Raw genomic sequence first — 112,343 nt, forward strand, 5'->3', positions numbered from 1 at the left:
CGCTTCCTCCTTGGGAAGCTGGCGTTACCGGATCACTCTTGTATGAGGTTGCTGGAGTATTAACATCTACAGGCTTTGTCACTTGTGATGATGTAGGAGCCGGTGCTACTGCGCTTCCTCCTTGGGAAGCTGGCGTTACCGGATCACTCTTGTATGAGGTTGCTAGAGTATTAACATCTACAGGCTTTGTCACTTGTGATGATGTAGGAGCTGGTGCATTATCGCTAGCGGATGCACTCACTCCCATAAAAGTGAAACCAATTAAGACCGAAGCCACACCAACGGTTAACTTCTTAATAGTAAACCGTTGTTTTTTAGCCTCTTGCTTACGCATTAATTCATATAAATTATTTTTAGAAAACATTAGAATTCCTCCCTGTCAGATAATGATATCTAACTTATCTATCTATACTAAGTATCATAGCTCTTTGCTTTTAAACTTGCAACCGATAAGTTAAATTTTTTAAAAAACGCTGTTATATTAACAAATATAGTTGCAAAAAAATTATTAAGGGCAAAAAAGCGAAACGACGCACCCCCCCCACTATACTTATCGCTTAATAAGTTTAAGCTAATTGTTTAATTATTTAATTCCTATCACAATTATTCAAAATAAAATAATGGTCAAAGATCACAGTTTCAAGCTAAATTTATCTACTTTAGAGTTTGCTTATTTATTGCATAAAAAAATGCCACCTACATTTCTGTGAGTGGCATCGCCATCCATCAACCTAATTGACGGATAACCGAAATATAACAATGATTTTCTAAAAAAGACTTTAATTAGCCAAATTAACCCTATATTTTTGGGATAACTCTCGCTTAAACTTTGAACTTAAGGATCTTGCTGAATAAGTCTTAGTTAGTTCTGCTCTTACTAATATGCGATTCTTGTTATTAGAGGTACAAGTTAATAATGATAGTGAGTTTTTGGTTCCTTTGAAAACCTCTTTTACGTTAGTTGGGGCAATAATCTTTTTACTAGTAATCTTAAATTCCTTAACTTCTTCGAAATTAGTAATAATAACCTTTCGACCATAAAGTCGGTGAAAAGCGATAGGAGTAAATAATGCAGAACTACCTTTCCAACCTAGATTATGAGCTCCTATAACTAAAGGATTACTACTATTGATATTCTCTGGTTCCAGCATCCCCGCCCCAAATGTATAGATATTATCATCAGTATAATTTGCTAATGGGAGGTTTATATCTAATGATGGTATCAAGATAGCACCGATGTACCTCGAGGAATGGTGAAGAGATTCTCTTAGCAAATTTTGAAAAGTGGACATTATCAACAATATTTCAATTCGTTTAATCAATTTCTTCAATCTTTCCTTATTCATTATCTTCACCACTATTTGACTTATTTGTCATTAATATAGCAGTAACCGGAAACTAGTAATAGATAATTCACCATTATTTATCCATTGTGTTTAATTATTAAACTAAATGTGCAAAAGCGTTAATCTCTTTCATTTATTAAGTTATAATCTTTCTGAAAGGAAGGATTGGAATGTATGGATGTAAGATCAATAACAACACAACAAAGAATTGTTGAGGGCTTTATAAATCTTTTAGAGATTAAAGAGTTCGCTAAATGTAGTGTTAATGACATCGTGGAAGCCGCCGAAGTAAGTAAAAGGACATTTTATACTTATTTTAATGACAAGCATGATTTAATAAATACTATCGAAAGTAGATTGATTAAGGGATTAAAAGAAAGTCTATCGCTCGATAGAGAAAAACTAACTAAATTAAATCATATCCCTTCTGCAGATGAAATTAATGAATTAGCAGATACGGCATTTAATAATACTATTGACTACTGCAACCAAAACAAGAAAGAGTTTTCTCAGTTGTTATCCTCAAATGGTGATATTTATTTTTTAAGAAAAATCATCAACCTAGGAAATCGTGAATTTGATTTACGATTTCCTTATCTTTTCAATAATAATGAGGAGGTTAAAGATAATTCTTTGACCTTAATATTTGTTAGGAATATTTATGTCCAAGGTATTATAAATATTTTGGTACTTTGGGGACGTAGTAGTAATTTAGTTGGCATTAGCGATATTAAACGTTTAATGGGGTTATCCCAGACAAAATCACCCGTAGAACTAATGAAACTTTACAAAATAGAACAAGGATCTCTGAAGATTTGATAATCAAGGAGGAGTTATTAAATTTTTCTTTTGATTATATCTACTCCGAACAATGAAAACATTCAGATATGGATACTTAGATAGCAATTCTTTAATTGTTATCTTTTTATTTTTAAATTTAACAAAACTATAAGGAGATTCTTCGCATATACGCTTAACCACAAGATTATCTTCTCTACATCCATGTTGATATCTGAAATTAATTTCCTTAGCTGGTAATTCATATATATTAGCTAATTTATTTATGCTTACTCTATTGCCATGAAAAAGAACTGTTTTTACCATAAAATCACCCTTGTGCGAATTTATTAACATTCGCAGTATACTAATCAAGAGAAAGTTCTTTAATAGAAAACAATAATTATGCACCAAAAGTGAATATTAGATACTAATGGTATGTCATTTATTCTTCTGTAAAAAGAAATTATGAAGAGTTGCCAAGAAACCATGAACATGGTCAATATCCCCTATCAGGATCACAAAAATTAAAACGAGTTAACAAAAATAAGGTAACAAAGTCCTTATTTTGCTAACTCGTTTTTAGCTATTTCTGATTAACTAACTAATCGCTTAACTGATCGTAGTAATCTTCATCAACTGGTTCTAACCATTCACTAGTCCCTTTCGTAATTGCAATATGGGAAAACCAGCTATCTTGAGTAGCCCCATGCCAATGTTTTACACCCTCATGAATGGCTACTACATCCCCGGGCTTTAATAATTGAGCCGACTTTCCTTCTTCTTGGTACCAGCCTTCACCAGCGGTACACATAATGATTTGAAAACCGTCATGGTGGATATGCCAATTATTCCGACAGCCTGGTTCAAAATTAACGTTCGCCACGTTGATATCAATATTATCATCAGGCGATACTAACCCGTTTAAGTAGCTTGTTCCAATAAAGTACTTAGCGAAAGCTACATTCTTATCTCCAAAGCCAAACATATCGTCCTTAACCGCTTTTTCATTCTTTGCCATAGTTTGAATTCCTCCTTGATATTAAATGTTTCGATTAACTATAAGCTTACAAAAAAAGTTGCGGTATGTATAATGCTTATTATAACTTAAAAATTATTCGCTATTTGAATTAGAGCTTTCGTAACCATGAAGTTAGAGAAGTCGGACTATACTGGGGAGAACCGTGGGTTAATACGTGATAACCAGAAGTCACATTTAATTTGCCTGCATGCATAATAAAATCATTCTGGTATTTTCTAGAATCACTCCACCCTGTACTAAACGGCACTACTTTTCCTTGGTAATGGGGTATCATTTGTAGAAGCTTCAAAATTGGCGAGGACACTTTGCCGTCCCAAACTGGTCCACCAATTAAGATTGTATCGTAATAGTGAAGATCCGGAAGCTTAGTTGTGATTGGGGGTAATTTCCCCGCCTTATTATCCCGTTTAAAAACTTGATCCGTTTCTTCCATATTTTCGGGAAAATAGCCTTCAGGAACTTGTAACCGAAGAATATCCGCTCCTGTTCGGCGGTGAATCGCGCTCGCAAGCTTTGCAGTATTCCCAAATTGAGAATAATATAAGATTAATACTTTTCGTGACATTATTGTTCTCCTCTTCTATAGAAAGCTTTCTATAGTCAAGCTTTCTTGATTTACGTTATTATAATTTTAGCTTAAAATGGTTTTATCTATCAATTAACTGGATTGAGGGATAAATATGGATACCAGAGTAATCAAGTACTTCTTAACTGTAGCACAGACAAACAATATTACCCGAGCTGCCCAACGACTTCACATCACACAGCCAACCCTTTCTCGTCAAATAATCGAACTTGAAAAGGAACTCGGTGTAACACTTTTCGACCGCCAACAACGGCAGATGGCACTCACTAATGAAGGAGCGCTTTTTCAACAACGCGCTTCAACAATTCTTTCCTTAGTTAACCAAACTAAACAAGAATTACAAAATACCGAAAAAGAACTAACCGGAGTAATCAACATTGGGTGTGTTGTTTCAAATGTATCTAAACTCATAATGAAAATTATAAGTAACTTCCAGAAAAAATACCCGAATGTTAAATTTAATCTTTATGATGGTAATGGCGATCTCTTACGTCAACGCCTAGATTCACGATTAGATGATTTTGCTGTCCTGATCGAGCCTGTGGAAGCAGCAAAGTATAATTTTATTGTTTTACCGGTCCATGAACGTTGGGGATTAATTGTTAAAAGTTCAGATCCGTTAGCTAAGAAAAAAACAATCACTAAAGATGATCTCTATAAATTACCACTAATCGTTCCCACTCGTAACATTGTTCGCGATGAGATTAGCGATGTTCTTAAACTCGACCAAACAAAGTTAAACGTCATGGCAACCAATAACTTACCCAGCAATGCGTACAAACTTCTTAAAACCGGTAACTATTATTTGTTAGGAATCGAAGGAATTGTTGATTCATTTCACGATCCAGAATTAACCTTTATTCCTTTCTCTCCACATAAAGAAACGGGGCACGTCCTTGCCTGGCGAAAAAATACGGTAATCACCCCAGTAATGGAAAAATTTCTGCAAGAGTTTGCCACTTTGGCAGAAGACCAATAAAAGATTGAATTTCTAATCACTATCGCTTTACAATAACTTAGTAATAATATTAAGGAGTGAAATTAATGCTATATAATGCAGCACTAGTTCTTGAAGGTGGCGCCTTCCGTGGTCAATATACCGCTGGAGTTTGTGACACATTTCTTGCTAACCACATCGAATTTAGCAGCGTAATTGGTGTTTCAGCTGGTTCACTAAACGGAGTTAATTTTGTCGCCAAACAATACGGCCGTGGCGCCAATATTAATATTAATCACCGTCATGATCACGAATATATTTCAATGGCAAGGTTATTTAAACGAAAAGTAATCAACATGAATTACCTATTTGAAGATCATGGACTGTCGTGGCAGAACTTTGATGAACGAGCTTATATTAGATCTGCTTCCCATTTCACTGCCGTTGCTACTAAACTTCAAGATGGGAAAAAGGCCTTATTTACTGACTTTACTGGTAAAAAGTTGACCCAGGTATTAATTGCTTCTTGTTCAATGCCGTTTATGATGGATCCCGCACCGACTCCCGATGGTCTTTGTCTAGATGGAGGAATTGCCGATTCAATTCCTTTTGATGTCGCTCAGGAACAAGGCTACGATAAAATCGTGGTTGTCCGTACTCGCGATATTAATTACCGGAAAAAGCCTTCTAGTCGTCCAGTCCAACAGCTATACCGTCACTATTTCAAGGATTACCCAGAATTTGCTGAAGCAGGAATTCGTCGTCCCGAAGTCTATAATCAACAAATTGCTCAAATTGAACACCTTGAACAAACGGGGCAGATATTTAATATTGCCCCCCAACACCCTGTGAAAGTAGGTCGGGTTGAAAGTAACGTCAAAAAGATTCGTCAACTATACGAAACAGGTCAACGAGAAACAAAACAATTGTTACCAAAATTAATTGACTATCTTAATGCCTAAAAACGCTTTCTGTGTTATTATAAAAGCATGTTAATAAGCAGCATTAGGGGTGTCTGTTTGCCAGACTGAGATGTATTTAGATATACGGACCCTTGAACCTGTTAAGCTAGTACTTGCGCAAGGAAAATGCTAACTCAATATAAAAATGAAGCTGTTAGTTAACGAGTAACTAACAGCTTTTTCATTATCCAGGAAGTGAAACTTTGACTACATTAGAACTCACTTTATCAGAACAAGTTCGCCAGCAGAATCCAGTTGTGTTAACAATCACCAATGCAGTAACCCCGGCGAAAGTTGCGGACGCGTTAAGTGCGATTGGGGCCTCCCCGATCATGTCACTGGCGCCCCAAGAGGCTAATGAGATGGTAACGTTAGCAAATGCAATCACAATTAACCTGGGAACAATCAATAAGGAACAAGTTGAAGAAATTACAACCGTCTTAAAGGAAAACCGGGATCAGAAGCCAGTCGTCCTTGATCCAGTTGCCGTTGGTGCCAGCCAATACCGATTAACAGTGACCAAAAACCTTCTTCAGAATTACCAATTCACCGTTATTCGCGGTAATGCCGGTGAAATTGCTGCACTTGCTAACGTTAATTGGAGTTCTCATGGAATCGATGGTGGTTCCGGCCAAGCAAATATTCATAAAATAGCTAAGAAAGTTGCCCAGACTTACCATTGCACGGTTGTCCTGACCGGTAATACAGATATTGTAACGGACGGGAATAACGAATTCATTAATCACCTCTCTACTAATTACTTTATAACTAATGTTGGTAGCGGTGATATGCTTTCTAGTATTACGGCGGCCTATTTAAGTGTAAGCGATAGCCCCTATTTGGCTGCTTGTACGGCAACAAAATTTTTCACAGCTGCCGGGGTTAAGGCAGCACGAGAAGCAACGGGGTTCGGACAATGGCAAGTTAAATTAATGGATGAACTCACTACTCTGGACCCAAATGAAGTACTATCATTCTTATAAAGAAGGAGAAAACAAGTAATGACAAATGACTTTCCACAAGCGTTAACAATTGCTGGTACTGATTCAGGTGGTGGTGCTGGCATATCTGCCGATTTTAAGACAATGCAGATGCGTGGTGTTTTTGCCACCATGGTTGTAGTGGCAGTTACAGCACAAAATACTCTTGGTGTTCAAGATGCGTTAGCAATGCCACCTGAATTAATTGATGAACAATTTGCATCACTAGCAGCTGACTTTAAGATTAGTGCATGCAAAACGGGGATGTTAGCCGATCCACTCCGAGTCAAAACCGTTGTTAATAATTTAAAACGCTATAATTTTGGCTTATTAACTGTAGATCCCGTGATGATTGCTAAAGGTGGTGCTAAACTTTTAAGTGATGATGCAATTGATGTGGTTCGTGACCAATTATTACCACTTGCTGATTTAGTTACCCCCAATCTTCCCGAAGCTGAAGAATTAACGCAAATGACAATTACCACAGAAGCTACCATGGCTACGGCTGGGCGTCGACTTCAATCTATGGGTGCCAAAAATGTTCTCGTTAAGGGTGGTCACTTCTCTAGTGAAGATGAAGCTAATGATTATGTATTATTAGAAAATGGTCGCTCGTTTTGGTTAACTTCTAAGCGGAAGAAGACTCGAAACACTCACGGTACTGGTGATACAATCTCTTCATGTATCACTGCTGAATTAGCTAAGGGAAAATCAATGGAAGAAGCTCTTCGGATCGGCAAAGCATATGTTGAGGCAACTATTAAGCAGGGAATTAATGTTGGTCACGGACATGGTCCACTAAACCATTGGGCAAAAATAAGGAGTGAACAAAATGAAATTTAATCCTCAAATGTTACAAATTTACCTTGTTGGCGGTACTCAGGATACCCACCATGATTCTTACGAATTTCTCGACAAGGTTGAAGAAGCAATGCAAGCAGGAATCACTGCATTCCAATACCGGGAAAAAGATAGTTCAACAATGACCGCTGATGCCCGCTTAATTATGGCACGACGATTAGTTGAAATGGGAAAGCGATACTCGATTCCTATTTTTATTGATGATGATGTTGAAATGGCTCTTCGCGTAGGTGCTGATGGTGTCCATGTCGGCCAAGATGATGAACAAATTCATCAGGTAATTGAAAAGGCTAATGGTAAATTAATGATCGGCTATTCCTGCAATACACCAGCCGAAATTAAAGCAGCCAACCAAATCCCCGAAGTTGACTATATTGGTTGCGGCCCAGTTTTTGAAACGACATCAAAGCAAGATGCCGATCCAGCTTTGGGTCTTACCCAACTTCAAAACTTAACTGAACTAAGCACCCACCCGTTAGTTGCAATTGGTGGCATAAATTTGGATAATATGGCGGCAGTTCTTAAGACAGGCGTTAGTGGGCTATCAATAATTTCTATGGTTCTTGATAGTCAAGATATTACTTCAACCATCCAGCAAATTAAACAACTTTATTAACCAACATCAGGCATCTGTAAGCCAAAATAATTATGGTATTATTTTGAACTTTGCAGATGCTTATTTATTAATTGGGTTTATTTCTAATTTCCGATGTTATAAACTAACAAGGTATAAATTAATTATATATGGGAGAGAAAAAAGAAAAATGAAGTCAATGTCCAAAAACGTCCCGTTAATTATTGCCACCGTTGTTCTCGGTGTAATTGTCGGGATAAGTTCATTACTATTAAGTATTCTCTTGGACCTATCGGAAAAATACTTCCTTAACTTTGAGGAAACTAATAAGTTCCCTGTCGCTATCTTTATTGGTCCAGGACACCGGTTCATTTCTATTTTTATTGGGGCCGCAATTGCGGCAATTTCATGGTTTTTCTTGCAGCGAAAATTCCGTCCAGTAGGAATTAGCAAAGCGATTGAGGGAAAAACGATGCCTTTAGCAAAGACCATGATTCATGTCGTTACCCAAATCTTCTATGTTGGGACTGGGAACTCCATCGGTCGTGAATTAGCCCCACGGGAAGCTGGTGCTGCAATTGCCCAAAAATGGGAACATCTCTTCGCTAATAACCGGTACTTAAAGCTTGATCCGGAAGACCAAAAAATGTTGATTGCTTGTGCTGCTGGAGCTGGTTTCTCAGGGGTATATATTGCTCCAATTACCGGGGCTGTTTTTGCGATCGAACTTCTTTATAAAAAAGTTAATGCTCGAGTCGTATCCGTTAGTTTAACTATGTCTATCATTGCTACTTTAATCGGTTCAATCGTTAAGGGATATAAACCGTACTACTTAGTGGGTTCTAAAAATTTTCCGTCTCTACGAATTTTACCAATCGTAATTATTCTTGCCCCGCTTCTCGGCATTATTGGTTCCTACTTCAAACTAGGAGTCAAAAAAGCTAGTGCTAATCGGGCTGTTACCAAAAACGTCCTTTACCAACTACCATTAATGGGAATTATCACGGGCGCTATCGCCGCCTTTTACCCCCAAATAATGGGAAATGGTCGGGGCTTAGCTCAATTAGCAATGAACACCACTACCATTAATAAGAGTGTTATCCTCGCCCTTCTCTTTGGCTTCGTGGCTAAGGCCGTGGTAACCATCTTTAGTATTAAATGCGGGGCTTATGGTGGTATCTTGACGCCCTCCATTTCCCTTGGTGCCGTGATCGGGGTTTTCTTGGGGATGGTTTATGTTCAAATTATGCCCGGAGTGACCATTACCCAATGCGCTGTTCTCGGTGCGGCATACTTCCTTACTGCTTCCCAACAAGCCCCACTTATGTCAATGTTTATGCTCTTTGAAGTGTGTCATTTGAACTTTACCGCCTTTATTCCACTTGCCCTGGGAGTAGCATTATCAATTGCCGTCTCCCGATGGGTTAACGCGAAGTTAATTAAGTAACTTGATATTTGCTTATTATTAGCGAAACAGTTAAACTTAACTTTGCATCATGCTTAAAGGAGTCCAAAAAGATGGCACATATTTACCTAATGGCTTTAATCGTCATTTTTATGATTGAAAGTTTCTTCGAAGTTAAATGGTTTGCTCAAATTCGTGATATTTTTCAACGTTCTGGAAGAATTACCCCAACAAAGCGAGTTCAACGAGTTGTTAAAATCGAAACTCAGTGGAGTTGGTTCTCTTGGATCTTATTAATCCTGCTCTTTATTCTTCCTGAAATATACACCTTCCTTTTGATTTGTATCATTACCTTGATTGAAACAATCATTGTCTATGAGCTTTACAATGCTCGTAATTACGCTCAACAAATTAATAAGTAATAATAAGGCCGCAGATTCACTTATTGAATCCGCGGCCTTTAGTTTTACCTTATTCCCCAACTAATGCATGGTTCTTTGTTAGTAATTCGTAAACGTAAGAAAGTTCTGTTGGGCGATATGCCCCTGGCATTGTCCCTACCTTTTGAAAGCCATTCTTTTCAGCGATATGTTGCATAACAAGATTATTTTCATTAGTACTGAGACGAATTGACTTTACATCTGGACGGTTCTTCTCTAAATAATCAATCACACTAATAAAAAGCTTTGATGCATAGCCCTTACCAGCATGGCTCGAATGGATTGCTACTCGGTGGATAGTAACATAATCATCCGTATTTATTAACCATTTTCCGTTAATATGATCATAAACATGATCCGGCGAATTAACAATGGCAACTGCCCCCACAGTCATTCCGTCATCTGACTTAACCAGGTATGCATATCCATTATCAATATCTTCTTGAATATGCTGAACATTAGGATAATCCCCCTGCCATTGATCGACCCCTCGTTCGGCTAATTGGTTGCGCCCGTCACGAAGGATTTCCAAGATGGTTGCTAAATCTTTTTGCTTTGCCTTCCGAATCATCATTTTTCTCATCCCCATTTCGAAATAGAATCAAACAAATTATACAACAAATCCCATCCTTTTGTTAATTTTATCCGCTACCTATAACCAAATATGAAGAATCGATGATCACCTGTATAAGAAATTCTTATATCAGTTTGTAATCTAATGTAAAGCCCTTTCATTCATGGTAAAGTTAAGATACACAAAAACAAAGCCCGTAATAACGAAAGGAGTGATGTTTTAATGGCTAATTGGAAAAAGTGGTGGATAACTTTGACAATGTTAATTCAAGGGTTAATCGGGGGAATAGTAATCCTCCTCTGGATTTTCCGTCATGAACCCTGGACACTAGAACTGAACCGTTGGCTGTTAACCACCCCTGGACAATATACCATCATTGGTTTAGCTAGTTATATCATCTTGATGGCAATTATCGTAATGGGGAGTTCAATCTTCCGGCCAACAACGAGTAAGCAATTAATAATTGCCCGTAATGGTGCCCGACATATTTCGGTTGACAGAGCTGCAGTTGAAAAAAGTATCTGTCTTAGCTTATCCAGCTTTGGTTTATATAATCCAACAGCCAAGGTTAAGCTGCTAAAAAACCGTCAGGAAGCTGATGTTACTGTTACGGGGATGCTTTCAACTCATTCAAACCCAGAACTGTTGAAAACTTCTTTAACCGACGCAATTGAAAATGACTTACAGACTAATTTTACCATTGGTCTGCGGAAGCTTCAGGTAAAACTTGAACCGTATAATTACAAAAAAACTGTTATTGTCGTTTAATCCTAAAAGGAGGAACTAAAATGAAACTCGTCCTTATTGGTGCAATCACCGGATTAGTACTTAGTATTAGCTGGATTATTTGGGGCTTTGGGGCAGCATTAGCCATCCTTTTGACTACTGCTATCTTTGCTCTAATTGGACTAGCACTCGACCTCAGCGGTTTCTCATTCAAAAAAATCGTTAACAAATTAAGCGCTAAACTTGCTGAATAATTTCTAAGGAGGAATTAATTATGACTACTACAAACACTAATTTAAACTCAACTAAAGCAACTGTTGATCAACACTTAACATTCGATGACAGCGTAATTGAAAAGATCGCTGGGATTACAGCTACTCGCGTCCCGGGAATTATTTCTCTAGATGGCAATATGTTTTCAGAATTTGCCGACAAGGTTTCTTCCAATAGTAATATGACTAAAGGAATTAATGCCGACGTTGGTGAGAAACAAGTTGCCATCAAAATGGACGCAACGATTGAATATGGTAAAAGTGCTCCAGAAATCTTTGACGCTGTCTGTAAAGAAGTGGAAAATGCCTTAGAGAAAATGACCGGACTAAAACTAGTTAAGTTTGAACTTCACGTTAATGATGTTAAAACTCGTGAAGAAATGAAAAAGAATGACGATAAATAGTTAGCCTTTCGAATAGGCTCTGGGATATAAATAGGTTTTCAGTACTTGGCAATAAAGCCAAACATTGAAGACCTATTTATGCTTGTGGGGCGCGAGAAATTGCTTCCCCTTTATATTACTTTTTTTCTTCTTTTATGGTTAATTGAGCATTAGAAATCATTTTAAGAAAATTATCCAAATCTAAGCTGGCTCGGCCAATTAAGACCCCGTCAATATCAGGTTTATCAACGATATCCTTAATATTATTCGGATTAACACTTCCCCCATACAAAATCCGAATCTTATCAGCAATCTCGTAACTATAGTATTCAGCAATCGTCTGCCGAATTAACCGGCATCCTTCTTCCGCTAAGGTTGGGTTAGCATGTTGTCCAGCCCCGACTGCCCAACTAGGTTCATACGAAATAACAACTTGCTTAATCTGGTCTAATGAAATTCCGTGAAGCACTGTCATTAATTGATGAAAAACATAATGAATTTCGTTGTTAACTACCTGTTGAACCATTGTTTCATCAGTACAAATGATTGGGGTAACTCCTCGTTGAAGGGCAGCTTGGACCTTTTGATGAACGTTTTCATTCGTCTCACCAAATAATCGCCGTCGTTCAATATGCCCTAGCATCACGTATGACACTCCTGCATCTGAAAGTCCTCGAAGGCTAATTTCGCCAGTATACGGGCCTGAGTATTCCGCAGCGGCATTCTGAGCAATAATCTTCAAACCAGATTTTCCAGCAGCCTCAACCATACTAGGAAGAGCAAACGCCTGAGCCGCAATTCCAACTTCCATCTTGTTAGGATCTGGTAATTTTGACTTAATCTGATTAACAAAGTCAACTGATTCCCTCACGTTTTTGTGCATTTTCCAATTGGCAACGATGAATGGTTTTCGCATAGTTTCAACCCTTTCTATTTGTATTCTTCCGTCTATTTAACTACTTATATTTTACAATTATATTGTTGCTAAAGAAAGCATGCCGTATAAAAAGACCAAAAGAAGAGACTGAACTAAATATCAGCCTCTTCCTTGTAAAATCTTCTTATTCTTTATGTTCTAATGCCTGAGTTAACGCTTCACCAAGCCGCTTTAATCCTACTTTGATTTGATCCTCCTGCATATTAGAGTAGTTCAAACGGAAGGTTCCCGGTTGTGCCTTTCCAGCATAGAATGGATCACCAGGAACAAAGGCAACATCGTGTTCAAGACACTGTTTAAAGAGTTCAACTGTGTCGTTAACCCCTGGTACTTCAACCCATAAGAACATTCCACCTTCCGGATCAGTATACTTAACATTCTTTGGGAAGTACTTCTTAATCCCTTCAATCATTAATTGCTTGCGTTTACCATAAAGATTACTAATTTCTTTAACGTGGGCATCAACATCATTTTCCTTAAAGAATTCGGTAACGACATATTGGACCAAGTTATCCGTATGAAGATCCGCCGATTGTTTAAGGACCGTTAGTTTTTCAATTACCTTAGGATCAGCTACAAGCCAACCAAGGCGAAAACCTGGTGCAAGAATTTTAGAAAAAGTACTCATATAAAAGACCTTGCCAGCACGGTCAAATGACTTAACAGAAGGAACATGTTGACCAGCAAAGCGGATGTCACCATAAGGGTTATCTTCAAGAACCGGTACATCATATTTTGCTGCTAGCTCTGCAAATTTCTTTCGTCGGTCAGCTGGCATTGTTCGTCCCGTAGGATTTTGGAAATTAGGAACTGTATAAATTAAAGCGGTTTCCGGATGCTGCTTGAGCGCTTCTTCCAAAGCATCCATTTTCATGCCATCTTCATCCATCGGCACACTGACAAAGTTAGCTCCATAGGAACGGAAAACATCCAAAGCACAAAGGTAAGTTGGTTCTTCTACAAGAACCGTGTCCCCAGGATTAACAAACGCTTTCCCAACCAGATCAATTGCCTGTTCAGAACCGGTCGTTACCATTACGTTTTCAAGACTGGCTTCGACATTTTCTTTTTCTTTAACGCGCTTCAGGATTAGCTCACGAAGCTCAGTAACACCTTTTGCAGCACCATACTGAAGTGCTTGACGACCGTGTTCAGCATAAACCTTATCGGTCGCTTTTTTCATCCGTTCTACAGGAAATAATTCAGGAGCTGGTAAACCACCCGCAAATGAAATAATCTTCGGATCAGCAGCTGCCTTTAAGATTGCCCCAACAGCATCTGTACCGTCAGCAGGAACTCTTTTAGAAAATTTAAACATAATTACCACTCCTTGTTTTCTAATCATTTTGTAATTGTTGAGTAGTTTACAATACAAATTCTAACTTGTGAACCCCCTATTAGAATAAATAGTTATTTCAACGGATTAGCAAGATTATTTCTACATATAAATGCACAATAACAAGTCAAATAAATTTATTTTGGTTGTTGACAAATTAAAATTTAATGAGTAGAATGTGAAGCATCAAATGTAAACACGTTAATGATCTTGAACAGGAAACAGTTTAGCTAACTAGTTCAGAGACTTAGTGGTTGGTGTGAACTAAGCATGGTTAGTTAATATTAAATCCCCTGTGAATTGGCTCCTGAATTAAGTAAGGCTTGCCTGGCTGCCAACCATTACCCTGGCTCCAGATACTTCTTGTCTGGTATAAGGTGGACTATTTCTCCATAAATGAAGGTGGTACCGCGGCAACGTCGCCCTTCAAGCATAATTAATTTATGCTTGGGGGGTTTTTGTTTACTTTGAAATTTACTTTAAGTGTGGTGAGGATCATGAAAGATAGTGATATTAGCGACATTAGTGACATTAATGATATTCAAAAAGAAATTATAATTAATAACGATTCTCACCAGTGTTGGCAATTTGATGGTGATGAGAATCATAAGGAAAATTTGGAGGAATGAATTATGACAACTTTAACCACTAATCAAAAAGAATTTGCTGAAGCCCTTTACAACGCTGATTTAACCGGTAACCCCTTAGTTGAAGCTGAGTGGAAAGGCGTTGTAGAAGATGATGACACTGCCTACGCCGTCCAAGATGAAGTCATGAAACTTAAAGGAGTTCCGGTTGGCGGCTATAAGGTATCACTTACAAGTAAGCAAACCCAGGATATGTTTGCTGCTAATTCACCCTTATATGGCCAACAGGTTAACCGTAAGTTTCTCCCTGCTCCATCAACCGTCAGTTTAAGTGACTTAATGGATCCATTAGTTGAAGTTGAGCTTGCCTTTCGGGCAACTGAGGATTTGACTAGTGAAGATTCACTGGAAGACCTTTTAAGAAAAACAACGGTTGCCGGTGCGCTTGAAGTTCCTGACTCCCGCTTTAAGGACTGGTTCCCAAGCCTCGGCAAATATAATGTGATGGCAGACTGCGCTGTTGGTGGCTTAGTCGTTTACGGAAAAGAAGTTCCTTCAACCAATGTCTTTTCCGATGTTGCCGACGTTGCTACCGTTAACGCGAAATTATTCTTTAATGATGATAAATTAGATGAAGGTAACTCTAAAGAAGTTCTTGGAAACCCGCTTAAATCTCTCCAATGGTTAGTTGGTAAACTTGAAGAACAAGGTAAGCAGTTTAAACAAGGTCAGTTAGTTTCTTCCGGGACCTTTGTTTTACCACCTTACCTTAAGAAAGGCCATTGGCAAGTTAAGTTTGACCATGATCTTGGTAACGTTGATTTAACCGTTAACTAGGGGGTGACCATATGAAATTCGGTAATTGTTCACAATCCTACTAAGCATCATAATCTTGTAAAAAGCTCTCACGACAGGTTTGTCGTGAGAGCTTTTGTGATCTTAATTTTTATTCTTCCAATGTTCTCGCTTAAATTGCTCCCGACCACCTGCTTCTTCAAGGGCATAGCGTTGCGGATCCTTTTTATAGAAATTTTGATGATAATCTTCAGCAGGATAAAACGGCTTAGCATCCTCAATTTGAGTAACAATTTTATCATTACCAAATTGCCCACTAGCCTGGAGGGTCGCCTTTGACTTTTCAGCAATTTCACGTTGTTGGGGACTATTAACAAAAATTACTGGACGATAGTTATCCCCACGATCCTGAAACTGTCCCATCGCGTCTGTTGGGTCTGTTTGATGCCAATAAATTGTTACCAAGTCATCATATGAAATAACATCTGGATCAAAGGTAATCTTTACCGCCTCCGTATGACCAGTTTTGCCTGAACATACCTCTTCATAAGTAGGGGAAGGAACATGTCCCCCCGTATACCCAGAAACAACTGATTTAATTCCCGGATAGGTATCAAACGGTTCAACCATGCACCAGAAACACCCGCCGGCAAAGATTGCTGTGTCTAAACTCATTTATATCAACCTCTTTCTTACTCTAGCAAGGGATCTAGAGTTCCAAAATTATTAGTAAAATCCGAGAAACTACCGACAAAATACTAGAAAATGACGAAAATTTGCTACCATTTAAAAGCTATCTAAAATTATTTTAAAGGTCAAAAAAGCAAATTGGTATAGTTTCAAATTGATGATATTCTACCATACAATAAATAAAATTAAAAATAAATGAGAAACCCGACACCTCAAATGAAGTGCCGGGTTATTTTGTCCCACTCTGAATTAACTTGTAATCAGTATAGCATACTTTTATCGGTGCAATTTATCGTGATTTTGCACTGATAATAAAAAAGAGTCTTCATTGCGAAGACCCTCTAGAAGAATACAAGCAGATAAGCTAGTTACTTCTTATCCTTTTGTACTTCAAAATCCGTTTTAACTTGTGGGGCGTTCTCGTCCTCGCCGTCCTAGTCTACTTACTTCTTAAGTAGTCATTTCAGCCAATCAGCAGTGGAGGCAAGCATCCCAACTACTGGTTGGCTTTTATTATACAACAAAAATTCCTAGTGGTTATTACAGATTGTGCAACTACCACTATAAACCATTATTATTTTACTCAAAATCCGAGAATTTCTGAAAGATCCCGAGAAATCACGTAATAAATTCCCCATGTTAAGAAGAATTATGGATTTTAGAAATAGTACACCTTCTTGACACAAAAAAGAAGATTTTAGCTCGTATTAAATTTAAACTGAGAGATCAAATCGTCTACCCAGAATAACCAAATCACGTTGAATACCGTCTAATTCAGCCACCCGTGGTAACTTCCCCCACTCTTCAAAGCCGAATTCCCTAAAGAGTTTTAAACTAGGGATATTATGGCCAAAAACATAAGCAACAATCGCTGAAATTTTTAATTGGGGTAACTGACTAATTACGAATTCTATGGCTTGTCGACCGATTCCTTGATGTCGGACATTTTGGTCAATATAAATTGCAATTTCACTTGTATGCTCATAGGCTGGTCGTCCATAAAATGGCTCCAGACCGACCCAACCAATCATCTGTCCTTCATCATTTTCAATTTTCCATAAAGGATGAGTAGGAGTAAAAGATGCAAACCATTCTTCGCGTTGTTCCACATTCACAGAATCTAAATCAGCAGTTGCAAGCCGAGAAGGAATAATTTGATTATATATTTTTACAATTTGCGGTAAATCTTTATGTGCCGCTTTTTTAAATTGGATATTCATCTAACTAGGGCCTCTTTAATTAAATTTATATTTATTATAGAGGCTTTTAACTTTATTAAATACGGAATTTAATGCTTTAAAGTTATGATCATTAATCGTCCGTCATTGCTTCCTTGGACAGCAAACCCTGTTTTCAATATTCTCCGTTAAGATTCCCTAACGGCACGCAAAGTAGTGTTAATTACCATCTCTTCATTAAAATCAGGCAACTTTACAATCATGATCAACACAATAATTGGGGGAAATAAATAAGCAGCTTGCGCCAAAGTTCAGGCACGAGCTGCTCAATTGAAATTTATTTAATTTTTCTATTAGTACTGTTTGACGAAGAACCTTTCATTCTACTAATTATCCTGCTTTTTTTGCTTCTTAGTTCCTGCTAACCCTAGAAGGCTGCCTATGCTTGCAATTAATAATCCAAGCATACCTTCAACAGGTGTATTAGCTTGGCCAGTTTGTGGTAAGCGCTTCTCGTTATTTTTATTATTTGAATCAATAGCCACTTGATCCTTACCACTAGTATTAGAATTATTTATTACAGGTTGACCAGAAACGGTAGAAGTTGAGCTGGTGCTTGATGAAGCACTTGAACTTGGTTCTGAAGCTGAACTAGAACTAGCACTTGATGAAGAACCTGAACTTGGTTCTGAACCTGGATTCTCAGAATCAATAGCAGCTTGCGCCTCAGATGCTGCGGTACTTGCTTCACTATCAAAGTTAGCAACATCAACGGCAGCACTGGCGGCCAATTCAGCTGAAGTTTTAGCTTTTTCTTCATCTACAAGCGCTTCACTTGCAGCAGCACTAGCAGCTTGGGCAGCACTACTTGCTTCACTTGCAGCACTGGCAGCTTGACTTGCCAGGCTTACTGCTAGAGATGCGTTGCTTGCTTTTGCGGCACTATCAGCTTGACTTGCTAAGTCCATAGCAGTACTTGCGTGTTCACTAGCAATACTGTTTTGTGCACTAGCAGTAGACTTTTGAATTACGGCAGCACTAGCGGCACTTGATGAAGTTTGGGCAGCGCTACTTGCAACAGCTGCTGCTGACTTCGCAGCACTAGCGGCACTATTAGCCTTTTTAGCAGCACTGGCCACTCCACTATTAGTTGGATGCGCACTGGCTAAACTGGTGACATCAGTTGCTTTACTTTGAACAGCATTGGCCTGACTAGTTGCAGTACTTGAAAGATCAGCCGCACTCTGACTATAACTGCCTGCGGCACTGGCAGCACTAGCAGCAGCTGATTCATCAGAAGTTGCATTAGTATGAGAAACAGCAGCTTCGCTAGCAGAAGAACTTGCGTGGCTGGCAGCGATTTCACCTACAATGGCTTCACTGGCTTCACTCTTAGCTACTTTGGCACTGCTACTTGCCTGACTTGCAATCTCAGCCATTGAACTTGCGGCACTGGCAGCTTGGCTTGCAATGCTTGCAGCACTGCTTGCTTTTCTTGCAGCAGCTCGAGCGGCACTTTCCGCAGTACTAGCATCCTTAGCCGCACTCCTGGCTTGGGAAGCAGCGGTACTTGCAGCTGAAATATCACCAGTGTTAAACGCAGAATCTGCTTCACTCTTAGCAGCATTAGCAACACTAGCAGCGCTCTCAGCGATCACATCCGCTGATTTTGCATCTTCATAAGCCTGACTTGCAACGCTACTTGCTGAAGCCGCATTAGATTTAGCTACACTAGCGGCACTAGCGGCACTACTTGCCTTCTTAGCAGAACTATTGGCAACTACTGCAGCACTTGAAACTAATGAGTTAGTTGGATGAGCTGAAGCCATTGAAGCTACCTCACTGGCTGTTTCACTAGCATTCGTGGAATCACTAGCAGCCGACTTAGTAGAGTCTGTTGTTGAACTCGTTGCATTGGATGCAGCAGTTGATGCAACTGCTGCTGATTTTGCGTAATCATTAACTTTAATCGAAGATGAATTAGCGGCACTGGCTGCACCACTTGCTAATGAATCTGCAGTTGTTACCGCCGTTAAATCAGCAATTGCGGCACTCTTAGCTTCACTTGCTTGACTTTCAAAGTTCATAGCAGAAGCGGAGTAACTATCAAGATCACCAATTAACTTCTTAGCTTTTTCTTCATCTACAAGCGCTTGACTAGCGGCACTTGAAGCAATGACTTCGGCACTTTGCGCGGCACTCTTAGCAGCACTGGCAATAGTAGCTAAGCTTTCAGCTGCACTAGCATTGCTTGCCTTATAAGCACTATCAGCGGCACTGGCGGCGCTGTTTGCAAGTTTTGCTTGTTCACTAGCAACATGGTCTTGATCAGCAGCAATTGATTTTTGAACTGCAGCGTCTGAATTTGCGGCACTTACTTCAGCTGCAACACTACCTGCACTACTTGCGGCTTCACTAGCTGATTTAGCTGCACTACTTGCGGCAGACGCTGCGCTTGATACGACCTCATTATCTGGATACTCGCTTGCCATTGAAGCTACTTGATCCGCAATAGCTTTAGTATCTTCAGCAGTGTGGCCGACTTGAGTTGATGCGCTATTTGCATGACTATTGTAGTCTCTAGCAACACTGGCGGCACTACTTGCAACAACCTCATACGAGTTAACAGCTGTTGAAGCCGTGTCAGCTTCCTTAGCATCTTCACTAGCTTGGCTAGCAGCAATTTCCCCTCTGATGGCTTCACTGGCTTCACTCTTAGCTTCACTTGCGTGGTTCAAAGCAGTTGAAGTTGCAGTTTCATAAGAAGTTGCATCTTGAGCAGCACTTGAGGCAATTGAATTTGCTTGACTAGCAGCAACCCTGGCCGCGTTAGCCTCACTTGAGACTTTGGCTGCAGCTGAATTTGCGGCACTAGCAACAGCGGCGGCACTACTTGCGGCACTTACATTACCTTCTTTGGCAAAACTTGCAGCATCACTAGCAGCGCTGGCAGCTTTAGCAGCGGCACTACTTGCGACATCAGCGGCACTACTTGCAACTGAATTTTGAATAGTTGCGCTACTTGCAGCATCACTTGCAACAGTTGCAGCACTTGAAGCTTTAGCTGCGGCACTGCTTGCAGCATTAGCGGCACTACTTGCCTTAACTGATGCACTTGAAACTAATGAGTTAGTTGGGTGTGCACTGGCCATTGAAGCTACATCATCTGCGGTACTCTTGGTTGCTTTTGAATTATCGGCAGCACTTGACGCAGTATCAGAAACTTGGCTACTTGTATCATTAGCTTGAGCTGCACTTGATGAAGTGGCAGTTGAAGCAATAGCAGTACTTGCTGCACTTGATTGTGCTTGGCTAGCTTGGTTATTAGCATTACTTGCATAGCTTTCTGCTAAAATTGCTTGATCTGCATCGCTAGCTGCTACCGAAGCAGTTACAGCAGCAACCTTTGCATCGCTAGCATATTTATCAGCAGCACTAGCAGCATTGGCGGCACTTTCAGAAGTCTTCTTAGCGTCTGCTAACAAACCAGCGGCACTACTTGCGGCTGTACTTGCAGCTAGACTTGCAGCACTGGCGGTACTAGCAGCAGATTGAGCCTTGGCAATATTACCTAAAGCAGCATAACTACTTGCAGCATCGTTAGCACTACTTGCAGCACTGGCGGCACTACTTGCATTAGTAGCTGCGCTACTTGCGGCTGCAGTTAATGAATCAGCAGTTGAGGCTAAATCTTTAGCTGTTTGGGCTTGAACAGCAGCATTACTTGCGGCTGTACTTGAAACGGCAGCTAAACTCTTAGCAGCACTGGCGGCACTTACAACAATTGGATTATCTGAGTAAGAAGTAAGATCGGTAGCTAATGAGGCAGCTTGACTGGCAGCACTAGCTGAGTATGAACCTGCTTGAGTTGCGCTTGAGTCTGCCGCGCTACTTGCCGTCTTAATATCTGTGGCAGCACTATTAATATTAGTTTGAGTTTGATCAGTAGTTGCTTTGTCGCTAACTGCTCCTGAATTTGCTTGACTAGCAGCTAAACTGGCAGCACTAGCTTGTTCAACATTCGTTTGAGCTGCACTTAAGTAGTCCACAATTTTGTTTGCTTCACTGGTAAGTGAAGTTTGAGCACTTGCAATTGAAGCTAATGCTGCATTAGCAGTTGACTGAGCTAAGCTTGCAGCATTTGCGGCACTTTGAGCAGCACTCTTAGCTTGGGACGCAATAACTGCTTGGGCAGCGGCTTGGGAGGCAGCACTACTTGCAGCCGAAGTGTCACCATTTGCTTTAGCAGTATCTACAAGAGCAGCATAACTAGCTGCGCTACTTGCTGCTTGGGAGGCAGTACTACTTGCAGCGGCAGCACTCGCTGTCTCTTTTGCAGCAGTTGCAGCAGCTGAACTGGCAAGATCAGTAGCTCCACTAATTACCTTGGCATAGCTATCTGCATTAGATTTAGCTGTTGTAGCTTTGGTTAAATTGTCAGCTACTACTCTATTCTCCGCATTTGCACTTGATAAATTAGTGAGACTATTTAAATCATCTGCAGCACTATTAACTTCATTATTTGCACTAGACAAGTTATCCTTTGCATTTGAAGCTGCTGTACTTGCAACATCTTGAGCAGATTGTGCAGAACTAGTTGCACTTGATGCAGTAGTAGAATCAACAGCAGCACTTGAAGCATCACTTGAAGCTGCTTCTGACTTAAGATCAATGTAGGCAGATGCTGCGCTGGCATAAGCTAAATCAATATCAGCAACTGCTTGTTGAGCTCTTTGCGCATCAGATTCAGCACTTGAAGCTGCAAGCTGAGCGGCAGCAGCACTACTGGTTACTGCATTTACCTCACTAGCATAAGATGCTAGCTGTTGAGGCAGAGTTGCCATGGAGCTATATAAAACAGGATAAAAAACTGATTCCAGTGCGGCCGTTGTATCAGGGGCCGCTTTATACATTTGATTTGCCGTATTAACATCCTTAGCAAGAGCATTCGCAGCGTTTGTAATAGCACCATTACCTTTATTATTTCCTGTTACCCTTGTTGCCTTTGCAACACTACTTGAAGCGGCATCAATTTTTGTTCCTTGACTGGGAACATCGCTAGTTGCATTAGATGAAATACTATATGCACTACTTGCTGCATTAGCATAAGAGGCTAATTGATCTGGATACTGATCAACTAATTGACTAATTGCATTACTTTTAGTAGCTACTGAAGCGGTAGCACTAGAAGCAGCAATTTGAGCACTACTTGCAGCACTTGCAGCACTTGTAATTGTTTCCTTAGCAGCTGCCACTTGGACTTCGAAGAGCAGGATTTGCGCAGCGGCTAACCCTTCCTTCTTTGCAAATACGCTTGCAGCTTCACCAATTCCTGCAAGTGCACTTGCTTGATTAGCAATACTTTGGGCTACCCCAATTGGGCTTGAAGTGCTAGTTTTATCAAGAATTGGTACCAAATTATTAATTTGATTATTAATATTTGCAAAATCAGTATTACTGCTTGCAGCGGCACTCAAACTTGCAGCCGCCTCACTAGTATTATTTTGGCTTAAAGCTTCAATAGCTGCAGTTAAATCACTAGCCTTTTGAGCTGCTGCACTGGTAGCACTATGCATAGCACTTTCATCAATAGCTGCATAACTTAACTGTGCGGCTGTTTCACGAGCTGAACTGGCAACATTTGAGAGACCTACAGCTAAACTGGCAACGCTGTCGGCTACACTAGACAAAGAATCTACCTTAGTTTCCACAGGCTTTATATTACTAGTGGAAGTACCAATCGGATATCCAGAAACTGTAATACCGTTTGGATAGCTTCTACTGTAGCTGCTCAATTCATTAGCTACTGAAGTTGCTAATGGTGCATTACTGGTGGCCACACTTGCGATAGAATTTAGAGCAGTAGCTGTTTCACTAATAATATCTGCCGTTAAACTAGTTGCAGTACTTGCTGCTGAGAGATACTGACTTTGCGCATTTTGGACAAAGCTAATAGTATCTTTTGCGTAACTCGCAACTGAAGCCATCGCACTATCAAGACTTGCACTTAAACTTTGTGCCAAACTCGCTTTTGAATCTGCATTTGTCTCATTATCATATTTAGCAACGGCACTGGCAATACTTGTAGCGAGGCTACTTGCACTACTTGCTGCTGCAGCTGCACTTGCCAATGAATTATTAATATAATCTGCAATTGTTATTGGATTTCCGTCGTCGTCTTCACTTTCATTATAAAGATCGGCTAAAGACGCCATATCATCTTGAACCGCATCAGGTGGAAATCCGGTTAAAGTATAGCTTGAATCTGGTCTAATCGTAGGAATTGAGTTTGTAATTTGTTGATCAAAACTAGAAATTGAATTAGCTACACTAGCAGCATTAGACAATGCAGTCGTAGCACTAGATAAATCTGCTTGATTTGCAAGACTTGTAGCAATTGATGCCATTGAATTAGCATTATCAACATATTGTGAAAAATCAGTCGCATTAGTTTCAGCTTTTGATTCACCTAATTGAGCAAGTGCTGCTGAATTATCAGCTCCAGTTGCAAGGAAACTAGCCGTATCTAACTTTAATGAAGTAGTTTGTGTAGCAACTTTATTTTCTGCTTGCTTATTATCGCTAGATCCTTGACTATCTACATAATCAGTTGCCTTAGCGGAAGTAATTTCCGCACTACTATTCTTAGTTTCTTCGCTATAAACTAATTCATTTGCATGACTGCTTTCACTAATAGAAGGCGCTGATTGGCTAAGTGCATCTGCGCTGGCTGTACTTTCTTGGTCTACAGTTGATTCACTTGCACTTTGGGGTGTAACAGCTTCACTAGCAACAGTAGCTTCATTATCATGTGAAATTTGATTAAGTACATGCGTCTTACTAGCCAATTCACCAACTTTATCTAGCGTAGCCTGATCCACAGAGGCCGATTCTGGTTCTTTGATTTCATCTGCGTGTACTAGATCATTACTATTTGGCAAAAAGAAGAAAGAACCAATTACGACGCTAACTACCCCAATAGATAATTTACGTAAAGAGAAAACCTCTTTTTTTTGAATATCCTTTCTAGACATTAAAATTCCTCCTGTCTTTAATATTAAAATACTTAACTTATAATTTTATTCCATTTTTTCATAAAATTCGTTTCTGAACTTTCTTTAGCAGTTTGAATTGCTCCCTTGGAAAGTTCGCCATATTCTTTATCATCAGTCAAAACTTCTAATACTTTGTTAGCCAAAGCTGTCGGGGTGGTTTTAACAATATTAAAGCCATTTACCCCATCTTTGATTAGATTATTTTGAGTGTAATTAACAGCATATGTAATTACTGGTACACCACTAGCTAAACTTTCAAGCATATTCATCCCAAAGCCTTCACTATAACTAGCATTTAAGAATAATGTCGCGTCCGCTAATATTTGCTTGGCTGGATCGTAAGGAATGAATTCAACTTGCTTCTCTAAGTTTAGCTTCATAACTAGGTCTTTGAGTTTTTTTTCGTAGTCACCACTAGCAAAATATCCTTGAAGCTTTAATTTGGCTTCCGGTAATTTGTTATTTACATGTTTAAACGCTTTAATCACACCAGCAATATTCTTTTCTGGGGCTAAGCGTCCTACGTAAACTAAGGTGACCTCTTGACCTAACTCTTTTGCCTTACCTGCTTTAACGTAACTATCAGGCGCAGCAGTGATTTGACTTCGCGAAGTGGCCAGTTTTTCCACTTCCGCGGCTTGATCTTGAGTTGGCAACACTACATAATCAAATTCCTTACCGGCTTCACCATTGATACTCCGATTATAAATATTCATAATCCCATGCTGAGGATGTTTATAATCCTTAAACGGAACACTATGGAGGTAAGAAATCGTGCGCTCAGCATTTTCCACATTCAAGACTGAACTATCAAGGGTTCGCCGATCGGAAATAAAGGTACCAGGATTTTGATTATTGATTTCATTTAAGAAAAAGGTAAAAAGCTGATCTTCCGTTCTAAATTGCCAATCACGACCCTTATAATTAATCAATTTCCACATAGTTGGTAAGACTTGCTTACCAATATACATATGCGTTACTTCAATCGCAGGGCTACCGTCTGGACGTAAGTATTGCTGCATGGCAATTGAGCCGTTGGGATGGTAAGTTTCGACCATTGACTTGAAGCCACGCCAATCCCAGTATTCTTTGACTGCCGTTTGCCCAAGAGAATCATAATATTCAATACTACCTACCAGACCAACAGTTGCTGGCATTACACGAATTTCACCAATTTTTTTACCTTTGTATTCAATATTAGAGTAGTTATTATCTACCCCCACAATGTGGTAATCAGTGAGCGGAATACTATCAAGTAAACGTAATGATTGTTCCTTACGGCTAGTCTTTACTGTTCCTTGGAAGTAATCATACATATTAATGACATCTTTTTGTCTTAAGCCGTGCCTTTTTATGTCATTACTTAACATCCGGTTATAGTTACGTAGCAATAGAACCGCTTGCTTACCATTTCTATTAAAAGCATTTAATCTTGCAAATTGCGAGAATTCAGTACCAGAATTGAAAGTAAATACATTTTCTCCTACTAAATAGATCATTTTCTTACTGAACCCCCCAATGTTTTTTCGGCATCTTTAATTAAACCCTGCCAAGCATGCCATACATTTCGATCTGAGAAGCGTTCACTAGTTTCATAAGAACCATCACTAAGTTCTTGCATCAACTTTTTATCTTTAAAGATCTTAAGCATCTTGTTAGCCAATGCCTGATAATCACCAAAGTCTACGATATAACCATTCTTACCGTCAACGACAATATCATTAGGACCATAGTTAACATCATAAGTAACGCCAACCACCCCATGTGACAAAGCTTCCATTATCGCTAAATTAAACCCTTCCATCCTTGAAGTTAAGCCAAAGACTTGGGCATCTTTTTCAACTTTAGCAATATCATTGGTATAGCCTTTGAAAGTTACGACATCCTCAAGAGCTAATTCTTTGATTAATTTTTCAATTTTGCGTTTTTCACCATAATTATTGGATGAATCGGCATACCCATAAAGATCTAACGTTACTTCAGGAATCTGATCATGCACAATTTTGACAGCACGCACTAAATCGTCTAACCGTTTTTCATAAGCAATCCGAGCTACCGCAATTATTTTACCAAAGGTACGTTTATCAACAGGAATTCGTTCTTCATTTAAAGTTTCATCCTCTACTACCCCAACCGGGATGGTAAACATTTTAGCTTGCGGGTTAAATCTTTCAACCACATCATTAGTTTGACGTTGGGTAGCAGAAACAACAGATGAATAGCGATCAAGGTTAGCTAGCGCATATTCATAATTATTATTCACAATTGAATGCAAAGGGTCTTGTGCATCACCGGCTTGCGAATTATGTAAATGCATAACCGTGTAAGCCGGATTTTTCAATCTTGTTAGTGCCCCATCAGCAAGCAACGAACGATCGAGTATGAAAATATTATTTCCATCTTCATTAAGCCGGTTTAAGAAGTGCTCAAAAAGCTCATCAATCGTGTCAAAAGTATGAATTTCTCCATTCTTTTCCTGCAACCACCACCCGGTTTTTACTAACTTATGGTGAATATTGAACTTATTAAAAGTTCTAATGACAGTCCGCCCATCAGGCGTAAGCCACTCCTCATTACCAATCTTATTATCAGGTGTATACCATTGAATTAGTGATCTAAAGCCTCGGGTATCGTAATGATCTACCCGATAAAGATTACCATATTCATCAAATAATTCGGTTGACACCACTTGACGATCATGGACAGGATCATAGTTAACCCGTGCTACTAATTTACCCGTAACAGCGTTAGTAACTAAATATCTGTTTTTACTAGTTTCATCTTCACGTTTAGTAGTTACAATCCCAAAATTCAAGTCATCAACTGTTAGGTTCCGCGCAGCTACCTTAGTTGCATCTTGAAAGTAATCGAACATTCCTACTAAACTATCATCATCTACCCCTGCTGCATTTGCGGTTCGATGTAAGGTACGATTCCAATCACGTGCAATAATTTTGGCCGGTTGGTTATGTTTTTTAAATAAATTTAGTCGTTTAATCTCGGCATGTTCAATTCCCGACTTGTGATCCGGCATTCCAAAATTAATGAAATAAATCATTATTTAATCTCCTAATCTCCATAGTTTATATTCACTTAAACATTTAGTTTTAATTTATCATGCGGGTAGTAGTAACAACCACTACCCTACTGATAAAGTGCCACGCTAGCAAAAGTAATAACCAATCCACGAAGATCAAAACATATCCGTAAAAAAGGAACGGCATCGTATCAATTCTTCATAGGTATAAATTCCCAAACTAGCAAAATATTAACATTCGAGGCCAGTCAGGTTGTCTTCCCCATACTCATTACAATAGTTAGTGGGTGTCCAATTGCATTTAACTTTCTATTGTCGTGAAGCAACAACCACATTTTACCATCCACTTATTTCTTACTTACTTAGTATTTTATCATTCCAGAATTCTTCACGCTATCAACATGCACAAAATTTAAAAAGAAGCTAAGAATTAGCTCCTTAATCATAATCACCAGTCAGCAGAGTGACTATAATTCGATTAAATCCAGCATTGTAAATTCTTCAACGATTATTACTTTTTATCCTTTGCAATAAATACTACGATACTGAGATAACTATTTTGTATAAGCTAGTGGTCGCACATCCCTTCACTCTAGTTACGCACTTAACCAGGTCTAAGGCAGAAATAAACAAGCAGTTCATGCCAACATCTAGGCACAAGCTGCTTAATGAAATTATTTTATTTTCTCATCAGCTCTTCTTCAGGAAGAACCGAAAATCAATTAAAATTAGCCTTCAAAAGCATCTGTTAATGGAGGAACAACCTGCTTCTTCCGGGAAACAACCCCTGGAAGATTCATCCGCTTGTTTTCAAGCTTCTTACCAAAGGCCTTTTCAACAGTCTCAGTGTGATCACCAACTACAAACAGATCCGTATCACTGTTTAAAATGTTGGTAACCATTAGTACGAAGGTCTCATAGCCATTTTGATCCATCAAGTTACGCATTTCCTTTTCAAGATCAGCTTGACGGGAGAAAACGTCATCTAAGTCAACAGTATTTACTTGACCGATTCGTAATTTATTGCCACTAAGTTCAAAGGTCTTAGCATCACCATCAACAATCTCATTATCAGTCTTCTTAGCGATGTTAGTGCCAGCCTTTAACATGTCAATACCATACTTTTCGTAATCTTCAACGCCAGCAACCTTTGCCAAGTACTTAACAGCTTCACGATCATGATCAGTTGTGGTTGGTGATTTCAGAAGTAAAGTATCTGAAATAATTGCTGAAAGCATCATTCCGGCGAGGTTTGCTGGAATATTAATGTGCTTTTCTTGGAACAATTCAGTAATAATTGTACTTACACAGCCATATGGACGAGCAGTGATCCAAAGTGGTTGGGCAGTATTAAAGTTGGCGATCCGGTGGTGATCAACCAAGTGAGTAACAGTAACCTTATCGAGATCACTCACACTTTGTTGTGGCTCGTTGTGGTCAACAAGCATTACCTTATCAACTTCATTTGATACAGTTTCAACAACACGAGGTGCCTTCATACCAAAATGATCCAAAGCATACTTTGTTTCATCGTTGGGTTCGCCAAGAGCAACAGCTTCAGTTTCGTAACCTAATTGGTTTTGGAAGTATGAAAAAGCCATTGCAGCTGTAATTGCATCAGTATCTGGATTCTGATGACCAAAAACTAATTCTTTGTTACTCATTAAAAATTCCTCCTGTTTGCTTCAAAATTGTCCCAATAATGTGATAGGGCATGAAACAATCTACGTTTTCTATTCTATCATGGAAGTTCCAACTTGGTAGGATAATTATTAAATATCTCCGTAAAAAGTTATGAAACTAGTTTTCCTGCTTTACCGGTTCTTCATTTAAAACGTTAACTTGTTTAATCCGTAATTTTACTGGTGTCCCTTGAGTATCCGTATCAATTACGAATGTTCCGTTTGATTTAGCAGTACCAAGATGGTGATCATCAACAGCCACATCCTGGAATGCTGGTCGGTCAGTAATGATTTCAAGGACATCATGGTTGTCCGGATTATAGGCAAGAAAATCTACAATTTTATGTGGGTGAGTCTTAATGCGGTGAAGTACTAACTCCCCGCGACGAGCACGGGCCCCTATTTCAATTTCTGAACTTGCCATTTCCTTAAAGGCACCGCGTTGGGTAACCATCGCCAAGTTCTGTCCCTCAGAAACAAGTCCATAGTCAGTCGCGTAGTCGTCATCCTTCAGATTAATCGCACGGACCCCACCAGTTCTTAAACCAGTAACCGGAACGTCAGCCACATCAAAACGAACCGCGTATCCCTCACGGCTAATTACCAGAAGAGAACGACTGTTATCCGTTGGTTCATAGTAATCTACACTTACCAGTCGGGCATCAGCACTTTTTAACTTGATTCCCGTAGTTGTCCGGCTCTTATAACGACTCCCGGGTTTGTAATCAGTAAATGCCGTTTGTTTAATTTGACCATCGCTTGTTCCCATAATAATTGTTCCCGGCTGGTCAAGCTTATCAAAGACCATTGCTTTAATAATGTGCTCGTTTTCAGCTAAGCCAATTGTTTGAGAAATATGCTCCCCTGTATCTTTCCACCGTGCATCGGTAATTTCATGGACGGGCCGATAAATCACGTTGCCTAAGTTAGTAAACATAAATAAATGCGATAAAGTATTGGTTTCTTGAATTAAAATTGGATAATCATCCTCACGAAGACCGTTCTCATCCACTGGAGATGCCTTGAATGAACGGACACTCGAACGTTTGATATAACCCGCATGGGAAACCAAAAGAATAACGTCTTCTTTTGCCACAGTAACCTTCGTATCAACTTTTAGCTTTTCTACATGGCTTTCAATCTTGGTACGCCGCGGGTTACCGAATTCTTTCTTAATCGCTAACATCTCTTTACGAAGAACATTTGCCAGTTCTTGATCATCAGTTAAAATTAACTGAAATTCATCAATTTGCTGGTTAAGTTTCCGTTGCTCAGCCTTTAATTCAGAAACATCAGTATTGGTTAATCGGTAAAGCTGTAAGGTAACAATTGCTTCTGCCTGCTCTTCAGAAAAGGCGTATTCAGAAATCAAGTTCTGCTTTGCATCCTTACGGTTCTTACTTCCCCGAATAGTTTTAATTACCTGATCCAAAATGGATAAGGCCTTAATCAATCCTTCGACAATATGAAGGCGGTGCTGAGCCTTATTCAAATTAAATTGGGTTCGCCGACGAATAACTTGTTTTTGGAAAGTTAGGTATGAAGTCAAGATTCGCTTCAAGCCAACCCGCATTGGTCGTTGATCATCGATGGCCACCATGTTGAAGTTATAGTTAATTTGTAGATCAGTATTCTTAAGTAAGTAATTAAGGATCCCTTGAGCATTGGCCCCACGCTTTAACTCAATTGCAATCCGTAATCCACTTCGGTCAGTTTCATCACGTGCTTCGGCAATACCTTCAACCTTCTTTGCCAAGCGTAAGTCGTTAATTCTCTTAACTAACTGAGCCTTATTAACCTCATATGGAATCTCAGTTACGTTAATTTGTTGGCGACCACCCCGAAGCGTTTCAATTTCTGTTTTTGCCCGAACAACTACTCGTCCCCGACCAGTTTGGTAAGCTTTACGAATGCCGTCTATTCCTTGGATAATCCCACCGGTTGGAAAATCAGGACCAGGAATAAATTCCATTAGCTTTTCTAAACTGGCCTCTGGATTATTAATTAAGTAGATTAGGGCATCCAGAACTTCGCCAAGATTATGGGTTGGAATTTCAGTCGCATACCCGGCAGAGATTCCAGTGGCCCCATTCACTAATAAATTGGGGATCCGCGCGGGTAAAACGGTTGGCTCTTTTTCGGTATCATCAAAGTTCAGGGTCATTTCAACCGTATCCTTATCGATTTCTTGAAGCATTAAGCCAGAAATCTTACTCAATCGTGCTTCGGTGTACCGCATTGCCGCTGCAGGATCACCATCCATCGAACCATTATTACCATGCATTTCAATTAAAGGTTCACGTAATTTCCAATCCTGACTTAAACGTACTAATGCTTCATAAATAGAACTATCACCATGAGGGTGAAAGTTACCCATTACATTTCCGACTGACTTAGCTGACTTTCGGAATCCTTTATCATAGGTATTTCCATCCTTATTCATTGCGAATAAGATTCGCCGTTGAACCGGCTTTAACCCATCCCGAATATCAGGGAGCGCCCGTTCTTGAATAATTGATTTAGAGTAACGCCCAAAACGATCCCCCATCAATTGTTCTAGGGTCATCTTTTCAATCTTACCGTTTCTCACTACAATGTTCCTTTCTTGTTACCTAAAAAGTTCTTCTTGGCTAAAATTCTTGGCTACTCTAGTAGGTTGCTTTTTATGGTTTAGTAAATGTCCTTTGTTTTCAACCAACTCATCGGATTCCTTATCATCACTCAACGTGAATTGAACGTTGTCCTCAATCCATTCTCGACGCGGTTCAACCTTATTTCCCATTAAGGTTGTAACGCGGCGTTCTGCTAATTCAGCATCTTCAATTCGTACCTGAATCAATGTCCGTGATTCGGGATTCATTGTGGTTTCCCATAGCTGGTCGGCATTCATTTCACCAAGACCCTTAAATCGCTGAAGCTGAGCACCCTTTCCTGCCTTTTTTGTTAGTTTAGTTAATTCATCATTAGTCCAGGCATAAGTAATTTGGGTTTTTGCTCCCCGCCCAGTTTGCAGCCGATATAGTGGCGGTAAGGCGATATAAACTTTACCTGCTTCAATCATTGGCCGCATATATTTATAGAAGAAGGTTAACAACAAGATTTGAATATGAGCCCCGTCGTCATCGGCATCCGTCATAATAATGATCTTATCGTAATTAGAATCATCAACGTTAAATTCAGAACCAGCACCGGCACCAACCGTATAGATAATGGTGTTCAACTCTTCATTCTTTAATACGTCATCAAGTTTTGCTTTTTCAGTGTTCAAAACTTTTCCCCGTAACGGCAAAATCGCTTGGTACTTCCGGTCACGTCCCTGTTTTGCAGAACCACCAGCGGAGTCACCTTCGACTAGGAATAATTCGTTTTTCTTTGCATTCTTTGATTGGGCAGGAGTTAACTTTCCAGAAAGGTTCCGTTCTTTTCGACTCTTTCGTTTACCACCACGAGCCTGATTTCTAGCCTTGCGTGCCGCTTCCCGGGCTTCACGAGCCTTGATTGATTTACGAATCAGCATTTGAGCAAAGTCGCCATTTTCCATTAAGGCATAGCCAAGTTGTTCACTAACGATGGAATCAACAATCTTTCGTGCTTCCGGAGTTCCTAACTTATCCTTTGTTTGGCCTTCAAATTGTAAGATCCGTTCAGGAATCCGCACGGAAACAACAGCGGTTAGTCCTTCGCGAACATCACTACCCTCAAGGTTTTTATCTTTTTCCTTTAATAAACCAACTTTATGAGCATATTCATTAAATGTTTTCGTCCAAGCACTTCTAAATCCTGCTTCGTGGGTTCCTCCATCAGGAGTTCGGACATTGTTAACAAATGACAGTAGTGATTCAGAATAACCATCATTATATTGGGCCGCTACCTCAACCTCTACACCGTCTTGACTACCATCAAAGTACAATACTTTTCCTAGGGTGTCTTTTCCCTCGTTAAGGTAGGTAACAAATTGTTGAATACCATCCTTATATTGAAAGACATCTTGTTTTTCTTGGTTTTGGCGTTTATCCGTTAAGACAATCTTAATTCCCTTTAACAGAAAAGCCGATTCCCTTAGCCGATTAGCCAAAGTATTGTAATCATAGACAGTAGTAGTAAAAATCGCTGGATCGGGCTTAAAAGAAACCGTTGTCCCATTTCCGGCGCTCGTATGACCTAATTTTTTCAAGGTTCCAATTGGTTGGCCACCATTTTTAAACTTTTCTTGATAACGCTCATGATCTCGCACAATCGTTAAAGTTAAGTTGGTAGATAAGGCGTTAACTACTGATGCTCCGACACCATGTAATCCTCCAGAAGTTTTATAACCATCTGATTGGCCAAACTTCCCACCGGCATGGAGAACTGTCATAATCACTTCAGGGGTTGGTTTACCTGAAGCATGCATTCCTACTGGCATTCCCCGTCCATGATCTTGGACAGTAATCGAATTATCAGCTTCAATAGTGACATTGATTTCATCACCATATCCAGATAATGCTTCATCGACCGCATTATCGACAATTTCGTATACGAGATGGTGTAATCCTCGGGAATCCGTAGATCCAATATACATCCCGGGTCGTTTTCGAACGGCTTCAAGCCCCTTTAAGACCTGAATCGAGGATGCATCATACTTTACTTTCTTCGTGGCCACAAAATGACCTCCCTTTTCATTCTGAACATTCGTTCGACTGGTATATTATACCTTAATTCAAACAAGATTGTAATATAACAATAACGATAATACTTCATTTGATTATTATTTTGCAAACTGCATTTTAAAAAGTTGCTGACTCAGTAGCTTCTAACAGGATTTCGTGCTATCTTAAATGGGTAGTTATTTTTTAAGGAGTAAATTGAATGACAATTAAAATAATTGGAATGGTGATTGTTGCCTACCTTCTTGGTTCTATCCCCTCAGGGCTTTGGATTGGTCAAACTTTTTACCATAAAGATATTCGCAAACTCGGTAGTGGAAATATTGGAACCACCAACACTTTCCGTGAATTGGGACCTAAAGCAGGAGTTGTTGTCCTCCTAATGGATATCCTGAAAGGAACTTTGGCAGCCAGCCAACCATATTTATTGGGAGTTTCTCATTCAGTAAATCCACTACTTATTGGTATTTTTGCTTCATTAGGACATACTTTTTCGATCTTTGATCACTTCCACGGTGGGAAAGCAGTCGCAACTAGTGCCGGGATCTTATTAGCATATAACCCACCACTATTTGCCCTTGCTTGCGGGATCTTTATAGGAACTTTATTATTAACTAGTATGGCTAGTTGTGCCAGCATTGTTGGAATTACTTCAATTTTTATTATCGCTCTTTGTGAACATGATTTGGTTCTTAGCTGCGTTGCAGGAATTTTAACCGCACTAGTTCTCTGGCGACACAAAAGTAATATTATTCGAATCCTTACTGGTAAAGAATCATTAGTGAAATTTGGCCTCGTTTATTATTTAACGAAAAAGCATTAGTAATAAAAAAGTTCAGGAATTAATACTAATTCCTGAACTTTTTTATTTAAAATGGCTGGATACTAAACTTATAAGTGTCATTATCTTGTGGTGCTAAACGATGCATTCCCTGTTTATGAAGTAACTTGCCATCTGCATTAACATTGTCCGCAATTCCCCACCACGGTTCAACACAAACCAAGTTAGCAGTAGCAGGATACGGTGACCAAACTCCAAAATGTTGGGTTCCCAAAGTATGAACATGAACTCCGTGATTATTAACCGGATCAGTTAAGGTAGCAGTAAACTTTGCTCCACCAGTTTCAAAAATTAAGGCATCATTCTTAAATAAGTCATGGTTGATTGTTAATGGTTTCTGCATGTCAATCATAATTGGATTTTGTGAATCATTGTAAGGACCATTTAGCACAATGCGTGAATATTCTTCAGCAGGAGAAACACTTAATTGAACCCGTTCAAATGTGCTATCGTTGCTCAATGGCATATTAAAACCGGGATGAGCACCGATTGCATAAATTAGTGAATGTTTACTATCTGGGTTAGTAACCACGTAACAAACATTTAATTGATCGCCAGCTAATTCATATATTATCCGTAATTGGAAGGCAAATGGAAAGACTTTCAATGTTTCTTCATCCTCCGTTTGTTCGAGAACAACTCGTGAATTAGTTTGATCAATCACCTTAAACTCCCGATCACGAGCAAAGCCATGCTGGGTTTGATAATATGTTTTGCCCCTATATTCATATTGATCATCCTTTAGACGACCAACAAACGGAAAGAGGACTGGTGCTTGACGCTTCCATAAAGCAGGATCACCTTGCCATAAATATTCAACCTGATTGTCATTCCGTCGAATACTATGTAGTTGGGCTCCTAACTGAGCAATTTCAACAGTTAATTTATCGTTTTCTAGCTTAATCATAGTACCATTTCTCCTTAATAAAAAGCTCTCTAACCGCATCATAGCAAATTAGAGAGCTCTTTTAAATTAGTAAATTAGTAAAATTTAGTAAAACTAGATGAAATCCGCTTCCTATTTCTGTGGTGTTTCTGCGTAATCACCGTTAGGACAAACAACTTGGGTACCGCCCTTAATCTTTTTCTCAACCAAGAAGTGACCATCTTTAGGACAATTCCGACCAATTGGCTTATCCCAAGAAACAAAGTCACAATCTGGATAACGAGAACATCCATAGAAAATCCGGTTCTTCTTTGACTTTCGTTCAACAACCGTTCCTTGCCCACACTTTGGACAAGTTATTCCAGTATCCTTAACAATTGCTTTGGTATTTCGACAATTTGGGAAACGTGAACAAGCATAAAACTTACCATAGCGTCCCATTTTAATTACCATTGGGGCCCCACAAATATCACAGTCCATACCAGCAAGTTCATCTTTCATTTCAATTTTAGCAACTTCGCTTTCAGCAGTATTAACTTCCTTTGAGAATGGCTGATAAAATTTATCAACAACCCTTACCCAATCTTGCTTTCCTTCTTCAATTTGATCAAGCTTCCCTTCAACATCAGCAGTAAATTTAGCATTTACGATATCTGGAAACTGTTTTTCAATGATGGTATTAACAATTTCACCAAGTTCTGTTGGTTCAAAATGACGCGAAACCAGGCGAACATAGTAACGCCGTTGAATAGTATCTAATGTGGGGGCATAGGTTGACGGACGACCAACACCATTTTCTTCAAGGGTCTTAATCAGGGCTGCTTCCGTATACCGTGCAGGCGGTTGAGTAAAGTGTTGGGCAGGATCATCGCTTATCATTACAGCACTATCACCCTCATTTAATTCAGGAAGCAAGTTATCCTGTTCTTTCCCCCGTTTATAAACCTTTGTAAAACCAGGAAACTTAACCTTAGAGCCTGACGCCCGAAATTCAACATTATTTTGTTGCAGGTTAACGTTCATCGTATCAATAATTTCGGGTGTCATCTGGCTGGCAACGAACCGCGACCAAATTAAGTTATAGAGTTTATATTGATCATTAGTTAAGTACGGCTTCATTTTTGCTGGTGTCCGAAAAACGGAAGTTGGTCGAATCGCTTCATGCGCATCCTGAGCTCCTTCTGGCAATTTCCCCTTAATCGGTTTTATAGCAGCATATTCATCACCATACTCTTCATGAATAAACGTAGCGGCTTCATGCTTAGCAACAGAGGCAATTCGGGTTGAATCAGTTCGCATATAGGTAATTAGACCAACAGCTGCCCCCTGCTTAATATCAATTCCTTCATACAACATTTGAGCAGTCATCATTGTCTTTCGCGTTCGGAAATTCAAGCGACGATTTGCATCTTGTTGCATGGTTGACGTTGTAAACGGTGGTTGCGGTTGACGCTTTCGTTCCCGTTTAGTTACTTTGGTAATTTGGAAATCCTTATTTTTATCCAATTTACCTAAAACTCGTTGAACATCATCATTGTTTTTAAGACTAACTTTTTTGCCGCTCTCACCATAGAAGGCTGCCTTAAATTTATCCTTATTGTGTTTAAATTCAGCATCAATTGTCCAATATTCCTCGGGTTTGAAATTCTTAATTTCATTTTCCCGTTGAATAATAAGGTTAAGAGCGACAGACTGCACCCGTCCAGCGCTTAAACCCTTTTTTACTTTTTTCCATAAGATCGGACTGATTGAGTATCCCACTAACCGGTCTAATACCCGTCGTGCTTGTTGAGCATCAACTAAGTCCATATTGATAGTCCGTGGTTCGTTAAATGCCTCTTTAACCGCATCTTTAGTAATTTCATTAAAGGTTACCCGGTTTTTTTCAGAATCATCTAATTTTAAAATATTAGAAACATGCCAGGCGATCGCTTCACCCTCCCGATCGGGGTCAGATGCAAGGTAGACTGCTTTAGCATTTTTAGCATCTTTACGCAGTTCCTTGATTACATCCCCTTTTCCTCGAATCGAAATATAGTCAGGTTGGTAGTCATTTTCAATATCAACACCCATCCGACTCTTTGGCAAATCTCGCACGTGACCTAAGCTGGCGACAACCTTGTAAGATCGGCCCAGAAATTTTCCAATTGTTTTTGCTTTCGACGGTGATTCAACGATCACTAATTTCTTTTTTGGTTTTGCGCGACGAGTTATTTTTCGTTTACTCGTTGCTTCCTTCTTTGTAGTACTAGTTGCCATTTCATTGGCTCCTTACTTTTATGCTTTTAATTATCTTTACTGATACTACTATTATTAATTCATTTATATAGTATCTGTCAAACTATATCCTAATCGAATGTTGATTTTAATTAAAAAGGAGCCAAAATGCAAGGATCAATTAGTCAAAAGGAACTCCTCAAGAAGATCTTTTACCGCCGTAATTGGTTTTGCCCCTTCCGCAATTAATTGATTACAGCCCAAAGAAAGTGGCGCATCAATTCGTCCCGGAATAGCACAAACATTCCGATTTTCTTCTAAGCCGAGCGCGGCTGTAATTAGACTCCCACTACGTTTTTTCGCCTCAACGACCAGGATCGTCTCGGCCAAACCAGCAATAATCCGGTTCCGCTCAGGAAAGTGGAAAGCAACCGGTGCTTCACCTAGGCCATACTCTGAAACCACTAATCCTTTTTGCGCAACTGCCTCTTGGAGAAATTGATGGTTCCGTGGATACACTTGATCTAGTCCACAACCAACAACACCAATTGTTTTTCCTTGACGTGCTAACGTAATTTCATGACTTAATCCATCAACTCCTGCAGCTAGTCCACTCACAATAGTAATTCCACGTTTCACAATTACCGGCAAAAGACCCTTCAACGTTGCTGAACCATAACTTGTCATTTGACGAGCACCAACTACTGCCAAACACTGGGTATTCAATAAGGTGATATCACCCCTATAGAACAAAACTAGTGGTGGACAAAACATCTCGCTTAATTGGCGTGGATACTCACTGTCGATAATCGTTATGTAAGATTGCTTCATATTTAATTGGACCTTTTCTTGTAGTTCAAAACTTTCCCACTTATCTAATAACGCATTTCGTGCCCGAATACTGATCCCTGATCGTTCAATTAGTAAGCTAAGATTATTAAATGACCGTTCTTTTTCCGCGGTTTTCCATAAACGCCACCGTGAAATTGGACTTAATCCTGGACAAAGACATAGTTTTAATAAGAATTCTCTAACTTGTAACATAAAAATTCCCCCTACTTATTAGTACGGAGAATTTTAAGTTTGATATTATTTTAAATACTCGGTAACCGGATTAAATGAACGCCGGTGAATCGGTGTTGCCCCTAATCGGCGTAATCCAGCTAGATGCTTTTTTGTCCCGTATCCCATATTTTCAGCAAAATCATAACCTGGATAAACTCGATCATAATCTCGCATCAAATGATCACGATATTCCTTTGCAACGATACTAGCGGCAGCGACACTAATTGATTTTTGATCCCCTTTAATTAAGGTCGTTTGCGGTATATCAAGGTCAGGTAATGGTACCGCATCAACAATTAAATGTTCCGGTTGGTGATGTAATTGTCGGATGCTTGTCATCATCGCGTCCTGCGTTGCCGCATAGATATTTAATTGATCAATTTTTTGTGAGCTATTTACTGCAATACTAACTTCAACTGCTTCATTAATAATTTGTAGATAGAGATTTTCACGTTCATGACGCGTAAGCTGCTTTGAATCAGTAACTCCAATCAGATCAAATGTTGAATCTAAAATAACAGCACAGGTAACCACGGGTCCAGCTAATGGACCTCGGCCAACTTCATCCATTCCAGCGACATAGCGACAGCCATGTTCCCAGTAGTAATTTTCAAATTTAAACCGTTGATGAAATGCAGCGACTGCTTTTTGATACCGCTCTTCTCGTCGTTGCCACTGCTTAAGGGCGTTCTGAACTCCCTTGCGGGGATCAGCGGATAATTCTGTCAGTAAGGGTGAATTGGGATCATGGAGCATATTTAATTCCTGCTTTATATCCGCAATGGTTCGTTTACTCATTAACCCCATCCTCGTTTAAGTCTGCTGGAATTTCCATTGTGATTGCTCCCAATTTACCCTTACGTAAATCGAAAATCAAACGTTCGCTTGCCCGATCATAATCGTCACGAAAACCCATTTTTTCAGTAATCTTTAATAGTAAATCAGGATCCGAAACATTTTCATCTAGATCAGCGTCTGTTAAACGATACCGTTTCTTCAACTCATCCGGTTGTTGATGACGAAGGTAATTAAGAGCAAATAAGGCAACATCATCTTTGGCGTAAAGACTATCTTTAATTGCCCCTGAAAGAGCAAGCATTGTTCCCTGCTTTTGGCTAGCAAACTTGTGCCACAAAACTCCCGGAGTATCAAGTAACTCAAGCTCATTGGACGAACGAAGCCACTGTTGTCCTGTTGTAACTCCTGGGCGATTTCCTGTTACAGCAACATTCTTTTTTACCAAGTGATTCAGTAGGGTTGATTTTCCAACGTTAGGAACACCAACACTCATTGCCCGAATCGGTCGCTTCTTCATTCCCTTTGTTGCTTCCCTTACTAATTTATCGTGAAGGATTTCCTTGCTCTTTGCTGTGATAATTTTACTAACATTTTGCTGCCGGGAATCAAGGGCCAAGACTGGCTGATGATGTTCCTTAAAATAAGTCAACCATTCATTTAATCTCTTTGGATCAGCGAGATCAGTTTTAGTCATAATTAATAATCGTGGCTTTTCACCTGCTGCTAGTGCTATTTCAGGATTTTGCGAAGAATACGGAACTCGGGCATCAACAAGTTCAAAAACAATATCTACCAAGGGCATTTGCTCACGAATTTGACGTAATGCTTTTGCCATATGCCCAGGAAACCATTGAATTGTAGCCATTTATTCTACCTCCTAATTCATTGCATCCTGATACCGTTGCCAGGCAGTATCAAAAATTGTCATTGATGGTAAATAATCTGCATTTTCCTCTAAATATTTAGAAATCTCCTCAAAATCTGCTGACTGTTTAGGAAACGCTGAATCAAAAAATGCGTTATTAGCAAACTGTTCAACTTCATCTGCATCAGTAGGCTTCCGTTGAGTCATTAGATAATGATAAAAACTATCACGAATTGCCATCTAATCTCCTCCTCTTATTTTTCAGGAACGGTAATTAAGAACTTAAAGTGGCCATTTTGCATATCAATTTCCTGAGCCGAGTACTTCAATTGTCGATTCTTACTGTAACGGTTCAGGTCTAATAGAACCGTCTTCTTCTTTGGATTAATAGAAACCCATTTAGGGATATTATAATTCTTAGCAATATACCCCATAACAAACTTAATTGGGATATTAAGGCGACCAACACTTAGCCCCCTAGCACGTAAAAGAACATTTCCTTGCTTTGTACGCTCTGGAATAAAATTAATTGCGAATCGAACTTTAGTGCCGAGAAATTTAGTATTCCCCACTAAGGTTGCATACTTTTCACCGACCATAAAGTTATACTTAATTTTATTATCCTTTAAGAAGTTATCCAAGTAGTTTGCTGATAAGGCATTTACTTGTTTCCGGTTTAGTTCAACTACCAATGATGAATCATTATTCTTTGTTGACTGAACCATTTCCGGTTGTGACGCTGGCGCTGTTGCCCGATGGAGAATCACGCCAGACGAAACCACAATTATTAATACTAAGACAATAAATGCCCATTTCCACCAATTAACTTTTTTCTTATTAACCATTACCTATTCCCTCACAAATTCCCAGCTATTATTCTTAACCATGCTCTTAAATAATTGGTTTGCCATATGTTGATATCCTAAATGATTGGGGTGAAAGTTGTCTTCAGTCGAAATATACTTATTCAAGTTATGATCTTTGTTCCCCATAATCGATAGCAATTGTGCCTGAGTTACTTTACCATGATTAATCTTTTCTTCTTGCTGAATTAATTGTTGACGTTGTTCCTTTGTTTGATATTGGCCATACGACATCACCTTATAAATACTAACGAAGTGCATCTTAGCATATTTTTTCGTTACTTTTTCGGTTGCCTGATTCCACTGTTTAATCGAATTGTTAATCGCCGTGACATCTGGGAAGTAGGTATATACCGGATTATAAATACTCATTACGAAAATTGGCGCATGCCGATTTTCTTTTCTGATGGCAGTAAATAACTGATTTAATTTATTTTCATACGTTTTCTGTGCCTGATTAACACTCGACTGAATTTTACTTTGCGAATCCATCATAACGTCTTTTTCAAGGTTTTGCATTAAATCATTTCCACCAACCGTCACTACGATTACATCAGCATTTTTTAAATCCTTCTGCATCTTTTCTTGTTTATTCAATCGGGCAAGGATTTGATCAGACCGATCACCACTCACACCATAATTTGCTGTCGAAACAGTAGTTTTCTTATATTTGTTTTGGATCTTCTGTTTGATGATCCCAACATAACCCCCATCCTTTTCTTCGTCACCCTGACCATAAGTAAGCGAGTCCCCAACAGCCACTAATTTTACATTTTTCCTCTCCACCCGCTTAAGTGGCTGTTCCTGCTTAATTTCTGAGTTAGAGAAGTAACGATAGCCATACCAACTCCCAATTAGGAACAGTAATAAAAGCAGAATTACCCAAAACCATATTTTTCTTTTTCTCATTATTACTTCACCTTTTACTAAAAAAGCGGCATAGTAACTATGACCGCTTTTGAAATTATTAAATTCAAGACTATTCAGTATAGTAGAGCAAGCAACAAGCCCCTAATCCAGTGTGGGTAGCAATAATCGGTACCGTTTCCCGAACAACCACATCAAGATTGGGTTCAAATTCCTTAATCTTGGTTAAAAGACGAGTGACTTCACTATCACCTTGGACGTGAGAGATACCAGCCCCCATAACTTTTGCCCCATCTTTCATTTCTTTGAGGATCCGATCCCATTCCTTATGTAAGGCTTTCTTTCCTCGTCCCTTCATAATAATGTGAATCTGACCATCATAAACCTGAAGCATTATCTTAATATTCAAAAGATTAGAAAGAGCTCCAGCAAATTTACTAACACGACCACCAGCAACTAAATTATCCAAATTGTCAATTGCTAAGTAAAGCTTAGAATGGGCAAGAACATACTTCATCCGTTCAATGGCATCCTCAACAGATCCCCCATTCTCAATCACCTTAGCAGCTTCAATTATTTGAAAGGCCATTCCCCGATCAGTTGTTTGAGAATCATAGACAGTAACCTTTGTCTGAGTCATGCCTGCAGCCTGTTCAGCTGCATGAACGGTTCCACTAATGGATTCCATCATGTTCACGCAAAGAACCTCGCTGCCGTCTTCCCCAAGTTTATTAAACGCGTCAACAAACTTACCAATCGGTGGCTGAGAGGTCTTAGGCAGTGACTTAGCCTTTTTCATTAACTCTGGAAACTGGTCATTAGTAATAGTTTCCCGTTCTACATATACAGTGCCATCAATCATTACTGTTAATGGAATAACCGTAATGTCATACTTTTTAATTTCTTCTTCTGTTAATCCAGCAGAAGAATCACAAACGATCTTAATCTTCCCCATGAAAATTCACTCTTCCTAGAAAATGTTATGTTATAATATTCTAGTCTTCAAAACTAGATGACAAGATTTTACAGACTATTATGCTACATGGATTTGCCATGGTCAACCTAATTATTTATTATTTAAGTATAGCAAAAGTAGCAACAAAATTCATTGCTACATTATACGAAAGGGGTTAAAAAATGGAAAAAAACAGAAACACTAAGCATTCGGTAGTCATCGAGATTGGAAATGCAATCACTCATGGAATTGGTCTCGGCCTTGCAGTTGCCGGCTTAGTTTTACTAATCATGAGTGCAGTCCGGTCTGGCAATCCAATGAGAATTGTTACATTTACCGTCTACGGAAGTACCCTAGTCCTATTTTACCTATTTTCTACTCTCTACCACTCACTTTACTTTACAAAAGCTCGTCGAGTCTTTCAGATCCTCGATCACGACTTTATCTATATCCTAATTGCTGGTACGTATACTCCTTATTGTTTAGTAAGTATCCGTGGTTGGCAAGGATGGACTTTATTTGGTGTCATTTGGGGACTAGCCATCATTGGGGTTGTATACAAGAGTATCTGGTTGAAAAAGAAGAGTCACTGGTCAACCGTTTTATATGTCCTTATGGGCTGGTTATGTATCATCGCTTTTTGGCCACTTTGGGATGCTTTAGGACCAGTTGGTTTTGGCTTACTTCTTGCCGGGGGCATTACCTTCACCATCGGCGCTCTCTTTTATAGTCGCCCCACTCAATATGCCCACCTTATTTGGCATATCTTTGTTTTATCGGGAACCATTCTGATGTTTTTCTCAGTTCTTTTCTTTGTTTAGTTCCCAAGTTTCAAACCAACAATTAACTTTTTTATCATCTCTAACTTCATCCCGTTTAATCAAATGCCATTGATCGTAATTGATCGGTGGCATTTTTACATCTCCATTATAATGCCCATTAATAATGGTTCGTTCAAGTTTATTAACTAACGGCATCATCAAAGAAAAGATCCGTGCTCCACCAATTACATACACTTGGTTATCTGGCAAAGCATCAATAAGCTGATCAAGCGTTTCAACATCATGCACAACCGTCAACCGTTCATCAGCAATTACCTGGTGAGTTAATACAATGTTTTGTCGATGTGGTAATGGCTGTCCAATTGACTCATATGTTTTTCTTCCCATAATAATTGGGTGACTAGCAGTCAGTTCTCGAAAATGTTTCATATCTTCTGGAACATGCCAGGGTAAGCTATTCTCTTTACCAATCCAACCATCAAGATCTTCTGCCCAAATAAAATTAACTTCACGCATTCTATCTCTCCTTATCAAATTAAACCGCAACGGGAGCTTTAATCGCCGGTTCATGAGTGTAGCCCTCTAGTTTAATATCACTCATTTGGTATTCATCAATTTGCTTAGTCTTCTCCGGTAAGATTAGTTTAGGAGCTTCATGCGGTGTTCGTGACAATTGTTCCCTAACTTGTTTCAAGTGATTCAAATAGATATGAGCATCCCCTAAAGTATGAATAAAATCCCCAACTTGAAGTCCACACTGGTGAGCAATCATGTGTGTCAACAATGCATAACTGGCAATATTAAAGGGTACACCAAGGAAAATATCAGCACTTCGCTGATAAAGTTGACAGCTCAATTTCCCGTCGTTTACGTAAAATTGGAACATCGTATGACAAGGAGGAAGAGCCATTGTAGGGACATCTTCAGGATTCCAGGCGGAAACAATCATCCTTCGTGAGTTTGGAGTTTTTTTAATTTGCTGAATTACATTGGCAATTTGGTCAATGGTTTGCCCATTGCTTGTCTTCCAATGACGCCATTGACTTCCATAAACTAGTCCTAAGTCACCATATTTCTTTGCAAAGTCGTCATCGTTAATAATTCGGTCACAAAATTCTTGTTTCTCTTTCAAATATACCTGCTTAAATTCTGGATCTTTTAACCAACGGTGACCAAAATCCGTCATATCAGGTCCATGATATTCATTACTTTCAACCCACTTTTTAAACGCCCATTCATCCCAAATATGGTTCTTGTGCTTCAAGAGGAACTGAATATTGGTATCTCCACGAAGAAACCATAGCAATTCACTTTTAATTAAGCCAAACGGAACCTTCTTAGTTGTTAAAAGAGGGAATCCCTTTTCAAGATCAAACCGCATTTGATAACCAAAAATAGACCGAGTTCCGGTTCCGGTACGATCACTCTTTGTATGACCATGATCCAGTACGTATTGCGCTAAGGTTAAATATTGCTGTTCATTTTCATTTATTGCCATTACTTACCCTCACTATCTATTAGTCAACATAGTTGCTCAGATATTCCCAACGTGCCGTCTTTTCGTCAATTTTCTTTTTTACCTGATCTAGCTTCTTTTGTAATTCCGCTAGTTTTTGGTAATTTGCAGCCTGTTCAGTCATCTGTTTTTCAATTTCTTTTCGCTGATTATCAAGTTGGTCAAGATCATCATCAATATGATCCCACTCTAATTTTTCAGCATAAGTTAACTTAGTCTTTTCTTTCTTTTCACTAGTTACTGACTGTTTCTTCTCTGCAGCCTGCTGCTTTTTCTCCGCTTTCTTTTGCTGTTGTTCTACCTCCACCTGCTTTTTTGTATCAGCCAGGTAATCGGTAAAGCGGCCAGTATAACGTTGAATATCCCCATTCCCATGGAAAATTAGTAAATCATCCGCAACCTTATCCAAGAAATAACGGTCGTGAGAAACCGTAATCACGGTACCCGCAAAGTTATCTAGATAGTCTTCAAGGACAGTTAGCGTCCCAATATCTAAATCATTTGTTGGTTCATCAAGAAGAAGAACATTCGGTTGTTGCATTAAAATTTTTAATAGGTAGAGACGACGTTTTTCACCCCCGGAAAGTTTCCGAATTAAGGTTCCATGCATAAAGCGGGGAAATAAGAACCGTTCCAAAAGTTGGGTAACACTTAACTTATTACCATCTTTATCAGTAACGTTTTCAGCAATTTCACTTAAGAAACTGATCATTCTTTTATTATCATCAATTCCTTCAGTTTGCTGAGTATAATAACCGAGCTTGACTGTTTCACCAATTTTCAATACACCACTATCTAATGGAACCCGTTGGGCAATTACATTTAGAAGACTTGTCTTTCCAGCTCCATTCTCACCCGTAATTCCGATCCGGTCTCCTGCTTGAACTAACCAGTCAAAATGTTGAAGGATTTGATGATCACCTAATGTTAAATTGACATCTTTAAACTTTATAACATCCTTACCCAACCGTTGGGAACCAAGATTAATTGAAATATCTTCGTCTGTTTTAAGATTGCCAACTTTATTCTCTAATTCGTGAAAACGATTAATCCGGCCCTTTTGTTTAGTTGACCGTGCCTTAGCTCCCGTTCTCATCCAAGCTAATTCTTTTTTATATAATTGTTGATTCTTTTTTTCGGTGTCCTTAGCTAACTCTACACGCTCTGCCTTTTGCTGAACAAAATCTTGATAATTACCATCATAGTGATAAAGGTTACCAAAAGATAATTCCCAAATATGATTCGTAACTTGATCAAGGAAGTACCGATCATGAGTTACTAAAAGGACTGCTCCCTTATAAGAAGCAAGAAAATCCTGAAGCCAAACTACCGAATCAAGATCTAAATGGTTTGTCGGTTCATCCAATAGTAAAAGGTCAGGATGTTGAATTAACACTTGGGCAAGGCCAACCCGCTTTTGTTGACCACCAGATAGTTCACTAACCTTCTGGCTAACATTTTTAATCTTTAACTGAGTAAGGATTGTCTTTACCCGACTATCTGCCTCCCACGCATCTTCCTGATCCATTTTTGCTTGCATCTTCGTATACTGATCCATTGCTTTAGGGTCTTCTGGATGATTACTAAAACGATCAAGGGCAAGTTCATATTCACGAATTGTCTTAAAAACTGGTTGTTCGCCCTCAAAGATCGCACCCATTATTGTCTTAGTTGGATCAAGTGCGGGTTGTTGTTCTAAATAACCAATCGTATAGTCATTTGGTGTAGTGATTGTTCCCTTCTCTGGACTTGTTCGTCTGCTAATAACGTTCAGAAGACTGGTCTTTCCACTCCCATTAACACCAATTAACCCAATTCGATCATTCTCGTTAATTGTAAAGGAAATATTATCAAATAAGGTCTTCTCCCCGTAGGTACTAGTTAAACCTTCAGCCTGCATCGTTTGCATTCTTTCTATCCCTCTTTTTTAATTTTTTCTACTTCAGTGACTAAGTCGCCCTTATTATTTGCCAAATTACCGTTGACCACTTCCACAGTTAACTGGTTAAGGATCTTTCCTAGTAATCGTCCCGGTTTAATCCCAGATTCCTTAATTAAGGTTCCACCATTAACCGCTAATTCCTTACCACTTTTGATAGGCAATGCGTTATATTGTTCTTTTAACTGTTCATCAGGAATTGACCAACCGTACAATTTTGCAACTTGGTTGGCGTCCTGAACTGCTTTCTCACCAGCGTTAAATAAACATAATGCTGATAATTTTTGAGCCTTTAATTCCTGAATTACTGGGAGCATCCTTTTAACATTAGTAATTAGTTCATTTGAAGTTTTCCATTGGCGAAGAAAATTACTGGTTTCTTGTACATTAAGTCCTAACTGGGTCACAATTACTGCCCATGCTTGATCAACATTTTGGATTTGCCAGTTATTCAGTAATAAAAGCCCACTTAAGGAGTCATATCGGTTAGCTAATCCAGGACAATACCGATAAAGTCCCGTACGAAGGAAATCACTAAGGCCTGCAACTGGATTTTGACCCATTAATAATTTTTCAAATTCTACCCGGATCCGTTCTACAGCAATTTTACCCAATAAATCAGCATTTTGTTTAATTCCCGTTAAAGTCTCAGTAGCAATCACAAAATCTAATTTACTGGCAAAACGAACCGCACGCATCATCCGCAAAGCATCCTCGTGAAAGCGCTCGTTAGGGTTACCAACCGCCTTGATTAAGTGCTTTTTTAAATCTTCTAAGCCGTTAAAGAGGTCAATTACTTCACCATTTTCCTTCAAAGCAAGAGCGTTGATTGTAAAGTCACGTCGTTTTAAATCCTCGCTTAAAGAACGGACAAAGGTTACGTTATCTGGTCGTCGAAAGTCTTGATAACCTGATTCCGTCCTAAACGTTGTGGTTTCATAGCCCGTACCGTGGTCAAGAATCATTACTGTCCCATGTTCGATCCCAGTATCGACAGTCCGGTCAAAAATCGCTTTGATTTCACTAGGATAAGCACTTGTAGCAATATCAATATCGTGAATTGGGTCCCCAAGAACTGTGTCCCGAACACACCCGCCTACGAAATAAGCTTCATAACCCGCATCTTCAATCCTTTGTAAAACAGGTCGCGCAGGTTCAAATATTGCTGGTAAGTGTTTGATGATCATTTAATCAAGTCCTCCGTTTTTTAGTCAATATCGATTATAGCAAATCTGGCAAGGAGGTGCGAACGGCTGTATTTGCTTTTCTTTTTGTGGTTTTTGTTTTAAAATGTTAGTTAAAGTAAATTTCTGCTTATTAAGGAGGCCGCTATGAATTACCCTTATCAAGACCGTTTTCAATTATTTTTATCTCAACAAGGACTTGCTCCCCTAACAATTAAAACCTACGATACAACCCTAGCCCACTTTTTTACCTTTCTAATGAGTAATCGACCAGAATTTGCCACTAATCCTCAACTAAAAAGCCTCACAGAAGCTGATGTGCGGGCCTTTCTCACCACCTTAAAAGAGGACGAAAAGATTACTCTAAGTACTTATAATAAAAATCTTTCCCACCTTAATCGTTACTTTCGCTACCTGTTCACCCATCAATTGATTAGTACCTACCCAACCCTTACAATTCATGGAAAAGCTACTAACCCTAACAAACGATTAACCACCAAGTGGATTACAAAGCTTCCCGAAATCCTTCAAGACGATCAAATTCACTTTTATACCCGTTTAACTCTATTTCTTTCTAATCGTGGTTATACAGTCAGTGAATTTCTCGCTCCAGGATTCGAAAAGGTTTGGAATAGTCTTGTCCCAAACAATCCAGTTGAAAAACAATTCATTGCTAACTTCAACTCGTTTATTAAACCCATTCAAGAACTGCAAAACTCTCCACAGCTGTTTCTCAAGCAACGCTTTACTTCCGATAATCCTGGACTATCCAATGCCGGGCTTCATAAATATCTCCGGCAAGACGAAACTTACCTCGGTTTTAATCTTGCACCAAAGTTTCTTCATCAAGCATATATTCTCTACGAACTTAGCCACCATCCTGAATTATCAGATTTGCAATTAATGGAACGGTTAAGGCTAGATCCGGCATCGTTACTGTACTATCAAAAACAACTAATTAATCATAATAAATAACAAGGATCAAATGATCAGGTATTTTCCTAATCATTTGATCCTTGTTTTGGTTTCAAGCTTTAATAATCCTCGTATTCATCCAACAATTCCTGCATTTCATCATCTGTCGGTACCAATTTAAGATAATGCTTTAATTCATCTACCATTTGTTCCGTATCACCGGCTTCACGATAATAATTAATCAGCTCCTTAAGGAATGTTGGGTTCTCACTATAGGTAACCATTGCTTCTTGATAATACTTTCCAGCAAGATCAAACTTTTCTAATTGCTGGTATGAACGAGCCAGGTTCCAGTAAATTTGTGGATCGACCTCATCCTCTTTGACAAGTGGTTCCAAGAGCTTAATATTATCCTCATCATCATGAATATGCAGAAGAAAGTTACTATATTCTAGGGTAATAGTTAAGTTATCTGGATCAAGTTCATGAGCCTTCTTTAGGTATTCATCCATCAACTTATTATTCCCAAGGTGACTAGTTACTTCAGCTGCTTGAGCATACAGACGAGCATTATATTGGTCAACGGCTAACCCCTCTTGAAGAACCTTTAACGCCTGCTGATACTTATTTTCCTGAACGTAAGCTTTAGCCAATTCAGGATAAACCGAAACATATTGAGAATCATCTTGGATCAAATCATTAAAAGTTTTAATTGCCTCGTCAGTTTTTCCCAACTGTAATTCAGTTAACCCTGTTTGAAAGCGAATATCACTTGTTTGGTATTCCGGACTAACCTGTTTTAAGTAACCAAGCGCTTGTTTAAACTTCCCACTTTGGGCATAACAAATTCCCAAGCGTCCTGCAATATTTACCTTGGCAAATTCGGTATAACCACTCCGAATAAGTTCAAAGTAGTATTGAATTGCCTCGTCAAACTGACTAGTCATGAAATAGAATTCACCAAGGGCAAATTGGACTGCCGGTTCATCAGAGGCAATTCGGTATGCTTCTTTTAACTTCTCTTCAGTAACCTCATATTCATTTTCAGTTTGGTATAAGTCAGCTGCTACTAACAATGACTGTAAATACGCATCAGAATCTGGCTGTACTTGGGATAAGTACGTTAATGCTTCATCATTATGACCTTCACTAATGGCAATCTCAGCTAAATTAACCCGGAGTTCATCCTCATTCGGGTATTTTGCTAACAGGTGCAAATAGGCTTGACGTGCCTGATGCAGGAAACCCATGCTATAAAGTTCTTCAGCTAAACTAAAAATCATATCATCGCTATCTTTAGCCAGGGCCTCGGTAAAGGATTGTTGCGCAGCTGGCATTTGTCCAGCTTGAATTTGTTCTAACATTTTTTCAGAATAAGTCATTATTTTCCTCCTTTAGCATTACCCATCACACTAATTATCTTAGCATAATTAGACTAAATCCGGTTCTTAAGAGCATTAAAAAAAGACCGTGAACCAAAAGTCACGGTCCTATTTATTATCAAGTAATCCGTAATTACTTAACAGCATCCTTTAAAGCTTTACCAGGCTTAAATGCTGGTACCTTGCTTGCAGGGATTTGGATTTCTTGACCAGTTTGTGGATTACGACCCTTACGAGCAGCACGTTGACGTACTTCGAAGTTACCGAAGCCGATCAATTGAACCTTTTCACCCTTAGCTAATGATGCTTGAATTGAACTAAAGACTGCATCTACAGCAGCAGTAGCATCCTTCTTAGTTAAACCAGTTGCGGTTGCAACGTTACTTACTAATTCTGCTTTGTTAGCCATTGAATTTCACCTCCAACATTTAATACAATCAAATAATCGATTGCACCAATGAATGTTAATTTTGAGTGGTCCAAAATTAACGAAACATACGAGGAACTCGTATAATTTCATTGTTAAGATTAGCATAGTGAAACCTTGATGACAAGCGGTTTATAAGCTTTTTCACCCTTTTTTCAGAATTTTATAACCAAAACGAACAATTTATTGTCGCTTCCGCTTAATAATCCGAATTGGCGTCCCTGTAAAATCGAATGCCTGCCGAATTTGGTTCTCTAAATATCGTTGATACGAAAAATGCATTAGGTCTGGATCATTGACAAAAATTACAAATGTTGGTGGCTGGATTGCTACCTGAGTTCCATAATAAACCCTTAACCGTCGCCCATTCTGGGTTGGTGTTGGGTTAGCAGCCAACGCATCCATAAGCACATCATTCAGAACGGAAGATTGAATTCGTTGCCGACTATTCTTATAAACATCCTCAATCATCGTTGGTAACTGATTAAGCCGTTGCTTAGTCTTAGCAGAAACAAAGATAATTGGTGCATAATTTAGGTACTGGAACTCGTTCCGAATTAAGTTTGTAAAATCGGTCATTGTTCGGTGATCCTTATTCTTAATGGTATCCCACTTATTAACAACAATAATCACTCCACAGCCGGCCTCATGAGCATAACCAGCAATATGCTTATCCAGTTCCCGAATGCCTTCTTCAGCATTAAGGACCACTAAAACAACATCACTATCGTCAATTGCACGCATTGAACGCATTAACGAATATCGTTCAGTGTTTTCATAAATTTTACCCTTTTTACGAATTCCGGCTGTATCAATCATAGTAAATTCTTGGCCGTCCTTAGCCGTAAAACGAGTATTAATAGCATCACGGGTTGTTCCCGCCACATTTGATACGATTACCCGGTTCTCACCCAGAATGGCATTAACTAGTGATGATTTCCCAACATTTGGTCGCCCAATCAAACTAAAGTGAATCGTTCCGTCATCTTCGTTATCTGCCGTCTCCGGGAAGCGGTTAATAACTGCATCAAGTAAATCGCCGACTCCTACTCCATGAACCCCAGAAACTGGATAAGGTTCGCCTAAACCTAATGAGTAAAAATCGTATATATCACTTCGTCGTTCAGGATTGTCAACCTTATTAACAGCTAATATAACTGGCTTATCAGAACGATAAAGGATTTTTGCCACCTGCTCATCCGCATCAGTAACACCATTTTGAATATCAACGACAAAAACAATAACATCTGCTTCATCAATTGCTACTTCTGCTTGTTGACGGATCTGAGTTAATAAGGGTTGATCAGAGATTTCAATCCCCCCAGTATCGATTAAGTTAAAATTCTTTCCTAACCATTCAGCATGGGCATAAATCCGATCACGGGTAACACCAGGCGTATCTTCTACAATTGAAATTCGTTCTCCAGCAATTCGATTAAACAATGTCGACTTGCCCACATTTGGTCGACCAACAATTGCAACAACAGGATTTGCCATTTTTACACCTTCCTTCTCTTATTTGAAATAAAAAGAGTATGACAGAAATGCCATACCCCTTTCTAAGCTAATATGTGGTCTCGATTACTTCAAGCCCTTTAATTGATCACCAATTAAGTCACCCATTGAGAAGCCACTTTCTTCTTCAGGGGCGTTGTCCATGAAGCTACGATTGTTGTTACGACGAGGACGACGACGACCACGGTTTTCGTTACCGTTGTTTTCTTCATCCTTTGGACGTTCTTCAAGAGCCTTCATAGATAAACCAAGACGTTGACGTTCAGGATCAATATTTAAGACCTTAACCTTGACTTCTTGACCAGGCTTCAAAACGTCAGCTGGTGTAGCAATGTGCTTGTGAGAGATTTGAGAAATATGTACCAAACCTTCAACACCTGGGAAGACCTCAACAAAGGCACCAAAGCTGGTCAACCGCTTTACAGTACCAGTAAGGACACTGCCTTCTGGAGCCTTTTCTTCAATATCATCCCATGGTCCTGGTAATGTTTGCTTAATTGAAAGTGAAATCCGTTCACGTTCAGGGTCAACACTTAAGACCTTAACCTTAACATCTTGACCAGCTTCCAAAACATCAGAAGGCTTGTCAACATGATCATATGAAATTTCAGAAACATGAACTAATCCATCAACACCACCAAGGTCAATAAAGGCACCAAAGTTAGTCATTCGAGCAACCTTACCTTCAACAACATCACCTGGTTGAAGCTTAGCAAAGATTTCCTTAGCTGCTTCTTCGTGTTGAGCCTTAACAATTTCCTTGTGGGAAAGGATAAGGCGGTTTTCACTAGGTTCGATTTCAATAATCTTAAATTCAAGTTCTTGACCCTTAAACTGGTTCAAGTCTTCTACGTAGTGATCAGTAATCATTGAAGCAGGGACGAAGCCACGTACTCCGGCATCAACTACTAAGCCACCCTTAACAGCTTGTGTAACCTTAGCTGTAATGTGTTCACCAGCATCGAACTTCTTTTGGATGTCATCCCATACCTTGCGAGCTTCGAGACGACGGTGTGAAAGTAAGTAGCTACCATTTTCCTTATCGTTACCGATCTTAGAAATAACTACTAAGTCAAGTTCGTCACCGACTTTAACTGCGTCATTGATGTCTTCAACTGGCTTGGTTGATAATTCCTTAGCAGGGACGACACCTTCAACCCCTGCATCTTTAATACCAACGATAGCTTGGCGATCATCATCAATTGCCAATACTTCACCCTTAACAACATCACCCACTTTTACAGTTTCAATGCTATCGAGAGCTTCTAACATATCGTTTTTGTTTTCGTTGTTTTCAGCCATTTAAAAAAATCCTCCTTGCGACAATCAACTCTGAAAACTATTCTACTAGAAAGGCGCTAACATTTCCAGTAATTATGCTAAATGTTTTTCAGTTTTTTTAATTATTTCACTAATTTTCTCAACAACCTCGTCAATTGTCAGGTTAGTAGTATCCAATTTTATAGCATCACTCGCTTGCGTTAGCGGTGATACCTTCCGGGTTGAATCCTTTTTATCCCGTAATTCAATCGCTCGTTGTAATTCCTCAAGACTTGAGGTGACGATTCCCTTTTGTTTATTTTCCAGATAACGACGACGAGCACGTTCGTAAGCGGTAGCCACCATAAAAATTTTTACCGGTGCATTAGGAAGCACTGTGGTTCCAATATCACGTCCATCCATTACAATACCACCTTCAGCAGCAATCTGTCGTTGTTGCTTGGTCATTTCTTGACGAACAGCTGGAATCGCTGCAACCGCTGAAACATTCTTTGCAACTTTCGGAAGCCGAATATCCCTTGTTACTTCTTGACCATTAATAAAGACCAGTTGTTCTGGTTCAGCAGGCTGAAACGTAATTTTAATCTTTTTAGCCAAGTCAGCGATCTTTTCTGTATCATCCATTGCAATTTCTTCTTGCAAAGCCGCCACAGTTACTGCACGATACATTGCTCCTGTATCACAATAAATATACCCAAACTTTTTAGCGACTAATTTAGCAACTGTACTCTTTCCCGCTGAAGCTGGTCCATCAATTGCAACTTGTAATCCAGTCGACATTTAATCCTCTCCTAATCCATTATCGAATTCTCAATCGTTGCCCAGGTGTTAGGTGGGCATTTGGGGTTAAACCATTTAGCCGCATCAATTCATTAATAGAGATTCCGTTCTGTCTTGCAACACGATATAGACTTCCATTACGTGGCACAATTGCATATTGAACCATACTTGAAGATGTCTGACTCACTATTGAAGAAGAACTTGAACTAACTGGTGAACTACTGTTCATCGTCGAACTAGAACGCTCTTTAGTCTGGCTAGATGAGCTTATAGAGCTTCGTTTGTTTGAACTGGTTTTCCGTTTTGGGGATTGAGCTTTTTTTTTAGATGATTGAGACTCTGCTAACCGCTCAGTCCTTACTGGATGATTCAATGTTTGCTTATGGTTAACCCAGTATATCAGCGGAATTGCTGCTAAGATAATGATTAAAACAATCAGGACAGTGGTAATTGTAGAATTATGTTCTTTTTGTCGCCGATGTTCGGTCCGCGATAGGTGTCCATCACTACCCAAATCTTCATTATCAACAAACTTTTTATCCCATAACCGGTCATTTGCCTCACGACTTTCTTCTCGTCGTTCACTCATGGTTACCCCTCCTTTTCATTTAAAATTAACATTCTGATTGTAGCGCAAATAATCATTAAATGTCTAGTTTTCTTTATCATGATTAATATTAAGTAACTGATAAAGTCGTTCTTGCCAATCTAGTTTTGTACTTACCTGTTGTCCGTTTATTGTCTCATTATTATGGTGTTCAAACCGTTGAATTAATGTTGGCTCAGTAATATCACAACATGGTTCCTGTGGCTGCTCAAGTTGCTCGCCAAAATAACCTAATATCATTTTTCGTCGGCACATCTTCGTATTATTTATATAGTGCGCCATCCATTCCAAACGACTGCTTAAATTCCTTTGTCGTTTTTTAAACGCTTTTATAATCATTTTTCCGTCATATCCATGCTTTAGGTAAAAGGAAAATAGTTCATGATTATCTCCCAGTACACTAGCAGGCTGATGTTTATTTCTAACAGCTTCTAAAAGTGTACTTTCTGGCAAATCAATATGGTTTAGTGTCCGCTGAATTTGTTCATCCCCCGGGCAATACAAGAGAAGCGCCAAACTGGGCTGCCCATCACGACCAGCTCGGCCCACCTCCTGAACATAGCTTTCTAAGTTTGCTGGTTCATGAAAATGAATGACAAAGCGGATATCCTCCTTATCAATTCCCATTCCAAAAGCACTAGTTGCACAAATTAACTGAATCTGATTTTCCATAAACTGCTGTTGTAAACGGTAACGATCAAGCGGCGCAATTCCCGCATGGTAAGCGGCAACGTTCTTATCGGTTTTTTTATTTAATTTCTCAGCAAATTGACTTGCTAATTTTCGACTAGCAAAATAAATAATTCCCGGACCAGCTAATCGACTAACTAGTTCAATCAAGGATTGTTCCTTTTCTTTTGCGGACAGAAATCGTTTAACAGCATAATAAATGTTGGGACGATTTACGGAACGGATCACTTGAGTAACTGTCGCATTTTCTAGTCCCATTTTTTGAATAATATCTTGTCGCACTTCTGGGGTCGCAGTTGCAGTTAATAGAAGTGTAGTCGGTGAATCAAGGTTCTGCCGAATTACACTAAGAAGAAGGTACTCAGGACGAAAATCTGGTCCCCATTGTGAGATGCAGTGGGCTTCATCAACCACAAATAGCGAAATTTTTACTTTCTTCAATGCTTGAATAATGTCCGGATTAGTAAGGGATTCAGGCGAAGTAAAGATAAATTTAAATGAAGGAAGTTGCCGCATTGCCTGCTGACGACTCTTACCAGTTAATTGGCTATTAATCATTAAAACCCTTTTCTCTCCAGAACGATGTAGGCGTTCAACTTGATCCTGCATTAATGAGATTAGTGGTGAAACGATCAGGATACAGCCAGGAAGCAAGTACCCTGGCAATTGGTAAAGAAGTGACTTTCCACCCCCAGTTGGCAGAACAGCAAGAGTATCTCGATGTTTCAAAACTGCTTTAACGGTTTCTTCTTGTCCATCACGAAATGACGAGAAGCCGAATTTAGCATTTAACGTTGCTAATAATTGATGATCACTAATCATTTACTTGATCTCTCCTGATAAAGTTGAAAAAGACGAAAATAATAAAAAGCTACCGCTCCACCAGGAACAGTCGCTGGATTAAATTTCCATTTATCGACCGGCCCCTGATATTGTTTAGTTAGCTGGTGACGGATAGGCGCCGGTAAAAGTCGCTCCCAGTCAATGGCTTCAGGATAAATGATCGCTACTTCCAGCAAATGCTCACGAACAGTATTTTCCTTAATCCTTCTCCGCTTTGCGATCTGAGTAATCGAATAACCGCGTTGATAGAGTAATAGGGTTTGATTACCACTGTTACTCAACGGGCTTGGCGCCAATAATTCCCCTAATAACCGCGATAATGTTCCCTGATAACTATTAGCAAATGCCGCAATTGCTAATAGGGCATCTTGCTTAATAATCGGTAATTGTCCTTTAGAAATGGGGAGTTGCCGACACAATTGAAGTTCGTTTTTACCAGTTATCTGATGACCAATTAGTGAGTAGAAGAAATAGTTAACTAATCGTTCATCAACACTCTCTAGCGAATTACCAAACAATTCAAGTTCCTTGAATAGTTCTTTAACAATGTTTCCCCGCCAGTTAAGGAGCCAATGTTTAACAACCTGTTGTTCATGATATTCATTAGTTAGCGGTGCATAATAACGGTTATGATATGTTAGTTCAGAAACAACCTGAACACCAAGAAGTAACCGTTGCTCAATTCGTCGCGTATTAGCCAGCCAGTACCAATCAAAAAAATGCGGTTGATATTCTTCATCGGCTAATTCTTCTTGTTTCAACACTCCTGAAGTTGTTAAAAGTGCTTGTCCTGTTGAATCAAGGCGAATCAGGTTATCCTTAACTAGTCGCTTAATTGAATAATCAAACTCTTCACGCTCTAGTGAACGGTAAGCTCCTGTCCACTTAAGAAGGCCGTATTGCTTAGCCCAGAAAAGCGTTGAAACTGTTCGCCGATCTTTTAACGTATTTTCAATCACCCTAATCCGTCGTGGCTGATGCTCATCAAAGAATCTTAATAAGTTATCCATTTTTTCACTCTCCACTCTAATTTATTATAACGGAAAGGATTTAAAATGATCCGAAAAGAAAAGAGAACATTTAAAGGCTGAAAGAGACTACGTAAGAAATTGCGAAATCAGCTTACTAGTTTGTTTTTCAACGCAAAGCTAGCCTTTAAGCGCAAAGAGAGCTCTAGCATTCGGATTTACCGAACACTAGAGCCCTTTTATGGACTAGACTGTAGTAATTTCAACTATATAGCACATATTATTAACATCAAATTATTCTTCGAGTCGTTTTTGATTAAGCCATGATTTGAGTCGAATAGCTATTAACGCAAACACAGTGGAAATGAGGACACCCTTGATTAAGTTAAAAGGAATAACACCAACCGCAATCAATTCTGGAATTGGTAATGTTGATTTCCAGTTCCAAAGGGCCATATAAAGTGGCGTTAGGACCCACCAATTTAATAGAGCCATAAATATAACTAAGGTAAATGTAGAAGTAATTCCTCCTAGCCATAATTGACGCTTAAATGACCATGCCTTATGTTTCCAAACCCAGCAAAATGGTAACAGTAATGCTAGTGAAGAAAGAAAATTACCCAAAATTCCAACCAACTCACCAGCAGAAAAGCCACGAGTCAAAGTATGGATAAGGCACTTTAAAAATGCAATCATCACTCCAGCAGCTGGGCCATAAATAAACCCACCAATTAGTACCGGTAAGTCTGAAAAATCCATTTTAAGATATGGAGCAATCGGTAAAATTGGGAATTCAAATAGCATTAAAATAAATGCTAATGCACTTAAACAACTAACACCAACCATTTGGTGAACTTTTTGATGTGATGTAACCATCGACAACAACCTCCTATCGAGATTGCCTTCAAAATATTTTAAATATAAAAAACACGTCACTTAACCTTAGTTGTCAGCAACGTGCATTCTCATTCATATTTAAATAAATGTAGTAGAATCTTCTGCATACCAGACTATACTGTCGGCTCTGGAATCAAACCAGATCAACCATCGAAATGGGTTGCGGGCTATACCGCCGGTCGGGAATTTCACCGCGCCTTGAAGACAACTCCTATGAAATTTTACAACATTATAATACTGGGGATTCCGCAGTATGTCAAGGACTAGGAAGGTTATTGTGTACCATACTTTCCGTTTCCTCTAAGATTTCCTCCAGAATTAAATACTATCTACTCATCTTCTTTAATAACTTAACCTCATCAGGTTTTAATTCACGGAATTCCCCTGATTGCAGTCCATGAAGATCCAGTGGACCATAAGATTCACGGTGAAGTTTGATAACAGGATGATGAATCGCATCAAACATCAACTTTACTTGATGATAACGTCCCTCATGGATCGTCAACTTAACCAAACTCGTTTGCTTTTTCTGATCTGTTTCAATTAGACGCGTCTTAGCTTTTTTAGTCACTCGCCCCTTAACTTTTACCCCGACCCGCAATTGTTTAAGATCATTATTATTAACTATTCCCCGCACCTTTGCAATATATGCCTTTTCAACTTCAAATTTCGGGTGCATTAACCGGTTAGCCAAATCACCATCATTAGTCAATAGTAAAATTCCGGTGGTATCATAATCCAGTCTTCCAACCGGATATACTCGCTCTTCAATCCCTTTATCTTTCAGGATATCAACAACAGTCCGCCGTCCTTTATCATCATGAGCACTCGTAATTACTGAACGAGGCTTATTCAGCAAGTAGTAAACGTGGGCCTCACGATGAAGAGGAACACCATCGACTACCACTTCATCGTGTTCACTAACTTTAATTCCCATCTCCGTTACTGTCTTTCCATTGACTTGAACATGACCACTAGCAATTAACTTTTCTGATGATCGGCGAGATGCGACTCCGGCTTCAGCCATTACTTTTTGTAGACGTTCCATTTTACTCCTCCTGTTGTTTTTGTCGTGCCTGTAAAGCTTCTAAAAATAGGTCACCGCCTAGATTGTTGAAATCAAGATCTTCTTGCTCAGCCAAAGGTGGCAATTCCTTTAATGAGGATAAACCGAAGTAATCCAAAAAACTATCCGTTGTTACATATAAGAATGGTCTCCCTGGTGCTTCTAACCGTCCATGGGTACTGATCAATCCACGAACCATCAATTTTTGTAACGAAGCGGAACTCTGGACCCCACGAATATCATCAATTTCCAACCGAGTAATTGGTTGACGATAGGCAATAATCGCTAAAACTTCTAATAATACTCGTGTTAAAGGAATCGTTAAAGGCACCTCAAAATAGTGCTTAATCACTGGTGACAGTTCATGTTTAGTTGCTAAGCGATATGTATCACCACTATTTAATAACACTAATGCAGAGTCGGGATCACCTTCATACCTTCCCTTTAATTGCTTTAATAGTTCCAGTACTGCTGGTTTCATAAAACCAGTAATTTTGGCAAGATCTCCTAAAGTAATTCCTTCATCACCACTAATAAAGAGTAATCCTTCAATCTTCGCTAGGTTGGTTGGCTCGGTATTGCTCACCTTTTAATCCCTCCACTAAAATAATTGGTCCAAATAATTTTTCCTGGTGTATAGTGACTGCTTGATGCTTGGTTAATTCCAAAATTGCTAAAAATGTCGTAACTAATTCATCACGGGTCTGTTCTCCAATAAATAGGTCCTCAAACCTCGTAGCTTCCTGTTTAACGATTGCAAAAACCTGATTCATCCTTTGGGCGACACTTACTTTTTCCGCTGCCACTGTTTCGTGAACTGGAGAAGTTAACTGGTGACGTTTAAGGACATCGGCAAATGCTTGTTGAAGTTGGCTTAACGTGACTCCTGGTTCAACATGTTTAGCAATCATTTCGGCTGGAACATGCATTGCCGGCCTGGTATATTCAGCCTGACGAAAATCAGCCTTATCTTTTAAATGTGAGGCTGCCTTCTGGTAACGCTGATATTCTAATAACTGTTCCACTAGTTCCTGCCGAGGGTCAACAATCTCTTCGCTTTGTTCTTCTATTTCTTCATCTGGTTGAGGAAGGAGTAACTGGCTTTTAATATTCATCAAAGTTGCGGCCATCACAAAATAGTCACCAGCTACCTCAAGTTGGTGACTTTTCATGGTTCTTAAATAATCAAAATATTGTTGTGTAATCTCCTCAATTTGAATATCATAAATATCCATTTTTGATTGCCGAATCAAATGGAGTAAAAGATCTAACGGTCCCTCGAAGCCACCAATCTTAAGCGTTGGTTGAAATGGATATCGTGGAATTATTTCTTGTTTATCGCTCATTATTTCGCTCCCAGTTTGAAATCAACGGTTGAGTTTTTAACGTTCCCATTAGCCTTTTTTCACGATATTGTTCATGAATTGCAGTTAATAACGCATAAACATTTTTTCCGGAACGATCAGTTGGTGTAAATGATATATGACGAACTAAGACATGTTTCTTACCAACTTCAATAACGATGATTCCAATAAAATGATTATCTTCTGTATCCTTCCAGAGGTAGATCTGATAATTCTGATCCATAGAAATTTTGATTGCATCAGCAAGCTGATCATAATCACGTAATTCGGGTAGAAAGGATAAAAGCCCCATCGCAATCTTTTCATAGTCTTTTCGATATCGAACTAACATAATTTCCTCCCTGAGATTTTACGCTCGCGGATGACATTGGCGATAAACCGTCACTAATTCCTGAGAATCAAAATGAATGTATGACTCATAATTTTCTCGTCCACTTTCTCTCCCTAGAAGTGCTTGGACTACTTGCCAACTAGCACCATTATTCAATAGATCAGCAATAAAGGTATGCCGGAGAGTCTGAAGAGTAATATCTTTTTTTAACCCTGATTCCCTTACAATTCCTTTAAAGTTTTTCCATACTCCTTGCCTTGTCATCTGGTGACCACGCGCGTTTAAGAAAACATAATCACTAGAAGCAGCAGCGGTAATCTCCAGGTACTTTTTAAGCCATTCACTTGCCATTTTTCCTAAAGGAACAATTCGCTGGTGATGAGAATTACCCTGAATCTGGAGAATTTGTAAATCAAGGTGAACCTGTGAACGTTTGAGGTTAATCAATTCACTAACTAGCATTCCTGTCCCATACATTAATTCTAATAATGTTCGATCACGCAAACCATTAGTAGTTGTTGTATTCGGAATCGTAAATAGTTGTTCGATTTCATTTTGGGATAATGTAATTGGGGGCTTTTTGGGTGCTACACGCTCATGATCAACATAGTCCATCGGGTTCACCTGAATCTCATGGCGACGCAAAAGATAACGAAAGAGTTGACGAAGGCTAGAAATTGTCCTGTTAATCGTTGTGCTAGCGCGCTGTTCCTGCTTCATTTTAGCAATCAGGTTAATCACAGCGTATTGATCAACTCTTTGCCAACTCCCAATTCCGTTAGCTTCAAAAAAAGCAACACACATTTTCAAGTCATGACGATAACTTTGACATGTATTATGCGAACGACCTTTTTGGGTTACTAGATAATCAATAAATTGATCAATTGTTTCCAGCATTCTCATTCTTCTTTTCCAAGAGGATTAATTGGCCACCCTCTTCTTTTACTAATCCAGCTTTTAATAGGTGACCAATTGCCCGTTTAAATTGTCCCTTACTAATCCCAAACACCTCGCGAATCACGGTCGGATCAGTTTTATCAGTATACGGTAATCGGTGGTTTTGATTATGTTCTAACATCGCTAGAAGCATTTGAGCATCTTCACTAATTGCTTGATATGCCCGCGGCTTCAAAGAAAGATTTAATCCGCCATGAGATGAAATGCCAATCACGCGTGCCTTTACCCGTTGTCCCAGTCGTGGTTCTTGCTCCCGTTCACTTGGGTGAATATAGCCAAGATGGTAACCGTCAGTTAACACAAAAGTTCCACTCATTTTTAAACGGTAGACGGTTGCATAAGTATCATGATTCAAAAGGCGGTTATTAGAAGCAACAGAAATAGCTTGGTAAATTTGATCATCAGCAAGTTTTCCCCAAATTCGGTCTTTATCATCAACTCGCAAAGAAAGAAGAAGGCGATCACCAGGCTGGGGCCATAGGTGCTTTAAGGATGGCAAATCATCTAATGATACTGCAATATCTTTATTAGGCAAACCAATATCTACAAACACCCCTAGATCTCGCCGAACACTAACTACCGTTCCATAATCATAATGATCAACCTGAACCGTTGGAATATGTTTACATGTCATTTGGAGTTGGTGATCCTCATTTTCATAGACAAAGCCACGAACTTGACCTCCAATGTGTAAAACCTGAGGACTTTCATTTTTGGGAAGCCGGTACGTTTGCCCATTCCGGTCAGGTTGGACAAAGTAATCATTTTCATTTTCATCAATCATTACTGCTGTAACAACTTTTCCTAATGCTGAATTCATTAAATAATCCCACTTTCATTAATCCGATTTCATTAATCCGATTTCATAATTTCTAATAATTAATTTTACACGGCTCAACGTGATTTGACTAGTATTATGAAAACAAAAAAACTCCCGTGGAGATTCCACGAGAGCCTTTAATTAATTTATTGGGTCCATAAGACTTAATTAGTCAATAGTCATAACCCGCATCATGTTAGTAGCACCCTTAACACCTAAAGGTACACCGGCAACAACAATAATCTTGTCACCCTTCTTAGCAAAGCCAAGTTCTACAGCCTTCTTGGCGGCCAAGTCGAACATCTTATCAGTGTTCTTCATTTCGTCAACAACGTATGGTTGAACACCCCAGTTGATCATAAGGCCACGTTCTACCCGTTCATTAGGAGTAAGAGCGACAATATCAGCATTAGGACGATACTTAGAAATCATCTTGGCAGTGTAGCCTGAAGCAGTGTAGGCAACAATGGTGTGAATATCCAAGTCCTTAGCTGCATTAGCCACAGCTGAACCAATAGTTTCAGTAACATCTGACTTGTCCCAATCAAACTTTTCAGTTCCGAATTCCCAAAGGTGGTTTTCAGCCTTGATATCAATAGCATTCATCATTGCAACTGACTTAACAGGGTAGTCACCGTTAGCACTTTCACCAGAAAGCATAGTAGCATCTGTACCATCAAAGACAGCGTTAGCAACATCAGAAACTTCGGCACGAGTTGGACGAGGGTTTTCTTGCATTGAATCAAGCATTTGGGTAGCAGTAATAACTGGCTTACCTAATTCATTACAACGCTTGATCATGTGCTTTTGAACAATTGGCACATTTTCAGCAGGAATTTCAACACCCATGTCACCACGAGGAACCATTAAACCATCGGAAACTTCAATGATTTCTTCAAAGTTGTCGATACCTTCTTGTGATTCAATCTTAGGGAAGATTTGAACATCTTCCATATTCTTTTCCTTAAGGAGTTCACGAATATCAAGAACATCTTGAGCTTTACGAACAAATGAAGCTGAGATGTAGTTAATATTGTTGTCCAAACCGAAACGAATATCACTGCTATCCTTTTCAGTAATTCCTGGCAAGTTGATAGAAACACCAGGAGCGTTAACACCCTTCCGAGAACCAAGAACACCGTTGTTAAGGACGTGGCAAACAAGTTCCTTGTGTTCTTCATCCTTTTCATCGATCAACATGTCGATAAGACCATCGTCAAAAAGAACGTGGCCACCAACATGAGTATCGTCATAAAGGCCTGGGTAAGTAACAGCGATCTTTTCGTGGGTACCTTCAATTGAAGGATCCATAGAAATACGAACCTTGTCACCAATCTTAAAGTCGATCTTGCCTTCCTTTTCAACAGTAGTCCGGATTTCAGCACCCTTGGTATCAAGCATTAAACCAACATGCTTACCAGTAATTTCTTGAGCCTTCTTAACATTTTCCATCCGTCCCAAGTGTTCTGGGTGGTCACCGTGTGAGAAGTTAAACCGGAAAATATTTGCACCAGCATTAATCAACTTAACGATAGTATCAACATCTGTACTTGCAGGACCAAGTGTACTTACAATCTTGGTTTTCTTCATAAATGAATCTCTCCTTTGCATTTATGCATCAACTGCGGTTTGCATTTGCATACCGCATTTGCACAGCCTTATGATAGCACTTTTCAAAATCTGTGTCTGTAGTTTTTTTCGAAAAGATTTATAGAAAGCGCTATCATTCAATAAATTTCATTAAGTATTTATTTTCGAAAATTATCAAGATGGTTTTTGAAGGACCACATTTTCTTTTCCCAGAATTTGAATTAATCCCTGGTATGTTTCATCTTTCGAATTAAGCCACCATGATTGTGGTTGAATCTTTTTTTGATCAGTTTCCGGATAATAAATGATAACTGGAATCGTTCCTCGATGAACTGCCATAAATTGATAAAGCTGCCGGTGAAGCTGTTCGTTATTCTTTTGGGGTAAAATCCGCAAGAACCACCGTTCCTGAGTAGTCGGTTGCTGATGGAGCCGTTTAGGATCCCAAATTTGGTTAGCAATGATTTGAAGGCCATGGCCTTTACGTTGTTCCGTATTGCCTCTAACCATTATTACTCGATTATTTTGTAATAGCCTTTGGTAACGATCAAATTGCCGAGGAAAAATAGTCACCTTAATCTCACCAGTTTGATCAGTTCCTGATATAAATGCCATTTGACGGTGATTTTTCTTCGTATAAATCGTTCTTACATGATTAATTAGTACTAAAACTGTCGTATCCTGCCTAGGACGAAGTTGACTAGCCGATCGAACATTATATCTCCCCACTAACCCTTGATATTGGGTCACGGGATGTCCAGAAAGATAAACCCCTAAATATTCATTTTCCTTTGCTAAACGTTCTGTAAGTGGGTATTCTTGGCGAGAAGTAATGGTTGATTGCAACGCTGGATCACTTTCGAGTTCATCAGTACTTCCAAATAATTGAACTCCGGAGATTAACATTGGCAAAGCGTCAATCATCTCAGCCCGATTATAGCCTAAGCCGTCAAATGCTCCCGCATAGATTAGCGGTTCAATTAGCTCAGCTTTCTGCCACTTACTAGCCAATCGAGAAATAAAGTTTCGAATATCCTTATACGAACCATTTTGCTTGCGCTCTTGAATAATTTCACGAATTAAGTCTTGACGCAGTCCCTTAATTGCCGCTAAGCCAAAATATAATTGTTCGTTATTGAGTGAAAAATCCGCTTGGCTTTGGTTAATGCGGGGACCAACAAGTTTAACCCCAAAATGGCGAGCATCTTGAACATGTGCCTTTAATTTATCAACATTCGGTTCAGCACTCATTAACGCAGTAAAGAACTCTTTGGGATAGTTAGCTTTTAAATACGCCATCTGAAAAGCCATCTTTGAATAGGCAACTGCATGTGATCTATTAAAACCATAGTTGGCAAATTGATCAATATAATTAAATACCTGCTCTGCCAAATCTTCCGTATAGCCATTGGCTTGCGCACCACGTAAGAATTTAGCACGCATTCCTTCCATCGTTGCCTGCTTTTTTTTACTCATTGCACGACGCAACAGATCAGCTTCACCCAAACTAAACCCAGCCATCGCTGAAGCTAATTGCATAACCTGTTCCTGGTAAACTAAGATTCCATATGTTGATCCTAAAATAGGCTCTAATGAAGAATCTGGCAATTGATATTTTTCTTCTCCCCGTTTACGAGCAATAAAATGGGGAATATTTTCCAATGGTCCTGGACGATAAAGAGCATTAACAGCAACAATATCTTCAAAATCATCTGGATGAAGGTTTACAAGTACTTCCCTAATCCCCGCTGATTCAAATTGAAACACACCATCGGTTAAACCATGTTGAAAGAGAGTTAACGTCTTGGGATCGTTTAATGAAATCATAGAAAGATTAAAGTCCGGTTTTTGTTGCCGAATTAATCTTAAGGTATTATCCATAATCGACAGGTTCCGTAATCCCAGGAAGTCCATTTTTAGTAGTCCCAAGGCTTCAACTGTATCCTTGGGAAACTGCGTCATTAATAGCCCCTCACTTCCGTTCTGGAGAGGCACAATTTCATGAAGCGGGCTTTCAGATAACACTACTCCAGCCGCATGAATTGAATAATGACGCGGTAAGCCTTCAAGTTTTTGGGCAACCTTATACAGTAATCGGTATTCAGGATGATCACTAAGTAAGTTTTGCAAACGTTGTGATTCTTTTAACCCTTCCGCTAATGTGACGTGCAGCCCGCGAGGAATGACACTAGCAAGTTCATTAATTACATAACGATTCAAACCGAATACCCGACCCACATCACGAATAACCTGTTTAGCGGCAAGAGTACCAAATGTAATAATCTGAGCAACACGTTGATGTCCATATTTTTGGTGGACATATTCAAGCACTTCACCACGCCGGTTATCGGGAATGTCCAAATCAACGTCCGGCATCTGTGCTCGCTCAGGATTAAGAAAACGTTCAAATAACAAATGGTACTGTAAAGGATCAACGTCGGTAATTGCTAAAGCGTAAGCTACTAAAGAGCCTGCCGCTGAACCCCTTCCTGGATCCGTTGTTATTTTTTTCCGGTGGGCAAAGCGCATGACATCCCAAACAATCAGGAAGTAATCATCAAAGCCCATCTCATGAATCACTTTTAATTCTTTTGCCAGACGTTGTTGGTAATCACTTAGTTTCAATCCTGGAGCAATCCGTCGTTTCTTCAATCCCTCAATACATAAGTGGCGAAGGTATTCAGCCGCTGATTGTCCTTCAGGGGTATTAAATCGTGGCAAAATAGGTTGTTTAAATTCAAAGTCAAGATTACAATTTTCTGCAATTTCGACTGTCTTCGCAGCTGCCTGACTTAGTTTTTCTCTTTGATAAGCTGATAAAACATCTACCTGTGGGCGAAGGTAATGGTTGCCAGACTTCCTTGAGTTGGTTTCCACATTGTCTAACTGAACATTCGCATCAATTGCCTGGAGAACCTTAGTGGCAAACAAATCATCTGCATTTAAATATTCAACAGGACTCACTCCTACAAGAGCTAAAGAATGGTTTATCGCTAATTGACCCAACGTTGACCGTTGAATTTGATCTAATTGGGGATTAATTCCTAAAAGAAGGCTATCCTGATCCGCTGTATCACGCAAAAGCTGAATAACTGTGTCGTCAGTCTTTAGCCAACTAAAAACTGTTGATTGCGGTGGGATAATAACATAAAGTGAAGAAAGAAACGGTTTAATCTGATCAAATGATAACGGTAACTGTTCACGGTCACTTGTTTGTTGAAGAGTTGAAAGTTCCATTAGGTTCTTATAACCAGCCCTGTCCTTAGCCAAAAAGACTAATTCCAAGTTGGTCCCGTCAACATTATTTAATGTAATCGTCAATTGCAAACCAATAATTGGTTTTATTCCAACTTCTTTAGCAGCATTATAAAAATCAACAGCACCATATAAAACATTTTTATCAGTCAACGCAAGGGCCGAATAGCCACGCTCTTTAGCAGCGGCAACTAATTCCTTTATCCGGATCGGACTTCTTAATAGTGAGTAACTGCTTTTTACTTGAAGCGGTGCAAAATCCACCTTCATTCATCCCCCTTCCATTATGAAATTATAGCAAATGTTGTTAAATTATGCTGTGAAAGGCTAGCGGGATTATTTAGTAAGTGTTAAAATTATTTTAACTGAGATGGATAAGGAGATGTTCCGAGTGAAACTATTAGAAGCAAACATCGGTGGTGGTGTTATTGCTCTCATCTTAGGTGAGATCTTAGCTTACATTGATAGTCAACTAGAAACAATGACACCAGATTACCTATTGACCGGTATTTTGGCCGTTGTCTTCGGCTTAGTTGCTGCTAACTGTGTATACTTCATCACAAGAAAAGCTGATCCATCAAGAAACTAATTCTTAAAAAGAATGAAAAAAGAACCAGGAAGTCAATTCCTGGTTCTTTTTTATTCAACCCCACTCACCCTTTGTTCAATTAGAGCACTACAATAAATTATAACTTCAATTACCGCAATAAAAAAGCTAACTGGCCAATTGGTTAGATAACCAAGGAATAGTCCGAGCCAAGTTCCCAAAAGCGAAAAGAGAATCGCTAACCCAATCATCTTACCAACTCCGTGAGTAAAATATTTTGCACTAGCTGCCGGAAGAGTTAAGAGGATAAAGATTAAGAGTGAACCAACAATTTGAGCTGCAACACTCACACTCAACGCTAAAATAACCAAGAAGATAACAGAATAGAATGTAGCATTAAGTCCACTCACCCGTGCTCCGATCGCATCAAATGAGGTGAATTTAAGTTGCCGATAAGTTATCAAAATTACCATAATAACAATGATTGATAAACAAATCAGTTGCAAAACTTCACCTAAATTTATCCCTACCACACTTCCAAAAAGGATATTAGTTGCTGAGCTAGCATTTTTACTACTTAAGGAGAGGAAGAGGATTCCAAGTCCAATAAAAAGAGCCGAGACAGCGCTAGTAACTGCTTCACGACGCGATTCTTTAATGCTCATTTGACCCACAAGAATTGAACTAAGCATTGTAAAGAGGATCATCCCATTAAGGACTGGCCAACCAACAAAAACTGCAAATGCACCACCAGCAAAGCCAATTTCAGACAGTGTATGCGTTAAGAATGAAAGATTTCTGGCAACAACAAAAACACCAACGAAGCCACTAACAATAGCAATAAAAGTACTAGCAATAAAAGCATGACGCATGAAACTAAGCTCTAACATTACTTAACCCCCTTTTTCAGTTGGGAAAGCTCATTAATTGTTCCCGTTAAGTATCTATCCCCTGTCATCTGGAGGAAGCGAGTTCCATAGCGTTGAGCAAGCTCCCAGTCATGGGTTACAAACATCACACTAAGTCCCTGTTGTTGAAAACGAGTAACTAAATTTAATAGCTCAAATTTCATCTCATTATCCAAGCTGGCAGTTGACTCATCCAAAATTAACAGTCCCGGATTAGGAAGCAACGCTTGAGCCAAGTAGGCCCGCTGTTTTTCCCCCCCAGAGGCTAACCCCAGGGGACGATCAGCAATTTTTTGTAAGTTTGTCGCGCTAATTACTTGGTTTACCTGTTGTCGTTCGCCCTTTTTTAACCAAGGGAAAAAGCTATGTGAAACATTTAAAGCTATAAAGTCACGAATTGATAAGGGATATTCCCGATCAATATTCCGAAATTGAGGAACATAGCCAATCGTTATTTGTGGATTAGTAATTATTTCACCTTTTTGTGGCTTAATAAAGCCCAATATTGACCGAACAAGAGTTGTTTTTCCTACCCCATTTTCTCCGATTACTACTAAAAAATCTCCCGGATTGATCTTAAAACTTAAATCATGGATTACCTGATGGTTCCCATAAGCAACCGTTAAAGCATTAACTGTGACAATTGACATCCTACTTCTCTCCCTGCTGAATTCGTGATAATGCCCGATATTGTGAAAGCATCCACTCTTGATAAGACTTAGCACTATTAGGCTTGGTTTCCGTTACTTTTAACACCGGAACATGATTCTCACGTGCTAACTTTACCAGACCATTAACAACTTGAGCGTTAGTCTGGGAATTCTCAACAAAAAACGCGATTTCATGATTTTTAATTACAGCTTGTAATTGCTGAATATCTTGCGGTGACGGATCATTATCGTCTTCGATGGCTTTTTCAAAGTGTTGATCCATTACCTGATAACCTAACGCGCTTAATGAATAATCAAAAACTGGTTCGCTAACTGCTACTTTATTATTTGCTGGGTTAATATTTGCCTTAATTCGAGCAGTTTCTTGTTCTAATGGTTTTAGTGAATTAATATACTTCTGAGAATTTTTTCGATAATAGCTTTGGTGGGCTGGATCCAACTTTCCGTATTGAACAGCTAAGTCTTGTGCTAGTTTTTTCATCGTTGTGGGCTCATACCATAAGTGCTCATTATCTCCGGTCTGCTTACCCATTAAACGACCAACATTTACCACTTTTTGCGTATGGTGTTGAGCATCCGAATTAGTGATCTTATTTAACCACTCATCATAACCCAAACCATTTTCAATAACGACATTGGCATCCCCAACTTGTTTTGCCTGTGCCGTTCCTGGCTGGTAATCATGAGGATCAACTGATGCGTTGTCGATTAGTGATGTTACCTTACCGTATTTTCCAGCAACTTGTTGTGCAACCTCACCGTAGAAATTTAAGCCAGTAATTACCCGAATGGGCTTTTTATCGGTATTAAGTGTTTTAAAGGGAATAAATGATAACACTAAAATCACCAGTAATACACTAACTAAGCTACCTACTCCCACAAAGTATTTCTTCATTCTCTTCTCCTTTAAGAGTAATCATTATCATTAAGGACAGTTGCTATCTTACCGAACTATTCATTTGAATGCAAGTTTAAACTCGATAACAACCACTAAAGGATTTACACCAGTTAAAGTAAAAAGGAACTTCGCAAAAAGCAAAATAACTTCTGCCAAGTTCCTTTAATAAATAATTATTAATTATTCTGAGTATTTAATTCATTAATTTTAAGAAGAACATCCAATGCCTTTTCCATCGTCTGTAGGGAAACATATTCAAATCTACTATGCATGTTCTCGCCACCAGCAAATAGGTTTGGTGTTGGCAACCCCTTATAAGAAATTGTTGAACCGTCCGTTCCACCACGAACCGGGTAAATTACTGGCTTAATATTCAAATCTTCCATTGCTTTTTTGGCAATTTCCACAGATTCCATCTTTCCCTTAAGTGCATCCTTAAGGTTATAGTATTGATCATAAAGATTCATGTTGATCCGTTTGCTACCTAATTCGTTATTAAGGCCAGCGACGATCCGTTCAAGCAAGTGCTTTCGTTCTTCAAAAGCTTCCCGATCATGATCACGAATAAGGTAAACCATTCGCGCATGATCGACAGTTCCATCAAATTTATACAGGTGGAAGAATCCTTCTCGACCTTCAGTCCGTTCAGCGCGTTCATGGGCTGGCAAACTATTCTGAAGATCAATAGCTACCTGAATAGCGTTAACCATCGTTCCCTTAGCTACCCCGGTATGAACATCCTTTCCGGAAATTTCGATTTCTGCTTGAGCAGCGTTAAAGGTTTCGTATTCCAGCTCACCTAGTGGGCCACCGTCCACTGTATATGCAAAGTCAGCCCCAAAGTCTGCAACATCAAAGTGATCAGCACCGGTACCAATTTCTTCATCAGGACCTAAACCAATCTTAATTTCCCCATGCTTAACTTCCGGATGCTTCATGTAGTAGGCTGCCATCGTCATAATTTCAGCTACCCCTGACTTATCGTCAGCACCCAGTAGCGTTGAACCATCGGTGGTAATTAACGTATCTCCTTGGTAATTCTTTAGATTAGGAAATTCGGTTGTTGATAATACATACTTACCCTCTTCATCTAGCTTGAGATCACTTTTACCATCATAATCTTCAACAATCTGTGGGTTAACATGATGTGCATTAAAATCTGCTGTATCTACATGTGAAATATAACCAATTGTTGGCACTTCATAATCTAAATTACTTGGAATGGTAGCAAAAAGATAGGAGGATTGCGGGTTAATATGAACATTGATTAATCCCAATTCCTTTAGCTCAGTTGCTAATTCATTCAAAAAAGCTGTTTCTTTGGGATCGGATGGAATAGTATCCGAATCAGGGTTAGAGCGCGTTTCCGTCTTTACGTACTTTAAAAAGCGAGGCAATAAACCTTCATATTTTTCTTCTGTCATCATTAATTCTCCCCTTCATTATTCAACATAAAATTAAATGGATCAGTATTTATCCGGTTTTGAATAATCTCAAAATCCCAATTATTCTCTTTCTTCCACTTTCCAAACAGCTCAGCCAATTGCGATTCGCAAATTGCCTCGATATGGTGTCCAGGATCAATAACAGTTAAGTGATTAGCAACCATATCATGAGCAAAGTGATAGGTGACATCTCCGGTGACGTACGCATCTGCCCCCTTATCAACTGCTACGTGCCAGAAATCTTGACCAGCTCCACCAAGGACCGCTACACGATGAATTGGCTTATCCATGTCTGATGAAGCAGCAAGCCAACGGAGTCCCTTAACACCGAAGATCCGCATACAGTACTGAGCAAATTCTCTAGCATTCATTGAACCATTTAATGTTCCAATTCGGCCCATCCCAACTTTTTTTCGTGATACTGGGTCAAGGCCGGAATCTATTAAACGCTCTGTATTAGTTAACCGTAACTGACTAGCCAACCAATCATTCATCCCCCCATTTGCCGTATCTAAATTAGTGTGGGCAGCATAAACTGTGATCCCATGACTAAGTAACTGGACATACATTTCATTTTGTGGCATCCGAGTATCAAGCTTTTTTGCCGGATGAAACATCACTGGATGGTGAGCAAAGATAAAATCCACATCCTGTTCAACCGCTTCCCGCACAACTTCTGGACGTACATCCAATGTTGTCATCACCCGCTTAATTGTTTTATCAGGATTTCCTAATTGCAACCCAGGATTATCCCAATTTTCCGCTAATTTTGGACTAGCATATTGTTCAAAGCGGTGAATCAATTCATTACCTGTCGTCATTATTTAACGTCTCCTTTATTAAAGCTATGTATTCCTCCTGTTGACGTATTTTCTTAACTGGTGGTTGACTTGCATGACTCATCTGTTGAAGTACCGTCTTCTGTCGTTGCAGCTCACCGTGCCATTTTTTATCAAACACAGGAGAATGTTTCTCAAGTAAGAACGGCCCAAAAGTTAATTCGTACTTACTGTAACGAAAAGGAACAATTGATGGTTCAGCAACAATTATTTCATAAGTATGACCGTCTTCAGCAATCATCTTTTCAGCCATAATTTGGAATCGGTGGTTCATCAACCACGTTCTCAAGCGAGCCTCACCAACATTTGGTTGTAAGATCAAGCGAGCCACTCCAGTCAACTTTTCCGGGTGGGCATCCAAAATTTGAGTAATCAATGCTCCCCCCATTCCCGCAATCGTAATCGTATCAATCTGATCAGCATCTTCAATTGCAGCCAAGCCATCTGCTAGTCGTGCTTGAATAATATTAGCCAAGTTTAATTTTTGAATCTCACGAATAGCGTTTTCGTAAGGTCCCTTTACCACTTCACCCGCAACCGCATAAGCAATTCGCTTCCGCAAGGCTAATGCTGCTGGTAAGTAACCATGATCAGACCCAATATCCGCTACTCGCGCTCCTTTGGGGACAAATTCAGCTACAGTTTCTAAGCGTTGGGATAAGTTTTGCGCATCCACTATCTACCATTTCCTCTCAACATTCTTTATACATTAAGTATAGCAAATGTTTAAAAAAAGAGGAGGTTAACAACAAGTCAATCCCGACTTCATCGCTTGCCCTCCATCTTTTTTAATTTAGTTCTTTTACAAAATTGCCAATCCGATTAAGAGCTTCATGAAGATCCTCGTCTGAAGATGCGTATGAAAGACGGACATAACCTTCACCGCCAGCACCAAAAGCACTTCCTGGTGTAACACCAACCTTAGCTTGATGGGCTAATTCAGTTGCAAATTTAACATCATCCTTACCAAACGCTTCCGGGATCTTCGCAAAGATGTAAAATGCTCCTTCTGGCGTTGACATTTCAAAACCAAGCTCGCGTAAACCAGCAGTTACAAAATCACGACGTTTTTCATAGATCTTGCGGAATTCGACCGGATCATCTTGACCATTATTCAATGCTTCAATAGCTGATGCCTGAACGTTATTCGTAACAGTGGTTACAAGGAAAGCATGCATTTTACCAATACTTGCCATAATCTCTTGGGGACCAGCCACATACCCTAACCGGTAACCAGTCATTGCATGAGACTTTGACAACCCAGAAATAAAAATAGTTCGGTCAGGGATAATTGAAGCCATTGAGTAGTGATCAACTCCATAAACAAGGTCACTATAAATCTCATCTGCAATTGCATATAAGCGGTGTTTTTCAATTACTTTTGCTAACCCCTGCAAAGTCTCTTCTGGATATTCACGACCAGTTGGGTTACTTGGGTAATTCAAGAGAACTGCTCGTACACCGTGGCCCTCCTTTTGTAACACTTCTTCAAGTTTCTCTGGAGTTAAAACAAAGCCATCAGCAGAGGTATCAACCTGAATTGGGGTTGCGCCGGTCATTGCTACTAATGGGAAGTAAAGCGCAAATACTGGTGTTGGGATGATAACCTTATCACCAGTATTTAATAATGTAAAAAGGGTTGCTGCTAATGCTTCAGTTGCGCCAACCGTTACCACAACCTCATTTTCTGGATCATAATCAATCCCACGAGTTCGTTTAATATAGCCAGAGATTGCTTTCAATAATTCTGGCTTCCCCATTTGAGGTGCGTAATGAGAATCATTATCCTGAATACTTTTAATTGCTGCCTGCTTAACATGTTCAGGCGTATCCATATCGGGTTCTCCAAGGGTCAGTTTAATAATCCCGGGAATCTTGGAAACTGAACGGTCAAACGCACGAATCCCGGAAGGGGAAGTGGCTGCTAATTTATGATTAATAGTACCTGTCAGGTCTTTAGCTAATTCTGGCATAACGACGGTTCCTCCTTGTTCAAGTATACACATTATAAAGAAAATTAAGTTTAATCATTTTAAACTTAAACAATTTAAGTTTACTTTGTTTACTACCCTTAAGTCAAGATTTCTTTAATCATTTTCTTATGATTATTTAATTTAATAAGTATTGATTTAAAATAATGCAACTCTAGAATATAACTACCATGCTTGGGATTTAAACTAAAAAGAGACCCAAGCTTGGATCTCTTTTGCATAATTATTCTAAGAAGTCTTTTAATTGCTTAGAACGTGATGGGTGACGTAACTTTCGCAATGCCTTTGCTTCAATTTGCCGGATCCGTTCACGGGTAACCCCAAAGACTTTACCAACTTCTTCCAATGTCCTGGTCCGACCATCATCAAGACCAAAACGAAGACGTAACACATTTTCTTCCCGATCCGTTAACGTATCAAGAACGTTCTCCAGTTGCTTCTTCATCATTTCATAAGCAGCATGATCAGCTGGACTAGTCGCATCCTGATCTTCAATAAAATCGCCTAAGTGTGAATCATCCTCTTCCCCAATTGGCGTTTCAAGAGAAACCGGTTCTTGGGCGATCTTAAGGATATTTCTTACCTTTTCAGTTGGCATATCCATTTCGGCACCAATTTCTTCTGGTAATGGTTCACGACCAAGATCCTGGAGTAACTGCCGTTGGATCCGAATCAACTTGTTAATTGTTTCTACCATATGAACCGGAATCCGAATTGTCCGGGCCTGATCAGCAATTGCCCGAGTAATCGCTTGACGAATCCACCAAGTAGCGTAGGTTGAGAATTTAAACCCACGACGGTAATCGAACTTTTCAACAGCCTTCATCAAACCCATGTTTCCTTCTTGAATTAAGTCAAGGAACTGCATCCCCCGGCCAACATACCGTTTAGCAATGGAAACAACTAACCGCAAGTTAGCTTCAGCAAGTTCTTGTTTTGCCTCTTCATCTCCCTGCTCAATTCGTAATGCTAAGGCTACTTCTTCGTCAGCACTTAAAAGGTTAACTCGCCCTATTTCCTTTAAGTACATCCGAACAGGATCATTAATCTTCACCCCCGTTGGTGCAGAAGTATCCTTCATCGCCTTTTGGGATAATTTTTCGGTTGCCTTTAGTGCTCGAGGATCTGGATCACCATTTTCATCAACAACACTTATTCCTGAATCTTCAATGTTTTGAAGTAGGTTATCGATCCCATCAGCATTCAATTCGAATGGCTTTGCAACAAGTTCTGTTAAATCACTATACTTAATGTGCTTACGCTTTTTATAAGTACGAATTAATTTACCAACAGCGGTATCATACTTTTTTTGATCGAAGTTATCACTATTTGAAATGATGATTTCTTTCTTTTTACTTTTTGCCATATTAATTGGTCTCCTCCGCTTTTAATTCTTGTTGCTTTTTTAAAAGTTTTATCAATTCCATCGTTAACTGGGTTGCCAGTTCATTATTGTTCAGTGAACTTGCTTCCCTAATCTGTGATTGTAATTCTTTAATTTTCTGTGATAGTGGGATTTGCTTTTGGATCAGTTGAACACAGTCGTCAATTAATTGCATCTCCACACCCTCATCAACATTTAATTGTTCAATTTGGCCCAGTGTCGAACGGAGACTATCTTCCTTTAGATAGTCCATTAGCCCTGCAGCCGAATACTCACCATGCTCAGAAAAATAACCCTCCGCTAATAAGTATAACGTTTGATAGCGCTCATGTGCAAAGTGAAAATTATTTATTGCCGTCACATGGTCCCAAACTTCTTGATCATGAAACATGTATCTTAATAATAACTGCTCCGCTAACTCAGTCCGGTTAACCTTTTTTTGTTGCTGAACAGGGTGGCTAACGACCGATTGAGCCTGTCCAGGAGTGTCAGAACGTAAAGGAGAACGTTCCTTAATTCCCAAGCGATGGCTAATCTCCGCTAGCTGGCTTTTTAACGTTGTCTTATCAAGTTCAAACTCTTTTGCCAGTTTTGTAAGATACATATCTTGCTCTAATGAAGATGGAAGAGTTGCCAGTAATTTCAATGATTGCTCTAAATAAGAAATCAACTCGTTCTGATTATTAAGATTCTTATTCATCCGGTAGAAACGCAAATAAAAGTCAACTACCGTTTCTTCTTGATCAACTAGATACTTATTAAATTGGCTAGCACCATTTTGCTGAACATACTCGTCTGGATCAACACCAGCCGGTAATTGAACGACCCGTAATTGCATCCCCCGCGGCTTATGATCACGAAAAAGGGTAATTGCCCGATCAATCGCGTTCTGCCCAGCTGAATCACCATCATAACAAATATCAACTTGGTTAACCGCGCGGCCAAGAACTGCTACTTGTTCTTCTGTTAAACTAGTCCCCATTGAGGCAACCCCATTTTTAACGCCAGTCGCATAAGCAGAAATAACATCCATAAACCCCTCAAACAGGTAAATTTTTGATGTTTGTCGTGCTTCTTTTCGAGCAACATTAAAATTGAAAAGGGTCCGCCGCTTATTAAAAATTGGTGTTTCAGGACTATTTAAATATTTTGGCGTACCTTCTGGAACCTTACCAATTACCCGGCCAGAAAAGCCAATTACCCGACCATATTGGTTACGAAGAGGATACATTACCCGGCCAACAAAACGATCACGTAGATTCCCGTCATTATTTTCAACAAATAATCCCGATTTTCGTAATAGCTGATAATCGTTAACTTTCTGGGTTAAAAATGGCTTTAAAATTCGCTGCTCGGGAGCAAACCCAAGATTAAAATCATTAATAAGCTCGTCAGTCATTCCCCGTCCCTTTAAATACTTTAATGCTTGAGCTCCAGCTGGGGTATTTAAAAGAACATGATGGTACAATTTAGCAGCCTCTTCATGCATCATCATTAATTTACCGTTAGGAGTATCACTTTTCTGTTTATTATCCTTACCGTTATTATCAAGATATTGAGACGGTACCTCCATATTAGCTAATTGAGCTACTTCCTCAACTGCTTCAGTAAACGGAATATGTTTTAATTCCATTAAGAACTGGAATACGTTTCCACCACGGCCACAACCAAAGCAATAATAAAATTGTTTTTGTACATTAACGTTAAAGGAAGGAGTCCGTTCCTCGTGAAATGGACAAAGACCTACGAATCCCTTACCAGATTGATGGAGTTGAACATAATGGCCAATCACGTCACTAATATCTACAGAATTCCGAATCTGATCGATGACCTCTGATGGTATTCTTGCCACTAGCTGACACCCCCATTAATGCTAAGACAGCTACGAAAGGCCGCAACCTCATCGGAATGCGACCTCCATAACTATTTAGCCAAAATTAACTAATGTATATGATACCACAAGTTAACAACAATACAATTAAAAAGACTTATTTAACAATCAGTTTATCCAAATTACCAATTAAGGATGCTTGTTGTGCAAGAATTCCTAACTGGGTTAACCGATTATTCTTAATATTTTCATCTTTATCCATAATCATATTTTCGTCAAAGTACTCGTTAATAATTGGTGCTAATGAACGAAGTACAGTAAAGTTTTCGTCAACTGTTCGTTCTCCTGCTTTACTGTTTAAATCATTTACTGCATCATACAGCTTTTGCTCTGATGGATTTTGGAACAAGCTAGAATCTACCTTAGCCGTAGAATCATTCTTCCCCTTCTTTGCAATTCGCAATACTCGGGTCAATGCTTCAATTACTCCCTTAAAGTTTTCATCATCATGATGAGCCTTAATTGAGTTTGCAGCATCAAGAATATTTTCAATATCATTGGACTTAGTATCAGTAACAGCATCAATCACATCGTGCTTCATATGTAAACCACTTAATAACTGGTGAATCCGATCCATAAAGAAGGCCCGAACTTGATCCGCATTATTATTAATATCAATATCGACATCCAGATTTACTTCAGCAAAAGCCTTAATAATTTCCGATTGAATATCCAATAATGGTAAGTGCCAATTCCGATCAGCAATAATCCGGACAATGCCGAAAGCTTGGCGCCGCAAGGCATATGGATCATTTGAACCACTTGGAATCATATCAACAGCAAAGAAGCTCATAATACTATCAAGCTTATCTGCAATTGCCAAAGCAGCCCCAATCTTACTTTCAGGTAACGCTCCTTCTGCAGAAACCGGCATGTAGTGTTCACGAACTGCTTGGGCAACGTCTGCCTTTTCACCAAAGAGCTTGGCGTAAATTTCACCCATTACTCCCTGTAATTCAGCGAATTCACCAACCATTTGGGTTGTTAAATCAAACTTATAGATATGAGCCGCACGATCTAGATCAGCTAATTCTTCTTCATTGAAGTTTAATTGCTTTCCAATTACTGCTGCAATCACAGCAACGCGTTGCATCTTATCATACATTGAGCTGATCTTATCATGGAAACTAACTCGCTTTAGTCGTTCAACATAATCTGCAATGCTCAACTTTTGGTCTTCTTCATAGAAGAACTTAGCATCCTCAAGCCGTGGAACTAAGACTCGTTCGTTACCCTTAATCACATTTTCCAGATAATCCGTATTACCATTACGAACAGCAATAAAGTTAGGGAGAAGTTTTCCTTCATGATCACGAAGATAGAAGAACCGTTGGTTATCCTTCATGGAAGTAATTAAAACAGCATCTGGAAGAACGAGGTATTTCTTATCGAATGAACCAGAGAAGGCGGTTGGCCATTCAACCAAATTATTAACCTCTTCTAACAGTTCAGGATCTTTGTCAATTACCCAATCATTACTAGAAACAATATTATCGATTTGCTCTTCAATCACTTGTTTCCGTTTTGCCTGATCAGCAATGACAAAATCATCATACAATGTCTCTTCATAATCGGTTGCTTGCTTTAATTCAACTTCATGACCAAGGAAACGATGACCACGAGTAGTCCGCCCCGCTTCAACGTCAAGAATATTAAATGGTACTACTTGGTCATTTAGTAATGAAACTAGCCACCGAATTGGTCGAATAAACTGAAGGTTATTATACCCCCACTTCATTAGTGTTGGGAAAGTCATTGAGGTGATCACATCGGGTAATCCCTTAAGAACTTCAGCAACGGATTTACCAGCGATATGCTTTTCAACAAAAACATACTCAACTCCCTTTACCTCTTTAAACTCAATGTCATCAACCGAAGCGCCTTGACCACGAGTAAAGCCAATTGCGGCCTTTGTCCAGTTACCATCTGCATCCTGAGCAATCTTTTTAGCTGGTCCCTTAACTGATTCATCAATATCCGGTTGTTTATCACTTAAGCCTTGGATTAGGAGGGCCATCCGCCGTGGGGTCGCAAATTCTTGGATCTTATCAAAAGAAATTCGCTGTTCCTTAAGATACTTCGCCACCCGTTCGTGTAACTGCTTAATGCTTGGTGTTACAACATGGGCGGGCATTTCTTCAACGCCGACTTCTAGTAAATATGAATTAGCCATATTACTTATCCCCCTTTTGTGCTTTCTTTGCCTTTTTAGCAGCTTGCTTAGCTGCCCGTTGTTTAGCTTTTTCAGCTTTCTTCGTGTATTCATCCAAAGTCTTTTGACGAAGTTTTTCATCATGAATTAATGGGAAGCCGCGTTTCCGCCGTTCTTCAACAAAGGCTTTGGCAATGGACTTTGCCATAATCCGAATCCGGTGAAGGTATCCGGCACGTTCAGTAACAGAAACCGCCCCCCGCGCATCTAATAAGTTAAAGGTATGACTACACTTTAGAACATAATCATATGCTGGGTGAACTAGTCCAAGTTTAATTAACCGTTTTGCTTCAGATTCATAGTTATTAAATTCGTTTAATAACATGTCTTGGTTACTTTCTTCAAACGCATACTTGGAGTGTTCATATTCAGGTTCCTTAAAGATATCGCCATAAAGAACACCATCAGCCCATTCAAGATCATAAACTGAATCAACATTTTGAATATATTCAGCTAACCGTTCAAGTCCATAAGTAACTTCAGCCGCTACTGGGTTCATTGATAATTCACCCACTACTTGAAAGTAAGTAAATTGGGTAACTTCCATTCCATCAAGCCAAATTTCCCAACCAACACCGGCACACCCCATTGAAGGATTTTCCCAGTTATCTTCAACAAAGCGAATATCATGTTCAAGCGGGTCAATTCCTAATTCACGGAGGCTTCCTAAATAAAGTTCTTGAATATTATCAGGAGATGGCTTCATAATTACTTGGAATTGGTGGTGTTGGTATAGACGATTAGGATTTTCCCCATACCGTCCATCAGCAGGCCGACGTGATGGTTCAACGTAAGCAGCATTCCATGGTTCTGGACCAATTGCTCGCAGGAAGGTGTAAGGACTCATTGTTCCGGCACCCTTTTCATTATCATAAGCCTGCATCAACATGCAACCCTGCTTTGCCCAGTACTTTTCAAGTGTAAATATAATATCTTGAACACTTAACTTATCAGACATATAGACTCTTCCTTTCAAAAAATCCCTGTAGAAACTAGTCTACGACCAATTTCTACAGGGACGAATTAATTCGCGGTTCCACCCTGCTTTTTTGCATTACTACAAAACAGCTTAGTTAGTACAGCTGTTAAAGTGCCCCACTAATAAACTAATTCAAAGGCTTTCACTCTCCCCTTGTCGCTTTACATTAATCATTATTAGCTTTTTCTTTGTCATTGCTGTAAATATATTTTTATACGTGACTTATGATAGATAAACATCTTCTAAATGTCAATTGGCAGATTGTTATTTTTTTAATTTCTCTTCCCATTTTCCCATTTGGTGGATAAACCGTTTACTTTTTAGATTTAATCCGACCTCATTATCATATAACGTGTCTAATACAAACTGAATACGACGTTTAGTAGAAGGATTAATTTTAATTGAGTTAAGCTTCTGTAAGTTTAAGGTTGAAAAACGCTGTAAATAATAAACAGAACGTGGATCAAGATGCATTCGTCGTTCATCAAGATACCAATGATTTTGGCAAAGCATTCCCCCCGACTGTTCTGAAAAGTCTAAGGGAATATCATCACGACCACAAATGACACATCGATCCCAAGTTGGCGAAACCCCAAAGCGTATCAGTAATTGTGTTTCAATAACATTTGAGATCACCTGTTCATCAAGGCCTTGGTTAATTAGCTTCAGAGCAGTCGCAACCTGATCAAACCAGCCACCAATTCCTTGACCGTCCGGAAATGCACTATCAACTAAGGCAAGAATATACGTAGAATATGCATTTTTTCTAATATCAGTGGCAATGTTCCGATATTGGGCTGTATCACTAGCAGCGTTAATAAAGCTGAGACCATCATTAGCTAACAATCCAATATATTCTCCATGAGTAAATGGTAAAATATCTGCAGCTAAACGAAATCCCCGTTTTTTAGCTCCTTTAACAAAAAACATCGCTGGGCCAATCTTATCAGTTAAAACTTTTACTAAGAGATCGCGTTCACGATAATCGCGACGAAACATTATAATTCCCCGAAAATCAGTATTAATCCGACTCATTGGGGTTCATCCCTTCAATTAATAATCTTTGTTTCGGTAACCGTAATCCTTCAACATTGCAGATTTATCACGCCAATCAGGGACAACTTTAACCCATAATTGAAGGAAAACTTTATCGCCAAGCAGGTGTTCAATATCCAGACGCGCTTTTGTACCGATCTTCTTTAACATCTGCCCCTTTTTGCCAATAATAATTCCCTTTTGTCCGGGACGTTCAACAATAATATTGGCAGAAATATGTACATGCTTATCATCTTCTCGCTTTACGGAAGTTACATCAACCGCCACTGAATGAGGAACTTCTTGACGGGTCAATTCAAAGACCTTTTCCCGAATCATTTCTGCAATCACGAAACGTTCAGGGTGATCACTAATTTGATCGCTTGGGTAATACTGTGGTCCATTAGGTAACGTTTCGATTAACTTATTGATCAGTGGGTTAACATTATTTCCCTGGAGTGCAGAAATTGGATAAACTCCTGCAAATGGGAGAGCATCCTTGTATTGGGCCGTAATTTCAGGTAAGTCATTGGGATTAATTTGATCAATCTTATTGATCACTAAAAAGACCGGCTGCTTAACATTCTTTAGGCGATTGATAATAAAATCATCACCAGGCCCCCGATCTTCCGTTGCAGAAACAATGTATAAAACAGCATCCACCTCATCAAGCGCTGAAAGAGTTGACTTTTCCATAAAATCGCCCAATTTTGTTTGTGGTTTGTGAACTCCGGGCGTGTCAATAAATATTATTTGTGCCCGATCAGTAGTATAAATCCCCTGTATCTTGTTCCGAGTTGTCTGAGCAACATTACTCATAATTGCAACTTTTTGGCCAACTACATAGTTTAAAAATGTTGATTTACCAACATTTGGCCGTCCAATTAAGGCAACAAAGCCGGATTTATAATTTGAATTATCCATTGTTTTTCTTCCTTTCTAGTACCCCAATAATTTTACTATTCGCGGCAAAAAGATGATTAAACCAACTAAAACCGCAAAAATCGCTGTAATTAATACCCCACCTGCAGCAACATCCTTTGCTTTCTTAACATTAATATCATAGTGGTGTTCTCCCAGTAAGTCAGTTACGGCTTCCGTTACGGTATTTAAAAATTCTGCTGAAAAAACAACTAAAATTGCAAGTAGGAGCCATAACCATTCCAAGCGATCGACACGTAGGATAACCCCTAAAATAACTACTATCATAGCAACTGCAATATGATAGCGCATGTTTCGTTCTTGAGAAATAACATCAAAAATCCCTTCAAGTGCGTGTCTCATCGCTTGAATTAAGTGATGATTCTTCTCGGTTTGTCGACTATCTTTCGAGACCATACTGATCTAATATCTCCCGTTGTAGTGAAAACATTTTTTTCTCATCCTCTGGTTGTTCATGGTCGTAACCATTTAAATGAAGGAAGCCATGAACAACCAAAAAACCAAGTTCCCGTTCAAATGAATGGCCAAGAAACTTTGCCTGCTCAGCAACTTTATCAACAGAGATAAAAAGATCACCTAGGTTTACTGGCAATTCGGCTGCTAATTCCGGAGCCATAATAATCGGCGTTTCGTCACCTGATTCTTCCGCAGCAAAACTTAAAACATCCGTTGCTCGATCAACGTGTCGATACTGAGAGTTAAGTTCTCGAATTTCGGGGTTATTTACTAAAGTCACAGATATCTCAGTGTTATCGGCCACTTCTAGCTTTTCTCCCGCAAAGTCGAGCAAATTCTTAATCAACTCAAGATGCACTGAACTAACTTTTTCTTTAGTATGATCGTAAATTTCTAGTTCCATAAATTAATCCTTTTTCTCAGCTGCCTTCTTTGTCGCAGCTTCCCTTTCTTCATCGCGTTTAATTAATCGTTTGGTTGCGTTCGTTTCATAGGCATTAATAATTCGTGCAACAACTGGGTGCCGAACAACATCTTCAGCAGTGAATTGAACGAACTTGATTGATTTAATATCCTTTAAAATCCGTTCTGCACTAATCAAACCACTTCGCGTTCCATGGGGGAGATCAATTTGTGAAACGTCTCCGTTTACTACCATCTTTGATCCAAAGCCAAGCCGGGTTAAGAACATCTTCATCTGTGCGTTAGTAGTATTTTGAGCCTCATCAAGAATAACAAAAGCTCCATCTAATGTCCGCCCCCGCATATACGCAAGTGGCGCAATTTCGATAACTCCTCGCTCCATCAGCCTTTGCGTATGATCAGTTCCAAAAATATCATTTAAGGCATCATATATTGGTCGCAAATAAGGATCGATTTTCTCCTGAAGATCACCCGGAAGGAAGCCAAGACTTTCACCTGCTTCAACCGCAGGCCGAGTTAAAATAATCCGTTCCACTTCGCCCCGTTTCAAAGCTGCGACAGCCATCGCCACTGCTAAGTATGTCTTCCCGGTACCAGCAGGACCAATTCCGAATGTAATGTCATTATGCTTAATTGCATTAACGTACTGACGTTGTCCAAAATTCTTAACACGAATGGAGCGTCCTCGGCGATCCCGGATGATGGTTTCACTATAAAGATCAGCAAAATAATCCAATGTTCCACGGTGAGCCATCTTCATCGCACTAACAATATCAGTACTATGAATCCGAATTCCCTGCTCAGTTAAATTAACTAACGCGTGGAGGACATCCGCTGTCAGCTTAACGTTTTCGGGTAATCCCTTAATTTTAATGTTGTCGCCAAACGGGTTAATTGTGACGTTCATTCCCTGTTCATACAACGAAACAAATTTATCTTGAATTCCAAGTATGGCAACTTCTAATTCTGGACTTGTTATTTGAAATGTTTGTTCAATCTCTTCGTTTTTTTCTACCAACTAAAATTTCTCCTCTAGTTTAATATAAGTAGATTCTGAATATGATTATATCATAGCCACTCTATTCTGTTGGATTTTTAGTATAAGACTCTCCACCATATTTGCAAATAAAATGGACTTTAATACTAACTAGAGTACTAAAGTCCAATTATTTTATTCATCTAAGATCTTTTTTGCTTCTTTTATTTGGTGCCAAACTTGGGTAAAACTAGTTCCTCCTTTAGATTGCCGACGTTCAATCGCCACCCTAGGTTTTAAACATTCGTAAACCGTAGCATCAATTACTACTGACTTCCAAGCACCAACCTGCTCACCTTTTTTTGAATTATTTCTAAATTTTTTCCTTCACCAACGTCGATACAACATGCAATTACGTCATACCCCTTATCTTTAAGCCAAGCAATAGCTACGGACGTGTCTAAACCACCAGAATATGCTAATACAATCTTTTCTTTTTTCATTTTGTTATCCTCCATCCGTTCGAAATTGCTTATAAATATACATCTTATATTAATTTAAATCAACATAAAATTAGCTTTTAAAGCAAAATATACATTTTAAGTTATAAATAATGAATGAGAAACTAAATAAAAAAAGCCGTCAATATATACTTTCATATATATTGACGACATTAATTTTTAATCTTGATAGCAAATTGCTTGTTTAGTTTGCAAAGGATAAGTAAGTAACTCACTACTATCAAGCTTACTTTGATCTAGTTTAACCGCGTTAATTTGGTTATTTTCATATGTTGTGTAATAAAAGGTTCCTGTAGTAAGATTAACACCATCTGAGTAAATTGTGTATTCAAAAGTATTTGGTGCTACTTCATCAAGTCCCTTTTGTTGTTCAACGGCATGAAGAAGGTGGAAATAATTAGTAACGTTTTCCAATTCATCTTTGCCTTCTGGTGAATGCATCTTAGTAAAGGTTTCCTTAACAAACCGACTTTCGGAATCCATTCCCCCCGGAAGCATGTGTGTTCCTAAACCACGACTATATAATTCCAGCTTTGTATTTGGTGCAAGTGTATTAGTTGGTTGAGCTGGTGAAACACTTTGATAGTTACTCAAATTATTAAGTTGTTGTGGAAATTCAGGATTATTTGTTAAAACTCCAACGGGATTATCGTAAACACTTAAGCCCTTCTTGGTTGATTCAACGACAATTGATTCACCAGACTTGTCAGCAATCAGCCAGTGGAGTGGTGACAATGGGAACTTCTCTGAAAAATTAATGTTAACTAAGTTCAAGTTCTTAATTAAGTCCTTGACTTCACCAACATTCTTACATTGACCAAGAACGTATGGGATAAATTCAAACGGCGTAACATTATCTTTTTCTGGATCTTCTGGGAAATAATGACAAGGACCATCAAAGTTCAATCCAGCCATTCCTAAACCTTCTTCATTAGCACCATCAAAGTATAATGGATAACCCTCTTGAACGATTGCCATCCCAGTAATAGCATAATGATGATTTAGTGACTTCATCTTTCGAAATTTAAACTCGTAGTCGCGAGGAGTTATAACAACTTCTTCACCAAAGGAAATTTCTAAATCTAAATTACGACCAAAGTAGCTATCGCCAGCCGTATAAATAATTGATGTACACATATAATGTATAAACCTCCTAAATAAAAATAACACACTACCTTTTCTATCGTAACACGTTAAATACCTATTCTCAAGGTTTTGACAATTAAATAATTTATTTATTCAATTCATCCTTAACGGTTTGGTTAACTAGCTTACCATCAGCTTGCCCCTTGACCTTTGGCATTACAGCGCCCATTACCTTACCGAAATCCTTCATACTTGAAGCACCAACTTGCTCAATTGTTTCATTAACAATCTTTTTAACGTCATCTTCTGAAAGTTGTTGTGGCATGTACTTTTCAACAACTTTCATCTCAGCTTCAGTTTTTTCAACAAGATCCTTACGCCCGGCTTGTTTAAATTCATCAAGTGATTCCTTACGTTGCTTGTATTCACGTGCCATTACTGCAACTTCTTCGTCAGAAGTCAGATCATGGCCTTGTTCAATTTGTTCATTTTGCACCGCGGCTTTAAGCATCCGCACAACCCCAAGAGTTTCCTTGTCGCGATTCTTCATAGCAGAAACCATATCAGAAGTTAAATCTTGTAATAAACTCATTTCAAATTCTTCCCTTCTTGAAAATTAAAAAAGCTCCCACCATCAGGAAAAGGTGAGAGCAAATAAATTAGTAACGACGACGGCGCTTATTCTTACGCTTCCGTGCCGCTTCAGATTTCAACTTACGTTTTACACTTGGCTTTTCGTAAAATTCGCGTTTACGGTATTCTTGCAAAGTTCCGTTGCGTGAAACTGTACGTTTAAAGCGTCGAAGAGCGTCATCCAAAGATTCATTCTTACGAACGACTGTTTTTGACATGTTGATTCCCTCCCTCCGAGCTTAAAGTTACGTATTAGAGCGATATAACCCCGCTCCTTCACTACAAATGCCATTGTAACTAATTAGATTCTGAGTGTCAATAAATCTTTTGAAATTATTAAGATAAATTTTGGCTACTATCTTTTAAAACTAAGTTGTAATTTAGATCTAAATTACCTTTTATGCAAGTTTAAGGCTATTTATTCACCTTCATGAATTATTATTACTTATTTTCGGAAAAATATTGCATATTTAATCATGATAGAGTATATTACTCATCAACGTATTTATTTTCTAGATGAAGGGGTTATTGATTATGAAATTTTTCAAACATTTACTAATGCTGATAATCATTACATTCCCGATACTATGTGTACCGGTTTCAGCTTTAGCGGCTACCGAAAGCAGCAGTCCAAATTCTTCTACTAATCCTGCTCAAGTCGCCATAAATGATTCACTACAAAGAATCAAGCAAAAGGGAACATTGGTTGTTGGAATGAGTGCCGATTATCCCCCGTACGAATTCACCACAAAAGAACATGGGAAAACAAAGTACGTTGGCTTTGAAGTATCACTCGTTAAACAACTTGCTAAGGATATTGGCGTCAAATTAGTAATTAAAAATATGGACTTTGATTCCCTATTGGTTGCTCTCGAAACTGGAAAAATCGATGTTATTGCTTCAGGAATGAACATTACTAGTGAACGGAAAAAGAGTGTTGATTTTTCCGATACCTATTATTCGGGCGATAGCTACTTCTTAATTAATAAGAGTGACAAAGATAAATTAGTTAATGCCAAAAGTTTTAACGGAAAAACGGTTGGCGCACAAAACGGTACCCTCCAATCAACTATGATTTCTAAGGATATGCCGCAAGCTACTGGGAAAGGATTAGCTAAGCTGTCATCTCTCGTAATCGGCTTACAATCCCATAAGTATGATGGGGTATTAATGGATGCCGCTACTGCCAAAGCTTATGTGGCTAATAACTCTAACTTATATGCCTTTAATTCAAAACTACCGGTTACTGCCGGAGGGATTGCTCTCGCCTTTCCCAAAGGTGATACTTCATTAATCAATGCTGCCAACCAAACTATTAAAAAGGTCAATCAAGAAGACCTAATCAACAAAAAATGGATCCCAGAAGCATCACAGTATATGAAGAGTTACAAAAAACAAAATACTGTTCTTAGTTATTGGCGTTACTTCGCAAAAGGGGTTGGCTATACATTAATTATTACTATCGTTTCTGTCTTCTTTGGCTTTCTTTTAGGAACAATTTTTGCCCTAATGCGTCTATCAAAGAATAAGTTTCTTCATTCAATTGCAGTTTGCTATATTGAATTCTTACGGGGAACCCCAATGATGGTTCAAATTATGTTCGTCTATTTTGGTATCGGTGCAATAATCCAGTCTCTTCCTGCCCTACTCGCCGGGATTATTGCCGTCTCACTAAACTCCGGAGCCTATGTCGCCGAAATTATCCGTTCAGGAATTCAATCAATTCCAGCTGGTCAAGCAGAGGCTGCACGAAGCCTTGGAATGAGCAAAGACGAAACCTTCCGTTATGTTGTCATGCCACAAGCACTTAAAAATATTTGGCCAGCCCTTGGAAACGAGTTAATCACCTTATTGAAAGATAGTTCTCTTGTTTCTGTTATTGGGGTAACCGAATTAATGTTCCAGACACAATTAGTCCAATCTGCCACCTATAAGGGAGTCCTTCCTCTTTTCATTACCATGATGATCTACTTTATATTAACGTTCACGCTTTCCAGAATTCTATTTTACTTTGAAAGGAGAATGAAACATGCCCACTAAAATAATCGAAGTTCAAAACTTACAAAAGAAATATAAGAATAATATTGTCCTTAAAGATATTACCGAACACGTTGATAAGGGGCAGGTAATTTGTGTAATTGGTCCATCTGGCGCTGGAAAAAGTACCTTCTTGCGTTGCTTGAATGCCTTAGAACAACCAACAAATGGAAAAGTCCTCTTTGAAGGGCAACAATTAACTGGTCTTAATGATAAAAAGCTCGACCAACTACGAGAAAAAATGGGAATGGTTTTTCAGGGCTTTAATCTTTTTCCAAATATGAACGTCATCGAAAATATTAAGCTAGCTCCAATAAAGGTTAAGCATATTCCAGAAGATGAAGCAACGGCAACAGCAATGAAATTATTAACTAAAGTCGGTCTAGCTGATAAAGCTCAACAATACCCAACTCAGTTATCGGGAGGACAGAAGCAACGAGTCGCTATTGCAAGAGCTCTTGCAATGAATCCTGAAGTGATGTTATTTGATGAACCAACAAGTGCCCTTGATCCAGAAATGGTTGAGGAAGTTTTAACTGTAATGCATGATCTTGCTGATTCCGGAATGACAATGGTTGTAGTTACTCATGAAATGGGATTTGCTCATGAAGTTGCGGACCAAATTTGGTTTATGGCCGACGGTTATATTCAAGAAACAGGTATTCCAGATGAATTTTTTGCCCACCCAAAAAGTGAACGGGCAAAGGAATTCCTCAAGAAAATCTTAAAATAGAAAAAGGAAACCGGAAAATCAAATTAGTTTTCTGGTTTCCTTTTTATTTTAACTTTACAAGGTTTTAATCCTGATAAGGTTAATCTTCATCATCATTATCTTGCTTATAATCAACCTTATCGTCAAACTGAACCTTCAAGTCATTCAGTTGTTGTTGACTAACCTTACCAGGAGCAGCAGTTAACGGTTCAACCGCCTTCGAATTCTTAGGGAATGGAATGACGTCACGAATGCTATCAGCCTGTGCAAGTAACATTACCCAACGATCTAACCCAAAGGCTAATCCCCCCTCAGGAGGCATTCCAAGTGTTAAGGCCTTTAGCAAGAAACCAAAACGAGCTTCTGCACGTTCCTTAGTGTATCCCAATGCCTTAAGAACCTTTTCTTGTACTTTCGGATCATGGATACGGATTGAACCACCACCAATTTCTTGGCCATTCAAAATGATGTCATAACTTTGAGCATGTGCCTTATGTGGATCTTCACCATCTTCAAGATAGTGCAAGTCTTCTTCGTTTAACATGGTGAATGGGTGGTGAGCAGCAATCCATTTACCAAAGCCTTCATCATATTCAAACATTGGCCAGTTAACAACCCACAAATAATTCCATTGATTAGCTGCAATCATATTCTGTTCTTTGGCAATTTCGCGACGTAAATAACCAAGTGAATCACTAACAACGTGGAAGGAGTCAGCAACAAAGAGGATCAAATCACCCGGCTTTGCTCCCATCTTCTCATTAATTGCATCAGCGTAATCGTTAATGAACTTGGCAATTGGACCAGAATAACCATCTTCAGTTACTTTTACCCAGGCAAGTCCCTTAGCTCCAAAACGCTTAATGTATTCTTCCTTCTTAGAAATGTCTTTTCGTGAATACTTATCAGCACCGCCTGGGACACAAATTGCCCGAACAAAGTTACCATTAGCAACGGTTCCAGAAAAGACCTTAAAGGAACTATCCTTAACAATATCAGATAAGTCATGGATCAACATGCCAAAACGAGTATCTGGCTTATCTGAACCGTACTTATCCATTGCTTCTTGCCATTCCATCCGTGGGAATGGGGTCTTAACATCGACCCCTAGTACATCCTTCATGACCTTCTTAATTAATCCTTCGGTCATCGTTTGAATATCTTCAGGAGTTGCAAAACTCATTTCAGTATCAATTTGAGTAAATTCTGGTTGGCGGTCACCACGCAAATCTTCATCCCGGAAGCAGCGAGCAATCTGATAGTACTTATCAACCCCAGCAGCCATCAATAACTGCTTAAATAATTGTGGGGATTGTGGAAGTGCGTAGAAGTGGCCTGGATAAACCCGCGAGGGAACAATATAATCACGGGCCCCTTCTGGAGTAGAACGGGTTAAGTCAGGTGTTTCGACATCCATGAATCCCTGACTATCGTAATAGTGGTGGACAACAGAAGTAACCTTGCTCCGTAACATAAGATTCTTCATCATTTCAGGACGACGAAGATCAAGGTAACGATACTTCATCCGTAAATCTTCACTTGCATCAACATTGTCAGCAATATCAAATGGTGTGGTTTCAGATTTTGCTAAAACTTTAATTTTATTAACCGCAACTTCAATCTTTCCCGTCTTCATCTCAGGATTAATTTCTTTTCCAGCCCGTAATTGAACCTTCCCTTGTACCTCAAGAACGTATTGGTTACGAACTGCGTTAGCAACTTTAAATGCTTCCGGATTTTCTTTTTCATTAAAGACTAATTGAACAATTCCTTCACGATCCCATAAGTCAATAAAAATTAATCCACCAAGATTACGGCGCTTAGCAACCCATCCCTTAAGGACAACTTCTTGGCCAACTTGTTTTTCACTGGTATTACCAGCGTAATTAGTTCTTTTCATCCTCTAATTACCTCTTTAACCATTTTTAGATTGGTAGTATTAATACTAATTTCTAATAAAAAAAGCACCCCTGTTATTCGCAAAGGGTGCTTTTAGCACGGTACCACCTTAGTATCACTCATAGATAACGTCGAACATCGACGGGACTAATTGTCCAGCCTCAAAAGTGTCAATTACTCCCTAAACGTCATGGGCTTCCACCGATTCCCACTCGCTATTGACTAAAGTGAATAAGCATTCTTTATCATTGGCTATTAGTATTAAAATTACAATCCTACCCTACCCGAGTTCACGGAAAATGTCAATAGGTACATGACTTAATTGGTTTTATAAAGATAAAAGTTTAAAATGTAAGTCAAGAGAAGGTGTTTATTTTGAATAATCAACAATTATCTACTACCTGGTTAGCCCAACTCCCCCTGAATAATATTATTAGTTGCGAACCAGTCAGCGGTGGTGACATTAATCTTGCCTATCAAATTAAAACTACTAACGCCACGTACTTCTTGAAAGTCCAGCCTCAGCATCCAGCATCGTATTTTGATCACGAAATTCTCAGCCTAAAAGAAATCGGCCAGGTTGCTAATGTCCCTACTCCGATTGCTCATGGTGAAATCAATAGTGACGCTTACTTAATTCTTAAGTGGATCACTAAGGGTTATGGAGACCAATATGCTCTTGGTCAAGAAGTTGCCAAGATGCACCAACTAAAAAATGAAAAATTTGGTTTCATGGATAATCATCAGACAAAAGTACTAGTTAAAGATAATCATTGGAATCCCAGTTGGTGTAATTTTTATATTAATCAACGACTAAAACCAGAGGTCTCTACCGCCATAAAAACAGGCCAATGGAATAAATGGCGGCAAACTCACTTCGATCGCATGGTTACCAAATTTAATAATTATTATTCAACAACTGAGGTTCAACCAAGTCTTCTCCATGGTGATCTATGGGCTGGAAATTTCATGTTCAACCAAGAACATCAACCATACTTAATTGATCCGGACTGTATTTATGGCGACCGAGAATTTGATCTTGCAATGACAACAGTTTTCGGTGGCTTTGATGAACAGTTCTATCGTGGTTACAATACTATATACCCCATCAAGCCAGGAATTAATGCTCGCCTTCCTTGGTACAAATTCTATTATCTTTGTATGCACCTCATTTTATTTGGTGAAAGCTATGGACCAGCCATGGATCAAATCCTCAATAATTATTGAAACTTAAAAATTGCCGAATTATAGTATTTAAAAAGCAAAGGAGTTCCAAGACGCGGAAAACCGTGCCTGGACTCCTTTTACTTATAGGGATATAAACAATTTCTACCGTGTTTTCTTATTACTTTTCGTAAACAATAGTTGTTGGCCCATCATTCTCTAAGTCAACTTTCATTTCAGCACCAAAGTGACCCGTTTCAACATGGACGCCAGTTGCTGCTAACTTTTCATTAAATCGCTGGTAAAGCGGTTCTGCAATTTCAGGACGGGCAGCCTCTGTAAATCCGGGACGGTTCCCATGTTTAGTATCCGCATATAAAGTGAACTGAGAAATAGAAAGGATTGAGCCATCCACATCCTGAAGCCCCTTATTCATCTTTCCGTTTTCATCTTCAAAGACCCGCAGATTAACAATCTTGTGAACAAGATATTCTAACTGTTCATCCCCATCATCAGGAGCAAAACCAACTAGCAGCATGTAACCACGCTTAATTGCACCAACGACTTCTCCATCAATTGAAACTGAGGCATGATTTACCTTTTGCAAAACAACTCGCATTGTTCTTCCTCCTAACGAATAGTCCGTTTTACCACATAAACATCCTTAATATTCTTTAATGAATCCATAATAAACTGCAATTGTTGAAGGTTGCGAACACCAATAGTCATACTAATAGTAACCATCTTATTATGATCAACTTTCCCGTTAACTGAGTTGAGGAATTTCGTCGTGTTATTTACCGAACGTAAAACATCATTTAATAAACCACTTCGGTTATAACCCTGAACCTCAATATTAGAATTATAATTCGTCTTATCACCATTTGGATTTGCCCAGTAAACATGAATAATCCGTTGACCGTTTTTTTCAGCAGCCTTAATATTGGGACAATCTGCACGGTGAACGGAAACTCCACGCCCCTTAGTAATGTAGCCAATAATTTCATCACCAGGGATTGGACTACAGCAATGACTCAAACGTGTTAATAGATTATCAACACCTTCAACGATGATTCCTTCACTTGTTTCTTTAACCTGTTTCTTTTGTTCGCGTTGGTCAGGCTTTTCAAGGGTAGCATGATCCTCAAGAACCGCCTTTTCTGCAGCTTGTTTTCGTGAATCTTCCTCTTTTTTTCGCACGTCAGCAGTGAAACGATTGCGTACTCCCACGGGGGCTAGATCACCAAAGCCAATCGCAGCAAACATATCATCACTAGTTTGATAGTGTATTTGCTGTGCTACTTTTTCAATTTTTTCCTCAGTCATTAACGAAAATGGATCAAAGCCTGCTTCACGAATTTCCCGCTCAAGCATTTGTTTTCCTTCTTCAATATATTTTTCTCGATCGTGAGCCCGGAAAAATTGACGAATCTTGTTCCGCGCCCGCCGTGTAGAAACCAAATCAAGCCAATCACGACTTGGCCCCGCAGAAGAGGAAGAAGTCAGAATATCCACAATATCCCCTGTTTTGATCTCATAATTCAACGGCACAATCCGCCCGTTAACCTTAGCTCCAGTTGTATGGTTACCAACTTCAGTATGAATTTGGTAGGCCATATCAAGTGGTCCTGAACCTTGCGGTAGTTCGATTACATCACCCTTTGGCGTAAAAGCATAAACTTTATCGGCAAAAATGTCACTCTGAACACCCTGCATAAACTCGTCAGTACCATTACTTTCACTCCGCAACTCAAGAATTTCCTTGACGACGTTTAGCTTTTGACTATCACAAGTTTGCTGAACCCCATTGGTCTTACCTTCCTTGTATGCCCAGTGAGCAGCAACCCCATATTCCGCAACCTGATGCATATGGTGTGTTCTTATTTGAACTTCAAGGGGCTTACCACCGGGCCCCATAATTGTGGTATGTAAAGACTGGTAGCCATTCGCCTTAGGCATCGCAATATAATCTTTGAACCTGCCCGGCATCGGCTTCCAATTAGTATGGATAGCCCCTAATGCAGCATAGCAATCTCGAATTGAATCAACAACAATCCGCACAGCAAGCAAGTCATAGATTTGGCTAAACTGCTTATGTTGGTTGACCATCTTCCGGTAAATTGAATAAATATGCTTAGGCCGACCGTAAATTTCAACATCTGAACCTAATTTAAGATCACTAATTGCCCTTTTAATTTCCGTGATCGCTTCATCAATGTATTCTACTCGTTGATCTCGTCGTGAATTCATCAAATGAACAATCCGGTAATATTGTTGCGGATTAAGGTAACGGAGGGAAAGATCTTCTAATTCCCACTTAATAGTGCTAATTCCTAGTCGATCAGCAATTGGTGCATAAATTTCTAACGTTTCATTTGAAATTCGTCGTTGCTTATCGGGCCGCAAATGTTGCAAAGTTCGCATATTATGCAGCCGATCAGCAAGTTTGACAATCATCACCCGAATATCTTTTGACATTGCAAGGAGTAGTTTCCGGTGGGTAGCAGCCATTTGCTCTTTATTTGATTTATACTGAATTTTTCCTAACTTAGTATCTCCATCAACAATTAGGGCAATCGTTGGTCCAAAAATCTCCTTAATGTCGCCTAAAGTTGCTCCAGTATCTTCAACAATATCATGAAGGTATCCTGCACAGACAGTTTCTGGATCCATATGCAGCTCAGCTAAGATGCCAGCTACTTGAATTGGGTGGATAATGTACGGTTCTCCCGATTTTCGCCGCTGATCATGATGACAAATAGAAGCAAAACGGTAGGCCCGTTCAACCAATGCAACATGTTCATCATTCATATATGAAGAAACCTTTTTAAGGACGTCTTCATGTGATAATTCTTTAACTTCTGACAATATGCTACCCTCCAATCACGATTAATCTTTTTGGCTTTGGGAATTAATTGACCATGCCAAATAAGTAACTCCTAGGTAAAATAAGGCAAAATAAATAGTATATCTAGGCATGAATAGGTAAGAAATGATGAAGTATAGAATTGGGAATATTAGCATATTCCACCACTTCAGATTATGCTTTTCAATGTACTGACCAATCCAAATACTAAAAAGCATATTAATGAAGAATAGGAATAATCCAACCATCCATACACGATGAATTAAATAAATCTTATCACTAAAAAGTGGCAGGATAATCCCAAAAAAGATACTCCATCCCCATACAACAACCCATGTCTTACTTTCAACTTTTTTAAGCCAATCCATAAACTAACTTCCTATACATATATGATGAGAATAATTGTACCACAAACTATCAGTTATTCCCTGATAATTCGGTAACAAATGAAACGGTTGCCAAAAAATATAAGGGAGCCGTTTCAGTACGAAGAATTCGTGGTCCTAACCCAACAGGCATCACTTTATTTTCTTCCATTATGTTAACTTCTGCCGAACTCAAACCACCTTCAGGCCCAAAAATTGCCAAGACCGAATCACCCTTAGCTAATTTAGACAAGGACTGGAAAAGTCGACTACTTTCTCCCTCTTTTGCCGATTCTTCCCAAGCAACTAGTCTAGTAGTTGCTGGATAGTTAGCAAGTAATTCTTTTAGTGAAGGACAATATTCAACTTGTGGTTTAGCATTCCGGTGGGATTGTTCAGCCGCTGCATCCGCAATTTTCTGAAGACGGGTAATCTTTCGTGATTGCTTCTGACTATTCCAGTGACTAATTGAACGCTCAGCTTCAAAAAAAATAATTTTGTTAGCCCCAAGTTCCGTTCCCTTTTGTACGATTAATTCTGGTTTCTCCTTAGTTTTTGGCAACCCACACGCAAGGATTACTTTTACAGGAAGTTCACTATCCTTACCAATTTTCTTTATGAGGCTAGCTGTTGCCTCTGGCTTTATGGAAACTAATTCTGCAAGATAAGCTTGGCGATCTGCGAACACTAATTCAAATTTAGTACCAATAGTTGCACGAAGAACAGTAATCAGGTGATGAGCTACCTCTTGTGGCAACTCAACTATTTCTTCTACCTTAGCTTGATCTATAAAGTAGCGTTGCATTATTCTTCCCCTTCTGCTGACTTATGGGCAATGATCCCATACCAATCCTTCATTCGTAACTTCTGATCAATAACAAAATGGTGCTTCATTAACTCTTGTTCCACTAGAGCTACTTTATCTTTTATAATTCCAGAAACAAGGAACTGACCACCTGGCTTTAAATTCTCAAAAGCTTGTGGTACCAACGGAATAATAATTTCAGCAAGAATATTGGCAACTATTAAGTCTGCTTGAGTGTGGATCCCATCAAGCAGACTATTAACACCAACTTTCACATCAGCCGCAGCCGGATTTAAGGCAATATTCTTCTTTGCGGAACGAACAGCAACTTCATCAACGTCATAAGCTTCTACCTTACCAACACCAAGTTGCTTAGCCGCAATACTTAAAACTCCTGAACCGGTCCCAACATCAATCATTGATTCACCACCACGAACCACGATTTCTAATGCTTCTAACATTAACCGTGTTGTGGGGTGTGTCCCTGTCCCAAAAGCCATTCCTGGATCCAAAATAATTAATTTTTCATTGGTAGCTTGCTGTTGATAATTTTCCCATTGGGGGACAATCGTTAATTGGTTAGTCACGCGTAATGGGTGATAGTACTTTTGCCAAACAGTTGCCCAATCTTTATTATTAACAGCTTCGGAAACAACAACTCCTGCTCCCGGATCAAGCTGATATTCCTTTAGTTTATTTACTTTTTCCTGAATTGTTGAAACTAATTCTGGAAAAAAAATATTTTGCGGGAAATATCCTGTCACTGCAGCACCACTTTCACGGTGAGGAATCTTTTCTGGATCAATAATCTCGCCATGTTTACCATAACGTCCTGGCTTTAAGTTAGCAAAATCTTTGGCATCGTCAATTTGTACCCCAACTGCCCCTTCACTAGTTAAAATATAACTTACTGCTTCTACTGCTTCACTAGAGCTAACAACTTTTATTGCTGTCCAATCCATATTCTTCTCCTTTATAAATAAAAAGTGACCACCAACATGATGGTCACAATATCTCGCTCACCTATTCTTCAGTTTCGAAATCAACAGGCCGCGATTAGTTCTCCTTATCACCCTTATTACCAAAGTGACTCTTTAAATACTCAATTAAGTCAGCCTCAGTTTTAAAAATCCGCGGATGATGTTGGTGGTGCAGGCGAACATCAATTTCATTAATTTTCAGTCGCCCGGTCCATGTATGGGAGTAGCGAATGATTACCCGATTGTTCAACCGATGTTTACCGAAACGGAAAACGTACACATGCTGAGGTGTCATCATCGGCCGAATGTATTCTTTTTTATACATTAAGTCGTTGTCACGCATAAAACGCTTCGTTTGATTCAACACGGTAATCACCTCCTCCTTTAATCAAATCATTAACATATGTTTTATTTTATCACATGCTTAAGATTGTGCAAAAGGTTAACCAGAATTAATCTTTTAAATTTTAAACAATGCTATAATTTCTTCAGCTTTAAGCTTAGGAGGTTAATTAAGGTTGGGAATTCTAATCACATTATTACTTTTATGGTTCTTATGGAAATTAGGCCTGTTCACCCTTAAAATTTTGGGGGTACTCTTAGTAATTTTTGCGGTTGGCTTTCTTTTTCACATTTTATTAATTCCAGTAATCATAATTGCAATTCTGGTAATTATAATCGGCAGTCTTCAACCATAATTACGATTAATTAGTGAATAATATAGATAAAAAATGACAATAATTCTAAATTTAATAGCTTTTTTCACCTGGAATGTTATAATTAACCATGTGAGAGAAATCTCAAATAGCATATTTACTGGATGAAAGGGAGACTGTTTAATTATGTCAAAGAATCATCAAAAAGTTGTTCTTGTTGGTGACGGTGCCGTAGGTTCAAGTTACGCTTACGCATTAGTACAACAAGGTTTAGCTGAAGAATTAGCAATTGTTGATCTTGTTAAGAAGCGTACTGAAGGTGACGCTATGGACCTTGAAGATGCTACTGTCTTCACTGCCCCAAAGCAAATCTACTCTGCTGATTACGATACTTGCAAGGATGCTGACTTAGTTGTTATCACTGCCGGTGCACCACAAAAGCCAGGCGAAACTCGTCTTCAATTGGTTGACAAGAACCTTAAGATCATGAAGTCAATTGTTGAACCAATCGTTAAGTCCGGATTCAACGGAATCTTCTTAGTCGCTGCTAACCCAGTTGATATCTTAACTTACGCTGTTCAAAAGCTTTCAGGCTTCCCAAAGAACAAGATTATTGGTTCAGGTACATCACTTGACTCATCACGTCTTCGGATTGCTTTAGCTAAGTTGTTCAATGTTGACCCACGTGACGTTTCAGCAAATATCCTTGCTGAACACGGTGATTCCGAATTTGCCGCTTACTCAAGTGCAACTATCGGTGGTAAGCCACTTCTTGACATTGCTAAGGAAAACAATGTTTCAATGGATCAACTACTCAAGATCGAAGATGACGTTCGTAACAAGGCTTACGAAATCATTAACCGTAAGGGGGCTACTTTCTACGGTGTTGCAACTTGCTTAATGCGGATTACTCGCGCTATCTTACGTGATGAACATGCCGTATTGCCAGTTGGTGCCCCAATGAACGGCGAATATGGTATCAATGACCTTTACATCGGTACTCCAGCAGTTGTTTCTGCAAACGGTATTGACAAGGTTATTGAAGTTCCATTGGACGATCGTGAAAAGAAGGCTATGGATGCCTCTGCTGCTGCCCTTGAAAAGGTTGCAAAGGATGGTATGGCCAAGCTTCAAAACAACTAATCAATTCTTAATTAGTTAAATAAAAAGAGTTCGGAAAAATCCGAACTCTTTTTTGGTTTTAAATTAATTAATATCTATATTGGCTTCTAGTTTCTTCTTTCTCCCTGCTTGAAGAACATAAATTGCAATGATAACCAATGCGATCCCAAGAATTTCCACTAAAGTTAAATGGAGATTAAAGAAGATCACACTCAGTAACGAAGTCGTAATTGGCTGTAATGCGTCCATAATACTAACAACATCTGAAGGAGCATAGCGAGTAGCAAGCATTAATAAACTAAAAGGCAAGATTGTCCCAAAAAGAACGACAGTCGCTACTGAGGCAACCAGTTCGCCACTGAGTTTGGGAGGATTAACCCAAAATGGCCGATAAATATTAAATAGGAAACTAGCAATGATTGTCCCCCATCCCAGCACAACAACTGGCGGGTTAGAATCAGCGGCTTTTTGCGGCAAGACAACGTAAAATGCTGCTGTAATCCCGGAACCTAATCCCCATAATAGTGAGCCCATTGGAATATCTAGCTGAGTAAAGTTTCCCTTGGTTAATGCAAAGAAAACTCCAATTAACGCTAACCCAAAGGCAATTAAATCACTCCGGAGGGGGCGACGATGCTTAAAGATAACTCCCCCAAGAACAATAAAAAGTGGCGAAAGGTACTGCAAGATAGTTGACGCGGAAGCATTCCCAGTTTGAATAGAATAGTAGAAAGTCAAGAGGTTAGCCATTAATCCAAAGATTGCATAGGTAATGACAGAAATTGCAGTATCACGACGTTGAAAAACATTAAAAGTCTTTTTTCCATACATAAAGCCACTGATTACAAGCAAAATAATTCCAGCAGCAAACGTTCGAATAGAAAGCATCCACGTCGCTGGGATTGCTAGGTTCTGAGATATTAGCTGGAGAGTGGTCCCCGAAATCCCCCACATTATTGATGCAGTTGCTGCAATGATAATCCCCTTTACTATTGGATTACTTGTTTTCTTCATCATAAAGTACCCTTCTTCCTCTTAAATTATTTATTCTTTTGTTGGGTATTCAAATTAAAAATTGGAATTTTAGGCCCCTGAATTTCTCTTGGTTCTTGATGTGAATAATTGTTTTGCGATTTTCGTTCTTCAAATCGACGCTCATGTTCCTGAATATCATGAACCGATTTTAGTCCCTGCCTGGACCAATTTCTTAAGATCCGGTCCATATACTGAAGACTTAAAGCATTGTTCATTACCGCTTGCCTTAACGCTAAATCAATAATTGATCCTGAATAATGATCACGATCAATCCAATCATTAACGATCTGCATTTCCATTGGCGATAATGGCCGCCCGACTTCAGCTTCAATCTTATTAAACGTCATCTTTCGTTGATTACTAATTTTAGTTTCAACCTTTTCAACCGCCTCTTGTTCATTAAAGGCACCGATCTTATTAATTAGTGGGGTAAAATCCCAAAAGGCATCTTCCTTCCCATCAGCTAATTTTCGCATCTGTTGGACAACCAGCTTATTACTCATCATTTGATGTAAAAGATCAAAAACTTGATTTTCATCCGTTTGAAGATGGCGAGCAATTTGACGAATATCAGGATCAATAATTCCCCGATCAAGGTAAGATTTAAATTCAAGGTAGACAACTAACTGAGCTGTTGACATCCCCAATTCATGATAATGATGAAGAAGAATATTACTAATAGTTGTCTCCCCAGCATTAAGGTATTGAACTAATGGATTATTTTCAGTCATTATGAACCCCCTTAATAAATTTAACCAAAAAAGATAAGGGTGTAGCGATCAAAGATCGTCCCCCTATCTTTATAAATTACAGATTATTAATTGATTGAATAACTTTACCTGTCTTAAAGTTAACTAATTCATAACATAATTGGCCCTTTTGATTACGGTAAGTAACTTCCCAGACTACCTTATCATTAAAAACACCAGGCGCCACTTTTAAAACCTTTTGTGGATTATACTTTTGACGAACTTGTTGAATTACTTGCTGTGCTGTTAGGCCACTATTTTGTTTCAACACCCGAACGTTACCACCGTGCTGAGGAACAATTACCAGTATCGGTTGATCTTTATCATTCTTCCCCGCAATAGTGTAATAAGTACTTTCACGATTGTAAATATAGAAGCTCTCTGGATCTTTAAGGTGAGCATACTTTTTTGCAATAGAAACTGTTTGTCGTCTGGCTGCCGAACGTGGCTGATTACTAATGAGGTAAAAGATCCCCATAATAACGATAATTGCCACAATGACAATTAAAAGATTACGAATCGTTTGTCCAGTAGAACGATTTTGTCTGTCACGCTGGACCTCACGACGACTTTGCATGTAACTTCCCCTCTTTAAATTCATTAATCTTAAAAATTATACCAGAAATTTCTAGCTTTCGTTATTTGTCCGCTGCTTTTTTAAAAAAATTTTGGTAATTTCCACTACTTTAGCCGTTGATAATTCCTCTACTGGCAATTCTTTAGGAAGATTCTTCAACATTGAATATCCGTATCGCCGAGTACTAATCCGTGAATCAAGAATTACTCCCACTCCAAAGTCTTCAGGGGTCCGCAATAAGCGACCGACTCCTTGTTGAAGTTTCATTGTTGCTTTAGGAAGTGAAGAATGATAGAAAGGATTTTTACCTTCACGTTTCAGCAGGTCATTATAAGCCCGATTCATAATCTCATCTGGTGAATCAAACGGTAAACGAGTAACAATCAATAATTCTAACGCGTTTTTAGGTAAATCAATTCCTTCCCAAAAACTAGACGCACCAAGTAAGATTGAACTTGTTCCACTTGCAAACTGTTTTAAAAGTTTTTCTCGGCGACCGGTAATTCCCTGGGCCAAAATATCGCGTTGATCAAATAGGTCCGTTTCTTTAAGTTGACTGTAAACCTGTTCAATCGTTACCAGTGAATTAAAAAGAATCATCGTTTGACATTCGTTATCTTTGCATAAATCGTAAATAGTCTGGGCAAGATAATGAATATATTCTTCATTATTGGTGCGGTTAGGGGCAGGCGCATCCTTAGCAATCAATAGTTTTGCCCTTTCTGCATAGTTAAATGGCGAAGCAAACCGCTTTTGAAGTGTTCGTGATCTTTCTAAATCTAATTGTTCGTACAAGTAATTCGAACGACTTGAAGTGAAGAGGGTCGCGCCAACGAATAATGGTTGAGCAAAGTATGGATAAACGTTTTCCGTTAAAAAGTGGTTAACAGCCAAAAGACCACCACTTAGCTTCATTGAGCTATGTTCAGAAGATTGCTGAACAGTAAGCCAAAAAGCAGCTGAACTCCCCCGTTCTTCAAGAGTCTCAATAAACTGATGAAGCTTATTATCAGCATCAGCAAGGACAACCCATTGACTTTGAAACTGACTCATTAAATATCGATCACTAAAGAGCCACCGATCTGCCTGCTGTTCAAAAAGATGTCGCAACGCTACAAAGTGAAGTTGGACGCTTGCTAAGGCCTGTTCCAATTGCATTATCGGCTTACTAGTTGGCGTTAATAATGATAAGAGTTGTTCGTTATCTAATGGTCGCTCAATTAATTCATTAGGGTTACCTTGGATATTAAGCATAAATTGACGGTATAACGCTTGTTGAAAAGCATCATTGGCCTCATTCAAGGCGCGTAAATCACCCTTTAATAATTCAACATTATATGAGCCAAGAGCATCCTCTTCAAAAATATTTGCCAGATTACGTTCTTGATTATTACTAACCAAATTCTCCAAAACGTGGATTGCAGTTCGGATACTTTGGAAATCAAGAGTCTGACGCGAACGACGAAGAATACTTTCACTTAAATGCTGAGCTTCGTCAACTACTAAATAAGGTCGGCGAGTACCATCACCTAACTCTTGAGCATGATCAACTAAGTAGGAATGATTAGTAATAATTACATTTGCCGTATGCAATTGTTTTTGCCGACGAATTAAGAAGTCATCCTTATAAAACTCATTATCCTCACGCAGGGTTTTTACCCCTTGATGACGGATTTCAGCAAAATAAGGTGAGCGTTGAGCATTTAAATTAAGTTCATCTAGATCACCGGTAGTCGTCCCTAACAACCATACAAGAATCTTTGCCTTGATCAACTGAACATAGTCAGAATCTTCAATGATACTTAGTGAATGGACAAATTTAGCAAGATCAAGGTAATGAGAATTCCCCTTCACTACGACCCCGTTTAATTCAAAAGGAAGGAGAGCATTTAGCTGTTTCATTGTTTGCTGAGCGATTTGTTGCTGCAAGAGATTAGTAGCAGTACTTACAACAATTTTTTTATTAGGGTATGCCGCATAAGCTAACGGAAGAAGGTAACCAAGTGTTTTTCCGGTTCCGGTACCAGCTTCAACAATCATTGACTTAGGTTCATCATGAGTATAATTATTATAAATACTGTTCATCATCTTCGACTGAGCCGACCGAAATTCCAACATTTCTCCATACAATTTTAGCTTAGCCCGTTTAGTTGATGGATAACGAACATTCACGATTTTACCTTGACTCGTTGCAGGACGAACTTTATGAAGAACGATTCCATGACTAACATATAAATTGTCAGATAATGGCAACGGACTTGTTACCCGTCGCTCTAGCTCCTTATTGAGGATCATCGTTGTTTGCTGTGGTAAATTTAATTTGAGTTCAACAAGCTTTTCCAGAGTTAAAGTTGGTAATTCTCGTAGTCGTTTTGCAAGGTTAACTAATAAGTGGGCGGTAGCCTCAGCATCTGAAACTGCACTATGAGGATGATCGTGCTCAATAGATAATGAATTAGTCAGATCTCGCAAACGGTAGCTCTTTGCAGTAGGCATAAGAATTTGACTCAAAGTTACCGTGTCAATCGCTTCACTCGATAAGGAAGGATATCCGGCCCGTTCTAATTCAGCATTCAAAAATGGAAAATCAAAATTAACATTATGGGCAACAAAAATCGTGCCACTTAGAAGACTATATAGTGTTCCGGCAACATCATCAAAAAGTGGGGCATGTCGGACATCACTATTCTTGATTCCCGTTAATTGGGTAATCTGGCGTGGAATGGTTGTCTGCGGATTAATTTTAGTTTCAAAATGATTAATGATTTCGTCATCTTGAACAAGGACGCAACCAATCTGGATAATTCGGTCGCCATGATTAACGCTTGTCCCGGTTGTTTCCAAATCAACGACTGAGTATATTGGGCCGCGACTCTTTTTCCCTTTTTGCCGGCGTTTTATCGTTGTTGACAAAATATCACCATGTTTCATTATTATTCGATCAAAGTTCTGTTACTATGATACACCATTCGTTTTTTAAATTATAGTAACAATTGCCGCAGTCCTTTGGCAAATCAATAAATTTACGCTATTATTAATAATGGTATTTTACGAAGAAAGTAGGTTTTGATGTGAAAGAACAAGGAATCGGTCACAGTCATGCCAAAATAATCCTAATGGGTGAGCATAGCGTTGTCTACGGTGAGCCAGCAATTGCCCTCCCCCTCCCTGATATTACACTAACGGTAACAATTGATCGCGTTGATAAAGGAGGGCACCAAATTAAAAGCCGTTATTTTACAGGACCATTAAACAAATTACCGAAAAAAATGGCAGGAGTTCAACGATTGATTACTTCACTAATGCATCGTTTTAATGGTGATAGCGATCAATGGGTAATAACAATTAAAAGCCAATTACCGGCAGAACGAGGTATGGGATCATCTGCAGCCACAGCGGTCGCAATCGTTCGGGCCTTTTTTGATTTGTATGAAGAACATTTAAACCGTGAATTACTGTTACAGCTTGCTGACATTGAAGAAGAAGTGACTCACCGCAGTCCTTCCGGATTAGATGCTGCCACCGTCAGTTCCACCTCCCCACTCTATTTTATTAAGGGAAAAGAACGCAACGACTTCAAAATGAACCTCCACGCGACTATGGTAATCGCTGATACAGGAATTAAGGGGGCAACTAAAGAAGCAATTGCCGCTGTTAAAAATGAATTAAGGACTAATCACAATGACGCGCAAGCTCATATTAACCACCTCGGTAAATTGGTTAATTTAACAAGAGATTATCTAAAAAACGACGACAGTACAAATTTAGGAATTGCCTTAAATAGTGCCCAATTTGATTTGAGGGCATTGAAAGTAAGTGAACCACATCTTGAGCGTTTAATCGTTACTGCTAATCATAATGGCGCATTAGGAGCCAAACTAACAGGTGGTGGCCGCGGTGGCTGTATGTTTGCAATTACTAAGACTGCTCTTGGTGCCCGAAAATTAGCAAGCATTTTAAAAGATAATGGTGCTCAACGAGTATGGCTACAACCACTTGGGGATACGGAGGAAAGTAATTAATGATTACGGCGCGTGCACATACTAACATCGCATTAGTTAAATATTGGGGGAAAAAGGATCAGAACTTGATTCTTCCGCAAACGGATAGTCTTTCATTGACCTTAAACGAATTTTATGCTGACACCAGTGTCGAGTTTAGGGATGACCTAGCTGCGGATCACATTGAAATTGATGATCGTGTAGTTACTGGTCATGCAGCTAACAAAGTCATAAACTTCCTTAACATTATCAGAAAAATGAGTGGGGAAAAACGCTATGCTAATGTTATTTCTACTAACCACGTTCCCGTTTCAGCCGGATTAGCATCTTCTGCTTCAGCATTTGCAGCACTGGCAACTGCCGCCAGTAAAGCCGCTGGATTAGACCTTAATCGCCGTGACCTTTCTCGTTTAGCCCGCCAAGGTTCTGGTTCGGCCACGCGATCCATTTACGGGGGTCTTGTTGAGTGGCATCGGGGAACGGATGATCTCACTTCCTTTGCGGAACCAATTATGGAAAAAGTTGATTTTGGAATTGAAATGATTGCCCTCCTCCTTAATACTTCCAAAAAGAAAGTTTCAAGTCGGCAAGGAATGCAATCAAGTGTTGAAACATCGCCCTATTATCCTGCATGGCATAAAGTAGTTGCTCATGATATGTTGGCAATGAAAAGAGCTATTAGTAATCAGGACATCGACCAAATTGGTCATATCGCTGAGGAAAATGCCCTACGAATGCACGCACTTACCCTTTCTGCTGATCCCGGATATACATACTTTAACGGTGAAACTATCCGGGCAATTCAAGCGATCAATGACTTGCGTTCTCAAGGAATTAGTTGTTACTATACTATGGATGCTGGTCCGAACGTAAAGGTAATTTATAACCGAAAAAATCGTTCAAAAATCATTGACTACTTGGGGAAACTTTTTGGTCAAGAAAAGCTTATTGTGTCAAAACCTGGACCAGGGGTAAAAATTATTAATAAATAGGATTTGATTGAGAGGTTATGTAAGATTGATTACTGAAAAAGCACCGGGCAAACTTTATATTGCCGGTGAATATGCTGTTGTTGAAAATGGTTATCCAGCGATATTAGTAGCGTTGGATCAATTTGTTACCTGTTCAATTGAAGAAAGTGAAGCGGAAGTTGGTCGAATTATCAGTCGTCAATATCATAAGAACGCTTTACAATGGCACCGCCTTGGCGAACAAATGGTTGTCGATAACCGTGACAATCCATTTTCGTATATTCTATCTGCTATCAAGGTAACGGAAGAATATGCACGTGCTTTCGCTCGTGAATTACGAATTTTTGATCTTCATATTGATAGTCAACTTGATAGTGAATCTGGAAAGAAGTATGGACTTGGTTCCTCGGCTGCCGTTACTGTTGCAACCGTTAAGGCCCTCTGTCGTTTTTATAACCTTCCAGTAACTAAAGATGAGATTTTTAAGTTAGCTGCCATTGCCCACTTCGAAGTTCAAGGAAACGGTTCACTGGGCGATGTTGCTGCTTCCGTCTACGGTGGTTGGATCGCTTATCATTCATTCGATCGCCAATGGCTTGCTCAACAGAGAAAGTATCTTGATTTACGAACCCTTATTGAGCTTCCTTGGCCCGATTTAAAAATTGAGTCATTAAAGGCACCAAGCAACCTCCAACTCCTTATCGGCTGGACCGGTAAACCCGCCTCTACTTCACAATTGGTAGATAAAATCTCACTATTTAAGGCTCGCCAGCAAAAGGAATATCATCAATTTCTAGAAGAAAGTAAGCACTGTATTCAAAGAATGGTTGACGGTTTTCATAATGCCGACTTAGAGGCAATTAAAAATGAAATCCGTTATAATCGAGAATTACTAAAACAATTAGGAATTAATTCCGGGGTCCACATTGAAACACCAATTCTTAACAAGCTTTGTCAAATAGCTGAAGATTTTGGTGGTGCGGCCAAAACATCAGGTGCCGGTGGTGGCGATTGTGGAATTGTCGCGATTGATCGAAATAGCAATTTTAAACAAGTATTAACAGAATGGACAGCCAATAAGATTGAACAGTTACCCCTTTCTGTTCACTTTATTGAAAATATTAAGGGTGAAATTAAACATCACCTTATTAAAAAGAACAATAAATACTAAAAGAGTATGATAATCGATCAATCGATCTAAAATCACACTCTTTTACTTTATAATGGAATTAAATAATTTGTCATCATTTGACGATTCTAAGGAGAACAGTTATGGAATCAAATCATGCCCAACGTAAGAATGAACACCTTTCGTTGGCAACTAAACTCTACACTCAGGTTCATACTAATTCACTCGATAATATGCAGATCATCCATCATAGTTTACCAGAAATTTCTCTAAAAGAGGTAACAGCAGCCACAAGTTGTGGGAAACTAAAATTCACCTCCCCCTTCTTTATCGAGGCAATGACTGGTGGTAGTCAGAATGCATATAAGGTTAATCAGAAACTAGCAATTCTGGCCAAAAAGTACCGACTTGCAATGGCTATTGGTTCAGCTAGCATTACTTTTCATGATCAAGCTGCAAAGAAAAGTTTCTCCGTAGTTCGAGAAACAAATCCTGATGGCATTATCATTGCTAATTTAAGTGCTAAGGCAAGCTTAGAACAAGCAAAGGCTGTTATTGAATTACTAAACGCTAACGCCTTAGAGCTCCATATTAATACTACTCAGGAACTAATTATGAGTGACGGTGATCGTGATTTTCACTGGCTAGCAAACATTGAATCATTGATTAACCATCTCGATGTCCCAATAATTGTAAAAGAGGTTGGTTTTGGAATGGATGCTACAACAATTAATCAGCTCCAATCAATCGGCGTCCAGTTAATTAATATTAGCGGTCGCGGCGGTACCAATTTCGCGGTAATTGAAGATCATCGAAATCATCTTACTAATTTCGATTTTCTCAATGATTGGGGACAAACAACATTAGAATCATTACTTGAGGCTCGTAAAGTACGTAAAAAAACTACCCAAATTATTGCCTCCGGTGGTATCTGCTCACCACTCGACGTCGTTAAAGCAGGAATTCTTGGTGCAAATGCCGTTGGGGTAGCTGGATACTTTCTTAATCACCTTATTCGTGACGGCTTCGACGCCCTTGATAAGGAGATCAATAATTGGCAGGTTACTCTTCCTCGACTTCTTGCTCTCCTTGGCTGTAGATCGTTTAATGAATTAGCCTCAATTGATTTTGTTTTACATGGCAAAGAGTTAGAATATGCTCAACAACGTCATTTAATTTAAGGAGGTCTTTGATTATGAAGCAAAAAATTAATTGGCCAGTTACTATTGCAGCTGGTGTTGCCGGTGGGATAATAGGTGGGCTTGTTAAGCTCGGCTGGGAAAATATTTTACCACCCCGGACACCGGAAAGAGATCAAACTAATCCACCACAAAAGCTTCTTCAACAGTTAGGGATTCCCGCGAAGATAACCCATTCAACGTACACCTACTCCGGTCATCAATTACCATGGGTAAGTTATTTAGTTCACTTCGGTTTTTCAACTGGATTTGGAGTTACATATAGTCTTGCCGGTCAACTTTTACCATGGCTTAAATTCGGTCATGGAGTCCCATTTGGGATTGCCGTTTGGAATGCGTTCCATGTTGAATTAATGCCCGCTTTAGGAACCGTTCCCGCAGCAAAAGATCAACCATTGGAAGAACATATTTCTGAAATTCTAGGGCATGCTGTTTGGATGTGGACAATTGACGAAATTATCCGCGGTATTAATAGTGAAAACTAACAGGAAAATTAAACTACCCTATTTTCATTTAACTTTTTTAATGATCCTCTCTACTTAGCTACGAAGATGCCAAAGAGCATGCTTTAAAATGTCTTTCTCTTCCTGCCTCTCACAATTCAGCAACTCAAAAAGAAGGGTATCCGTCAACTGGTATTGATGGATATCGATGCCACTCACAGAAATGTGGGTGGTATTTTTTATGCAAATAGACAATCAATTCTTAAAAAGAAAAAGTTTTGATTGGCAAACCCATAACAGGTTCGTTTAAGAGTTTTAATTTTCCGATTAATTCCTTCTAATGGACCGTTCGAAAATTCATACTTGGTGCTGTTAATTACTGCTTGTTGGTTCTTCCTAAAGGTTCTGATCGTAGTATCCATTTCAGTATTAGTAGTCTGGTAATTTTGTAAAACCGCTTGAAGAAGTTTGGGATCACGCTCCTGAAGGGCTTGAGTAATTGCTTGATATGTTTGGTAAACGACCTTAAAGTCAGTGAATTTACTGGTGATTAAGTCAACAGCGTTTTGTTTCGTCATATATTCATTTATCCCCCGGAGATAAACAGGCTTTTCGGGGTGAAGTTCGGTCTGCTTAAGATGAAATAAGCGCCATTGGTTTTTCATAATCTTATATTCACGACTGTGTTTATCTAAGAACTTAAGAATATTAAGTCGACAGTTATCTAAAGCTCGACCGGCCAATTGGACAATATGAAAACGATCAATAATGATTTGGGCATTCGGAAATAGACGGTAAATAAAGCTCTGGTATTGTGCATTGAGGTCGATAACGACCGATTCTACCCGAGCTCGTTCGGCTTGACTATAACGATTTTCAAAGTAATCAATAATCGATGGTGAAAGCCGATTGTGAAGTTTAACCACTAGTTGGTGACTTTCACTGTCACAACAAATAAATGACATGATGGACTTAGTTGAACGAAACTCATCAAAGCAGAGGTGTTTAGGAAGAACGGCCATCCGATAATGCGGTTTAACGCGTTCGATAGTCGTCCGCCGAACACTGCTGGGCGAGCAATGACAAAGGCGAGCGATTAGCTCGCCATTCATACCTTCATGAACAAATAGCATAATTTGACTTTTGAGTTTTCGAGTAAGGGTCTGATTGGGCTTAGTTAAATCTGTTGTCGCACCGAAGGTTGTTTGGCAATTGGAACAGTAATAACGTTGCTTAGCCAGGATCATTTCATACCGCATGCCATTAAGACTCGCTAAGCGAAGATGAGTTTTGCGAAAGCCATTTTTGACCACAGTTTCAAATCCACAATTTTTACAGCGCGCCACCGGATAAGATAAGGAAGCATGGATTACTTTAAGCTGCTCATTGTTTTTCGAGGTTGTTTCAACATTAAGAACTTTAATGTTTCGGTCTTCAATTCCGAGGAGATTTAGGATAGAATTATTTAGGGACATCTGTATAACCTTCTTTACATGATTTTTGTGGTGAATTGATTGTACAA

The 112,343-nt window shown here is 39.2% G+C and carries 103 protein-coding genes, 1 pseudogene and 2 riboswitches; of the genes and pseudogenes, 26 read left to right on the top strand and 78 right to left on the bottom strand.

Going from position 1 to position 112,343, the window contains the following annotated elements:
- Both H5R64_RS02655 and H5R64_RS02660 read right to left on the bottom strand, forming a co-directional pair.
- The coding region (locus tag H5R64_RS02655; protein WP_182581426.1) for a YSIRK-type signal peptide-containing protein at positions 1-364 on the bottom strand (364 nt) is incomplete at its 3' end.
- A gap of 415 nt (positions 365-779) precedes the next feature.
- Positions 780-1,346, bottom strand: a complete 567-nt coding sequence (locus tag H5R64_RS02660) for a class A sortase (RefSeq protein ID WP_182582723.1) — start codon at positions 1,344-1,346, stop codon at positions 780-782.
- Positions 1,347-1,520: 174 nt separating this feature from the next.
- Between H5R64_RS02660 and H5R64_RS02665 the strand changes: the two genes are divergently transcribed.
- Positions 1,521-2,165: a TetR/AcrR family transcriptional regulator gene (locus H5R64_RS02665; protein WP_182581425.1), complete on the top strand. Its 645-nt coding sequence runs from the start codon at positions 1,521-1,523 to the stop codon at positions 2,163-2,165.
- Positions 2,166-2,168: 3 nt separating this feature from the next.
- On the opposite strand, the gene H5R64_RS02670 is transcribed toward H5R64_RS02665, so the two are convergent.
- The 3 genes from H5R64_RS02670 to H5R64_RS02680 all read right to left on the bottom strand — a co-directional run bounded on the left by H5R64_RS02670 (position 2,169) and on the right by H5R64_RS02680 (position 3,730).
- Positions 2,169-2,450: a hypothetical protein gene (locus H5R64_RS02670; RefSeq protein ID WP_231797934.1), complete on the bottom strand. Its 282-nt coding sequence runs from the start codon at positions 2,448-2,450 to the stop codon at positions 2,169-2,171.
- A gap of 277 nt (positions 2,451-2,727) precedes the next feature.
- Complete coding sequence (locus H5R64_RS02675; RefSeq protein ID WP_182581423.1) at positions 2,728-3,144, bottom strand: cupin domain-containing protein; 417 nt, start codon at positions 3,142-3,144, stop codon at positions 2,728-2,730.
- A 109-nt stretch (positions 3,145-3,253) separates the two neighbouring features.
- Complete coding sequence (locus H5R64_RS02680; protein ID WP_182581422.1) at positions 3,254-3,730, bottom strand: flavodoxin family protein; 477 nt, start codon at positions 3,728-3,730, stop codon at positions 3,254-3,256.
- 115 nt (positions 3,731-3,845) lie between these two features.
- On the opposite strand from H5R64_RS02680, the gene H5R64_RS02685 reads away from it, so the two are divergent.
- The 7 genes from H5R64_RS02685 to H5R64_RS02715 all read left to right on the top strand — a co-directional run bounded on the left by H5R64_RS02685 (position 3,846) and on the right by H5R64_RS02715 (position 9,892).
- Complete coding sequence (locus H5R64_RS02685) at positions 3,846-4,730, top strand: LysR family transcriptional regulator (RefSeq protein WP_182581421.1); 885 nt, start codon at positions 3,846-3,848, stop codon at positions 4,728-4,730.
- A gap of 65 nt (positions 4,731-4,795) precedes the next feature.
- On the top strand, positions 4,796-5,650 hold the full coding sequence (locus tag H5R64_RS02690) for a patatin-like phospholipase family protein (protein WP_182581420.1): 855 nt from the start codon (positions 4,796-4,798) through the stop codon (positions 5,648-5,650).
- Between the two features lie 35 nt (positions 5,651-5,685).
- Positions 5,686-5,792: riboswitch (TPP riboswitch) on the top strand.
- 61 nt (positions 5,793-5,853) lie between these two features.
- A complete protein-coding gene (gene thiM, locus H5R64_RS02695; RefSeq protein ID WP_182581419.1) occupies positions 5,854-6,633 on the top strand; it encodes a hydroxyethylthiazole kinase in 780 nt (259 codons plus the stop codon).
- An 18-nt stretch (positions 6,634-6,651) separates the two neighbouring features.
- Positions 6,652-7,473: a bifunctional hydroxymethylpyrimidine kinase/phosphomethylpyrimidine kinase gene (thiD, locus tag H5R64_RS02700; RefSeq protein ID WP_182581418.1), complete on the top strand. Its 822-nt coding sequence runs from the start codon at positions 6,652-6,654 to the stop codon at positions 7,471-7,473.
- Positions 7,463-8,107, top strand: a complete 645-nt coding sequence (gene thiE / locus H5R64_RS02705; RefSeq protein ID WP_182581417.1) for a thiamine phosphate synthase — start codon at positions 7,463-7,465, stop codon at positions 8,105-8,107. Before thiD ends, thiE begins: the two co-directional genes overlap by 11 nt.
- Positions 8,108-8,255: 148 nt before the next feature.
- On the top strand, positions 8,256-9,512 hold the full coding sequence (locus H5R64_RS02710) for a chloride channel protein (RefSeq protein ID WP_182581416.1): 1,257 nt from the start codon (positions 8,256-8,258) through the stop codon (positions 9,510-9,512).
- A 71-nt stretch (positions 9,513-9,583) separates the two neighbouring features.
- The gene (locus tag H5R64_RS02715) at positions 9,584-9,892 is read left to right on the top strand and encodes a hypothetical protein (RefSeq protein WP_182581415.1); all 309 of its coding nucleotides are present in this window, start codon (positions 9,584-9,586) and stop codon (positions 9,890-9,892) included.
- 49 nt (positions 9,893-9,941) lie between these two features.
- On the opposite strand, the gene H5R64_RS02720 is transcribed toward H5R64_RS02715, so the two are convergent.
- Positions 9,942-10,484, bottom strand: coding sequence for a GNAT family N-acetyltransferase (locus H5R64_RS02720; protein WP_182581414.1), 543 nt, complete (start codon positions 10,482-10,484; stop codon positions 9,942-9,944).
- 222 nt (positions 10,485-10,706) lie between these two features.
- Here H5R64_RS02720 and amaP point away from each other — a divergent pair, with 222 nt between their 5' ends.
- Genes amaP through H5R64_RS02735 form a run of 3 tightly spaced genes read left to right on the top strand, consistent with a single transcriptional unit; the run spans position 10,707 to position 11,886 of the window.
- Complete coding sequence (gene amaP / locus H5R64_RS02725; RefSeq protein ID WP_182581413.1) at positions 10,707-11,252, top strand: alkaline shock response membrane anchor protein AmaP; 546 nt, start codon at positions 10,707-10,709, stop codon at positions 11,250-11,252.
- Between the two features lie 20 nt (positions 11,253-11,272).
- Positions 11,273-11,464: a hypothetical protein gene (locus H5R64_RS02730; protein ID WP_182581412.1), complete on the top strand. Its 192-nt coding sequence runs from the start codon at positions 11,273-11,275 to the stop codon at positions 11,462-11,464.
- Positions 11,465-11,484: 20 nt separating this feature from the next.
- Entirely contained in the window at positions 11,485-11,886 is a 402-nt protein-coding gene (locus H5R64_RS02735) for an Asp23/Gls24 family envelope stress response protein (protein WP_182581411.1), read from the top strand.
- A 115-nt stretch (positions 11,887-12,001) separates the two neighbouring features.
- Here the strand turns inward: H5R64_RS02735 and tpiA are convergent, their stop codons facing one another.
- Positions 12,002-12,781, bottom strand: coding sequence for a triose-phosphate isomerase (tpiA, locus tag H5R64_RS02740; RefSeq protein WP_182582726.1), 780 nt, complete (start codon positions 12,779-12,781; stop codon positions 12,002-12,004).
- Between the two features lie 145 nt (positions 12,782-12,926).
- A complete protein-coding gene (locus H5R64_RS02745) occupies positions 12,927-14,120 on the bottom strand; it encodes an aminotransferase-like domain-containing protein (protein ID WP_231797933.1) in 1,194 nt (397 codons plus the stop codon).
- Between the two features lie 515 nt (positions 14,121-14,635).
- On the opposite strand from H5R64_RS02745, the gene H5R64_RS08645 reads away from it, so the two are divergent.
- Both H5R64_RS08645 and H5R64_RS02755 read left to right on the top strand, forming a co-directional pair.
- A complete protein-coding gene (locus H5R64_RS08645; protein ID WP_259409224.1) occupies positions 14,636-14,767 on the top strand; it encodes a hypothetical protein in 132 nt (43 codons plus the stop codon).
- 3 nt (positions 14,768-14,770) lie between these two features.
- The gene (locus tag H5R64_RS02755) at positions 14,771-15,562 is read left to right on the top strand and encodes a 2-keto-4-pentenoate hydratase (protein ID WP_182581408.1); all 792 of its coding nucleotides are present in this window, start codon (positions 14,771-14,773) and stop codon (positions 15,560-15,562) included.
- Between the two features lie 102 nt (positions 15,563-15,664).
- On the opposite strand, the gene msrA is transcribed toward H5R64_RS02755, so the two are convergent.
- From msrA to parE, 8 genes are all read right to left on the bottom strand, one after another.
- Positions 15,665-16,195 carry a peptide-methionine (S)-S-oxide reductase MsrA gene (gene msrA, locus H5R64_RS02760; RefSeq protein ID WP_182581407.1) on the bottom strand — a complete coding sequence of 177 codons (531 nt, stop codon included), beginning with the start codon at positions 16,193-16,195 and terminating at the stop codon, positions 15,665-15,667.
- Positions 16,196-16,923: 728 nt separating this feature from the next.
- Complete coding sequence (locus tag H5R64_RS02765) at positions 16,924-17,430, bottom strand: GNAT family N-acetyltransferase (protein WP_182581406.1); 507 nt, start codon at positions 17,428-17,430, stop codon at positions 16,924-16,926.
- Positions 17,431-17,774: 344 nt separating this feature from the next.
- Positions 17,775-24,422, bottom strand: coding sequence for a YSIRK-type signal peptide-containing protein (locus H5R64_RS02770; protein WP_182582786.1), 6,648 nt, complete (start codon positions 24,420-24,422; stop codon positions 17,775-17,777).
- A 32-nt stretch (positions 24,423-24,454) separates the two neighbouring features.
- Entirely contained in the window at positions 24,455-25,942 is a 1,488-nt protein-coding gene (locus H5R64_RS02775) for a glycosyltransferase (protein WP_182581404.1), read from the bottom strand.
- Positions 25,939-27,501: a glycosyltransferase family 4 protein gene (locus H5R64_RS02780; RefSeq protein WP_182581403.1), complete on the bottom strand. Its 1,563-nt coding sequence runs from the start codon at positions 27,499-27,501 to the stop codon at positions 25,939-25,941. Before H5R64_RS02780 ends, H5R64_RS02775 begins: the two co-directional genes overlap by 4 nt.
- 707 nt (positions 27,502-28,208) lie before the next feature.
- Positions 28,209-29,144 (bottom strand): manganese-dependent inorganic pyrophosphatase, encoded by a 936-nt coding sequence (locus H5R64_RS02785; RefSeq protein ID WP_182581402.1) that lies wholly within the window; start codon positions 29,142-29,144, stop codon positions 28,209-28,211.
- A gap of 136 nt (positions 29,145-29,280) precedes the next feature.
- Complete coding sequence (parC, locus tag H5R64_RS02790) at positions 29,281-31,752, bottom strand: DNA topoisomerase IV subunit A (protein WP_182582730.1); 2,472 nt, start codon at positions 31,750-31,752, stop codon at positions 29,281-29,283.
- An 18-nt stretch (positions 31,753-31,770) separates the two neighbouring features.
- On the bottom strand, positions 31,771-33,804 hold the full coding sequence (parE, locus tag H5R64_RS02795; protein WP_182581400.1) for a DNA topoisomerase IV subunit B: 2,034 nt from the start codon (positions 33,802-33,804) through the stop codon (positions 31,771-31,773).
- A gap of 206 nt (positions 33,805-34,010) precedes the next feature.
- On the opposite strand from parE, the gene plsY reads away from it, so the two are divergent.
- Positions 34,011-34,631, top strand: a complete 621-nt coding sequence (plsY, locus tag H5R64_RS02800) for a glycerol-3-phosphate 1-O-acyltransferase PlsY (RefSeq protein WP_182581399.1) — start codon at positions 34,011-34,013, stop codon at positions 34,629-34,631.
- A gap of 46 nt (positions 34,632-34,677) precedes the next feature.
- On the opposite strand, the gene H5R64_RS02805 is transcribed toward plsY, so the two are convergent.
- The 9 genes from H5R64_RS02805 to H5R64_RS02845 form a co-directional block, all read right to left on the bottom strand.
- On the bottom strand, positions 34,678-35,556 hold the full coding sequence (locus H5R64_RS02805; RefSeq protein ID WP_182581398.1) for an aldose 1-epimerase family protein: 879 nt from the start codon (positions 35,554-35,556) through the stop codon (positions 34,678-34,680).
- Positions 35,557-35,667: 111 nt separating this feature from the next.
- Positions 35,668-37,794, bottom strand: a complete 2,127-nt coding sequence (gene topA / locus H5R64_RS02810; RefSeq protein WP_182581397.1) for a type I DNA topoisomerase — start codon at positions 37,792-37,794, stop codon at positions 35,668-35,670.
- 135 nt (positions 37,795-37,929) lie between these two features.
- The gene (dprA, locus tag H5R64_RS02815; RefSeq protein WP_182581396.1) at positions 37,930-38,796 is read right to left on the bottom strand and encodes a DNA-processing protein DprA; all 867 of its coding nucleotides are present in this window, start codon (positions 38,794-38,796) and stop codon (positions 37,930-37,932) included.
- A 45-nt stretch (positions 38,797-38,841) separates the two neighbouring features.
- The gene (locus tag H5R64_RS02820; protein WP_182581395.1) at positions 38,842-39,615 is read right to left on the bottom strand and encodes a ribonuclease HII; all 774 of its coding nucleotides are present in this window, start codon (positions 39,613-39,615) and stop codon (positions 38,842-38,844) included.
- The gene (gene ylqF / locus H5R64_RS02825; protein WP_182581394.1) at positions 39,608-40,480 is read right to left on the bottom strand and encodes a ribosome biogenesis GTPase YlqF; all 873 of its coding nucleotides are present in this window, start codon (positions 40,478-40,480) and stop codon (positions 39,608-39,610) included. Before ylqF ends, H5R64_RS02820 begins: the two co-directional genes overlap by 8 nt.
- A 12-nt stretch (positions 40,481-40,492) precedes the next feature.
- Positions 40,493-40,720 (bottom strand): YozE family protein, encoded by a 228-nt coding sequence (locus H5R64_RS02830; protein ID WP_182581393.1) that lies wholly within the window; start codon positions 40,718-40,720, stop codon positions 40,493-40,495.
- Positions 40,721-40,734: 14 nt separating this feature from the next.
- Positions 40,735-41,325, bottom strand: a complete 591-nt coding sequence (locus H5R64_RS02835) for a YpmS family protein (protein WP_182581392.1) — start codon at positions 41,323-41,325, stop codon at positions 40,735-40,737.
- Between the two features lie 3 nt (positions 41,326-41,328).
- Positions 41,329-42,252, bottom strand: coding sequence for an SGNH/GDSL hydrolase family protein (locus tag H5R64_RS02840; protein WP_182581391.1), 924 nt, complete (start codon positions 42,250-42,252; stop codon positions 41,329-41,331).
- A 70-nt stretch (positions 42,253-42,322) separates the two neighbouring features.
- Entirely contained in the window at positions 42,323-43,165 is an 843-nt protein-coding gene (locus H5R64_RS02845; RefSeq protein ID WP_182581390.1) for a DegV family protein, read from the bottom strand.
- 182 nt (positions 43,166-43,347) lie between these two features.
- Between H5R64_RS02845 and trhA the strand changes: the two genes are divergently transcribed.
- A complete protein-coding gene (gene trhA / locus H5R64_RS02850; protein WP_182581389.1) occupies positions 43,348-43,986 on the top strand; it encodes a PAQR family membrane homeostasis protein TrhA in 639 nt (212 codons plus the stop codon).
- On the opposite strand, the gene H5R64_RS02855 is transcribed toward trhA, so the two are convergent.
- The 4 genes from H5R64_RS02855 to H5R64_RS02870 are packed head-to-tail and all read right to left on the bottom strand — an operon-like array spanning position 43,966 to position 48,589.
- Entirely contained in the window at positions 43,966-44,463 is a 498-nt protein-coding gene (locus H5R64_RS02855) for a dihydrofolate reductase (protein WP_182581388.1), read from the bottom strand. The two genes, trhA and H5R64_RS02855, sit on opposite strands and share 21 nt — an antisense overlap.
- Positions 44,464-44,482: 19 nt before the next feature.
- The gene (locus H5R64_RS02860) at positions 44,483-45,445 is read right to left on the bottom strand and encodes a thymidylate synthase (RefSeq protein WP_182581387.1); all 963 of its coding nucleotides are present in this window, start codon (positions 45,443-45,445) and stop codon (positions 44,483-44,485) included.
- Positions 45,446-45,464: 19 nt separating this feature from the next.
- Positions 45,465-47,372 carry an ABC-F family ATP-binding cassette domain-containing protein gene (locus tag H5R64_RS02865; protein WP_182581386.1) on the bottom strand — a complete coding sequence of 636 codons (1,908 nt, stop codon included), beginning with the start codon at positions 47,370-47,372 and terminating at the stop codon, positions 45,465-45,467.
- A gap of 5 nt (positions 47,373-47,377) precedes the next feature.
- The gene (locus tag H5R64_RS02870; RefSeq protein ID WP_182581385.1) at positions 47,378-48,589 is read right to left on the bottom strand and encodes a CCA tRNA nucleotidyltransferase; all 1,212 of its coding nucleotides are present in this window, start codon (positions 48,587-48,589) and stop codon (positions 47,378-47,380) included.
- 144 nt (positions 48,590-48,733) lie between these two features.
- On the opposite strand from H5R64_RS02870, the gene H5R64_RS02875 reads away from it, so the two are divergent.
- Entirely contained in the window at positions 48,734-49,561 is an 828-nt protein-coding gene (locus H5R64_RS02875; protein ID WP_182581384.1) for a phage integrase N-terminal SAM-like domain-containing protein, read from the top strand.
- Between the two features lie 59 nt (positions 49,562-49,620).
- Here the strand turns inward: H5R64_RS02875 and H5R64_RS02880 are convergent, their stop codons facing one another.
- The 17 genes from H5R64_RS02880 to dnaE form a co-directional block, all read right to left on the bottom strand.
- Positions 49,621-50,883 (bottom strand): tetratricopeptide repeat protein, encoded by a 1,263-nt coding sequence (locus H5R64_RS02880; protein WP_182582732.1) that lies wholly within the window; start codon positions 50,881-50,883, stop codon positions 49,621-49,623.
- A gap of 133 nt (positions 50,884-51,016) precedes the next feature.
- A complete protein-coding gene (locus H5R64_RS02885) occupies positions 51,017-51,292 on the bottom strand; it encodes an HU family DNA-binding protein (RefSeq protein WP_003717019.1) in 276 nt (91 codons plus the stop codon).
- A 201-nt stretch (positions 51,293-51,493) separates the two neighbouring features.
- Positions 51,494-52,807 carry a ribosome biogenesis GTPase Der gene (gene der, locus H5R64_RS02890; RefSeq protein ID WP_182581382.1) on the bottom strand — a complete coding sequence of 438 codons (1,314 nt, stop codon included), beginning with the start codon at positions 52,805-52,807 and terminating at the stop codon, positions 51,494-51,496.
- A gap of 84 nt (positions 52,808-52,891) precedes the next feature.
- Complete coding sequence (gene rpsA / locus H5R64_RS02895; protein WP_182581381.1) at positions 52,892-54,127, bottom strand: 30S ribosomal protein S1; 1,236 nt, start codon at positions 54,125-54,127, stop codon at positions 52,892-52,894.
- Between the two features lie 72 nt (positions 54,128-54,199).
- Positions 54,200-54,886 carry a (d)CMP kinase gene (gene cmk, locus H5R64_RS02900; protein WP_182581380.1) on the bottom strand — a complete coding sequence of 229 codons (687 nt, stop codon included), beginning with the start codon at positions 54,884-54,886 and terminating at the stop codon, positions 54,200-54,202.
- Between the two features lie 19 nt (positions 54,887-54,905).
- Positions 54,906-55,475 carry a LysM peptidoglycan-binding domain-containing protein gene (locus tag H5R64_RS02905; protein ID WP_182581379.1) on the bottom strand — a complete coding sequence of 190 codons (570 nt, stop codon included), beginning with the start codon at positions 55,473-55,475 and terminating at the stop codon, positions 54,906-54,908.
- Positions 55,476-55,538: 63 nt separating this feature from the next.
- Positions 55,539-57,005: a RecQ family ATP-dependent DNA helicase gene (locus H5R64_RS02910; RefSeq protein ID WP_182581378.1), complete on the bottom strand. Its 1,467-nt coding sequence runs from the start codon at positions 57,003-57,005 to the stop codon at positions 55,539-55,541.
- Entirely contained in the window at positions 57,002-58,036 is a 1,035-nt protein-coding gene (locus tag H5R64_RS02915; RefSeq protein ID WP_182582735.1) for a helix-turn-helix domain-containing protein, read from the bottom strand. The genes H5R64_RS02910 and H5R64_RS02915 overlap by 4 nt, the downstream gene beginning before the upstream one ends.
- 252 nt (positions 58,037-58,288) lie before the next feature.
- Complete coding sequence (locus H5R64_RS02920) at positions 58,289-58,870, bottom strand: ECF transporter S component (RefSeq protein ID WP_182581376.1); 582 nt, start codon at positions 58,868-58,870, stop codon at positions 58,289-58,291.
- A 113-nt stretch (positions 58,871-58,983) separates the two neighbouring features.
- A riboswitch (FMN riboswitch) is annotated at positions 58,984-59,101 on the bottom strand.
- Positions 59,102-59,216: 115 nt separating this feature from the next.
- Positions 59,217-59,939 (bottom strand): pseudouridine synthase, encoded by a 723-nt coding sequence (locus H5R64_RS02925; RefSeq protein WP_182581375.1) that lies wholly within the window; start codon positions 59,937-59,939, stop codon positions 59,217-59,219.
- Position 59,940: 1 nt separating this feature from the next.
- Positions 59,941-60,543, bottom strand: a complete 603-nt coding sequence (gene scpB, locus H5R64_RS02930; protein WP_182581374.1) for an SMC-Scp complex subunit ScpB — start codon at positions 60,541-60,543, stop codon at positions 59,941-59,943.
- A complete protein-coding gene (locus H5R64_RS02935; protein ID WP_182582737.1) occupies positions 60,506-61,303 on the bottom strand; it encodes a segregation and condensation protein A in 798 nt (265 codons plus the stop codon). The genes scpB and H5R64_RS02935 overlap by 38 nt, the downstream gene beginning before the upstream one ends.
- Positions 61,293-61,652 (bottom strand): reductase, encoded by a 360-nt coding sequence (locus H5R64_RS02940; protein WP_182582739.1) that lies wholly within the window; start codon positions 61,650-61,652, stop codon positions 61,293-61,295. Before H5R64_RS02940 ends, H5R64_RS02935 begins: the two co-directional genes overlap by 11 nt.
- A gap of 18 nt (positions 61,653-61,670) precedes the next feature.
- Positions 61,671-62,549 carry a tyrosine-type recombinase/integrase gene (locus tag H5R64_RS02945; protein ID WP_182581371.1) on the bottom strand — a complete coding sequence of 293 codons (879 nt, stop codon included), beginning with the start codon at positions 62,547-62,549 and terminating at the stop codon, positions 61,671-61,673.
- Positions 62,533-63,429, bottom strand: a complete 897-nt coding sequence (locus tag H5R64_RS02950) for a CvfB family protein (RefSeq protein ID WP_182581370.1) — start codon at positions 63,427-63,429, stop codon at positions 62,533-62,535. The genes H5R64_RS02945 and H5R64_RS02950 overlap by 17 nt, the downstream gene beginning before the upstream one ends.
- A gap of 168 nt (positions 63,430-63,597) precedes the next feature.
- On the bottom strand, positions 63,598-65,019 hold the full coding sequence (pyk, locus tag H5R64_RS02955; protein ID WP_182581369.1) for a pyruvate kinase: 1,422 nt from the start codon (positions 65,017-65,019) through the stop codon (positions 63,598-63,600).
- 174 nt (positions 65,020-65,193) lie between these two features.
- On the bottom strand, positions 65,194-68,538 hold the full coding sequence (gene dnaE / locus H5R64_RS02960; RefSeq protein ID WP_182581430.1) for a DNA polymerase III subunit alpha: 3,345 nt from the start codon (positions 68,536-68,538) through the stop codon (positions 65,194-65,196).
- Between the two features lie 118 nt (positions 68,539-68,656).
- On the opposite strand from dnaE, the gene H5R64_RS02965 reads away from it, so the two are divergent.
- Entirely contained in the window at positions 68,657-68,863 is a 207-nt protein-coding gene (locus tag H5R64_RS02965; protein WP_225209518.1) for a DUF2929 family protein, read from the top strand.
- Between the two features lie 50 nt (positions 68,864-68,913).
- Here H5R64_RS02965 and H5R64_RS02970 read toward each other — a convergent pair whose 3' ends face one another.
- From H5R64_RS02970 to rpsU, 20 genes and pseudogenes are all read right to left on the bottom strand, one after another.
- Positions 68,914-69,711, bottom strand: a complete 798-nt coding sequence (locus tag H5R64_RS02970) for a metal ABC transporter permease (RefSeq protein WP_182582741.1) — start codon at positions 69,709-69,711, stop codon at positions 68,914-68,916.
- Positions 69,711-70,379, bottom strand: coding sequence for a metal ABC transporter ATP-binding protein (locus H5R64_RS02975; protein ID WP_182582743.1), 669 nt, complete (start codon positions 70,377-70,379; stop codon positions 69,711-69,713). Before H5R64_RS02975 ends, H5R64_RS02970 begins: the two co-directional genes overlap by 1 nt.
- Before the next feature lies 1 nt (position 70,380).
- A complete protein-coding gene (locus H5R64_RS02980; RefSeq protein WP_182582745.1) occupies positions 70,381-71,295 on the bottom strand; it encodes a metal ABC transporter solute-binding protein, Zn/Mn family in 915 nt (304 codons plus the stop codon).
- 179 nt (positions 71,296-71,474) lie between these two features.
- Positions 71,475-72,722 carry a peptidase T gene (gene pepT, locus H5R64_RS02985; RefSeq protein ID WP_182582788.1) on the bottom strand — a complete coding sequence of 416 codons (1,248 nt, stop codon included), beginning with the start codon at positions 72,720-72,722 and terminating at the stop codon, positions 71,475-71,477.
- 2 nt (positions 72,723-72,724) lie between these two features.
- Positions 72,725-73,564 (bottom strand): Nif3-like dinuclear metal center hexameric protein, encoded by an 840-nt coding sequence (locus tag H5R64_RS02990; RefSeq protein WP_182582747.1) that lies wholly within the window; start codon positions 73,562-73,564, stop codon positions 72,725-72,727.
- Positions 73,551-74,258 (bottom strand): tRNA (adenine(22)-N(1))-methyltransferase, encoded by a 708-nt coding sequence (locus tag H5R64_RS02995; RefSeq protein WP_182582749.1) that lies wholly within the window; start codon positions 74,256-74,258, stop codon positions 73,551-73,553. The genes H5R64_RS02990 and H5R64_RS02995 overlap by 14 nt, the downstream gene beginning before the upstream one ends.
- A 112-nt stretch (positions 74,259-74,370) precedes the next feature.
- A complete protein-coding gene (locus H5R64_RS03000; protein ID WP_182582751.1) occupies positions 74,371-75,555 on the bottom strand; it encodes an aminotransferase class I/II-fold pyridoxal phosphate-dependent enzyme in 1,185 nt (394 codons plus the stop codon).
- A 241-nt stretch (positions 75,556-75,796) separates the two neighbouring features.
- A complete protein-coding gene (rpoD, locus tag H5R64_RS03005) occupies positions 75,797-76,939 on the bottom strand; it encodes an RNA polymerase sigma factor RpoD (RefSeq protein ID WP_182581360.1) in 1,143 nt (380 codons plus the stop codon).
- A gap of 1 nt (position 76,940) precedes the next feature.
- The gene (gene dnaG / locus H5R64_RS03010; RefSeq protein WP_182582753.1) at positions 76,941-78,809 is read right to left on the bottom strand and encodes a DNA primase; all 1,869 of its coding nucleotides are present in this window, start codon (positions 78,807-78,809) and stop codon (positions 76,941-76,943) included.
- A 136-nt stretch (positions 78,810-78,945) separates the two neighbouring features.
- Complete coding sequence (gene glyS, locus H5R64_RS03015; protein WP_182582755.1) at positions 78,946-81,021, bottom strand: glycine--tRNA ligase subunit beta; 2,076 nt, start codon at positions 81,019-81,021, stop codon at positions 78,946-78,948.
- Position 81,022: 1 nt separating this feature from the next.
- Entirely contained in the window at positions 81,023-82,018 is a 996-nt protein-coding gene (gene glyQ / locus H5R64_RS03020; RefSeq protein ID WP_182581357.1) for a glycine--tRNA ligase subunit alpha, read from the bottom strand.
- A 285-nt stretch (positions 82,019-82,303) separates the two neighbouring features.
- A complete protein-coding gene (gene recO, locus H5R64_RS03025; protein WP_182582757.1) occupies positions 82,304-83,074 on the bottom strand; it encodes a DNA repair protein RecO in 771 nt (256 codons plus the stop codon).
- Positions 83,075-83,092: 18 nt separating this feature from the next.
- Positions 83,093-83,998 (bottom strand): GTPase Era, encoded by a 906-nt coding sequence (gene era / locus H5R64_RS03030; RefSeq protein ID WP_182582759.1) that lies wholly within the window; start codon positions 83,996-83,998, stop codon positions 83,093-83,095.
- A 15-nt stretch (positions 83,999-84,013) separates the two neighbouring features.
- On the bottom strand, positions 84,014-84,412 hold the full coding sequence (locus tag H5R64_RS03035) for a diacylglycerol kinase family protein (RefSeq protein WP_182582761.1): 399 nt from the start codon (positions 84,410-84,412) through the stop codon (positions 84,014-84,016).
- Complete coding sequence (gene ybeY / locus H5R64_RS03040; protein ID WP_182581353.1) at positions 84,396-84,875, bottom strand: rRNA maturation RNase YbeY; 480 nt, start codon at positions 84,873-84,875, stop codon at positions 84,396-84,398. The genes H5R64_RS03035 and ybeY overlap by 17 nt, the downstream gene beginning before the upstream one ends.
- A gap of 3 nt (positions 84,876-84,878) precedes the next feature.
- The gene (locus tag H5R64_RS03045) at positions 84,879-85,913 is read right to left on the bottom strand and encodes a PhoH family protein (RefSeq protein ID WP_182582763.1); all 1,035 of its coding nucleotides are present in this window, start codon (positions 85,911-85,913) and stop codon (positions 84,879-84,881) included.
- Between the two features lie 273 nt (positions 85,914-86,186).
- Positions 86,187-86,374, bottom strand: a pseudogene (locus H5R64_RS03050) (argininosuccinate synthase domain-containing protein); the annotation flags it as partial.
- Positions 86,375-86,551: 177 nt separating this feature from the next.
- Positions 86,552-87,529, bottom strand: a complete 978-nt coding sequence (gene bsh, locus H5R64_RS03055) for a choloylglycine hydrolase (protein WP_182582765.1) — start codon at positions 87,527-87,529, stop codon at positions 86,552-86,554.
- A 94-nt stretch (positions 87,530-87,623) separates the two neighbouring features.
- Entirely contained in the window at positions 87,624-88,070 is a 447-nt protein-coding gene (locus tag H5R64_RS03060; RefSeq protein ID WP_182582767.1) for a GatB/YqeY domain-containing protein, read from the bottom strand.
- A 67-nt stretch (positions 88,071-88,137) separates the two neighbouring features.
- On the bottom strand, positions 88,138-88,329 hold the full coding sequence (gene rpsU / locus H5R64_RS03065; RefSeq protein ID WP_182581349.1) for a 30S ribosomal protein S21: 192 nt from the start codon (positions 88,327-88,329) through the stop codon (positions 88,138-88,140).
- 316 nt (positions 88,330-88,645) lie between these two features.
- Between rpsU and H5R64_RS03070 the strand changes: the two genes are divergently transcribed.
- Together H5R64_RS03070 and H5R64_RS03075 are read left to right on the top strand one after the other, a co-directional pair.
- Entirely contained in the window at positions 88,646-90,151 is a 1,506-nt protein-coding gene (locus tag H5R64_RS03070; protein ID WP_182582769.1) for an ABC transporter substrate-binding protein/permease, read from the top strand.
- Complete coding sequence (locus H5R64_RS03075; protein WP_220476694.1) at positions 90,141-90,881, top strand: amino acid ABC transporter ATP-binding protein; 741 nt, start codon at positions 90,141-90,143, stop codon at positions 90,879-90,881. Before H5R64_RS03070 ends, H5R64_RS03075 begins: the two co-directional genes overlap by 11 nt.
- Before the next feature lie 79 nt (positions 90,882-90,960).
- Here the strand turns inward: H5R64_RS03075 and aspS are convergent, their stop codons facing one another.
- Entirely contained in the window at positions 90,961-92,760 is a 1,800-nt protein-coding gene (gene aspS / locus H5R64_RS03080) for an aspartate--tRNA ligase (RefSeq protein WP_182582771.1), read from the bottom strand.
- Positions 92,761-93,134: 374 nt separating this feature from the next.
- Here aspS and H5R64_RS03085 point away from each other — a divergent pair, with 374 nt between their 5' ends.
- Positions 93,135-93,986 (top strand): fructosamine kinase family protein, encoded by an 852-nt coding sequence (locus H5R64_RS03085; protein ID WP_182582773.1) that lies wholly within the window; start codon positions 93,135-93,137, stop codon positions 93,984-93,986.
- Positions 93,987-94,104: 118 nt separating this feature from the next.
- Here H5R64_RS03085 and dtd read toward each other — a convergent pair whose 3' ends face one another.
- The 6 genes from dtd to H5R64_RS03115 form a co-directional block, all read right to left on the bottom strand.
- Positions 94,105-94,542 (bottom strand): D-aminoacyl-tRNA deacylase, encoded by a 438-nt coding sequence (gene dtd, locus H5R64_RS03090; RefSeq protein ID WP_182581345.1) that lies wholly within the window; start codon positions 94,540-94,542, stop codon positions 94,105-94,107.
- A gap of 11 nt (positions 94,543-94,553) precedes the next feature.
- Positions 94,554-96,791: a RelA/SpoT family protein gene (locus H5R64_RS03095; protein ID WP_182582775.1), complete on the bottom strand. Its 2,238-nt coding sequence runs from the start codon at positions 96,789-96,791 to the stop codon at positions 94,554-94,556.
- Positions 96,792-96,812: 21 nt separating this feature from the next.
- Positions 96,813-97,157 (bottom strand): hypothetical protein, encoded by a 345-nt coding sequence (locus H5R64_RS03100; protein ID WP_182581343.1) that lies wholly within the window; start codon positions 97,155-97,157, stop codon positions 96,813-96,815.
- Positions 97,158-97,206: 49 nt separating this feature from the next.
- Positions 97,207-97,959 carry a 16S rRNA (uracil(1498)-N(3))-methyltransferase gene (locus tag H5R64_RS03105; protein ID WP_182581342.1) on the bottom strand — a complete coding sequence of 251 codons (753 nt, stop codon included), beginning with the start codon at positions 97,957-97,959 and terminating at the stop codon, positions 97,207-97,209.
- Positions 97,959-98,921, bottom strand: a complete 963-nt coding sequence (prmA, locus tag H5R64_RS03110; RefSeq protein ID WP_182582777.1) for a 50S ribosomal protein L11 methyltransferase — start codon at positions 98,919-98,921, stop codon at positions 97,959-97,961. The genes H5R64_RS03105 and prmA overlap by 1 nt, the downstream gene beginning before the upstream one ends.
- A gap of 94 nt (positions 98,922-99,015) precedes the next feature.
- Positions 99,016-99,282: a hypothetical protein gene (locus H5R64_RS03115; protein WP_182581428.1), complete on the bottom strand. Its 267-nt coding sequence runs from the start codon at positions 99,280-99,282 to the stop codon at positions 99,016-99,018.
- Positions 99,283-99,781: 499 nt separating this feature from the next.
- On the opposite strand from H5R64_RS03115, the gene H5R64_RS03120 reads away from it, so the two are divergent.
- The gene (locus H5R64_RS03120; protein WP_182582779.1) at positions 99,782-100,738 is read left to right on the top strand and encodes an L-lactate dehydrogenase; all 957 of its coding nucleotides are present in this window, start codon (positions 99,782-99,784) and stop codon (positions 100,736-100,738) included.
- A 63-nt stretch (positions 100,739-100,801) separates the two neighbouring features.
- Here the strand turns inward: H5R64_RS03120 and H5R64_RS03125 are convergent, their stop codons facing one another.
- The 4 genes from H5R64_RS03125 to H5R64_RS03140 form a co-directional block, all read right to left on the bottom strand.
- Entirely contained in the window at positions 100,802-101,731 is a 930-nt protein-coding gene (locus tag H5R64_RS03125; RefSeq protein ID WP_182581427.1) for a DMT family transporter, read from the bottom strand.
- A gap of 26 nt (positions 101,732-101,757) precedes the next feature.
- Entirely contained in the window at positions 101,758-102,483 is a 726-nt protein-coding gene (locus H5R64_RS03130; RefSeq protein ID WP_182581339.1) for a DnaD domain-containing protein, read from the bottom strand.
- Positions 102,484-102,559: 76 nt separating this feature from the next.
- Positions 102,560-103,078 (bottom strand): cell wall elongation regulator TseB-like domain-containing protein, encoded by a 519-nt coding sequence (locus H5R64_RS03135; RefSeq protein ID WP_182581338.1) that lies wholly within the window; start codon positions 103,076-103,078, stop codon positions 102,560-102,562.
- Between the two features lie 51 nt (positions 103,079-103,129).
- Complete coding sequence (locus H5R64_RS03140; RefSeq protein WP_182581337.1) at positions 103,130-106,009, bottom strand: helicase C-terminal domain-containing protein; 2,880 nt, start codon at positions 106,007-106,009, stop codon at positions 103,130-103,132.
- Between the two features lie 140 nt (positions 106,010-106,149).
- On the opposite strand from H5R64_RS03140, the gene mvk reads away from it, so the two are divergent.
- The 5 genes from mvk (at position 106,150) to H5R64_RS03165 (ending at position 110,863) form a co-directional block, all read left to right on the top strand.
- On the top strand, positions 106,150-107,100 hold the full coding sequence (gene mvk / locus H5R64_RS03145) for a mevalonate kinase (protein ID WP_182581336.1): 951 nt from the start codon (positions 106,150-106,152) through the stop codon (positions 107,098-107,100).
- On the top strand, positions 107,100-108,071 hold the full coding sequence (gene mvaD / locus H5R64_RS03150; protein ID WP_182581335.1) for a diphosphomevalonate decarboxylase: 972 nt from the start codon (positions 107,100-107,102) through the stop codon (positions 108,069-108,071). Before mvk ends, mvaD begins: the two co-directional genes overlap by 1 nt.
- A gap of 25 nt (positions 108,072-108,096) precedes the next feature.
- Positions 108,097-109,221 (top strand): phosphomevalonate kinase, encoded by a 1,125-nt coding sequence (locus H5R64_RS03155; protein WP_182581334.1) that lies wholly within the window; start codon positions 108,097-108,099, stop codon positions 109,219-109,221.
- Positions 109,222-109,322: 101 nt separating this feature from the next.
- The gene (gene fni, locus H5R64_RS03160; RefSeq protein ID WP_182582781.1) at positions 109,323-110,360 is read left to right on the top strand and encodes a type 2 isopentenyl-diphosphate Delta-isomerase; all 1,038 of its coding nucleotides are present in this window, start codon (positions 109,323-109,325) and stop codon (positions 110,358-110,360) included.
- A 14-nt stretch (positions 110,361-110,374) separates the two neighbouring features.
- A complete protein-coding gene (locus tag H5R64_RS03165) occupies positions 110,375-110,863 on the top strand; it encodes a DUF1440 domain-containing protein (RefSeq protein WP_182581332.1) in 489 nt (162 codons plus the stop codon).
- A gap of 197 nt (positions 110,864-111,060) precedes the next feature.
- Here the strand turns inward: H5R64_RS03165 and H5R64_RS03170 are convergent, their stop codons facing one another.
- Entirely contained in the window at positions 111,061-112,296 is a 1,236-nt protein-coding gene (locus H5R64_RS03170) for an ISL3 family transposase (RefSeq protein WP_182582783.1), read from the bottom strand.
- Positions 112,297-112,343 lie beyond the last annotated feature (47 nt).

The sequence above is a fragment of the Limosilactobacillus fastidiosus genome, assembly GCF_014145505.1.
Classification (GTDB): Bacteria; Bacillota; Bacilli; order Lactobacillales; family Lactobacillaceae; genus Limosilactobacillus; species Limosilactobacillus fastidiosus.

What these genes read in the sequence shown, in the direction of transcription:
- H5R64_RS03035 (WP_182582761.1), bottom strand. Translation starts at nt 84,412, where the DNA reads ATGGTCTCGAAAGATAGTCGACAAACCGAGAAGAATCATCACTTAATT.
- H5R64_RS02950 (WP_182581370.1), bottom strand. Translation starts at nt 63,429, where the DNA reads ATGAATTCAGCATTAGGAAAAGTTGTTACAGCAGTAATGATTGATGAA.
- H5R64_RS02755 (WP_182581408.1), top strand. Translation starts at nt 14,771, where the DNA reads ATGACAACTTTAACCACTAATCAAAAAGAATTTGCTGAAGCCCTTTAC.
- H5R64_RS02970 (WP_182582741.1), bottom strand. Translation starts at nt 69,711, where the DNA reads ATGTTAGAGCTTAGTTTCATGCGTCATGCTTTTATTGCTAGTACTTTT.
- H5R64_RS02805 (WP_182581398.1), bottom strand. Translation starts at nt 35,556, where the DNA reads ATGATTAAGCTAGAAAACGATAAATTAACTGTTGAAATTGCTCAGTTA.
- tpiA (WP_182582726.1), bottom strand. Translation starts at nt 12,781, where the DNA reads ATGCGAAAACCATTCATCGTTGCCAATTGGAAAATGCACAAAAACGTG.
- H5R64_RS03000 (WP_182582751.1), bottom strand. Translation starts at nt 75,555, where the DNA reads ATGCCAGAATTAGCTAAAGACCTGACAGGTACTATTAATCATAAATTA.
- H5R64_RS02785 (WP_182581402.1), bottom strand. Translation starts at nt 29,144, where the DNA reads ATGAGTAACAAAGAATTAGTTTTTGGTCATCAGAATCCAGATACTGAT.
- H5R64_RS02830 (WP_182581393.1), bottom strand. Translation starts at nt 40,720, where the DNA reads ATGGCAATTCGTGATAGTTTTTATCATTATCTAATGACTCAACGGAAG.
- fni (WP_182582781.1), top strand. Translation starts at nt 109,323, where the DNA reads ATGGAATCAAATCATGCCCAACGTAAGAATGAACACCTTTCGTTGGCA.
- H5R64_RS02780 (WP_182581403.1), bottom strand. Translation starts at nt 27,501, where the DNA reads ATGATTTATTTCATTAATTTTGGAATGCCGGATCACAAGTCGGGAATT.
- rpsU (WP_182581349.1), bottom strand. Translation starts at nt 88,329, where the DNA reads ATGTCAAAAACAGTCGTTCGTAAGAATGAATCTTTGGATGACGCTCTT.
- thiD (WP_182581418.1), top strand. Translation starts at nt 6,652, where the DNA reads ATGACAAATGACTTTCCACAAGCGTTAACAATTGCTGGTACTGATTCA.
- H5R64_RS02855 (WP_182581388.1), bottom strand. Translation starts at nt 44,463, where the DNA reads ATGCGTGAAGTTAATTTTATTTGGGCAGAAGATCTTGATGGTTGGATT.
- H5R64_RS02910 (WP_182581378.1), bottom strand. Translation starts at nt 57,005, where the DNA reads ATGATTAGTGATCATCAATTATTAGCAACGTTAAATGCTAAATTCGGC.
- H5R64_RS02915 (WP_182582735.1), bottom strand. Translation starts at nt 58,036, where the DNA reads ATGGATAACTTATTAAGATTCTTTGATGAGCATCAGCCACGACGGATT.
- dprA (WP_182581396.1), bottom strand. Translation starts at nt 38,796, where the DNA reads ATGTTACAAGTTAGAGAATTCTTATTAAAACTATGTCTTTGTCCAGGA.
- H5R64_RS02685 (WP_182581421.1), top strand. Translation starts at nt 3,846, where the DNA reads ATGGATACCAGAGTAATCAAGTACTTCTTAACTGTAGCACAGACAAAC.
- plsY (WP_182581399.1), top strand. Translation starts at nt 34,011, where the DNA reads ATGACAATTAAAATAATTGGAATGGTGATTGTTGCCTACCTTCTTGGT.
- bsh (WP_182582765.1), bottom strand. Translation starts at nt 87,529, where the DNA reads ATGTGTACATCAATTATTTATACGGCTGGCGATAGCTACTTTGGTCGT.
- H5R64_RS02715 (WP_182581415.1), top strand. Translation starts at nt 9,584, where the DNA reads ATGGCACATATTTACCTAATGGCTTTAATCGTCATTTTTATGATTGAA.
- H5R64_RS02965 (WP_225209518.1), top strand. Translation starts at nt 68,657, where the DNA reads ATGTTCCGAGTGAAACTATTAGAAGCAAACATCGGTGGTGGTGTTATT.
- H5R64_RS02835 (WP_182581392.1), bottom strand. Translation starts at nt 41,325, where the DNA reads ATGGTTAATAAGAAAAAAGTTAATTGGTGGAAATGGGCATTTATTGTC.
- H5R64_RS02820 (WP_182581395.1), bottom strand. Translation starts at nt 39,615, where the DNA reads ATGAGTAAACGAACCATTGCGGATATAAAGCAGGAATTAAATATGCTC.
- H5R64_RS02675 (WP_182581423.1), bottom strand. Translation starts at nt 3,144, where the DNA reads ATGGCAAAGAATGAAAAAGCGGTTAAGGACGATATGTTTGGCTTTGGA.
- amaP (WP_182581413.1), top strand. Translation starts at nt 10,707, where the DNA reads ATGGCTAATTGGAAAAAGTGGTGGATAACTTTGACAATGTTAATTCAA.
- topA (WP_182581397.1), bottom strand. Translation starts at nt 37,794, where the DNA reads ATGGCAACTAGTACTACAAAGAAGGAAGCAACGAGTAAACGAAAAATA.
- H5R64_RS02940 (WP_182582739.1), bottom strand. Translation starts at nt 61,652, where the DNA reads ATGTTAGTTCGATATCGAAAAGACTATGAAAAGATTGCGATGGGGCTT.
- H5R64_RS02885 (WP_003717019.1), bottom strand. Translation starts at nt 51,292, where the DNA reads ATGGCTAACAAAGCAGAATTAGTAAGTAACGTTGCAACCGCAACTGGT.
- H5R64_RS02920 (WP_182581376.1), bottom strand. Translation starts at nt 58,870, where the DNA reads ATGGTTACATCACATCAAAAAGTTCACCAAATGGTTGGTGTTAGTTGT.
- ybeY (WP_182581353.1), bottom strand. Translation starts at nt 84,875, where the DNA reads ATGGAACTAGAAATTTACGATCATACTAAAGAAAAAGTTAGTTCAGTG.
- H5R64_RS02665 (WP_182581425.1), top strand. Translation starts at nt 1,521, where the DNA reads ATGGATGTAAGATCAATAACAACACAACAAAGAATTGTTGAGGGCTTT.
- H5R64_RS02840 (WP_182581391.1), bottom strand. Translation starts at nt 42,252, where the DNA reads ATGAGAAAAAGAAAAATATGGTTTTGGGTAATTCTGCTTTTATTACTG.
- H5R64_RS02680 (WP_182581422.1), bottom strand. Translation starts at nt 3,730, where the DNA reads ATGTCACGAAAAGTATTAATCTTATATTATTCTCAATTTGGGAATACT.
- H5R64_RS02935 (WP_182582737.1), bottom strand. Translation starts at nt 61,303, where the DNA reads ATGAGCGATAAACAAGAAATAATTCCACGATATCCATTTCAACCAACG.
- H5R64_RS03130 (WP_182581339.1), bottom strand. Translation starts at nt 102,483, where the DNA reads ATGACTGAAAATAATCCATTAGTTCAATACCTTAATGCTGGGGAGACA.
- H5R64_RS02720 (WP_182581414.1), bottom strand. Translation starts at nt 10,484, where the DNA reads ATGATGATTCGGAAGGCAAAGCAAAAAGATTTAGCAACCATCTTGGAA.
- mvaD (WP_182581335.1), top strand. Translation starts at nt 107,100, where the DNA reads ATGATTACGGCGCGTGCACATACTAACATCGCATTAGTTAAATATTGG.
- H5R64_RS02660 (WP_182582723.1), bottom strand. Translation starts at nt 1,346, where the DNA reads ATGAATAAGGAAAGATTGAAGAAATTGATTAAACGAATTGAAATATTG.
- H5R64_RS03070 (WP_182582769.1), top strand. Translation starts at nt 88,646, where the DNA reads ATGAAATTTTTCAAACATTTACTAATGCTGATAATCATTACATTCCCG.
- H5R64_RS02710 (WP_182581416.1), top strand. Translation starts at nt 8,256, where the DNA reads ATGAAGTCAATGTCCAAAAACGTCCCGTTAATTATTGCCACCGTTGTT.
- rpsA (WP_182581381.1), bottom strand. Translation starts at nt 54,127, where the DNA reads ATGGCTGAAAACAACGAAAACAAAAACGATATGTTAGAAGCTCTCGAT.
- H5R64_RS03140 (WP_182581337.1), bottom strand. Translation starts at nt 106,009, where the DNA reads ATGAAACATGGTGATATTTTGTCAACAACGATAAAACGCCGGCAAAAA.
- H5R64_RS02870 (WP_182581385.1), bottom strand. Translation starts at nt 48,589, where the DNA reads ATGATCATCAAACACTTACCAGCAATATTTGAACCTGCGCGACCTGTT.
- H5R64_RS03060 (WP_182582767.1), bottom strand. Translation starts at nt 88,070, where the DNA reads ATGAGTTTATTACAAGATTTAACTTCTGATATGGTTTCTGCTATGAAG.
- ylqF (WP_182581394.1), bottom strand. Translation starts at nt 40,480, where the DNA reads ATGGCTACAATTCAATGGTTTCCTGGGCATATGGCAAAAGCATTACGT.
- prmA (WP_182582777.1), bottom strand. Translation starts at nt 98,921, where the DNA reads ATGGATTGGACAGCAATAAAAGTTGTTAGCTCTAGTGAAGCAGTAGAA.
- rpoD (WP_182581360.1), bottom strand. Translation starts at nt 76,939, where the DNA reads ATGGCAAAAAGTAAAAAGAAAGAAATCATCATTTCAAATAGTGATAAC.
- H5R64_RS03075 (WP_220476694.1), top strand. Translation starts at nt 90,141, where the DNA reads ATGCCCACTAAAATAATCGAAGTTCAAAACTTACAAAAGAAATATAAG.
- H5R64_RS08645 (WP_259409224.1), top strand. Translation starts at nt 14,636, where the DNA reads ATGAAAGATAGTGATATTAGCGACATTAGTGACATTAATGATATTCAA.
- H5R64_RS03165 (WP_182581332.1), top strand. Translation starts at nt 110,375, where the DNA reads ATGAAGCAAAAAATTAATTGGCCAGTTACTATTGCAGCTGGTGTTGCC.
- H5R64_RS03115 (WP_182581428.1), bottom strand. Translation starts at nt 99,282, where the DNA reads ATGCGTGACAACGACTTAATGTATAAAAAAGAATACATTCGGCCGATG.
- H5R64_RS02735 (WP_182581411.1), top strand. Translation starts at nt 11,485, where the DNA reads ATGACTACTACAAACACTAATTTAAACTCAACTAAAGCAACTGTTGAT.
- H5R64_RS02925 (WP_182581375.1), bottom strand. Translation starts at nt 59,939, where the DNA reads ATGGAACGTCTACAAAAAGTAATGGCTGAAGCCGGAGTCGCATCTCGC.
- H5R64_RS02845 (WP_182581390.1), bottom strand. Translation starts at nt 43,165, where the DNA reads ATGGGGAAGATTAAGATCGTTTGTGATTCTTCTGCTGGATTAACAGAA.
- glyS (WP_182582755.1), bottom strand. Translation starts at nt 81,021, where the DNA reads ATGGCTAATTCATATTTACTAGAAGTCGGCGTTGAAGAAATGCCCGCC.
- era (WP_182582759.1), bottom strand. Translation starts at nt 83,998, where the DNA reads ATGGATAATTCAAATTATAAATCCGGCTTTGTTGCCTTAATTGGACGG.
- H5R64_RS03170 (WP_182582783.1), bottom strand. Translation starts at nt 112,296, where the DNA reads ATGTCCCTAAATAATTCTATCCTAAATCTCCTCGGAATTGAAGACCGA.
- H5R64_RS02670 (WP_231797934.1), bottom strand. Translation starts at nt 2,450, where the DNA reads ATGGTAAAAACAGTTCTTTTTCATGGCAATAGAGTAAGCATAAATAAA.
- H5R64_RS02860 (WP_182581387.1), bottom strand. Translation starts at nt 45,445, where the DNA reads ATGGCAATAAATGAAAATGAACAGCAATATTTAACCTTAGCGCAATAC.
- H5R64_RS03135 (WP_182581338.1), bottom strand. Translation starts at nt 103,078, where the DNA reads ATGCAAAGTCGTCGTGAGGTCCAGCGTGACAGACAAAATCGTTCTACT.
- thiE (WP_182581417.1), top strand. Translation starts at nt 7,463, where the DNA reads ATGAAATTTAATCCTCAAATGTTACAAATTTACCTTGTTGGCGGTACT.
- H5R64_RS02945 (WP_182581371.1), bottom strand. Translation starts at nt 62,549, where the DNA reads ATGCTGGAAACAATTGATCAATTTATTGATTATCTAGTAACCCAAAAA.
- H5R64_RS03125 (WP_182581427.1), bottom strand. Translation starts at nt 101,731, where the DNA reads ATGAAGAAAACAAGTAATCCAATAGTAAAGGGGATTATCATTGCAGCA.
- H5R64_RS02980 (WP_182582745.1), bottom strand. Translation starts at nt 71,295, where the DNA reads ATGAAGAAATACTTTGTGGGAGTAGGTAGCTTAGTTAGTGTATTACTG.
- H5R64_RS03120 (WP_182582779.1), top strand. Translation starts at nt 99,782, where the DNA reads ATGTCAAAGAATCATCAAAAAGTTGTTCTTGTTGGTGACGGTGCCGTA.
- H5R64_RS02765 (WP_182581406.1), bottom strand. Translation starts at nt 17,430, where the DNA reads ATGAATATCCAATTTAAAAAAGCGGCACATAAAGATTTACCGCAAATT.
- H5R64_RS03100 (WP_182581343.1), bottom strand. Translation starts at nt 97,157, where the DNA reads ATGGATTGGCTTAAAAAAGTTGAAAGTAAGACATGGGTTGTTGTATGG.
- cmk (WP_182581380.1), bottom strand. Translation starts at nt 54,886, where the DNA reads ATGTCGACTGGATTACAAGTTGCAATTGATGGACCAGCTTCAGCGGGA.
- pyk (WP_182581369.1), bottom strand. Translation starts at nt 65,019, where the DNA reads ATGAAGAAAACCAAGATTGTAAGTACACTTGGTCCTGCAAGTACAGAT.
- trhA (WP_182581389.1), top strand. Translation starts at nt 43,348, where the DNA reads ATGGAAAAAAACAGAAACACTAAGCATTCGGTAGTCATCGAGATTGGA.
- H5R64_RS02990 (WP_182582747.1), bottom strand. Translation starts at nt 73,564, where the DNA reads ATGACGACAGGTAATGAATTGATTCACCGCTTTGAACAATATGCTAGT.
- recO (WP_182582757.1), bottom strand. Translation starts at nt 83,074, where the DNA reads ATGAGTCGGATTAATACTGATTTTCGGGGAATTATAATGTTTCGTCGC.
- H5R64_RS02975 (WP_182582743.1), bottom strand. Translation starts at nt 70,379, where the DNA reads ATGTCAATTGTCACAGTTAATGCTTTAACGGTTGCTTATGGGAACCAT.
- der (WP_182581382.1), bottom strand. Translation starts at nt 52,807, where the DNA reads ATGGCAAATCCTGTTGTTGCAATTGTTGGTCGACCAAATGTGGGCAAG.
- H5R64_RS02770 (WP_182582786.1), bottom strand. Translation starts at nt 24,422, where the DNA reads ATGTCTAGAAAGGATATTCAAAAAAAAGAGGTTTTCTCTTTACGTAAA.
- H5R64_RS02730 (WP_182581412.1), top strand. Translation starts at nt 11,273, where the DNA reads ATGAAACTCGTCCTTATTGGTGCAATCACCGGATTAGTACTTAGTATT.
- pepT (WP_182582788.1), bottom strand. Translation starts at nt 72,722, where the DNA reads ATGACAGAAGAAAAATATGAAGGTTTATTGCCTCGCTTTTTAAAGTAC.
- msrA (WP_182581407.1), bottom strand. Translation starts at nt 16,195, where the DNA reads ATGAGTTTAGACACAGCAATCTTTGCCGGCGGGTGTTTCTGGTGCATG.
- H5R64_RS02690 (WP_182581420.1), top strand. Translation starts at nt 4,796, where the DNA reads ATGCTATATAATGCAGCACTAGTTCTTGAAGGTGGCGCCTTCCGTGGT.
- glyQ (WP_182581357.1), bottom strand. Translation starts at nt 82,018, where the DNA reads ATGTCTGATAAGTTAAGTGTTCAAGATATTATATTTACACTTGAAAAG.
- H5R64_RS02875 (WP_182581384.1), top strand. Translation starts at nt 48,734, where the DNA reads ATGAATTACCCTTATCAAGACCGTTTTCAATTATTTTTATCTCAACAA.
- aspS (WP_182582771.1), bottom strand. Translation starts at nt 92,760, where the DNA reads ATGAAAAGAACTAATTACGCTGGTAATACCAGTGAAAAACAAGTTGGC.
- H5R64_RS02880 (WP_182582732.1), bottom strand. Translation starts at nt 50,883, where the DNA reads ATGACTTATTCTGAAAAAATGTTAGAACAAATTCAAGCTGGACAAATG.
- H5R64_RS02865 (WP_182581386.1), bottom strand. Translation starts at nt 47,372, where the DNA reads ATGCAAACGATGCAGGCTGAAGGTTTAACTAGTACCTACGGGGAGAAG.
- H5R64_RS02905 (WP_182581379.1), bottom strand. Translation starts at nt 55,475, where the DNA reads ATGAGTGAACGACGAGAAGAAAGTCGTGAGGCAAATGACCGGTTATGG.
- H5R64_RS02745 (WP_231797933.1), bottom strand. Translation starts at nt 14,120, where the DNA reads ATGTTTAAATTTTCTAAAAGAGTTCCTGCTGACGGTACAGATGCTGTT.
- dtd (WP_182581345.1), bottom strand. Translation starts at nt 94,542, where the DNA reads ATGCGAGTTGTTTTGCAAAAGGTAAATCATGCCTCAGTTTCAATTGAT.
- H5R64_RS03105 (WP_182581342.1), bottom strand. Translation starts at nt 97,959, where the DNA reads ATGCAACGCTACTTTATAGATCAAGCTAAGGTAGAAGAAATAGTTGAG.
- H5R64_RS02775 (WP_182581404.1), bottom strand. Translation starts at nt 25,942, where the DNA reads ATGATCTATTTAGTAGGAGAAAATGTATTTACTTTCAATTCTGGTACT.